The organism is Bacteroides sp. 519 (genome assembly GCF_010500955.1).
GTDB lineage: Bacteria > Bacteroidota > Bacteroidia > Bacteroidales > Bacteroidaceae > Bacteroides.
On the sequence record NZ_QVMJ01000005.1, the window covers coordinates 184,813 to 297,838 of the forward strand.

Genomic DNA, 113,026 nt, shown 5'->3' on the forward strand with positions numbered 1-113,026 from the left:
CCATGGCATCTCTGTTCCAGTCGGCCGAAGGATAAACAGTAGAAAAATACGCAGTCTTTCCTAAATCGTAATAAGTGAAATATACATTGTTATTCACATGACCGAACTTATCTACATCAGTGAAACGTAGCTGTATGGGTAGTGTATGGTGGAATTTTAAATCTTCAAGCATAATAGTTACGAATTACAAGTTACGAGTTACAAAACAACGGGCGCAAAGTTATAAAATTTCTGCTAACATATTACTTGTAACCTTAAAACTTGTACCTTTGCATCTTGTAACTCGTAACTCGTAACTTGTAACCATAACTAAATGACAGAAGATATCAAGAAAGCATGCCAGGTAATGAATGATGGAGGAGTAATTCTTTATCCAACCGATACCATCTGGGGAATAGGCTGTGATGCAACGAACGAAAAAGCTGTTCAGCGTGTTTACGAAATCAAACAACGCATAGATAGTAAAGCTATGTTGGTACTGGTTGACTCTTCGGTAAAAGTAGATTTCTATGTCGACGATGTTCCTAACATAGCCTGGGACTTAATTGAACTCACCGATAAACCCCTGACAATTATATACTCGGGTGCACGAAATCTGGCCAAAAACCTTTTGGCCGATGATGGTAGTGTAGGAATACGTGTTACAAGTGAGAAGTTTTCGCACCAGCTTTGCCAACGTTTTCGCAAAGCCATTGTGTCTACTTCGGCAAACATCAGCGGGCAACCATCGCCGGCTAACTTCAGCGAAATAACAGAAGAGATAAAATCGGCAGTAGATTACATCGTATCCTATAAACAGGATGATATGAGTAAGCCTAAGCCATCCAGCATTATAAAACTGGATAAAGGTGGTGTTATTAAGATATTGAGAGAATAATTTAGATAATGAAAAAGAAAAAAGAGAGTTTATTTCAACGCTTTACCTTATGGCGTGAAAAAAACATCAAAGAGAAAAACTTCATTTTACTTTTGAGCTTTCTGGTTGGTATATTTACTGCCTTTGCTGCTTTAATCCTGAAGTATTTAATACATCTTATCCAGGATTTTCTTACCAATAACTTCAGTTCAACAGGGGTTAACTACCTGTATTTGGTATATCCCATTGTTGGGATATTTATTGCCGGCTGGTTTGTGCGTAATATTGTGAAAGATGATATTAGTCACGGTGTAACCAAAATATTATATGCTATATCGCGCCGTAAAGGGCGCATCAAAAGGCACAATATATGGTCGTCGACCATAGCCAGTTCCATAACCATCGGATTTGGGGGATCGGTAGGAGCAGAAGCACCTATTGTACTAACAGGTTCGGCTATCGGATCTAATCTGGGAAGCCTCTTCAAAATGGAACACCGCACACTTATGCTCCTTGTAGGATGTGGCGCTGCGGGTGCTGTTGCAGGAATCTTTAAGGCACCCATTGCCGGATTAGTGTTTACCATCGAAGTGTTATTGCTCGACTTGACTATGACTTCGTTGCTTCCGTTGCTCATATCGTCGGTAACAGCAGCTTCGGTTTCTTATATTCTTACTGGTACAGAGGCCATGTTTAAGTTCCATCAGGAGCAATTGTTTGAGATGGAAAGAATCCCCTATGTTATTCTGTTGGGTATTTTCTGCGGATTAACATCTTTGTACTTTACCCGTGCAATGATTTGGCTGGAAGGAATATTCGGCAAGCTGAACAACCCATATAAGAAATTCCTGTTAGGGGCAATACTGTTAAGTATTCTTATCTTCTTATTTCCCCCGCTTTATGGTGAAGGATACGATACTATTGAGCTCTTACTTAATGGTAAGAATTTAGCAGACTGGGATACAACAATGAATAACTCTATCTTTTATGGTCATTCAAACCTGTTGATAGTATATTTGTTATTGATTGTTTTGTTTAAAGTATTTGCTTCTAGCGCAACCAATGGAGGGGGAGGTACCGGAGGTATCTTTGCACCTTCGTTATTTCTGGGTTGTATAGTAGGATTTATCTTCTCTTATTTCAGCAACTTCTTCGACTTTACCCCCAACCTGCCAGAAAACAACTTCGCCCTGATGGGAATGGCCGGTGTTATGAGTGGAGTTATGCATGCCCCATTAACCGGAATATTCCTTATTGCCGAACTTACCGGAGGTTATGATTTATTTCTTCCTTTAATGATTGTTGCCGTAAGCTCGTACCTTACCATCATTATATTCGAGCCGCATAGTATTTACTCTATGCGTTTGGCCAAAAAAGGACAGCTACTTACCCACCATAAAGATAAAGCCGTACTTACTTTAATGAAGATGGAGCATGTTGTTGAAAAAGATTTTTCGATAGTTTATCCGGATATGGATTTGGGCGAACTGGTGAAAGTAATCTCAACCTCACACCGTAACATGTTTCCGGTAACAGATAAAGAAGGAGTACTTTTAGGAGTTGTTTTATTAGATGATATCCGGAACATTATGTTCCGCCAGGAGTTGTATCATCGTTTTAAAGTACAGAAATTGATGACAGCCATCCCTATCAGGTTGTACGATACAGATAGTATGGAACAGGTTATGCGCACCTTTGATGATACCAAAGCATGGAACTTGCCCATAGTAAGTACAGAGGGTAAATACCTGGGATTTGTTTCTAAGTCGAAGATATTTAACGCCTACCGTGAGGTGCTTGTACAGTTCTCGGAAGATTGATTAAAGTTTTTGAGTTTTTAAGGATTTAAGTTAATAAGACATCTTAATATCCTTAAAAACTCAGAAACTTAAAAACTTAAAAACTAAAATGAAAGATTTACGAATAGTATACATGGGTACTCCCGATTTTGCGGTAGAGCCCCTCCGTCGTTTAGTTGAAGGCAACTATAACATTGTTGGTGTAATCACAATGCCCGATAAGCCCGCAGGCCGTGGACATAAAATCCAATATTCGCCGGTAAAGCAATATGCGTTAGACCACAATCTGCCTTTATTGCAACCAGAGAAACTTAAGAATGAAGATTTTCTGAACGATCTTCGTGCATGGCAAGCCGATCTTCAGATAGTTGTTGCCTTCCGTATGCTTCCCGAAGTAGTTTGGAATATGCCACGTTTCGGAACATTCAATCTGCATGCATCTTTATTGCCCCAATATCGTGGTGCAGCCCCTATAAACTGGGCAGTTATAAATGGTGAAACCGAAACCGGAATAACCACCTTCTTCCTGACCCACGAAATTGATACGGGCAAAGTTATTCAGCAGGTTAAAGTACCCATTGCCGATACCGATAATGTAGGTATTGTACACGATAAACTAATGAATCTGGGTGGTGATTTGGTTCTGGAAACCGTAGATGCAATTATTGCCGGCACCATAAAACCTATTGCACAAGAAGACATGGCAGTGGTGGGCGAGTTGCTTCCTGCACCAAAAATCTTCAAGGATACTTGTAAGATAAACTGGGATCAGCCTGCAAAGAACGTATATGATTTCATTCGCGGCTTATCACCTTATCCCGGAGCATGGACAGAGATGCAAACGGCAGATGAAACCGTAGTTGCAAAGATATTCGGTAGCGAGAAATCTCAGGAGACGCATCAGCTTACTCCCGGTTCAATAGAAACAGATGGCAAAACTTATTTAAAAGTTGCTGTTGCCGATGGATTTATTAGTGTCAAATCACTGCAACTCCCTGGGAAAAAGCGTTTGGAAATAGGCGAACTTCTGCGAGGATATAGGTTTGCAAGTACAGTATGTTTTGTTTGATTATGCATCGTTACTTTATTTATTTAGCTTACGACGGCACCAACTACCACGGCTGGCAGATACAGCCCAATGGTATAAGCGTACAGGAAACATTAATGAAAGCCCTGTACACTTTTCTTCGTAAAGAGATAGAAGTTATCGGTGCCGGAAGAACAGATGCCGGAGTACATGCCGCACTAATGGTTGCACATTTCGACTATCCGGGCGAGCCACTAGATACAAGCCAGGTAAAAGAAAAGCTAAACCGTATTTTACCTCCCGACATTTCGGTATACAATGTAAAAGAAGTCAAACCCGATGCTCATGCACGCTTTGATGCCCTTTCGCGCACATATAAATATTACGTAACAACAGAGAAGTTTCCTTTTCAAAGACAGTACCGTTACCGGCTTCATAACAAACCCGATTTCGATAAGATGAATCAGGTTGCCCGTATATTATACGAATATACCGACTTTACCAGTTTCAGCAAACTACACACCGATGTTAAAACCAACAACTGCAAAGTAACAAACGTCTGTTGGACACAGATAGACGATGTTACCTGGGAATTTACCATCACAGCCGACCGGTTTCTGCGCAATATGGTACGGGCAGTAGTAGGTACACTACTCGAAGTTGGACAAGGAAAACTTACAGCCGACGGATTCCGGAAAGTCATTGAACAAAAAGACCGTGGTAAAGCCGGTACATCTGTTCCCGGTCAGGGATTGTTTCTGGTAAATGTAGAGTATCCGGAAGAGATATGGAGATAAAGGAGGTAAAGTGAGGTAAAGGAGGTAAAGTATCCATGCGGCATCGTTACTTTACCTCCTTTACCTCACTTTACCTCTACCTCACTCTATTTAAAACTTAATTATTATGTGGTTATTATTAGCATTTCTTTCAGCACTTTTGCTGGGATTTTATGATGTATTTAAAAAGCAGTCATTAAAAGACAACGCTGTTTTACCGGTTCTTTTTCTGAATACACTGTTCTCCAGTCTTATATTTCTCCCTTTCGTTCTGATATCCTTGTATGCTCCCAATGTTTTAGGAGGAACCATATTCGAGGTACCTCAGGCAGGTTGGGAAGTACATAAATACATTATAATAAAATCGTTCATCGTACTATCTTCATGGATCTTCGGGTATTTTGCAATGAAACATTTACCCATTACCATAGTAGGTCCAATCAATGCCACCCGTCCTGTGATAGTACTTCTTGGAGCCATGCTTTTGTTTGGCGAACGCCTTAATCTATATCAATGGATTGGAGTATCGTTGGCAATCATATCCTTTTTTATGTTAAGCAATTCCGGCAAGAAAGAAGGAATAGATTTTAAGCATAACAAATGGATATTCTTTCTTATCCTCTCTACCATAATGGGTGCCATCAGCGGACTGTACGATAAGTACCTGATGAAACAATTCAATCACATGCTTATTCAGTCGTGGTATAATATTTATCAGGTGTTTATAATGTGTCCTATCCTGTTGTTACTTTGGTGGCCCAAAAGGAAATCCACTACTCCGTTTAGATGGACATGGACTATTATTCTAATTTCTATATTTTTGTCGGCTGCCGATTTTGCTTACTTCTATGCATTGAGCTTTGATGATTCTATGATTTCTATTGTATCCATGGTAAGGCGTAGCAGTGTAATTGTTTCTTTCTTGTTCGGTGCATTGGTTTTCCGTGAAAAGAATTTAAAAAGTAAAGCAATCGACCTGCTTCTGGTGTTAATAGGAATGATATTCTTATATTTGGGGACAAGATAATAATTTATACCTTTGTGTGGTTGAATAGTAATATAGTATGGCATATTTGAATAAGGTTGAAATCAAAAGCCTATGGGGTACAAAAAACATCGCATGGAATAATATTCATGAAGATGTAAATATCATTGTTGGAATAAACGGTAGTGGTAAAACGACTTTATTAAATTTAATATGGGGGGCCATTACTAACGATTCAAAAATCAAAAACAAGTATAATCATTCAGAAGCAACATATCAATATACATATTCAGATATTCCACTGATTGCAGAGTTTATCACTACTTTTGATGTTGTTTACTCCCATAAAAAGAAATCCGAATCACCTTTAACCCTTGATCTCCTTGATGCAATATACACCACTGGACAATCAAAAAACACCTTTTATGATTATCGCCTAAAAGCAACCAATTTTCCCGAACAGGCCGATTCTATTAATAAACGTATTCAATCATTCTATAAACTGATTGATAAACAATTCTCAACCACAAACAAGAAGATTGAAGTAGATCCTCATACCAATAAACTCATATTCAAACAAAACGGGAACACTATTCAACTGGAAGATTTATCTTCTGGTGAAAAGCAATTCCTGCTTATTATGTTCAAAGTCTTCCTTATGGAAGAAAAGCCCTATATTCTGTTGATGGACGAACCCGAAATATCCATGCACATAGAATGGCAGTTTGAATTGATCAATACAATCAGAGAGTTGAACCCCAATTGCCAGATTATATTAGCAACCCATTCGCCTGGTATATTCGGTAATGGTTGGGGAGATAAAGTTGTATATATGGAAGATATTATGAGTGATGCAAACTAATCGGGATGTACAAAAACACTACTCCTCGTTGGCACAGTATTATTCCAATATACCAACGCTATTGAGGAAATGCAAAGCTGTTATTCATTTGGAAGATAAAACCGATGAAAGATTCTGGAGACCTTTTTTTGAAAGGTACTTTCCGAATGAAACATTTCAGTTCCTTCCATATTCGCAAAATGAAAAAGGGAATAATACATCAGGTTGCGAACAATGTTTAAAGTTTAAGCCTTATTTAAATAAGAATTTTCTGATTTGTATTGATAGCGATTACCGTTATTTGTTACAAGAACCAAACATTGATATAGATCATTTTATATTTCAGACATATACTTATTCTTTAGAGAATCATTTCTGTATTAGTCATGGACTAAACCTGATATGCAAACTATCATGTAAGTATGATAATGAAATATATGATTTCGAAGATTTTCTGAAAAAGTATTCAGCTGTTATATACGAACTGTTTTTATGGCATATTGCATTATTCAGGAATAACCCGGAGGATTTTAATGAAGATGAGTTTTGTTCGCTTATTAAATTGCCCCATGTTTATAATAGCATTGACAATCAGTCGGATAAATTATTAAATGAATTAAAACAAAGAGTTACTGAAAAAATAGAATCACTAAAAAGAACTCATCTTCAATTTAGTTTAGAAACCGAAAAAAGAAAATATGCTGCATTAGGACTTACAGAAGAAAACACCTATCTCTATATCAGAGGACATAATTTATTTTCGATGTGTAACACTATTGGTAAAAAGGTTTGCGATAAGATACTAGAGATAGAAAAAGGAAAATTAAAAGATTCCAGTCAGATTGGAATTCTATATAATTCAGTAGACGATTTTGAAAAGGTAATCAGTCATAATATTCTTTTTGGAACTTACCCCGAAATAATTAGGATAGAAAATGACATGAGAAAATACATTCAAGCAAATAATTAAATATATGAAAAAGCTAACAACACTTTTATTTATACTATCAGTAGCTATCTCCCTATCTGCCCAAGAAGCTAAAACCGTATTCGCAAACATTCCCGATTCACTGTATCCACTTCTTACAGCTGTAAACAGAGCCGATTTTATTGATTTCCTTGAAAGCAATATGGCAGCCAAAGTAAAAAACAAATTGGGGGGCGAATCCGAAATGACTACCCTTTCAAACTCTTACATACGCATTCAAACAACCGATAAGAGTGTTTGGGAAATGAAACTGCTTCCGGTAAGCGAAGAAAAAAAAATAGTTTGCATTGTTTCTACTGCATGCGGACCAGTATGCGACAGCTCAATAAAATTCTTCACAACCGATTGGAAAGAGTTACCCGCTACCGAATATATAACACTTCCCAGTGCCGACGATTTCTTTCAAGCCCCCTCTCAGGAAAAGCTGAACGAATATAACCAATTAAAGAAGAAAGCTGATATATTTCTGAGAAAAGCAGAATTGGATAAAGATACCAATAAATTAACCTTTGCATATACTACCCCCGAATACATGGAAGGAGATGATAAAAAAGAGATTCTTACTTATATCCAAGCTCCTTTAGTGTATGAGTGGGATGGTGAAAAGTTTTATAATTAACCCATAAGAAACAAAAAAGGCCTGTTTTCCAACAGGCCTTTTTTTGTTTCTTGGTGGGCGATGACGGGTTCGAACCGCCGACCCTCTGGGTGTAAACCAGATGCTCTGAACCAACTGAGCTAATCGCCCTTTTTTACGAAAGTGTTCAGTTATTTTTGTGGGCGATGACGGGTTCGAACCGCCGACCCTCTGGGTGTAAACCAGATGCTCTGAACCAACTGAGCTAATCGCCCGTACACTTTCGTTTCAAAAGCGATGCAAAGATACGGCTTTCTATGAAACCTCCAAAGAAAAGCTGAAATATTTTTCTCTATTATTCAATAATAGCTTCTTTTCTCACTTTTTTATCAAAAAACACATGCTGATATTTGCAATATTAAAGATTATATCTATCTTTGCACCGCATTAGCAAATATGGTGGCTATAGCTCAGCTGGTTAGAGCGTCGGATTGTGGTTCCGAAGGTCGTGGGTTCGAACCCCATTAGCCACCCCAAAAAGAAATAAGCCTTGGACTTTTTGTTCAGGGCTTTTGTTTTTAATAAGATTAATTGTAAATTGCCCCCTGCACAACTAATCCATCAAACCGGAACGCAATGGCTACTAACAGTAATCGCACAAAGAAGATTATTATACGCATAGGGATAGGCATACTGGCAACCTTCCTTGTTCTTCTTATTATTATAGGTATAGTTCTCAATACAATTGTAACTCCCAAACGAATAACCCCGGTATTATTAGAAGTTGCCCATCAATACCTGGATGCCGAAATTAACTGCGAGTCTATCGATATCACCTTCTTTTCAACCTTTCCCGATCTGGGAATACAAATGAATAACGGTAGCATCGTACATTCTGTATCTACCGATAGTATTCATCAGCCATCGGCACCAGATACATTATTGGTTTTCGAAAAAGGAACTGTTTCGCTTAACCCTGTAGCTTTCATCTTTAATAGGAAAATTGTTTTGCACAAGTTCGAGGTTCAAAATGGTGATGTTTATGCTTTTGTTAATGCCGATGGAAAAGCCAACTGGGATATTGTTATTCCATCGGAAGAGGTTGCCCAACAGCCCGAAGAAAACAAAGCCTTTGATATGCCCGAACTAAATATTAAGGATATACACCTACAAGATATTCGGATAACATACGATGACCTGCACGAAGACGTGTTTGTACTGATGGATAGTGTACAGATGAAGCTAAATGGAAACATGGCCAAAGATCGTGCTAATTTAAATCTGGCTTTCCGCACCAGTGGAATAACATCTTACTACCAGGGGCAAACATATTCTAAAGAACTGCCTGTTAGTATACGTACCAAGCTGAATAACGACCGGATAAACAAATCGCTGACGTTAGACAGGGGAGCAATCAACCTTGGGATTCTTAAACTAAGAACTGCAGGAAGTATTGTGCGCGATTCGGTAGTTCGTGGTGCCAACGTTAATATAGACTTCACACTCAATGCATCTTCCCTATCGGATATTGTTGAAATGGTTCCTGCACATATAAATGATATTAATAGCCAGATTGTTGCCAACGGAGAAATTCAGTCGACAGGGAAAATAAGCGGTTTGTTAAGTAGGGAGCAATATCCTACATTATCACTCTCCTTTCAATTGGCCAACGGAATGGTTGCACCAAAGAAACACAAGGATAAACCGTTTGCTGAGGAAATTAAGCTCAACTTCGAAACATTGATCGACTTTTCGGGTAAGCAATCTTCTACGTTCAAGCTGAATGAGTTTTCGGCCAACTCGGGTTCGTCAAAGATTCATGTAAAAGGTAGTTTAAACAATTTGTTAACCCAACCGTTTGTTGATACACAGGCTAAAGCGATAATTGATTTTACACAGTTATCACAATCATACTCTTTTTTGGAAGATATTAAGATGGGAGGAATGATCGACTTTGATCTTTCGGCCAAAAGTTTATTAAGTGATATCCAATCGTTCAACCTAGGTAAAATCAATATAAATGGTAATGCCAACATAAAGAGTTTGTTCTTTAATCATCTGAAAGAAAACTTTTCTTTATATGCCACCAATGCCGATATGAAATTCGGAAGCAATACCCGCGATAGTATTCGAGGCCGTTTGCTCGAAAGTCTTCTTCGCGGCAGTGTATCAATGGATAGTTTAAACTTAAACTGGAAAGATGAGATAAAGGCCAGCGCAGGTAAAGTATCTTCATCTTTCAGTACCTCGGAACCCAAAGACAGTAGCTCTATTGCTCCGGTTACTACCACTGCCCGGGTACGGAATCTGCAATTAAATATGGGCGACTCGGTACGTTTACGAAGTTTCCGCACCAATGCTTTTGCACGCATAGCTCCGTCGAAAGGAAATCTTTCTTTACCAGAAATAAGTCTGCGTTTTGCACTGGATACCGTTGGCGCACGATACACCGATACTGGCGGAAGCATACGTAACGCCAATCTGTCGCTAAAACTAAACAAATTACAAACCCAGAACAACCGAAGAGCGAATACTACAACCGACACAACCAATATAAGTAGCAACCGGCAACGTTATGCCGGCATGACCAGGGAGCAAAGAGATTCTTTACGGAAAGTACATTTCAATCCCGAAGCGAATCTTTCTTTCCGACTGGAATCGCAGGAAACCCGTGACTTATTAAGAAACTGGGATGTTACAGGAGATCTTAAATGCACAAGCGTGAGATTGCGTACACCCCTCTTTCCGCTACCCATCAGGGTGATGGAGTCGCAAATGAACTTCACTACAAATAATCTGAAAATAGAGAAAGCTGATTTACAAATTGGTTCTTCGGCATTAAGCTTGAGTGGTGACATCGACGGCATAAGGCAGGCATTATTGTTTAATGGCAAAGTTGCAGCAAAACTTACACTTACGGGAGACTCTATCGACTTTAACCAATTAATAAAGGCAGCGGTTGCCGGTTCGGAGTATTCTTCTAAATCTTCGATAGAGAAAGATTCGATCTCGGCCACTGTTCTTGATGAATCGAAGGCAATACCTATCAATGTTGATACAGTTCAATCGGCTATTTTTGTTGTTCCCCGTAATCTGGATATTGAATTTAACTCGCGCATACAGAATGCTAAGTTCTCTGATATCCATATCCGGAATGCTATGGGCCGGATTATCTTGCGCGATCAGGCAATTCAGTTGCCCCGTTTCAGTTTAAGTTCGGATATTGGTAAAGCAACCATGACCATGGTATATAAGGCAGCCAACAGTGAGGGTGCACATGTTGGAATGGATGTAAATATCACACAAATGGATATTAAAGAACTTATTCAGGCTGTTCCTATGATTGACGAACTGGCACCCATGCTTCGCTCGTTCGAGGGAGTAGTTGATTGTGAGATGACCGCCGTTACCGAACTCGATTCTGTGATGAATGTACTTTTACCTCGAACAACGGCTTCGTGTTATTTGCATGGTAAAGACATGGTTCTGCTGGATGGTGAAACCTTTTCGGAGATATCGAAAACTTTGATGTTTAAAAACAAGAAGCGCAATGTTATTGACAGCATCTCGGTAGAAATGATTATGGAAGATGAGAAGTTAATGATTTTCCCCTTCCAAGTATCTATCGACAGGTATAGTGCTGGTGTGGGTGGGCTACAAAACCTCGACTTATCATTCAATTACCACATAACCGTACTAAAATCGCCTTTGCCATTTAAGCTGGGTTTAAACATTACCGGTAATGCCGACGATATGAAAATTCGTTTGGCAAAAGCTAAATACAAAGACCTTTTTACTGTTGCCCGCGAAAAGCAACTAACCGAAACTATCAATGTTAGGGAGGAAATGGGGCAGAAACTTAGAAAGAGTATTAACGAAATTGTTGGTAGCGACCTGAAACAACCTATTCGAAGACCCAAATCATCGTTACCGGATAGTTTAAGGAATGAATATTTCCGGATGGATACTACCAAAGTTGCTTTTCCAACAGGTCATCCCGGTAGGACAAAGGCTTTATCCTACCGGGATGAAAAGGGGTCAATCAATTACAATATCAAACTGATCGTACGATTCTGTTCTCCATGCTTTATCGGCAGTAGTTGGTGAGATAGCAAACAGAGGTGAGAATGTTTTTACTTTTATTGTTTTGCCATCAGGCATAAACTCAAGGATTCTCAGCCATCCATCACCACCGTTACCGTGCCATTTACCATCAGCCGTTTGAGCATTAAACATCATCTGGGCAACATTCTTTCCGGAAGCGTTTTTATCCATCCGAAAGGCTACATTATCTTTGTGCGGAGCAATTTCGCAGGCATGCCCGCAAACAAGCATAAACACATTCTTCGATGGGTAAATCACTCTGTCCCAAATGGCTTTTCCATAATTGGCAGGCGATACTTTATACCCTTCTTTTTCATAGATAGTGCCATCACCATCAAGGTACGAATGGGTAAGAATCAACACCTTGTGGTCCTGATACTTTTTTGAGTTAATCACTCTGTTTGCCCATTCCAAAGCCTCGTTGCGAGGTGCAAACTCAATGGATACAACCAATAGTTTTCCCCATGTATCGGTATCAAACTCGTAGGCAGCGTTTTCCAATGTAGGCACTCCATTCGAATCTTGTGCTACCGATACCAATGTTTGCCTCCAACACGAATTACGTTCCGATGGAAAATAGTGTGGGAAACGGGTCAAACGGTTTTCGGCTTTTTCATATCCATAGTCGTGATTACCTGTGCATAACACATAGGGCGTTTTATTATCCAACTTTTCGAAAGCACGCGATGCCGCCTGCCATTGCTCTTCGCTGGTTTGGTTGCCATTCACACCATCCGGTATTCGAATTTCATTTTGTTCCACCAAGTCGCCTGTACAAAGTACAGTTTTAACACACAATCTTTTCAGGTTATTAGCTGTCCATGCTGTCATTAAATCAAATATAGGTTGATTCACATCGAACTTGGTATAACTCTGAGGATCAGGGATTACAATCATGGAGAACGATTTCGGATCGGTCAACTCTACCATGACGGGCTGTATCTGGGCAGAAAACTTGCAGCAGATGGCCAGTGAAATAAGAATAAGGAATGTTTTTTTCATAAAATCAGTAGTTAGTAATTATTTCAATACCCACATAATATGGTTTGTATCGTCTCGGCCATCCCATTGGCTATTCAAGGCATTCAGAAACGCATCTTTGTTATAACTGTTTTCGCGTTCGGGATACAAATAGCGCATAGGTATCTTTTTATTATCCGAATTCCGGTTGGTGTCCGGGTTGATTGGCCATTCCGGATAGCCTGTACGCCGATACTCATAATATGTATCACCATTCATGTGGAAATAACCAGCCAGATAGTTTTGTAACCATATTTGGTGCAAACGATCTGTTGAAGTTCCGGTTGTGTTATATGCGGTTTTATCAGCATTGAGGTAAGATTCAATGTATGCATCGGTTATTTCAACACCATTATTATACTCGGCAGGAACAGTGGCGCGTACATATTGGAACGAGGCACGGATACCTTCTTCGTAATACTCTTTGGCCGATCCTGTAATCCAACCCCGCTCTGCAGCTTCGGCAAGCACAAAGTTCATATTGGCATATCCCAAAGAAATACAGGGAACACCTGCATAACTTACTCTATAAACATTGTTAGGCCGATTGTGCATACGCTCGGTTATTTTCTTCTTTTCCACATCGAATACTCCGGCCACGTTAAGTCCGTTATAAGCCCTCCAATCACTGGGTTGAAGCAACTCCTGCCCTTCGGGGAGGTATAAAGGATCTGTCATGGCCTGTGCCGGAGCAAGATAGTAAAAAAGACGATAATCTTCAAATTCCTTTAAAGGATCAATAAGCATAGTGGTTCCTGCAAACACATTAATACTCCGGGTTTCGGTTTCGTGGTAGGGATTTTTCTGGTTATCTACATCCGAGTAAACCACTTGCAGGTTATCGGCATTGCTTTTAAAAAGATTTCCTTCCGAAACTATTTTGGCAAATGTTTCTTTCACCTTTAAGTCCGGTGTATCTTCTGCCCGTTTTTGAAGTGCCATTAATACCTTTAACCGTAACACATTGGTGGCTTTCCGCCATAGCTTTACATCGCCATCGTAGTACGGATCGCCTTCAATAGCAGTGGTTGCTTTGCTAAAATACTCGTCGGCCTTTTCCAAATCATCCAGTATGCCTTTAAATACATCTTTCTGGGCATCGTATACAGGATATTTGTATTCATTAATATGCAATGTTTGCGAGTAAGGCACATCACCCATATCCATGGTTACCTTATAAAAGGTCCATCCCTTTAGGTAATAAAAAAGACCCGTATAAGCGTTTTCCTGTCCTTCGGGAGCCAGTTCAACCATTCTTTGGGCATCGGTAAGTTGTCTTATCCAGCCAAAACTGCCCCGCCCCACTTTGTTATATTGCAGGTCGTCAATCTGTTCGCCCCAAAACATACGTTTAACAAACACATCGTTTTTCCAGTAATGCGCATTTTGTACAACACTAAGTAACAACCCTGTTGCCAACATAGACGAACGCACTTGTGTTGTTTTATCCGGATTAGTATTCAGATCATCGAAAGATGAAGTACACCCCGCTGTAATCAACATACTTGCCGTAAGGATAACTATAAATTTATTTATCAGTGGTTTCATATATATAAAAAGGTTAGAAGTTTACTTTAACATTAAATCCCATATAGCGCTGAGATGGCGAATTCAGGTTTTCATGACCACTTGAGTCACCACCCTTGTCGGGGTCGGCATACTTATAATCACGTCCCCAATAGAATAAATTTTGTGCTGTGAAACCTACATAAGCATTTTTCATTGATAGTTTACGACAGAATGAAGCTGGTAATTCATACGTCAGTGACAGATTCCTGATTTTAAAGAATGTTTCGCGCAGGTAATTCTGCCGGGCCGGACGATTGTGTGCGTCGTGGTATTTGCTGATGTATGCTTCGTACGAAACTACTACATCATTAGGAGCAAACTCACGGGTATCTTTCAGTATCTTTCCATCTGTATCGTACTCAACGCTGCCCGATACTACTTTTACGCCCTGCCCTATGAACGTTTGTTTGCCGTTTACTACCTCGTCGTAACGATAGATATTATCCGATTTGATGTGTGCTCCGGTATTCCAAAGCATCTGGTGCGTACGCGAATAAGATATACCACCGATTCGTCCGTCGATAGAGAAGTCCAACGTAAATTGTTTATAACGCAGTGTGTTGCTGATACCCCAAACCAAATCGGGAGTGGTGTTACCTACTTTGGTTTGAAATTCTTGTCTAACCGGTATACCTCCGTTATGAATAATGTTTCCTTGCGGATCGCGTTCCCAATCGTATACGGCAATCCAGTTCCAGTTTTCTCCTTTCTTCACCCAAGGCTTCTTGGTAGAGTATTCCGGGTCTATTTCAAGGTATTCATATTTGTCGTGTCCCCAGTTGGTAAGAATATCCCAACTGAAATCTCTGGTCTTTATAGGCGTTCCACCCACAGTAACTTCAAATCCGGTACGTTGGCGTTTCTCCTTGAAGTTTGTTTGAACCGAGCTATAACCTGTGGCGTCACTTACACCGCCTTCAATAATAAAGTCGGACTCAATTTTCCTGTAATAAGCCAGGTCAACGTACAAACGGTTGCTAAACAGATGGGTTGCCAAACCTACTTCCCACATGGTCGATTTCTTAGGCCGTACAATTCCACCAATCAAACTAGATGGCGAGTAAGCAGCTGTCATGCCATCCCACTTATTGGTTGACACGGAATATACATTGTTATTTGCATAAATACCTGCTGCTTGTTTGGTTGCGGTCCACGAACCTCTGGCTTTCAGGAAATCCCACCAATCGGGTAGTTTCAATATTTCGGATAAAATAATACTGCCCGAAACAGAAGGATAGAAATAGGAACGTTCGTCTTTGCGTAGGGTAGATACCCAGTCGTTTCTTCCGGTAATATCAAGAAAGTAGGTGCTTGCCCACGATAACGATGCTTTACCATAAAGGCTGTTTGCTTGTTTACGCCACAATCCGCTACTTGCTTTTACGGGGTCTATGGAAGCATTAAGCGAGTAGAATTCTGGTATAGACAATCCGCCTGCGGTGGTACTACGCATATTATCGTTAAAGAAATAATAAATGTTTCCTCCTGCCAATACATTCAGATTGAATTTACCCCAGGTTTTATCTGCCATCAACATGGCATCGGTATTTATACTGAACTCTGAGTTTCTGCTTACTCCATAAAAACCTTTCTTATCCCATGCTTGGTTTGCACTTATGGCATTGCGCCATTCATTGCGTTTGGAGTAAAAATCGAGTCCGCCACGTACCATCGCTTTCAGCCAGGGAGTTACTTCATATGTACCATTCAACATGGCATTCATCAGGTCTACATCATAGGCATCAACTACTTCGTAGGCTTTAAACCAAGGGTTGTCGTACCACGATTTATCGTACCAGTTCTGCATAACACCTTCTTTTCCTTTTATCCAGTAATCCCGGTATTCGCGTACATCGTACTCGGAACCTCCCCAAATCACCATATCGTAAATATAGCTGGACGAGTATTTACCTACTCCATTCTCGTTCGACGATTTACGTTTATTGTACGAAGCCGAAGCATCCATCTTAAACTTACCCCAACTCATTTCGCCACCTACCAGGAAAGTAAACTTGTTCAGGTCTTGATTGGGGAATTGTCCTCTGTCGTACACATGTGTAAGAGATGCCCGGAACGACCCGTATTTTCCTTTCTGCGAAATGTTTACGTTGTTGTTTGTAACCATACTGAACTGCAGGAAGTTTTTGAAATTGTTCTTCCCTTTCGAAGTAAGTTCCTGTTCGCGCCACTCGTAGGTGTAAGGGTCCCACTGCAAGGCAGTGCGTCCGATGTCGAGTTTATCGCCCCAAACATAGTCATCGTTGTACTTTCCACCATAACCACGGCTATAGCCTGATTGCACTTCGGGAAATGCCAGATAACCGGAGAAGAACATGGTGTTACTGTTTATCTGAATGTTCAAACCTTCTTCCTTCGTTCCTTTTTTGGTTGTAATCATAATGGCTCCCGTACTACCTTTTGCACCATACAAAGCCGAGGCTGTAGCTCCTTTTAATACATCAATAGATTCAATATCGTCGGCAGCTACGGCATTGATACCTACGTTTTCGTAAGGAATACCATCAACAATAATCAATGGAGTTTGCCCACGCAGTAATATATTGGGCTCCTGATTGAACTCTGTACTGTTTTGTATGTTCAATCCTGCAATTTTACCTGTTAGTCCTGTTGCTACATCAACCGTTTTGGCAAGTGGTAATTTATCACCGCTTACGCGTTGCACGGCATATCCCAGGGCTTTTTCTTCACGTTTTATACCCAAGGCAGTAACAACAACTTCGTCAAGTGTTTTGGCATCTTCTTTCAGCTGAATGTTGAATACGGTTTTGTTTCCAACTGCAACTTCCTGTGTTAGATAACCAATATACGTAATTATTAATGTTGAATTTGCAGGAACAGCCAGCTTAAAGCGTCCATCCAAATCGGTGATAGTACCGTTGGTAGAACCTGCCTGCAAAATATTGGCCCCAATAACAGGATCGCCATACTGGTCGGTTATCTTTCCTGTTATATTCAATATATTTTGTTGTTTTATGGCACCTGCTATTAGTTCTTCTTGCGATAAAATGATGCTTCGATCAATCACTTTATAGGCTACATCTGTTTCCTTAAACAATTCATCTAATACCAAGAATACATTTTCATTCTGTGCTTTCAATGATACCTGTCGCGAAATATCGACCTGCTTATTGTTATAAAAGAAACGAAATTCGGTTTGTGCCTCAATTTTGTCCAGTACATCTTGTACAGTTTGGTTTCGCACATCAAGCGATAGTACAGTAGACTGACTGTAACTTCCGGTGGCATACGTTACTCCTATGCATACGCATAAAACGAAAATAGATAACTTCATACGCAATGGGATTTTTTTGAAGACAATAAATGGCAGACTCATCCACCTGAAAAGTTGGATACAATAATTATTTGTCATAAATTTGTAGTGGGTAAATTAAAAAACTATGTTTTCTTTTTACTTGTCGCCAAACAAGTATTCTGACTACGTTTCATACGGATAGATACGCCAATATCTTTCCGTATGTTTTTTTTGTTCATGTGGGTTTCTTTTTCTTCATGGTCTTTGACTTGGGGTTTAACATAAGGTTATTAGTAAAGCTCTACAACAGATTTGGGCGTTAAATCTTCGGACGAACTTTTTTCAGACTCAATAAAACGGTATTGAATACCGGTTAACATAAAGGCATTGAGGTAGAACAACAAGTGCTGTTCCTCGGATGTATAGGTAAAACTGTTGTCGTACAGTTTGGTGTTTTTCACAATGAACTCTACATTGAATCGCTTACTTAATATTTTCAGAGTTTCTTCCAGAGAAGTATTTTTCAACACCACCCGCCCATCTTTCCATGCTATCTGGGTAGGTATATAAGGGTGGTTTAGTGCATAAGTTGCCGATTTTACCAGATAGTTAAATTCTTCTTCGGGCTGCAAAGTGTAGAATTGTTCCTTTCGGTTTTCATCATTATAATGTAGCCTAACCGATCCGGATACAAGCAAGGTTTTAACCTCCGTAGAGTTTCCATAGGCCTCTATGTTGAACTCGGTTCCCAGAACTTCGGCTTTCAGATTGAAGGGAGTATTCACAATAAACGGTTTAGAAGGATTGGGTTTTACCAAGAAATAACCTTCGCCATCCAAATATACTTCACGGGTATTTCCTTCAAAGCGCGAAGCGTATTTTAAAGACGACATCGAGTTAAGATAGGCGGTACTACCATCGGGCAATGCTACCAATGCATATACTCCGGGATTTGTTTTCAGTTCTATATCTTCAACAGCTTCCTGAGGTTTCAATAACAAATAAAGGGTTATACCTATTAGCGGCAGTAAAAGTACTGCTGCAACTCGCTGAAACCATATTGTCCATGCTATTTGTTTCCTGCTTTTTATTTTCCGGTTTACATCTTCGAGGGCTTTATAGGAGTCAATGCGATTAATTCGTTCAATTGCATTGGTAGCCAGAAAAAGATAATGTACATCCTGAGCCAGTTTTTTGTTTTCTTCGGACTCGTCAATCCATTCGTCTACCGCCTTCTTTTCGGGCAAGGTTAGTAAACCCGAAAAGTAATTCAGTAGTATATGCTCATTTATATCGTATTTATTCATTCTTAACTGTGTTTTATATAATAACGCACCAAAAAGAAAACCTCCTAAACAAAATTTATACTATTTTTGCGTATAACTCTTTTTAGTTGTCTAATGCTATATAACACAAACATACCTGACGATATTCTTTTCGGGAACATAGCCCGGGGTGATAAGAATTCTTTCGATACACTATTTCTGAAATATTATCCGATGCTTTGTGCTTATGCCACTGAGTTTGTGAGATTTGAAGAAGCACAAGAGGTGGTACAAGACATTATGGTGTGGCTGTGGGAAAACAGAAACCAACCTATTATTGAGTCTTTACACAAGAATTACTTATTTAAGGCAGTGAAAAGCAAGTGCATTACATTAATAAGGAGAAACGAAACCAACTACAAAGCCATATACAACATTCACGAGAGTCTGAAAGAACAAGCCGAAGATCCAGACATCTATATTGTTGAAGAACTAATGAGCAATATCGAAAAAGCATTGGCCCGCTTACCCGAAACCTATCGCGAAGCATTTGAGATGAACAGATTTCAGCATAAAACATATAATGAAATCGCTGTAATTCTTGGTGTTTCTTCTAAAACAGTAGACTACCGCATACAACAAGCATTAAAAATATTGCGCAAAGAGTTAAAAGAGTATCTTCCTATTTTATTTCTGGGGATATAGAGGAAAATGCAGCTTAGCAGCAAATTACTAAAAAAACATTGGATTTTATTTTTTTAAATGTATCTTCGCCCAAAATAAGGATGAACAATTGAGAAACATATATTGTTTTATTGAGTGAGCAGTTTTTTTAGTCATATGAATACAGTGAACCGCAATGACTTAACCTCTTATTTGCTTCATTTCATTGAACAAATAAACAGTGACACCCCTTTTCAACAAAGAATAGAGGAGTGTTTGTCGTCCATTTGTACATTCTTTCATTTTAAACGTGGGTTTGTTTATCAAACTGACGGATTCCGTTTTTTCTATTTAAAAGAAACTTTCGGAAACGAAAATAACACATTGCGTAAACGTTTCGAGATCAAAGAGATGTCCGAACAGCACACCGCAGTGATGAAAGAAAAAACACCTTTCTGGGTTTGGAACCGTAGTACAGCCAACAACATTGAACACGAAGTACTCGATTTCTATCGGGTTAACTCCTTGTTTATTCACCATGCAAAAGATATGGATGGAAAAACAATTGGGTTTATTGGATTTGCCGACAATGAAAAAGAAAGGCTGAACGATGAAGAAACAGATATACTGAATAAAGTTACCGGATTACTTACCAAAGAAATTGCAATCCGCGAATACAACGAAAGAGATATAAGAACCGGAAAAACGCTGGAAAGCATCATGAACAACATGGGGGTAGACATTTATGTGAACTCATTCGATAATCATGATATGTTGTATGTTAACCAATCGATGGCTGCACCCTATGGGGGACAAAACAACTTTAAAGGGCAAAAATGCTGGAAAGCACTTTATAAAGATAAAACATGCGAATGCGAATACTGCCCCAAAGCACACTTAATTGACGAAAATGGTAATCCAACTAAAGCATATTCGTGGGATTATCAACGGCCTTTCGATAAATCATGGTTCAGGGTGTTCAGCGCAGCTTTTGAGTGGACCGACGGACAATTGGCACATGTAATAACCAGTGTTGATATTACCCATCAGAAACATATTGAAAACGAGCTTCGCCTGGCCAAAGAAAAAGCAGAGAACCTGGATAGGTTAAAATCGGCCTTCCTGGCAAATATGAGCCACGAAATACGTACTCCACTAAACTCGATTGTGGGATTTTCCGAACTACTGGCCATTACCGAAAACCCTGAAGAACGCAAAGAGTATAACCAAATTGTACAGGAAAACAACAAACTGTTATTGCAACTGATTTCGGACATTCTGGATTTATCAAGAATCGAAGCAGATATGCTGGATTATAAGATAGAGCCTGTTAATGTAAACGACCTCTGTTACGAAATAACACGATCGTACGAAGTGCATGGAAACGCCAAAGTACCTATTGTTTTCGACCGTAATGCTCCTGCATATATTATTGACAGCGACAAGAAACGACTAACGCAGGTTATTACCAACTTTATTAATAATGCTATAAAATTTACTTCAGAGGGTGAAATAACACTAAACTATCACCTAACCAACAAGAATTATATTGAGTTTTACGTTAAAGATACAGGAACAGGTATTAAGGCCGATAACCTGAACGAAGTATTTGAACGATTTGCCAAATTTAATACAGCTCAAAAAGGAACCGGACTAGGGTTAACAATATGCAAAAGCATTGTTGAACATCTGGGAGGCAATATCGGAGTAGAGTCTGAAGTGGGTGTAGGTTCAAGATTTTGGTTTACACACCCATACAAAGCAGAGAACAACGCATAATGCGACTATTAGTATAAATTAAATTTTTAAATCTCAAAACAGTTATGTTAGACAACATTTTAGAATTGGTGAAAGGTACCGTATCCGGTGCAATTACAGGCAACAGTCAGGTGCCAGAAGCAAAGAGAACTCAAGCTATTGAAACAACAGCAGATGCAGTAACAGATGGTTTAAAGCAAAATTTCTCGCTCAGCAATATAGGAGACTTGATGAGCTTATTTGGTGGTAGTTCATCTACTCAGAAAAACCCTATTACCAGTAGCATTGAAAACACAGTGACCAATGCATTGGTGCAAAAGGTTGGTTTATCGAAAGCCATAGCTGCCGGTATCTCGAGCGCAGTAGTACCATTGGTAATGAACGCCATATCTGGTAAAGTTAACGATCCAAAAGAAAAAGGATTCAGCTTAGAGGGCCTAATAGAATCGTTCTCCGGAAAAGGAGATAACGACGGCGGCGGTTTATTAGGAAAGCTTGGCGGATTATTCAAATGAGTTTAGAGTTTTGAGTAGTGAGTTTTGAGTTTACGATGCCGCATGGTTAACTCATTACTCACTACTCATAACTCAAAACTCACTACTCAAAACTCTCAAAACGGTAATCCTAATGAGTTTTTAGGTTCTTCTTCCTTCATCCCAGCTTCGCTGGTATTCTGGTTTACTGCATTATTAAGTTGAGTAGCTATTTGCGCATCATTATCAGCACCTTCCTTATCGCCTATAGCTAATTTAGCTTCACTCCTTTCGGTATACAAAGCTACCGAATTCGAATTAAAGTCTATTGCTTCATCGCATAACTTAATAGCATCCTGATATTTATTTTGCTTGTTATAAAGTTGGGCAAGGTTTATAAATGCCTGATCATGAAAAGGATTCAATGCTATTACCTGCAAATAATCTTTCTCGGCCTCTTCGTATTTCTCTGTCAGGTCATTAATTCTTCCGCGAAGTAACAAAGCATGTTCTTCTTCATCTTGCAGTTGAAGTACCTTTTCGATATCGGCCAAACCATCGGCATATTGTTTCATATCCAAATATACTTCGGCACGCATCAGGAATGGTTCTATCAAATCTTCCTGAAGGGTAATAGCACGGGTAAGATGTTCTACAGCCTCCTGATATTTATTCAAACTCTTTTTAGCTTTGGCCAATAAGTAGTGGGTGTTTACATTACCCTCTTCTATGGCAACACCTTTTTCGAGTACCTGAATCATTTCAGGATATTTTTCCTGAATAAACAACAGATTGGAAAGAGTAAGATACGATGCTATCACTTCGGGCTCTGTTTCAATCATTTTTGATAATAGTTCCTCGGCCTCCTTATATTCTTCTGTTTGAATATAAAGCTGACTCAGGTATCCCATTACTTCAAAATCTTCTTCAATCTCCAAAGCATTGGTATAACACTTAACAGCATAATCTACTTTGCCCATTCGTTGGGCACGGATTCCATCGTACTTTAGTATATCAAAGTTCTTTTTTGCTGCTTTATCGTTACCGGTCTCGTTGCCTGCTTCCTTCTTTCCCGAAAAAAGAGACTTGAAAAAATTAGCCATTGTATAATATTTATAGTTGAGTGAACAAAAATAATAAAAAAACTATATAAACCGGAGTTTTTTATTTAAGTTTGTATTTACCACATTTTAAATTCAAATGAAAACAACATTATTCTCATCTCTTTTCCTTTTGCTGTTAACCGGTTGTCAACCTTCTGTTCGTTATGTAGATACAGGCAAAACCTTGGAATACAAATTGGGCGAAACAACGTTATTCGCCTATAATTATGCTACAGTGTACCCACCTGCCGGAGCCAAAGATGTTTATAAACGTAGTGGGTTTTTCCACCCTGTAAATAATACAAGGGGCGAAACCCTCACCAATCTGTCGCCTGCCGACCATTACCACCATTATGGACTTTGGTATGCGTGGACCAAAACTACATTCGAAGGTAACGAAATTGATTTCTGGAATGTAGTTAAGAAACAAGGAACAGTACGTTTCAGAGAGTTTACCAATATTTCGGACACTGGCTTTAGTGCCGTATTAGACCACGTTGTTTACCCCGACTCATTAGCCGAGCAAACTGCCATGATTGAAAACCTGGAAATTAAAACCGGCAAATCATCACTCCCCGGCTATTATATGGACTATACAACCACCATACAATGTGCCACCAATAGCCCAATTACACTAGAATGTTACAGGTACGGCGGATTGGTTATCCGCACCCGCGAAGACTGGACACCGGGCCGGGCCAACTTTATGACCTCCGAAGGCTTTACGCAGAAAGATGCTGATAATACAGATGCACGCTGGGCTTTCTTTCAGGGAAAGGCTGATGAGGGTGATGCCTGTATACTCATTCTGTCGCATCCAAAGAATCTTAATCACCCGGAGCCACTACGTATTTGGGACAAGAATGTCAATGCAGGAAAAGGGGATATGATGTGGAACTTTTCGCCTACTAAAAAGAAAGCTTATACACTAAACCCTTCTGAAAAACTGAGGCTGCAATATCGCATATTTGTTTTTGATGAGTTGATACATACAGATGTGGCAGAGAGGTTGTGGAAGGAGTTTGTGGAATAATCATCATTTGATGAAAAAGGCAACCTTTTAATTGTTTATTCATCAAATGATGATTATCTTTGTGCCGTCAAAGCATGTTAATTGAAGAAGACGAAGAACTTCTTAACGAAGGCTGGTTTTCGAGGGAGGCTACTTCAAATCATCATCGTAAACTTTAAACAGTTGATTATGGAGAATTTGAAAGAAACAATTAGAATTTGCTACGAAGAGTTTTGCCTTGCCAAAACTGAAGAAGAGAAACAATTGAATGATATAAAATTCAAAGAGTTGATGAGTTCTGTTCCCATAGAACAAAGAAAAATTGCTGGTCAGTACCTGCGCGAAGTAATGCGTGAAAGAAGGAAAGAAAAATCGCAAAAAATAAATCGTGATATAAAAAAAGAGCTGGAAGATATTCAAGAAGTTATTTCCCTGTCATATATTGCAAAAGAGTACTTTGGAAAAGATCGCACATGGCTATATAAAAAAATTAATGGCCCTTTAACTTTTACCAAAGATGAATTGAAAACACTGGCAATAGCACTAAACAATATAGGAAATAGATTTATAGATACATCTACTTCAATTACATGAAGCATAACTTTGACAAGTTTGAGAGGGTTCCTACGAGTTAGGAACCTTTTTTTATCCTCCCCTCCTCCAACACCACCATCCCCTCATCGAGCATATATTGAAGCGTACGGGTAATATCTTCCTGACTATCTTCAAGCTTCCCCGATATTTGGGTAGAAGTAAGCGGAGTATCTTTTAGTAGTTGAAGTATTTTTTCTTTCAAATTAGTAAAATCCGAAACAGAGATTCCGCTTTTTCTCTTCTCAATACAAACATCGCATACACCGCAATCACGATCGTTTGTTTCTCCAAAATAGCTTAGCAGCATCCGGCTCCGGCAATTGTTTTCGGAGGTAACATAATCGGCCATGGCCTTGATACGTTTTTCGTATTTCTCTTTACGTTCCTCGTAAACGGTCCGGGTGATTTGAAGATGGCGCAGTTCAACCCGTTCGCGTGTATAGATAATAAAGGGAGTCTTTTTATGAGGTATATAATCTATGATATGCCGTTTAGATAGCATCTTTAGTAAATCGTATATCTGCTGACGGGGCATTCCGGTACGGATGGATAACGACTCTTCGTTGATATAAGCATAATCGGTAAATACACCTGTATAGTAACGCAACACTGCTTGAATAAGCGTTTCGGCTTCCTTCCCCATTTCGCCTATGCGATAAAGTTCATCGCGCCGGATAACAAATATTAAACGGGAAGCATTATCCTGTTCTTCGGTGTATTCAATGTATCCGGCTTGGGTTAGTATTTTCAGGGCACTATCGGCCGGAACGGGAAAATACTTGAACTTGTAGCAGAATTCTTCAAGATTAAAATCGAATATGCAACCCAAGCCATCGCCCATTGCCATCTGGTAATAATAGTTGAGGTGTTCATAAAGTTGCTTGATGTAGTCTCGATCCGGGAAAGTATCCGGAATTCTTCTATACAGGGCTGCTTTATCGTTGCGCGAGTGCAAAATAATAGCATACGCTTTCAAGCCATCGCGTCCGGCACGGCCTGCCTCCTGAAAGTATGCCTCGGGCGAATCGGGCAGGTCCATGTGGATAACTACGCGTACATCGGGCTTGTCAATTCCCATCCCGAAGGCATTGGTAGCAACAATGATACGGCATTCGCCGCTTTGCCACTGCCTTTGCCGGATGTCTTTCATATCATTGTTGATACCGGCATGGTAAAAGTTGGCTGTAAACCCTTCGTTCAGCAATAGTTCAGTTATCTCTTTGGTTTTTCGGCGGTTACGAACGTACACAATAGCACTGCCTGGCATTTTTTGTAATATCCTTAACAGCTCTCCATTTTTGTTTTCGGTATTACGAACAATATAGGCAAGATTCTTCCGTTCAAAGCTCATGCGGAATACATTCTCCTGCCCAAAATGAAGTTTCTCTTGTATATCTTTTACCACTTCAGGGGTAGCGGTAGCAGTTAGTGCCAGTACAGGAACATCGGGAAGCAGTTTTCTTATTTCGGATATTTGAAGATAGGCCGGACGGAAATCATACCCCCATTGTGATATACAGTGACTTTCGTCGACAGTAATCATATTTACCTTCATGGAACGAAGTTTTGTGCGGAATATCTCCGTATTCAACCGTTCGGGGGATACATAAAGAAACTTGTAGTTGCCAAAGATACAGTTTTCGAGGGCAATGATAATTTCCTGGCGCTTCATGCCCGAATATACCGCAACTGCCTTGATTCCGCGTTTACGCAGATTCTGCACCTGGTCTTTCATCAGGGCAATAAGTGGAGTTACTACAATACACAAACCTTCTTTTGCCAATGCGGGTACCTGAAAAGTAATTGATTTTCCGCCGCCCGTTGGCATCAACCCAAGGGTATCTTTTCCGTCTATTATGCTTTGGATTATTTCTTCCTGCAAATCCCGGAAAGAGTCATATCCCCAGTATTGTTTGAGTATTGCCTTCATACAATTGAGAGTTGAGAATTGAGAGTTGAGAGTTGAGAGTTACGATGCCGCATGGTAACTCTCAACTCTCAACTCTCAACTCTCAACTTATTCCGTTGGTTTGATATCTTCAATCTGTAATTGAATTTCGCCTCGCTTGTGTGTATTTTCTTCGATGGTATAACAAATATCGAAAGAACGTTTGGTTTTTATATATCGCACGTGCGAACTTTGCCCGAAAGCAATTCCATTCATTACATTATTCGATTTGTTATCAACCAGTTCAAGCTTAATGTGCTCCTGGTCGCGCCCTACCACTTTGCTGGTACCATAATCGTACACGTGATGGGTGCAGAAAATGGGTTTGTTATTATCCGGGCCGTATGGATTGAATTTCTTTAAGTCGGAAACAAATTTCGGGGTGATATCCCTGAAATCGATTACCGCTTCTATGTCGATTACCGGACTCATTTGTTCGGGCATAATATGTTCGGCTACAAATGCTTCAAAGCGTTCGGTAAACAGGGGTACGTTTTCAACCTTCATAGACAGCCCTGCGGCATAAGTATGACCGCCAAAGTTTTCCAGCAAATCACGGCAATGCTCAATGGCTTTGTAAACATCGAAACCCGAAACCGAACGTGCCGAGCCTGTAGCCATATCATCGGTACGGGTAAGCACAACAGCGGGGCGATAGTACACCTCTGTTAACCGCGAGGCAACAATACCAATAACACCTTTATGCCAGTTTTCGTTGTAAATAACAATTGAACGACGATCGGCCAAACCTTCAAGATCGGTTACAATGTTGTTGGCTTCCTCGGTCATGTTTTTATCCAGATCTTTGCGGGTTTCGTTGTACTGGTTTATTTGATTGGCTTTTTCTAATGCCAGCGAAAAATCTTTCTCAATAAGCAAGTCTACAGCTTCCTTACCGTTCTGTATACGTCCCGAGGCATTGATACGTGGTCCTATTTTAAACACGATATCGCTAACAGTGATGTCTTTTTCGGTCAGTCCGCAAATATCAATAATAGCTTTCAAGCCCACACTGGGGTTACTGTTGAGTTGTTTCAGTCCGTGGTGTGTAAGAATTCGGTTTTCGCCCATAATAGGAACAATATCCGATGCTACACTTACAGCCACCAAATCTAACAAAGGAATGAGGTTATGGAACTCAATTCCGTTATTAATGGCAAAGGCCTGCATAAACTTAAACCCTACCCCACAACCCGATAGATGTACATAGGGATATGTATTATCCTCTCGCTTGGGGTTCAGTATGGCCACTGCCGGTGGTAATACTTCATCGGGCACGTGGTGGTCGCAGATAATAAAATCAATTCCTCGTTCTTTGGCGTATGTAATTTCTTCAACGGCTTTTATGCCGCAATCCAGTACAATGATGAGCTTTACATCGGTTTCTACAGCATAATCCATGCCTTTGATAGATACTCCATATCCCTCTTCGTAACGGTCGGGAATGTAATAATCTATATTCGAATAGAATTGTTGCAAAAACTTGTAGACCAGTGCTACCGATGTTGTACCGTCTACATCATAATCTCCATAAACCAAAATACGTTCTTTCTTTCCCATTGCCTCGTTCAGGCGCTCCACAGCTACATCCATATCGTTCATCAGAAACGGATCGTGAAGGTCAGGTAATTGCGGGCGAAAAAACTTTTTAGCTTCGCTAGAGGTTTCTATGCCTCTCTTAACTAAAAGTCTCGCCAAAACAGGACTAATTCCTGTTTCACTGGCCAGCGTTTGGCTTATTTCTTCCTGTTCGGGTGTAATGGTTAGATAATTCCATTTGTGATTCATTATATATTGTTTTTTTCTTTTTCCTGTCTCAGAGTGGCGAATAGAAAGGGGGTTCGCCAAGAACGTGTAAAAGTACTAAAAAAAGCTGTAGGGTATCCGATTTATATAGAATATTTATGAATTGCAATTAGTTTCATAAATAAACGGACTTTAAAAACACAATAATCACCATGCTTAATTTCGATTAAAATCGCGATATTTGCATTAGTAATAAACAGATTAATAAACAAACTAAACTAAGCAGAAATGAACTACATTGAACTAATCAACACATTTTGGAAATACGATGAAGCCCACCAATTTACTTGTGCAGAAACCCGGCTTTATTTTTACTTATTGAAGATTACTAACCGACTAGGATGGAAAAATTGCTGGCACCGAAGCGACGAAAGGGTAGCCAGCGATATGGGCGTATCGATTAAATCGATGAAAACTGCCAGAAAAAGACTAACCGAAGTAGGGCTTATTAATTTTGAGTCGGGAGGCAAAGGAAGAGGTGTTAAAACTTATTACGAGATAAAGGTAGTAGACTCACTTTTTAGCACACCTAAAAGTGCAGATTAAAGTACACCTAAAAGGCAACCTAAAGGTATACCTAAAGGGCAACCAAAGTCTTTATATATAAGAACGCGCAATAAACCAAAACAAAAACTAAAACAAAAACTATATAATAACTCTAGTGAGTTATTAACACACACTCGGATTTAAAATGATGTAAAATTATATTTTGTATGATTCACCACAGTGCTGAAAAATGCTTGGAAAACTACGTAGTTTTCTGTGGAAAACTCTGTAGAACGCCGTGGAAAGCTCTGTAGAAAGCCAAAGAAAACTCTGTAGAAAGCCACGGAAAACTACGTAGTTTTACCCGCACCCATATCGCCAACAAAATGCCGAATTGATATTTAGAATGACAATTGACCGAAATGTCATTCTGAACATCAAATAAAATTTCTCCAGATAGATGATAGTTAATACTTTTGCATCAGCAATAAAGCTAGTGGATCAACAGAAAGGAAAGCGAAAACAAATTAGTATTAATCATTAAAAACAGAAAGGAAATAAATTATGCCATTACTTTACAAACCGGGTGCAAAACAATGTTGCATCACAAAACGGTTACACAATTAATTGTCAATTGCATTCAATGACGGACGTTTAATGGGTAATGTACATCTTCATACTCTTCAACAAGTGCAGATAATAAATCAAGTTCAATAAGGTTTTTATCATCTACAGGGGTATTATCATCTACTAATGGCAATAATTCTTCGATCCTTGACATCGTGGCTTTGTAAATTACTTCATTTTTAATCTTTATCATAATTATATATATATTTTCGAAAGTAATCTTCTTCGGGCATGTGAATTACCCATTCTTCATCGTCAAGATAAACAGGATCATTGTTTACATGCATAGTGATAGTTGGAGTGCTAATTAATTCTTCTTTATCAGGGTCGTAAAAACTCATATAACCTTCAAATCTGCTTTCGAGCAAATCGAGAAAACACCTCCCACTCCCATCGTTTAGTGCGTTGCCATAGTTTTCGTGGCTGATAAATGCAAGTCGGAATTGCTTTTTGTTGGAATCGTAAATAAAACTTTCGTCTGTTACAGATCTCATGTGAGAGGCCGTAATACCAAACCATCCTTTACTGGCTGTTATGGTGGTTCTATCTCCGATATTCTCATAGATTACAATAAAAGGCTCAAAATTACGAGTAGAGAGCAATAACACTAGAGAAGTAGTTTCCAAATTATACGTTAACGAATCGCAAACGCCGTCTTCATCTAAATCGGCAATGCAAAAACCAATTTTGGAGGCATGTAACCCATCGTCCATATCGTGCACGGAAAACGAAATTTCGCTAACATCTTCCTTTATTTGTGCGGTTGCGTTTATACAGAAAAGAAAAAATAGCCCTAATATGATTGTTGTCTTTTTCATTTAGCTGATTTTGAGATCTGTTCCAACCGATCTATCCAATTATCAAATCGCGGGCACTTTTCTCTAATTTTATTTAGCCCTATTTCATAAGCAAGACATGCACCATAAACTACCTTGTTATATCCATTTATGCACTGCAATAATCTTTTTGAAGGGGCTGTTTCGGGACTATTGTTAATATCTTCTATATTAGTGGCAAAAGTATGTGCTATGTTTTCAAGTTCTGCGAAGTTAGCTTCCTCGGGTTTGAAATTCCTTTTCAAAACATCCATTGAACAGAACATAAAACATTCAAACTCATGTCGCTGAATATAAGGAACAAAACGATGACTCAATAATGGGGAAACATCTGCCCCCATACCTTGTTCTATAATGTCTATATTATCTTTACTGTAATTTGGATAATCAGATGGTAAGGCATAAAAATCTATCAGAGTGGTTACATATGCATCTTTTTCTTGTTTCAAGTGGTTCTCTATCTGCTTTTTTAATGTATTCCACTTTGCAATACCTCCATACGTTTTTTTAATGGTAGGATAAGCTATCTGAATATCTTTCTTTAAGAAGTGATCTTGTAACACATCTTTACAAAACTCCTGCTCGGTTTCTCCTTCACAAACTATTATTAATCTCTTCATTATTTCAGCCTTATTTATTAGGGAAACCGCTATTCAGTAAGTTTTGCCGCCACAGATCTCCTACAGCATAATCTTCTAACCATTGCGATAGCTGCTGTTCGTTTAATCGATTGAAAGTAGATACACCATTTATATTATCCACCGTAACAATATCATTCGGAGCAAAGTTATTTACCAGTTCTACCGATTGTGTGGAAAGAATAACCTGCGTACCACGTTCGGTTACCGACTTAACCAACCCCGCCAGCTTATTAATGGCAAATGGGTGCAATCCTAATTCGGGCTCATCTATAATAATTACTGCTGGAGGATTGGGCTGCAAGAATAAGGTTACCAACGCAATAAAGCGAATGGTACCATCAGAAAGGTCGGTTGCTCCATACAAACTTTCGCTGTACTTATCTCGCCAAGTTAGATTTATATAACTCCCTTTGGCTGCCAGATCAAAATCTTTAAAATTAGGAGCAACTGATTGGATTACTTTAACAATACGATTGTAGATGATTATTTCTTCATTCTTAAGTCTGTACAATATCGCAGCTAAATTCCCTCCTTTGCTTTGTAAAACCTCATTGTCAATGAGATTACAATCGTTATTGAAAGGCGAATTTACACCTGTGTCATGAAAATGGTACACCTTTAAATCGCTCATATATGCTTTAATATTAAGAGCTCTTTGCCGCGTGTGCAGTCTTGCCTTTAACTCTGTAGAGGCATCTGCTATTTCACAAGCATTATCATTATTATGCGACCATAGTTTTTCAGATTGAACAACAAATGTTTTGTTTTCAACTTTTAAATTAAACTCATACCTGTTTTTACCTTTTTCGAATGATATTTCCGAAAATAGGTTTTGCGTTTTCTTACGTCCATTGTGCAGGATTGTATCAATGCCTCTGCCTACAACATACGATTTCAGTTCCCCATCGAACGCTGTTTTGAGAAAGTTGAAAAAAGATATGAAATTACTCTTTCCTGCTCCATTTGCCCCAATCAGTATATTGATTGGTTTTATCTCGAAATGGAGATCCTTTATAGACTTATATCCTTTGATATCAATATATTCCATATTCTTATCTATTTTTCTGCTGTAAAGATAGACATAATTTCTTTTTCTGTATCTGCAATTCTTTTAACTTAACCATTATCTTTGTATCATCCTAAATTTCAAACAAATAAGCACTATGCGAAAAACGATTATTCTTTTTTCCCTGTTGTTTACTGCTATATGGCAGCAAACATTTGCTTCGGACGAAGCCAGATTATTACGTTTCCCTTCCACCAACGGAAGCGAAATTGTTTTCTCCTATGCAGGCGATTTGTATAAAGTATCAATCAATGGTGGAGAAGCCATACGCCTGACATCTCATGTGGGATACGAAATGTTTCCACGCTTCTCGCCCGATGGTAAAACCATTGCATTTACAGGTCAGTACGATGGTAACACCGAAGTATATACCATTCCTGTAACTGGTGGTGAACCTTTGCGTGTTACATACACCCCTACCAATAGCCGTGACGATCTGGGCGACCGCATGGGACCCAATAACATTGTTACCGGATGGACACCCGATAGCCAAAACATTGTTTACCGCAACCGTATTGGTAGCGGATTTACAGGTAAACTTTATACTGTAAACAAAGAAGGAGGTCTTTCTACCGTAATTCCTTTACCCGAAGGTGGTTTCGCTAGTTATTCGCCTGATGGAAAGCAGCTAGCCTACAACCGTGTAATGCGCGAGTTCCGCACCTGGAAATATTACAAAGGCGGAATGGCAGATGATATCTGGATTTATAACCCAGCCAAAAAGGAAGTGAAGAATGTATCGAACTCTAACTCACAGGATATCATCCCTATGTGGATTGGCGATAATGTATTCTACATCTCCGACAGAGATCGTACCATGAACCTGTTTGTTTATAACACAAAAACAGGTGAAACAACTAAAGTAACCAACTTTACCGAATACGATATTAAGTTTCCTTCGGCAAACGGTAACACCATTGTATTCGAGAATGGCGGATATATCTATAAAATGGATGCTAACGAACGCACTCCGCGCAAGGTAGATATCAAACTGACATCGGATCATATTTATGCACGTAGTGAAATAAAGAATGGAGCAGATTATTTATCTTCTGTTGATCTTTCGGCCGACGGAAACCGCTTAGCTATTACCGCCCGCGGTGAGGTTTTCAATGTTCCTGTTGAGAAGGGAGTTACCCGTAACATTACTCGTACAGCGAGAGCACACGAAAGAGGTGCAGAATGGTCGCCCAATGGTAAACACGTTGCGTATATCTCCGATCGAACAGGAGAAACAGAGGTTTACATTCAGGATACTGATGGAAAGGTAACTCAATTAACTTCGGGTAATGATACCTATATCCGTAGCTTGCAATGGAGTCCGGATAGTAAATCTATTGTGTACACAGACCGCAAAAACCGTGTTAACCTTATTGATGTAGCAACGAAGAAAGTTTCGACACTTCTGCAAAACCCCAATGGAGAGTTCCGTGATGTTTCGTATTCGCCAGATAGCAAATGGCTGACCTATTCGCGCATAGCTCCTAATCAATTTGATATTGTTTATTTATTCAATATTGCAGAGAAAAAAGAATATCCTGTTACGGATCGCTGGTACGATTCTTACTCTCCGGTTTTCTCGCGTGATGGCAAATACCTGATATTTACATCTGCACGTGATTTCAATCCAACTTACGGCTCAACCGAATGGAATCACACTTACTCGAACATGAACAACGTTTATCTGGCTTTATTATCTAAAGATACTCCTTCTCCATTCCTCGAAAAAGATGGAACGCCGGAAGTAAAGGGTACAGAAGCTAAAGAAGAGACTCCGGCAGTGAGCATTAAATTCGATCCGCAGGATATTACCGACCGCATTATCCGTTTACCAATCTCAGCCGGACGGTATTACAATTTCTATGGTAATAATGATAAGATTTATTATACCCAGAGTGGTAAAACAAAGATGTTCGACCTGAAAAAGCAAAAGGAAACCGAGGTTGCCGATGCCATGATGTATGTAGGTTGGGACGCCAAAAAGGCTCTTTTCCTTAAAGGAAGAAATCGGGTTTATGTAGCCGATATCCCATCTGCGAAAGCAAGTTTAGAAGATGCTGTTGATTTAAGCAACATGAAGATCACTACAGATTATCCGCAGGAGTGGGCACAGATATTTGATGAAGCATGGCGCGCCTTCCGCGATGGTTTCTATGTAGAGAACATGCATGGGGTAGATTGGCTGGCCATGAAGAAGAAATACGAAGTATTGCTACCATATATTAAGAACCGCTTGGATTTAAACTATGTGATTGGAGAATTAATTGGTGAGCTTAATTGCGGACATGCGTATGTTAATACAGGCGAGATGGAGCGGGCCGAACGTATCAAAACAGGTTTGTTAGGTGCCGAAGTATCGCGCGATGCTAAAACAGGATTCTTCCGCATTGAGAAGATTATTCCGGGTGCTTCATGGAGCAAGAAACTACGTTCACCGTTAACCGATCCGGGTATCAAGGCATCCGAAGGCGAATATATTGTTGCCATTGATGGTATTCCAACCAACAGTGTGAAAGACATGTATGCCTTATTGGTAGGCAAAGCCGGTATTCCAACCGAACTTTCGTTAAATACCAAAGCTGATTTAGGTGGGGCACGTAAGATTGTAATCAGTCCGCTTGACGAAGAATACTCGTTATATCATTATAATTGGATACAGGATAATATTCAAAAGGTTGACAAAGCTACTAACGGCAAAGTAGGATATATCTATATTCCGGATATGGGTGTAGATGGCTTGAATGAATTCTCGCGTTATTTCTATCCTCAATTGGATAAGGAAGGTTTGATTATAGACGACCGTGCCAATGGTGGTGGTAATGTTTCGCCAATGATTCTGGAACGCTTGTCGCGTGAGCCTTACCGTCTTACCATGCGCCGGGGTTCCGATATGATTGGAACTGTTCCCGATGCTGTTCAGGTAGGTCCAAAGGTTTGTTTGATTAATAAATATTCTGCTTCGGATGGCGACCTCTTCCCTTGGGGATTCCGTGCATTAGGTTTGGGTAAACTTATTGGTACCCGTACTTGGGGTGGTATAGTAGGTATTTCGGGTTCTCTTCCGTTTATTGATGGAACAGATATTCGTGTGCCTTTCTTCACCAGCTATGATCCTAAGACTGGACAATGGATTATAGAGAATCATGGAGTTGATCCGGATATTCTTATTGATAATGATCCCATTAAGGAATGGAATGGAGAAGATGAACAGCTTAATCGCGCTATTGAAGAGGTTATGAAGGATTTAAAGAATCGTCAGCCTTTGAAGGCTGTTCCGGCTCCGCGGGATTGGAGTAAGTAGTTTATATTCCTCCTCCGCCCTTCGGGCACCTCCTCCGGAGGATACCATGTGGGAACGTTGTATAGCGCAGCTATCCTCCTTTGGAGGAGGTGCCCGAAGGGCGGAGGAGGAACTAATCTCATTTCAACGCCTTCTCCTTCAACTCCTTATACCGCTGCACAATATGCTTGCGACTCATCAATATCTGATGCCTGTACACAACACAAGTACTTATAAAATAAACTCCGGCTTGAAGCCATAAAGCTTTATACTCAAAACCAACTTCATTGAGTGTAGCACCCATATTATTGATCTTCACAAACCCGTTAATCCCAAAGGTGGAAGGGAAGAGATACGAGAAATACTCCCAGAACTTGGGAATAGCCGCTCCCGGCCAGGATATCCCGGATATAAAAAGTAACGGAACGGAGGTAAACACAAATATCAGCATACAGGTTTCGCGGTTGCGTATAGTGATAGATGCCGTCATGGCAAAGAATATGCAGGCTATCAGATACGGTAATGTAAAGAGAATCAAATCGCCGCCATGACCAATCTGGTTGAGCTTAAATAAACGGGGCACCACCGATAATATATACACAGACACAACCGCATATATCATAAAATAACACAATCCCTTACCTAAAACAATTCGCAGTGTACCGTGATAATGGTTATTTATAGGAATTAAATCTTTGAATTTATTCTTTTCGCGTGCGGTACCCGCAGATAACCCAATACCCAGTAATAACGTTTGCTGAATGATTAGAACAAGCACTGCCGGAATAAGGAATGCTGCAAATCCGGCTGTAGGATTAAACATGGCAACATCCTCGTATTCAATCGGATAAGCGGTGACCTCATCCTGCCGGTTGGTTGTATTACCGGCAATCGAAATCTTAATCTCTTTATTCATATCAAGAGATACGGCGGTGTTGGCAAGCAATACGCTCTTATAATACAGCAATCCACTCATATCGCAGTATATGCTTACCTGTGTTTGTTTGCCGGTAAGAATACGGGTACTAAAATCCTCTGGTATATAGATAATTCCATAGGCCAACCTGTTTTTTAGCATCAGTTTAGCCTCTTCCATATCGCTGCAATAAGAAACGATCCGGACATCGGGGGTAGCATCCACTTTTCTCAAATACTCACGGCTTAAGGACGAACGCGAATTATCTACCACCACTGCCGGAACATCCCGTACAACTTCGTTGGTATAGATAAAGGCATATATCAACGGATAGGCCAATGGCACCAGAATAAAGAATATAAGCACACCCTGATCGCGGAAAACCGAACGGATCTCCTTTTTCCAGATGTAGAACATATCCTGTATTCCTTCTTTTATATTGGTTATGAATGATTTATCTTCCATAATTAAGGCATATATTTATAATATATCAGTGCTTCCTTCAGCCTGTTAACTACAAAGAAGGGCAGCAACATAAATATGAGTAGAGCCACATAATTGGTCCATGAGTAAATCATATCGTATCCGTTAAGGGCCTGATCTACATAAATAAGGAAAAAATGCCGGAGCGGGAACAGATTACTTAACGCCTGTAACACGGGGTGCATTGCCATAACCGGAAACGAGAATCCGGAAATAGAAAACGACATCACTCCCCAAAGCGAGGCAAAGCTCAAGCCCAATCGTAATGTAGGCAGTGTACCAATCATTATTATTCCGCAGCTTTGCGAAGCAAGCACAAGCAGAAGGGTTGCCAACATCATTGGAAGAATACCGCTGTTGATGGGAAAATGTAAATATCCGTATAGATAGACATTGTAGAATATCCCCATAATAAAGAATATAACCGTTTGCGGTAATAGTTTACCTGCCAGCGATATGTATATGGAGTTGTTTCCCATGCGTAACCACTCGCGTGCGGTGCGGTCTTTTATCTCTACTCCAATAGAGTACACGGTTACCATAAATATCATCAGCATCAGTACACCCGGTAACAGGGTATTGCACAGATAAACGGAATAGTTTAACCACGGGTTCATCAACGCGTGTGTATCAATAACAATGGGTTGCAGATAGGCCATGGCCTGATCTTCGGTAGCTCCTTTGGCATATAATACACTTCGGGCGGCTGCGCCGGATGCCAACTCACTCATCATTTTCATGTCACGGAACAAAAGCGATCCGGCAATCAGGTATGAGTAATTGGTATAGAAAGAAATCTTTGGCTGATTCTGAGTCTGTGCCTGCTGCGATAATCCTTTGGGGATGTAGTAGAAACCATAAATCTCTCCCCTTTGAATAGCGGAGCGGGCTTCGTCTACACTTCCGTAATGGGCCACAATGGCCGTTTGCTGGAATGCATCCAGGTTACGGATAAGGTTGCGTGAGGTTGATGTTTCATCAAGATCAACTGCTGCAACAGGCAGATTTTTGGGTAAGCCCGAATCCATCAGCGTGGTAAAGAATATATAGCAGAATAATGGAGCCGCCACCATACAGAAGAAATAGAGCGGACGGGATACCAGCCTGCTACACTCTCTCTTCATTACCAGCAATAAAGATTTGAGTTTTGAGTTATGAGTTTTATTAACCATGTTTTAGTAGCTAGTAGTTAGTAGCTAGTAGTTAGTAGCTAGGCTAGTTAGTAGCTAGTACTCCTGCATGGTCTACTAACTACTAACTACTAGCTACTAACTACTTTTCTAGTATTACCGACATTCCCGGGCGTAATCCTTCTACCACATGAATGGGTAACGCTCTTACTTCAAACGTTTTTAAATCGAATTGCCCGGTTGTTTTTGTTGCTTTCCATGCAGCATACGTACCAAGGTCTTTCATATAATTAACCCTCAGCCTGATTTCTTTGTTTCCAAGTGCAGGAACAATAGCCTCGAACTCTGTTCCCATGGTGAGGTCTTGCAAAAGGTCTTCTCTCACATTAAAAGTAACCCACATATCGTTCAGTATAGCGATATTCATAATGGGTGCTCCTGTACCTACCAGCTCTCCCACCTTGGGGAATATTTCGGAAACTTCGCCAGCTGTTTGGGCAATGAGAAATGTTTCTTTGATGTACGATTGTACTTCGGCCACGGCACCATCGGCACGTCCAACCAAGGCTGCTGCTGCCTCCTTGTCTTCGCGGTCGGCACCATTTACAGCCATATCGTATTGAGCCTTTGCTGCTTTTTCGGTTGCAATGGCAGCATCACGCTGGGCGGTGACTTCATCCAACTTCTGGGCAGCCATCACTCCTTCTTCATACAGGTTCTTTACCCGGGTATACGATTTCTGGGCAAAGTTAACTGCTGCCTGTGCCTTTTGCCACATTTCGTAGGCTGCCTGAATCTGTTCGCGGCGGGCACCATTAATTGCTTTCTGGTTTTGTGCCTCGGCTGCTGCACGAGCGGCTTGTGCCTGTTCCAACTTGGCCATTACGTCGGGTGCTTCCAATATGGCTAACGTATCTCCGGCATTCACTTTCTGGCCTTCTTTTACACGTAGCTCATATATCCTTCCGGGTACTTTACTTGATACCCGGTATTCGGTAACTTCTGCTTGTCCCTGAATTATTTCGGGCCCTTTGCGTAACATGAAAAAGCCAACTATTGCAACTACTGCAATAACACCCAACAATGTTAGGAATGCCAATAGCATATTACTGTTTTGTGATTTTCTTGTTGAAACCATATTTATTTACGATTTTACGATTTACGACTTCTTTTAAAACGCGGATTAACGCGGATTAACGCAGATTATTTATTTAGATTAATCCGCGTTAATCTGCGGTAATCTGCGTTTCAATAATCATTTGCATTTAATTATCAATTGCCCAGTTGCCCTGTTGCTTTTCTGAGATATATTTCTGTGAGTTTAACATCTATCTGGGCATCTATTTTTTCGGAGTTTGCCGATAGCCAAGCGGTTTGTGCTTCCAGTACATTGCTGGTAGGTATAACACCCTCTCTGAATCCCAGGTTTGCATAACGAAGGTTTTCGTCGGCCTTCTCCATATTCTTGTTAGCCATATTCAGCTTTTTCATAGCCTCGTTTACTTTGAATGCCGATTGATTAACCTGTAATTCAATCTTTTCACGGGCATCGCTCAACTGATATTCGGCTATTCTTGCTTCTGCTTTGGCTGCTCTTACTTTATATGTTCCTTCTCCCCAATGCCAAATTGGGATTTGAACCATTACACCCACATTCCACATACCACGGAACTTCTTTTCAAATCCGTTGGTCAGCCCCGGGTTTGTTACCATATAATTACCCATAAGCGCAACCGATGGTAAATGCTCGGCCCGGGTAACATTTATTTTCTGGTTATATATTTCCCGGCCCAGTTCCAAGCTTCGTATTTCGGAACGGTTGGCATATACATTATTCATATCGAACCGGGTACTGATAGGCATAACCTGAATGCTTTCAACATTTTCGTCTTCCAAGGTAATAGGTGTTGTTAGGTCTAAACCACATAGCTGGCACAACAGCATTTTAGCGAGACTCACTCCATCGTCTACCTTGGTCAGATTCATTTCTGCTTCATTCAGCTTTACTTTTACCGAAAGACCATCTGCCCGGGTGGCAACCCCTTCGGCAATCATTTTATCAACATCGCTATCCATCTTTTCGAGAAGTTTCAGGTAGCCTTCGGCCAGTTTCTTTTTATTAACCAACGATACAACCGTCCAGTAAGCCTGATCGGTATTTAAAATAACATCCTGCAAGCCGGTATTATGTTGCTGGCGTGCCAGTTCTTCGGCATACTTGGTTATTTTATTATAGGCCCTGATTTTTCCTCCCATAAATACAGGTTGGGTAAGGGTAATGGCTCCGGCAAATATGTTACGGGTATCGGTACGGAAAGCATCGACAATAGAGTTACCTACACCATTCAACGGATCGACCATTGAACTTCCCAGTGAGGATATTAGTGGTTTCAGATCGGGAAACATGGTTCCGGCAGCCTCGGCAAACTCCTGAAAGCCGGCATTAACCGTGTTTCCAATATTGTTCAAAGCACCTTTCTGGTCATTGTTCAAAATGGATATTTCTTTCTGGTTACGCATATATGCACCGGTTGCCGATATATTGGGAAGATAGTTGGTAAACGCAGCTTTTCGTTCGTTATAGGCCGAGATTATTTTTTCATTGCTGATTAACAGGCCTTTATTGTTTGATATAGCTAAAGCACGGCAACTATCTAAACTAAGAACTTCCTGCGAACTCAATGATGTTGTAATACTTATAAATAGAGAAAGAACAAGTAGTTTTTTCATCGCATCTTCTACATTATTAGGGTAATACTTCAACTAGTAAAAACAATATTTTAGGGTTATTGTTCAGCGTTTTTCCGGGTTAAACAAAATACAAACCAAAAAAATGATTGCATAAACAACGATGCAAAAGTATAGGCTTTATAGTAAAGAGCAAAGTGTTTTAATGTTTTTTAGTAGTTAGTAGATAGTAGCTAGTAGTTAGTAGAATACGATGCCGCATGGATTCTTACTACTTACTCCTAGCTACTAGCTACTATCTACTAGCTACTAATTACCATCAAGTTGCCATAACAACCATCTTTTTATCCTACCGGGATAACGCTTTTCTCCCGGTAGGATGAAGGCTTTATCCCGGTAGGAGAAACGGTTTATCCCGGTAGGAGAAAGGCTTTATGCTACCGGGATGAATTTTTATTATCGCACTGCATATAAATCGGAGATTTTTATTTAAGTTTGCAGGTAACTTTCAGATATTATTAAACCTTATTTAGAAAAAACAATCTTACTACTAAACAGATTGTTATTAAGTTATGAGTGATAATCCCAAATCCTCTTACAGAGAGAAGGAAGTATTGGCTTTGCTTCAGGACAAAGAGACACAAAAAAGAGGCTTTGAAATGATTGTGGCCCAATACAGCGAACAGTTGTACTGGCAGATACGTCGTATGGTACTATCTCATGATGACGCAAACGATCTTTTACAAAATACATTTATAAAGGCATGGATGAATATAGACTATTTCCGTGCCGATGCAAAACTGTCGACCTGGCTCTACCGGATAGCACTAAACGAGTGCCTTACATTCCTGAACAAACAACGGGCACAAAACACCATAACCATCGACGATCCGGAAGCATCTGTTATTCAGAAACTGGAAGGCGACTCTTATTTCTCGGGAGAAGAAGCACAACTATTGCTGCAAAAAGCACTATTAACGCTGCCCGAGAAACAACGTATGGTGTTTAATCTGAAGTATTACGAAGAGATGAAATACGAAGAAATGTCGGAAATCTTTGGAACATCGGTTGGTGCCTTAAAAGCCAGTTACCACCATGCGGTAAAGAAGATAGAGAAATATTTAGAGTCGACCAATTAAACCTTTTAAATCTATACTAGTCAAAAAGAGACAAGAGAGGAGGACTATAATTATGAAAGAAGAAGATAAAATTTTAAAGAAAGTAGGTACAGGTAATCCTTTTACGGTGCCCGAAGGTTACTTTGAAAATCTTACCTCCCAGGTGATGAATAATCTGCCGGAACAGAAGAAACAGGATTTTCAACTAAAAGAACCTTCCAGATGGGACAGGATTAAGCCATGGGCGTATATGGCTGCCATGTTTGCCGGTGCTGCATTAATAATTAATGTTGCAAAATTCAAACCAAATCCGTTTGCCGACAGTAAAGACTTAACTGCAAATGAAATCGAAATGCTCTCGGACGAAGAACTGGATTACTCATTGAGCCAATCAATGTTCGATGATTATTCACTATATGTTTACCTAACTGAATAATAAACAATGAAGAGAATTGTACTTTTACTGATAATATTGATCGGAAGCGTATCGCTAATGAAAGCTTACGATGGGCCACTGCAAAATCTATCGCCCGAAGAGTTCAGACAGAAGCAAAAAACCTTTATCACCGAGAAAGCCGGACTAACTGCTGTTGAGGCCGAAAAGTTTTTCCCACTGTACTTTGAGCTTCAGGATAAAAAGAAAGAACTGAATGATAAAGCATGGCAACAGCTTCATAAAGGCAAAGATGATAATTTAACCAACGACGAGTACGAAAAAATAATGCTCGAAGTGTACGACCTTCGCATGGCTTCCGACCAGTTGGATAAAACATATTACATTAAATTTAAAACCGTACTATCACCTAAAAAGATATACATGGTACAAAGGGCCGAAATGAGATTCCACCGGGAACTGGTAAAAGGAATAAACCGGGGAGGTGGCGAAGGAGGCCAACGAGGTAAGAAATGATTTATTATAGTGAGGTAAAGGAGGTCCTTTACCTCACTCTACATTAATACAAATTAAATGGAGATTATTCATTTGCAGCAAACGCTTCCCGAAGTGTTTGCAGGCCGTAGTTCAATAAACTCGGATATCTGGCATAAAGATGTTATTTTCCACAAAGGCGAAACTTATTTAATTGAAGCCGCCTCGGGAACAGGAAAATCGTCTTTATGCAGTTTTATTTATGGATACCGAACAGATTATCAGGGAATAATAACTTTCGATGATAGCAATATAAAAACATTCTCGACCCAGCAGTGGGTAAACATTCGCAAAGAGTCGATAAGTATGTTGTTTCAAGACCTGCGGCTCTTCCCCGAATTGTCGGTTATGGAAAACATACAGCTTAAGAACAACCTAACCGGATTCAAGAAGAAAAAAGAAATCAAGGACTTGTTGGAGCAACTGGGCATTCCGGATAAAATTAAGTCGAAAGTAGGGAAACTATCATTTGGACAGCAACAGCGCGTTGCATTTGTACGCACCTTATGCCAACCTTGCGATTTCTTTATGATGGACGAACCCGTGAGTCACCTTGACGATGTGAACGGTGAAATAATGGGAAGTATATTACAGTCCGAAGCCGGGCAGCAAGGAGCCGGCATAATTATTACTTCGATAGGAAAACACATAGAATTACCATTCAATAAAGTATTCAAATTGTAATGAATAGATTAATAGGACGGCTTCTTCGCCAACACATAAGTGTAGCACAACTCACCGGTTTTTTTCTGGCCAACCTTTTTGGTATGGTAATTATTCTTTTAGGTATTCAGTTTTACCGGGATGTAACACCTATGTTTACCGGAGGCGACAGTTTTATGAAAGGCGAATATGTTATTGTGTCGAAGAAAATCAGCACTCTAAGTTCATTCGCTAAAAAGTCGAACACCTTCTCGGCTACCGATATAGAAGAAATCAAAGAACAAACCTTCACCAAGAGCGTAGGCGGATTTACTCCGACTCTTTTTAATGTTTCGGCCGGCATAAGTATGCCCGAGGCTGGTGTACAGCTTTCAACTGCCATGTTTTTCGAATCTGTACCAGATGAGTTTGTTGACATTGATCTTAGTAAATGGCAGTTCGACCCGAACAGTGGAACAATTCCAATCATAATCCCCCGCAACTATCTCAACTTATATAACTTTGGGTTTGCCCAGTCGCGCAACCTGCCCAAAATATCCGAAGGGATAATGGGACTGATTCAGATGGACATACGACTTCGCGGTAGTGGTGGCCAGCGCGAAGGGTTCAAGGGTAACATTGTAGGTTTCTCCAATCGGTTGAATACAATTCTTGTTCCCCAATCGTTTATGGATTGGGCCAACAGTAAGTTTGCCTCAGGCATCAAAGCAGAACCTGCCCGTTTAATTATTGAGGTGAACAATCCGGCCGACTCTACCATAGCCCAATTCTTTTACGACAAAGGGTACGAAACCGAAGACAACAAGCTGGATGCCGGCAAAACCACTTATTTCCTGCGGCTGATAGTAGGTATTGTTCTGGGAATCGGAATAATTATCACCATTCTTTCTTTCTATATGTTGATGTTGAGCATATTCCTGCTCTTACAAAAAAACACCACCAAGTTAGAGAGCTTATTGTTAATTGGTTACAGTCCTAAACAGGTATCATTCCCTTATCAGGCACTTACAAGTGTATTAAGTGTGTTGGTGTTGGTTATCGCCATATTCCTTGTGGTGCTGGCAAGAGGGTATTATCTTGAACTTTTAAGTTCACTATCCGGTGCAGAAAGTAGCGGTATATGGTTTACAATACTTATTGGAATGGTTGTATCGCTGATGGTTGCTGCTATCAATATATGGGTGATTCGCAGAAAGGTGAATGCTATTTGGCGGGTCAAAGAATAATAAACAGCATAAATATTTTTTTTAGTTTGTCATTGAGTACTTGATAAACTTAAAATAACCAGTACAAAAACAACTGGAACCAAACATTCCAGTTGTTTTTGTAGCTTTTGTGCAAACCAGTTTACTTCAACAAATCCTTCAAAAACGCATCCAACTCTTCGTCCAGTCCCTTTAATAATTCATCATTTACCAAAAGTACATCTTCATCCACAAGTAGTAATTCGGAGAGGGTTTCCCGGTCTTCATCTACTAAAACAAATGAATATGGTTGTAGAATGGATAGTTTATCAAAAGTATAGTTATCTTTCATGCGGGTGAGAATGGCACGTAGTACCCTTTCCACATCTTTATAAAAGTTCTGACCATTGTACGATAACCATTCGTCGATTATACCGGTGGCTAGTTCGTTATCATCATCATCGAATATAAGCAATTCGGCAGAGTTAGGGTTGGGTTGCAGATGAATGTCTGTAACAACACTTTGCTCGCATCCGCAAGGGAACTTGCTGGTTGCCTCTTTTATTATTGACTCAATGAGCGATTGTGATTGTTGGCTAAGTTTCATATGCTATATCTTCTTATAAATCTTTCTCAAAGATATAAAAAACATTTAGATTGACAAACTACCACTCCATAACTGCACTTAATTGAGTGTACGAATAAGCTCCAAAGTATCCTAAAGCACCTCCCTTAATATTAGTAGTTGGGTTTGCTGCCGCCATACCGGTGTTCGATAATGTTTCAAAAAAGTAGTAAGTGCCTCTGTCTATACACTGCATTTCCAAGGTTATTAAATTGCCGTTTTGAATTACATCGTCGTCGTCATTGTCATCGTCGAAGTAGAAAAATATCGGATCATGGATAACATTGCCATCTAAAAACTCGGTAGATAGTTGCAGCTTGGCAATATTCTTGGGCCACTCATTATTAATTCCACATACAAAACGGTAATATTGGTTTTCTTCACCTAGAGGATCGGCAAAGTGTACCTGCGGATAATAGCAATCGGCTACAGGAAATCTGAAAGCTGTAATCGAATCTATCTCAACCCTTGGTGGCATGTAAGAAGTTGCAGTATAATTTTTCTCTTCGTAGGTAACAGAGAGGTTATAAGTGCGTTTTTCTACACCAATAATAGAGGTGGCAACGTATCTTCCTGATGCATCCGGTTTTAATTCTTCCGAGTTTCCGGCATCATCAGTAATAACAACCTGTGCATCTTTGATGGGGGTATAATTGTTGTCGGCATCAAAGTCCTTGGTTTTGGTTATGAATACGTGCGCATATTCGTCCATACGGATAACTCCTTCAATTACCACTTCGGGAGCAACTGAGTGCAAATCAACATCAATAATATCTTCGCACGATGATAGTATTGAAACAATGGCTATAAAATATAGTATCTTCTTCATTATTTTAGTAGTTAGTAGATAGTAGTTAGTAGTTAGAATTTAAAATTCCATGAGATGGATGGTACATAGGTAAACAATGAATACCGGTAGGCAGATGTTTTGCTTGGATCGTCGTCGTTGGTACGAAACTGAATCATATAAGCATTTTTGCGACCGTAAGCATTGTATAAACTAAAAGAAAGCTCCGATTCGTATTTAGATGTTTTCTTTAATAAACAGGTTGCTCCCAAATCTAACCGATGATAAGCAGGTGCCCGGTAACCATTTCGTTCCGAGTAATACATTACATCTTTGCCATCAATCTGATACTTTCCGCTTGGATAGCTAATAGCGTTACCGGTATAATAAATCCATGCGGCCGACAGTGTCCATTTACGGTTCAACTCGTACACCCCAACTACAGATATATCGTGTGTGCGATCCTGATAGGCATTGTACCAACGGTTCTGGTTTATTCCATCAATCTTCTTCTCCGATTTAGAGAGTGTGTAACCAATCCATCCGGTTAAACGCCCGGTTTGTTTGCGTAACATCAGCTCTAATCCGTAAGCCCGGCCCTTGCCATAAAGTAATTCGGTATCAATAACATCGTATCCTTGTAGCTCGGCATGATCTTTAAAATCAATCTGATTCTTCATATCCTTATAATATGCCTCGGCACTGAACTCGTAGGTGTTATCAAAGAAATTGCGGAAGTAACCTAATGTAAACTGATCGGATATCTGAGGCTTTATATTGTTAGAACTCGAAGTCCATCTGTCGAAGGGGCTTCCCATATTAACAAATGTAAGCAGATGCATGTTTTGTGTAGTACGGGCATACGATGCCTTTACAGACGATACATTGTTGAACTTATACACCCCGGATACACGTGGTTCAAGATTCACATAGGTTTTAACAAACTTGCCCGACGAATACCAGATGCTGTCTGTTACCTCTTTATGATCGTTCAGTTTGTAATATTCTCCATTTCCCATTGCTGAAAAGATTGACAAACGAAGCCCATATAGAAACTCAATCCGGTCCGACAGCTTTAGCTTGTTCGATGCATATAAACCGTTCTCCCACGAATAGCGGTGATGCAGATTTATGGTGTTGGTTTCTTGCGACTCTGCCTTAAAGTCTCCCGGAGCAAGATCGTGCCAGGTAGATTGAAGCCCGAATCTCCAGATATTGTTTTCATTGGGCGAATACTGGAATTCATGTTTGAGAACGTAATCCTGTATCTTTGCATTACTTTCCATATTCATACCTATATTCATGCTGGCCCCATAGGAGTACTTATTGTATCCAAACGATGTGGTTGATAACCATGTGGGACTCATTATGCGTGTCCACTTGGCATTCAGGAAAGCATTTCCCCATCCCATATCTGCCATATCTTTTAAAACCATTTTATCCCTGCCCAGATAACCGGAAACAGACAATTGGTCTTTGTCGGAAAGGGCAAAGTTCAGTTTCATGTTCAGGTCGTAGAAGTAAAGGTAGGCATTCTGCGCTTTCTCAACCCCCGATAATCTGGCTATTGCATCGGCATACGTTCGGCGAACACCAAACAGGAACGAAGATTTACCTTTTTGTATCGGTCCTTCGGCATTTAGTTTTGAAGAGATAAGACCAATACCACCCGACACCCGGTATCGTTGCATATCACCATTGCGTTGCTGTACATCGAGTATGGCCGATAACCTTTCGCCATATTGTGCCGGGATAGGGCCTTTATACAAAGCAACATCACGAAGCACATCCGAGTTAAAGGTAGAAAAGAATCCCATCAGGTGCGAGGCATTGTACACAGAAACGTTATCAAGGATAATCAGATTCTGGTCGGCAGTGCCACCACGTACAAAGAATCCGGAACTACCTTCGCCGGCACTTTTAACCCCGGGCAGTAGTTCGAGTGTTTTAATAACATCCCTTTCGCCCATAAGTACGGGGAGTTTATTTAGTTGCTCTACTTCCAGTTGAGTAACTCCGGTTTGCGGTTCGGATACGGCAGCATCGGCCCGTTTAGAAGTTACAACAACTTCGTTCAGTTGGTAAGAAGTTTGAGAGAGTTCAATGTTCTTTGTTTGATTCTTATTGGTTATTGTTACAGGTATTTCCTGTATTTCATATCCCATATAATGTGCTACCAATGTATATTTTCCGGCAGACAGTGGAATAGAATACTTACCTTTACTATCGGTAGTGCTACCGAAGGAAGGTTTATCTTTCAGGTGAATGGATACTCCAATAAGGGTTTCCTGAGTGCGTGAATCACTAACAGTTCCACTAATCCGGTACTCTTGGCAGAAAAGAACAGTACAAGAGAGAGAAAAGAGAATTGTAAATAACGTTCGTTGTCCAAAGTGCATAATTAAAGTTTTAGGCTTTGTGTTGTTAAATCGGCGGCAAAGATATAGAAAATATTATAGTATAAACTTTATTCATGTATTTTTGAGACGAAAGCGGGAAATTTGTATACCAAATTAATTCTGATGAACAAAAAAATCATCCGTAGTATAGTTATGTATCAAATGTTTCTAGTTGTTAATACACATTTGCATATATCACCGTTTTTTTGTATCTTTGGTATAACGCAAGATAGCAGATGTAATACGGGAATGTTGGTAGTTTTAAAATTACTCTCATTCCCGTATTCTGTTTTTGTAAAACTACAGAGTTTTCTTTGGCAAACTACATACTTTTCCATGGAAAGCTACAGAGTTTTCCACAGAGAACTACAGACTTTTCCGAAGAAAGCTACAGAGAAACATATTGATGTATCTGAAAAAAGATCTGGAATGAATTGTTGCAGCAAACCCAAGGGTTAATAATATACAAAAATGAGGAAACCCCTATTAACAACAAAAGCGGAAACCAACAAGGTTTCCGCTTTTATTTTGAATCAGAGTATAAAGTTTCTTAGTTAACTCTTTTTTCTTTGATTCTAGCTTTTTTACCGGTAAGTGCACGTAAGTAGTACAATTTAGCACGACGTACTTTACCAATTTTGTTCACTTCGATGCTGTCGATAGCAGGTGATTCAAGAGGGAAAATTCTTTCTACACCAATAGTTCCCGACATTTTACGAACAGTGAAACGTTTTTTGTCGCCATGACCTGCAATTTTGATAACAACACCACGGTACAACTGTACACGTTCTTTGTTACCCTCTACGATACGATATGCTACTGTAACAGTATCGCCTGCTTTAAATTTTGGATGTTGTTTGCCAGTAGCAAATGCTTCTTCTGCAATTTTAATAAGATCCATTGTTCTTTTATTTTTTAATTGTTTATCGTTACAACGCAACATATCAAGCAACTCTCTTCTTTGACAGCGATTGCGCGAAAAGCGGTGCAAAGATAATAAATAAATCGAGAATTGAGAATTGAGAACTGAAATTATTAATTTTGCGGCCTGGGAAGAAACATTCAAACCCTATAAATACAATGCCTAAGTTTACAGAAGAAGATATACTTATCCGCAGAATTAACAAGAGATTCAACAAGGGTGTAGTAGAGTATGGACTGATTGAAGATGGAGATAAGGTTCTTATCGGATTATCGGGTGGCAAGGACTCGCTGACTTTGTTAGAGTTGCTGGGCAACCGTTCGCATATATTTAAGCCTGCGTTTTCGGTAGTGGCTGTGCATGTTGTTATGACAAACATTCCGTATCAAACCGACATGGAGTATCTGAAAGAGTTGTGCGCACAATACAATGTTCCGTTTGTGGTTTTCGAAACATCGTTCGACCCAAGTACCGACACACGTAAATCGCCCTGTTTTCTCTGTTCATGGAATCGCAGGAAAGCCTTATTTACTGTAGCCAAAGAACAAGGATGCAACAAAATTGCTCTCGGCCACCACATGGATGATATCCTGGAAACCCTACTGATGAACATTACTTACCAAGGGGCTTTCAGCACAATGCCGCCCAAACTGGTTATGAAGAAGTTTGATATGACAATTATCCGCCCTATGTGTTTGGTTCACGAATCGGATTTAGTTGAACTTGCCGCCATTCGGGGATATAAGAAACAAATCAAGAACTGCCCGTACGAGTCGCAATCGAGCCGCAGTGACATGAAAGGCATTCTAAAACAACTGGAAACAATGAATCCCGAAGCCCGTTATAGCTTGTGGGGAAGCATGAACAATATACAAACAGATTTATTGCCCGAAATGGTAATAAAAGATTCAAAAAGCAAATAACAAATAATATGATAACCCAAAGTTTTTATTCCATTTTACTACTTGTAATATCTAATGTGTTTATGACACTGGCATGGTACGGCCATCTTAAACTTAAAGAATTCTCTTGGTTTTCAACACTGCCGTTAATTATGGTAATACTCATCAGTTGGGGTATAGCTTTCTTTGAATATTGCTTTCAGGTACCGGCCAACCGCTTGGGATTCAAGGAGAATGGTGGTGCCTTCGATATTATGCAACTAAAGGTTATTCAGGAAGTTATAACACTGGTGGTTTTTACTATATTCTCGGTTATTGCTTTTAAAACCGAATTGCGGTGGAACCATTTGGCAGCTTTTGTTTGTTTGGTTATGGCAGTGTATTTCATATTCAGGAAATGAAATAGGTTTGTAATACATACGACATTTTTATGCAATAAAAATTCAATTCCTTTGTTCCTTGAAATAAACTTGATTTTATGGACACGTTATACCTCGGGATTTTAATTTTTATATTTGTATTAGCCATATACGATATCATGGTCGGCGTTAGTAATGATGCCGTAAACTTCTTAAACTCGGCAGTAGGTTCAAAAGCCGCTCCATTTAAGCTGGTACTTTTCATTGCAGCAATAGGTATATTTGTGGGTGCCACTTTTTCTAATGGCATGATGGATATTGCCCGGCATGGCATTTACCAACCACAACATTTCTATTTTGCCGAGATAATGTGCATACTGTTGGCGGTAATGCTTACGGATGTAGTTTTACTCGATCTTTTTAACTCTATGGGAATGCCTACCTCGACTACTGTATCAATGGTATTCGAATTGTTGGGAGGTACCTTTGCCCTCGCCCTGATAAAAGTTGCCGGAAGCGATTTAAGTTTCGGCGATCTGATAAATACCGACAAGGCGCTCTCTGTGATAATGGCCATATTCATCTCGGTTGCTATTGCCTTCTTTTTCGGGATGGTGGTTCAGTACATCACACGTGTTATCTTCACATTTAATTATAAGAGAACCATGAAGTACGCCATCGGGGTGTTTGGCGGAGTTGCTGTTACAGCTATCATCTACTTTATGCTGATTAAAGGATTGAAAGATAGCTCCTTTATGACTGCCGAATACAAAACATGGATACACGATAACACCTTCATGCTGGTAAGCACCTGCTTTATTATCTCTACTATCTTCATGCAGATATTGCATTGGCTTAAGGTTAATGTATTCAAAATAATTGTTCTGCTGGGTACTTTTGCGCTGGCACTGGCGTTTGCAGGGAATGACCTTGTTAACTTTATCGGTGTGCCACTGGCTGGATTTTCTTCTTATATTGATTATACTGCCAACTCGGGCGAGTTAGGACCCGATGGATTCCTGATGACTTCATTAACCGGATCGGCAATAACTCCCTGGTATTTTCTTTTAGGTGCAGGTGCTATTATGGTATATGCGTTATACACTTCAAAGAAAGCTCAAAATGTGATTAAAACCTCTGTCGACCTTTCGCGGCAGGACGAAGGTGAGGAAAGTTTCGGTAGCACGCCTATAGCCCGTACACTGGTGCGCATAAGTTTAAACCTATCGCACAGCATCACAAAATCGGTTCCGGATAGAACTAAGAAATGGCTCGACACCCGTTTTCGTAAAGATGAGGTTATTATGGCCGATGGGGCTGCTTTCGACCTTATACGTGCTTCGGTTAATCTGGTGTTGGCTGGTTTGCTTATTGCTGTTGGTACATCACTAAAACTTCCACTATCAACCACTTATGTTACCTTCATGGTGGCAATGGGTACCTCCTTGGCCGACCGTGCCTGGGGCCGCGACTCTGCCGTATACCGCATAACCGGGGTACTCTCTGTTATTGGTGGTTGGTTCCTTACCGCCGGTGCAGCATTTACTATTTGTTTTGTTGTTGCAATAGTTATACATTATGGCGGTACAATAGCCATAATAGCAATGATTGCTTTAGCGGCATTATCGTTAATTCGTAATCAGATTCTATTTAAAAAGAAAAAGAATAGAGGCGAAGTTAACGAAACGGTTAAACAACTGTTAAGCGCACCCAACAGCGAGGAGGCTTTGAAACTGCTCCGTATTCTTACCCGCGAAGAGCTTTCTAAGGTTTTCGACTTTGTCGATGTTAACTTTAACAATACCGTTGTTTCTTTCTTTAACGAAAACCTACGGGGATTAAGAAAGGCATCCGGCGCCATTAAATTTGAGAAACAACTGATTAAGCAAATGAGGCGTATCGGCACAATGGCCATCTCAAAACTTGATAATCAAACATTGCTCGAAAAAGGATTGTATTATTATCAGGGTAATGATTTTGCCAGCGAGTTAGTTTATAGTATCGATCGTATTAACGAACCGTGTTTGGAACATATTGATAACAACTTCAAACCATTAGATGATACCCAGAAAGAGGAATTCAGCACCATAACCGAATCTATTATCAGTCTGGTACGTTCGTGCAAAACCAAATTAATAGAAAATGATTATAGCAATCTGGCTGTAGATATCAGAGAATCAAATACAATCAACAACCAACTGTCGGCTATTAAAAGAGAAGAGCTACAACGAATTCAAAATCAAAAGGGAAGTATCAAAGTAAGCCTGGTATATCTTACTATGTTACAAGAAGCCCAAAACGTTGTTACTTACACCACTAATATAATGAAGGTGAGTAAGAAATTCCAAGAATGATGATTTAATGTGCCAATGTGAAAATATGCCAATGTGCCAATTGCTTTGCAGTATCCGCATGGTAATTGGCACATTGGCATATTTTCACATTGGCACATTAAATCATTACCAGCTTACTTCGGGAGTATATTTGCTTAAGCAGCTTCTTAATGTTTTAAGGGTTATGGGTTTAACAAGAACTTCTGTTGCGCCGCTTTTCATAGCAGCCTCTTTATCCGAATTAAAAGCATAAGCAGTTTGCATAATAATAGGAATGCTACCCGAAAGCTCTCTGATAGCTTTGGTTGCCTCCAACCCGTTCATTATGGGCATTTTTATATCCATCAACAAGGCTGCGACTTCATCCTGATGTTGCTTGTATAAGGTTATCATCTCTTCACCATTCTTTGCCCACTCTATTCGGTATTTTTTCTGAATGATGGCTTTTATCAGTTTAAAATTACTTTCATCATCTTCGGCAACCAAAATAAGAGGACGGTTATCTTGCATATAATCAGCAGCTTCCATAAAGTTTGTCTATTTATTCCTGTATTTGTGTGCAAGTTATAAAAAAAAGCATTAATTGCTTATCTTTGCAGCCGCAAAATTAGTAATGAGTAGTGAGTTTTGAGTTTTGAGTTTTGAGTTATGAGTAGTGAGTTATGGGTTTTGAGTGCCATGCGGCATCCGTAACTCATTACTCATTACTCACTACTCACAACTCATCACTCACAACTCACTACTCAAAACTCAAAACTCATTACTCATGATATCTGTTGACGGACTTACTGTTGAATTTGGTGGTAGCACACTATTCTCTGATATATCTTTTGTTATTAATGAAAAAGACCGTATTGCCCTTATGGGGAAAAACGGTGCAGGTAAAAGTACACTCTTAAAAATACTTGCCGGAGTTAGACAACCCAGCCGCGGAAAAGTATCTGCCCCGAAAGATACTGTTATTGCTTATCTGCCGCAGCACCTGATGACCGAAGACGGACGAACCGTTTTTGAAGAAACAGCACAAGCCTTTGCGCATCTCCATGAAATGGAAGCCGAAATTGATAAGCTAAACAAAGAACTGGAAACCCGTACCGATTACGAGAGCGACAGTTACATGGAGCTTATCGAAAAGGTATCGGCACTCAGTGAAAAGTTTTATACCATAGATGCTACCAACTACGAAGAGGATGTTGAAAAAGCACTTCTGGGTTTAGGGTTTGTGCGTGAAGACTTTACCCGCCCTACCAGCGACTTCAGCGGTGGATGGCGGATGCGGATTGAGCTAGCCAAACTACTTCTGCAAAAACCGGATGTATTACTACTCGATGAGCCTACAAACCACCTGGATATTGAATCTATTCAGTGGTTGGAAGATTTCCTTATTAATAGTGCCAAAGCAGTAATAGTTATTAGTCACGACCGTAAATTTGTTGATAACATTACAACCCGAACCATTGAAGTTACAATGGGACGAATCTATGATTATAAAGTAAACTACTCCAAATATCTTGAGTTGAGAAAAGAACGTCGTGTGCAACAGCAAAAGGCATTCGACGAACAACAAAAGTTTATTGCCGAAACCAAAGAGTTTATTGAACGCTTTAAAGGTACCTACTCTAAAACATTACAGGTACAAAGCCGCGTAAAGATGCTTGAAAAGTTGGAGATTCTCGAAGTAGATGAGGAAGATACATCAGCATTACGCCTGAAATTCCCTCCTTCGCCACGTTCGGGCACTTATCCTGTTGTTATGGACAGGGTTGGCAAAACTTATGGCGACCATGTTGTTTTCAAAAATGCCTCGCTAACCATTGAACGGGGCGACAAAGTGGCCTTTGTTGGTAAAAACGGTGAGGGTAAATCAACACTTGTGCGTTGTATTATGAAAGAGATTGAGCACGAGGGCGAATTAACTGTAGGTCATAATGTACAAATAGGATACTTTGCTCAAAACCAGGCTTCGCTTCTGGACGAGAGTCTCACTGTTTTCCAAACAATTGATGATGTAGCTATTGGCGACATCCGTAACAAAATACGTGATTTGCTGGGAGCCTTTATGTTTGGTGGAGAAGAATCGACCAAGAAAGTAAAAGTACTTTCGGGTGGAGAACGAACAAGGCTTGCTATGATTAAACTACTGTTGGAACCAGTAAACCTCCTTATTCTGGATGAGCCAACCAATCATCTGGACCTGAAAACAAAAGATATCCTGAAACAGGCACTTGTTGATTTTGATGGTACATTAATTGTTGTATCGCACGACCGTGACTTCCTTGACGGACTAGTTACCAAGGTTTATGAATTTGGAAACAAACAGGTTAAAGAACATTTAAGTGGTATATATGAGTTCCTCGAAAAGAAGAAAATGGATTGGGATGCAATTGATAGTTGATAGTTTCTGTACCTTTTAATTTCGGATTACAGGGAATCCCTCCGGGATTCAATTTGAATAACCCCCAGTGAAGCGTAGCGACTGGGGGTGAAAAAGTCCTCTCGCGCTTCAACCCCGAAGTGGGTTGAATTCATCCTTATCATCGAAAAAACGCTCATCGAGTACCTCTCCCTGTTCTTTGAACAAACGTATTATCTCATCCCTAAAGTTTTCTTTCTTATGGTGCTCCTGTTGATTTTTTACATACTGCACAAGCGTATCTTTATCTTGGTATGAATAGGATAAAGCGCAAAAGCCTTCACCCCAAGATTTGAAACGTGGAAAAAGACCAGAGGATTTAATCCATAATGAAGAAGATACTTTAATAGCTTTGATGTAATCTGATAGTGAAATAGTATGCGGAAGACTCAATACAATATGGACATGGTCTTCCATACAGTTTATTCGATAAAGAACACCTTTCTTGTTTTTAATTACACCCCAGATGTATTTAAACAATTCGGGCGTATAAGATAAATCAAGGGTCGGTTCGCTATATTTAGTACGAAAGACAATGTGTAAAAGAATCTTTGAATAAGACATGATAAAGAATTTAGTTTAAGAAAAAAAATACACTGAAAGTTCTAATACGCAATGAATGTAAATTCAACCCACTTCGGGGTTGAAGTGCGAGAGGACTTTTTTACCCCCAGTCGCTACGCTTCACTGGGGGTTATTCAAATTGAATCCCGGAGGGATTCTCAAACTCTTGACATATCCAACTTTTATACTTGTTTGCTGCCATACATAAATTTTCATTGGGACTTTTAGGATTAGTTATTTCACTGAAAAATATATCACAGTCTCTTTCAGAAACGATTATTGGTTCTGACTCTTCATTTCTTTCTTTAGTTTGCTCTGTTGATTCCATATTATTTTCAAAGATATGGATATCTATAAACATTTGCAACCAGGTTGCACACCTATAATTTGGATATACCATCCGAATCCCCTACTTTTGTAACCCAATTAGTTAAATAAATGAAACTAAAGACTTTCATATCAATCTTTCTGTTGCTTATAAGTATAATACTTATAGCCATGCCGGCTATTCCACATCATCATCATGGCAATGGAACCATTTGTATGAAAGACGATCTGAAGAACGATGATTGTTGTACAATGGAACACAATCACCATCACGAAGAAGATGATCCTTGTTGTAATGGAGCTTGTGCAACCCATGTATTTTCTACACCAACAATTGACTCGGAAAATTCTCTTCCTCCACTTATTTGCTTAGACATTCTATTTACCGAATCGATTATACGGTTCATTACCCAGCCCTTAGAAAAAAACATCCACGATGATTTTGTCTTTGTGGAATTTCTTCACGGCACGTATATAACACGTGCCGCAGGACTTCGTGCGCCTCCTTTAAGCTAATTTGTACTCCTTATTAATCAAAACATTTATTTTATCCACAACTAATGCGTAGCCAATTAACACATTGGCACATTAGTATATTATACATAATTATGAAGAAGCTTTTATTCATAACAATTCTTGGTATGTTCCTTTTCGGATCGTGCCAAAGCAACACGAAGAAAGACACTACCGCCACACACCAACACGAAAACTGTGATAGTCACGACCATGATCATGATAGTCACGATCACAACCATGACCACGATCATGACCATGATGGTCATAACCACGAATCGCACGACCATTCCAAACACGATGGTCATGACCACGATCATGCCACACACGCCCACGATGACCACGATGACCATAGCGGCCACGACCATGGGAATGAAGAGAATAGTGACGAAATTGTAATCTCTAAAGAAAAGGCCGAAGCTGCCGGAATTAGATCGGCAGTAATTAAACCGGGTGTTTTTAATCAGGTAATTAAAACCAGCGGACAGGTTCTTGCTGCACAAGGAGATGAAGCCGTTGCAGTTGCTACTGTATCGGGGGTGGTATCTTTCAGAAATAAAATAACCGAAGGTATCAGTGTAGGCAAAGGTAGTTCGTTGCTGGTAGTATCATCTAAAAATCTGGCAGATGGCGACCCCGTACAAAAGGCTCAGGTTACATACGAAACCGCCAAAAAGGAATACGAACGAATGCTGCCTCTTGTTGAAAGCAAAATTGTATCCGAGAAAGACTTTAACCAGGCAAAGCAGAATTATGAAAATGCACGCATCAGTTACGAAGCAATGTCGAAAAACCAATCGGCAGGTGGACAAACCATTGTGGCCCCCATTGGTGGTTACATTAAAAACATCCTTGTAAAAGAGGGAGACTATGTTGAACTGGGGCAACCATTGGTAAGCATCACCCAAAACAGAAGATTGTTTTTGCGTGCAGAGGTTTCCGAGAAATACTACTCTCAGCTACGCAACATATCATCGGCTAATTTTAAAACGCCTTATAATAACGAAACCTATCATTTACAGGATTTAGGCGGACGCCTGTTATCGTTTGGTAAATCATCGGGAGATAATTCATACTATGTGCCTGTTACCTTTGAATTTGATAATAAGGGGGATGTGTTGCCCGGATCGTTTGTTGAAATATATCTGTTATCTACCCCCATACAAAATGTATTATCATTGCCTCATAGTGCCCTCACCGAAGAGCAAGGAAGTTATTTTATTTATATTCAGCTAGACGATGAGTGCTACAAAAAGCAGGAAGTGAAATTGGGAGCCGATAACGGAAGCCATGTTGAAATAACAAAAGGAATACATGCCGGCGAAAGAGTTGTTACCGAAGGTGCCTATCAGGTAAAACTGGCTTCGGCAAGTAATGCACTACCGGCACATACACATGAACACTAACTAAGTTTTGAGTTATGAGTTATGAGTATTGAGTTATGAGTTATGAGTTATGAGTACCATGCGGCACCGTAACTCAAAACTCAAAACTCAAAACTCATTACTCATTACTCATAACTCATTACTCAATACTCAAAGATATGTTAAATAAAATAATACGATATTCACTAAATAACCGATTGGTAGTACTGGCAGCCGCCATCCTCATTATGATATGGGGAACATATACTGCCATGCATACGGAAGTGGATGTATTCCCCGATCTGAATGCACCCACCGTAGTTATTATGACCGAAGCCAATGGTATGGCAACGGAAGAAGTGGAACAACTGGTTACTTTCCCTATTGAAACAGCAGTGAATGGTGCTACAGGAGTAAGACGTGTACGGTCATCCTCAACCACCGGGTTCTCGGTTGTATGGGTTGAGTTCGATTGGGGAACGGATATTTACCTTGCCCGCCAGATTGTATCCGAAAAGCTTACTGTAGTAAACGAATCGCTACCCGAAAACGTGGGGAATCCTACACTTGGGCCGCAATCGTCGATATTGGGCGAAATGCTTATTATCGGGCTTACAGCCGATACCACTTCCCTACTCGATCTGCGTACAATTGCCGACTGGACCATTCGTCCACGATTGTTATCTACCGGCGGTGTAGCACAGGTTGCTGTATTGGGTGGCGACATTAAAGAATACCAGATACTGTTGTCGCCCGACCGCATGAAACATTATGGAGTATCTCTCAATGAGGTTATGGATGCTACCCGTAACATGAATCTCAATGCAAACGGTGGGGTACTTTACGAGTATGGAAACGAGTATATTGTACGCGGCATCCTGTCGACCGAGAGCACTGATAAACTAGGTAAAGTTTTGGTGAAGTCTATAGATAACATTCCGGTAATGTTAGAAGATATTGCCGATGTTAAAATCGGAGCTAAAGCACCTAAGTTGGGAACTGCTTCGGAACGTGGAAAACCAGCCGTACTGCTTACCGTAACCAAACAACCTGCTACAAGCACATTAGAACTTACCGAAAAGCTGGAAGCCTCATTGAATGATTTAAAAAAGAATCTTCCGGCCGATGTACATGTGTCGACAGACATTTTCCGGCAAAGCCGCTTTATAGAAAGCTCTATTGGCAACGTGCAGAAATCGTTGATAGAGGGTGGAATATTTGTGGTAATCATTCTCTTCCTGTTTTTGGGTAATGTACGTACTACTATCATATCGTTGGTTACGCTGCCTCTATCTATAGTTATTTCATTACTCACTTTGCATTATCTGGGCTTAACCATAAATACAATGAGTTTAGGTGGTTTGGCCATTGCCATAGGTTCGTTGGTTGATGATGCTATTGTAGACGTAGAGAACGTATATAAAAGGTTGCGCGAAAACAGCATGAAGCCTGTCGAAGACCGTTTACCTGTAATTCAGGTGGTATTCAATGCCTCTAAAGAGGTGCGTATGCCCATTTTAAACTCAACCCTTATTATTGTGGCCAGTTTTGTACCGTTGTTTTTCCTCACTGGTATGGAAGGGCGCATGCTTGTACCACTGGGTATTGCTTTTATTGTTGCACTATGTGCCTCTACACTAATAGCACTAACCCTTACTCCGGTTCTTTGTAGTTATCTGTTAGGCAAAAACAAGAGCGATAAACTTCCTAAAGAAGCTTTCATAGCTGTTTGGCTTAAAGGTATTTACCAAAAAGCATTGGTATGGGTGTTAAATCATAAAAAAGGCATATTGGGTGGAACCATCGCCTTGTTGGTTGTAACATTGGTTTTGTTCTTTACTTTAGGCCGAAGCTTCCTGCCTCCGTTTAACGAAGGTTCGCTTACCATTAATATCGGTTCAATGCCGGGTATCTCTCTGGAAGAATCGGACAAGATGGGGCATCATGCCGAAATGCTTCTGCTCACCATTCCCGAGATACAAACCGTAGCCCGGAAAACTGGTCGTGCCGAACTAGACGAACATGCTCTTGGCGTAAACGTATCGGAACTCGAAGCTCCTTTTGAATTGGACAAAAGAAGCCGTAGTGAATTTATGACCGAAGTGCGCGAAAAGCTATCAACCATTACTGGTGCAAACATAGAGATTGGTCAGCCCATTAGCCACCGTATTGATGCAATGCTATCGGGCACCCAGGCCAACATTGCAATTAAACTGTTTGGCGATGATTTGAATAAGATGTTTGCCCTTGGTAATGAAATAAAGAGTGCCGTTGGGGGCGTTGAAGGGATAGCCGACTTAAATGTAGAGCAACAAATTGAACGTCCGCAGTTAAAAATCACTCCCAAGAGAGAGATTATGGCCAGATACGGCATTACGCTTCCGGAGTTCTCCGAGTTTATTAACGTTAATCTGGCTGGCGAAGTTGTATCGCAAGTGTACGAACAAGGCAAAAGTTTCGATCTTACTGTAAAGGTAAACGATGATAACCGGGATAAGATAAACAAGATTTCGGACTTGATGATTGATACAGGAGATGGCAATAAAGTGCCTCTCAACTACATTGCCGATGTAACTTCTTCGATGGGCCCCAACACAGTAAGCCGCGAAAATGTTAAACGCAAAATTGTTATCTCGGCCAATATCGCCGACAGAGACTTACGAAGTGTGGTAAATGATATTCGGGATATTGTAGATAAAGAAATCAGTCTACCCGAAGGTTACCACATAGAGTATGGCGGACAATTTGAAAGCGAACAAGCTGCCAGTCGTACCTTACTGATTACTTCTTTAATGGCCATTGTGGTTATCTTCTTGTTACTATTCAATGAGTTCCGAAGCGCAGCATTATCGGGTATTATCCTTATAAATCTGCCACTGGCACTTATTGGTGGAGTGTTTATTCTGTTTTTCACCACAGGCGAGATCAGTATTCCGGCCATAATCGGGTTTATTTCCTTGTTTGGTATTGCTACCCGTAACGGTATGTTGCTGATTAACCGTTATACCCATTTACAGAAAGAAGAGAATTATAATGTGTACGATAGTGTTATTCATGGATCGCTTGACCGTTTGAACCCCATTTTAATGACTGCACTTACATCTGCACTGGCACTTGTTCCGTTGGCATTGGGTGGCGATTTACCCGGTAACGAAATACAAAGCCCCATGGCTAAAGTTATTCTGGGTGGACTGCTTACCTCTACCTTCCTGAACGGTTTTATAGTGCCTGTTGTCTATTTATTGATGAATAGAAAAAATAAATGATTATGATACAGAAATTTATATTTGCATTTGTATTATTGATTAGTTCATCAATAATATATGCCCAAACTGCCAGCCTGGAAGATGTATTATCGGGCATTGAAGCCAACAACAAGCAGTTGCAAGCCAACAAACAGGAAACCATTGTTCAAAAGTTGGAAGCAAAAACCGACAATAACCTGCCCGACCCCACGGTTTCGTATGCACACATGTGGGGAAAGCACAATAGCAACGAAACCATCAGTGAGATGGTGGTTTCGCAAAGTTTCGACTTCCCTACCCTATATGCTACCCGCAGCAAAATGAATAAGCTACGGATGGGTGCTTTCGACAGTCAGGCAGAATCTTTCCGCCGCGATTTATTGTTGCAGGCTAAAGAAGTGTGTCTGGACATAATTATGTTGAGGCAGCAAAAACAAATACTCGATGAGCGGTTAAAGAACGCGCAGGCATTGTCCGATATGTATGCCCAAAGACTACAAAACGGTGATGCCAGCATTTTGGAAACCAACAAAATCAATCTTGAGTTGTTGAATGTAAAAACAGAAGCTAACCTCAACACATCGGCCTTAAACAATAAATTGCAGGAACTGGCTGTTCTCAATGGCAACAACCCTATTAACTTTGTTGGCACCGACTATCCTGTAATGGTTCTTCCACCAGATTATGAAACACTCCGCAGCGAAGTACTTGCCTCGGATATGTCTCTGTATGCACTCGACAGAGAAGCGGCTGCATCCCGGGTGGAGTTAAACCTCAATAAATCGCAATGGCTGCCTAAATTGGAATTGGGTTATCGCCGCAATACCGAATCGGGTAATCCTTTCAATGGGTTTGTTGTTGGTTTTTCGGTTCCTCTTTTCGAGAACCGCAATAAGGTAAAGATGGCCCGGGCGCAATCATTGAATCTGAATTACCAGAAAGAGAATAAAACGCTTGAAATAGAATCGGAACTTGCCCAGCAATATCGTGAGGCACAAACCGTTCGTTCTTCGATGGAGGAATACGAAAAAACATTTGCTGCCCAATCCGATCTGGAACTATTGAAACAGGCACTTATGGGTGGAGAAATATCTATGATAGAGTATTTTGTAGAGGTTTCTGTAGTGTATCAAAGTAAGATAAACTATATTCAATTGCAAAATCAATATCAAAAGGTTATGGCTAAGATTTACAAACACAGATTGTAGTGATTAACCAATCATCCATTCTCCCACATTTCTTTCTTCATGATCGAAGTTCACCCCTACCTTCACCAGCTGGCGCGTGTCGGCGGTGTAGGGAATGAGATAGCCCTTCTCGTCAATCTGGCGGAGGGCTTCTTGGGCAGTGCCATTCAGTTTGAACTCAAACACGTAGATGTAGTCTGGCGTCCACACCACGGCGTCGGCCCGTCCGCGGGCACTACGGATTTCCGTTTGGGTGAACTGCCCCATGAGCTTGAATACCAGATAAAACACCACCTGGTAATGGCGCTCCGTTTTATCGTTCAGTTCGTAAGGGAAGTCGGCAAAGAAGGCGCGCAGGCGGGTAAGGAAAGCCTCAATTTTACCAGCGCGCAGTTCTTTGACAAAGCGTCCGATATGGAAAGAAGTGCTTTCGGGTGGCACCGATTCGTAGTACGGTGCGGCAAAAGAAAGGAAGCCATACTTCACCTCCTCGTTAGGGAAGCCCAATGTATAAGCGCGGAACTCTTCATCGTACTCTTTAATGGTAAGATAGCCACTTTGGTAAATCATGGGGATGGGGTTGTTCACGTCGGCATGGTCGTTCATCAGCGAAGAGCCATCCACTTCCACACCTTCCAGGTCGCGAATATCGAAATCGGTCTTCTTGAGCATCTCTACCAAATAGGTGGGGGTACCACTGGCAAACCAGTAATGCTCGAACAAGCCATCTCTCAATGCGTTTAGCACACTAAAAGGATTGTACATGCCTATGTTGTTGTGCGGACTGAACCGATAACCATCGTACATACAGGTCATTTCATTGAGCAATTCTTCATACGTCATTTTATGATTGGTTGCCAAAGTATGGATTCCTGTGGAGAAATTCTCTTCAATTTCCTGGCGGGTGAGGCCACAAAGGTCGGCAAACTCGGGTAGGAAACTGATATCTTTCAAGTGGTTGAGGTTGCTGAATATACCCATCTGGGCAAACTTCGTAACCCCAGTGATGAAGACAAAGTGCAGGTACGGATCGGCATCTTTGAGTACAGTGTAAAAGGCGGTAAGCAGATTACGGAAGCGTGTTTGCAATTCTTCATTGTGTAGAGCACGTAGCAGGGGCTTGTCGTACTCATCAACAAGAACCACCACACGCAGACCAGTCTTTTCGTAGGCTTTCTGTATCACATTTTTAAAGCGAACAGAGTAGGAATCTATTGTAGGTTGCGAATCGTATTCCTTTTCCCAGACCATCAGTTGGTCTTCGAGGATTTTTTGCAAATCCTCCACTGTTTCGTATTTCTCGGCGTTTAGACTGAGATGAAGTACAGGGTAGGTTTTCCAGTCCTGTTCCCACTGCTCGATGGCCAGTCCGCGAAAGAGATCTTTCTTGCCCAAGAAGTACGCCTCCAGGGTAGAAAGCAGCAAACTCTTACCGAACCGACGGGGTCGTGACAAGAAGTAGGGAATCTTCATTCGGATGAGCCGGTATATCTGTGGAGTTTTGTCAACATAGAGGTAGCCTTCGGAACGCAACTTCTCGAAGCTTTGGATGCCTACCGGATAAAGGATTGGATTGAGAAAATTGTCATTTCTGTTCATAGCAACGGTTTTACGATTCGTTCTGCAAAGGTAGTGATTATTTTCAAATGCGGTATAATTCAGGGGATTGAACAGTCAATATTCAGCGATAGGTAATGATTTAGAAACTACTTAACCGCTTTACCTCGCTTCATTTTTCACCACTTCAAATAACTCTTTCACAAAGGTAAACAATATATCTTAAACCTCAAAGGGGCAGAATATTTTCATCCGAATCTGACCGATTTTAATTCCACTGTTGGCACAGTTATTTTATTATCAATTATCGTTTCTTCTTTCCCATTCCTCATTATTGATGGCATCCTGACCGACTGTTTTCTGTTCGATTGGCAAAGGTATCCCAGAGATGCGATACGCCAAATTTAAGCCCTAAAGGGTTTTGTCCGAAATCTTCCTCTTTCCCTCATCCTTCGGGCGAGCGTATTTAGTACAAAAAATTTGTCTTCATCACATCTCTGACCTTTTGCCGCCAATACGAAACAAAAAACAGCCGATCTGACGGATGCCGCATGAAAAAAAAAGTCATGGAAAAGAGAAACGATAGAACGAAACAAAAGAACAACCTCGCCTCGGGAATTAACATAAAATTGGTGCTTAGGTTAGCGTGTACGGTAGTATGTGTATGGTTACTGACGAAAGTCAGTGTTGTTGCATGGTCGCTCGTTGCTATGGTGGTCGTGTACCTGTTTGTCCGCTTACTGATAAAGTGTGTATTCCGTCTGATAGGCATCCTTATTTCGGTTTTCCTTTTCCTGCTTATCGCTTCATTAATCGTAGTATTCATATTCTAAAACTTACAATCATGACAAAGTTATTTTTATTAGGCGCACAGAGAGAGATAGACACTCAGAAACAAGTAGTTGAAATCGGACAGATTATCCACATGGAGGGATATTCTTACCATCGCTATGTGGTGTGCGATATAGTCCGTAATGAGTACGGCATTCATTATAAATTGATAGACTTATCCGATTATCTGTTTTATCGTACCGAGATAATCCGTCCCCTATCCCAAAAGTATGGTATCGGTTACTATTACGATGAAACTAACCCGACATTCAAGAACGAAGAAGAATTAAAGGCTATCGTTCGAAAAGCACAGGAGAAAAAAGCAGAGGACGAACGAAAAGCGGAACAGGAACGCATCCGCACAGAAGGAATCCGAGCCATCGGGCGTAAACGATTAGCCGAGATACTACCCAATGATGCTATGGCGATGATTGTCGGACGATTGAAACAGAATGATAGCGATAGCATGACCGATTACTATGCTTCTTCGGTACAACGAACTGTGATTTTGGGCTTTTCCAAACATACGAGAGACTTATTTTCCGAGATGCGCAAGTATGCAGGGAACTTTGAAGGAACAGCCTACCTATCCGAAAACAACGAGGACTACGAACACCGTGAGAAGTACAGTATGGGCGACGGCTATTACTTGGGCGAAAGTAAGTACAGCGGTTGGATTATAGAGAAAGTACGCCTATACAACCGTGAACGGTTTATTGAGGATTATGCCTATACCGCAGGACAAGAGGAGAATATCTGCATCAAGACACAGCAAACAATGTCTCCTGTCGTAGTACATCAAGCCGAGAACCTGCAATTTGAAATAATTGGTTATTCCGAGAAAGCAATCGCTCTATTCGGGGATACCAAAGAGATAAAAGACACCCTCAAAGACTTAGGAGGACGGTTTAACCCGAGATTATCCTACAATGGAGGTAAGAGAGCAGGGTGGATTTTCGCCACCACTAAGAGAGCAGAATTAAACAGCGTATTAAATCTAAAATAATTAGAGCCATGAAAGGAACAGATATTTTCAAAAGAACGATACATACCTATTTGGTACAACGTGCCGCAAGTGATGAACTGTTTGCAGAGAAGTATGCGAACCCCAAAAAGAGCATTGACGATTGTGTTACTTACATTCTAAATACAGTGAAGAAAAGCGGTTGCAATGGTTTTGCCGATGATGAAATCTACTCTATGGCGGTGCATTATTACGATGAAGACAACATCGAGGTAGGCAAACCGATGAATGCGGATGTAGTTGTAAACCATGTTGTAGAATTGAGCGAAGAAGAAAAGGAACAGGCTCGTAAAGAAGCCATACAACGTGTACAAAACGAAGCCTATAACAAGATGACACAACAACCCAAAAAGAGAACTAAGCAAGCAGTAGTAAATCAACCCTCTTTATTTGATTAAGTTATGAAACCGAAGAATAAATATCAGAAGCGAGTTTTTGAACTAAGTAAAAAACTATCTCCCATTACCAAAGCGCAGGTAAAATGGGGTTACAAGAATTGTATTGACCATATCGGGCGAAGAACCAAACAGGGTGTAATCTCCTGTTTAGAGTGTGGCTTTTCATGGATTGATATGTCAACGAAAAAGCATTGTACCTGTCCAAATTGTAACACAAAGCTGATTATCAACGATACAACAAAACGGGTATTTAGCGATTACCAATACTATTGCATCGTTACTTCTTCCGAAGAATTCCAGGTACTTCGTTTTTTCTATATTGACTACAAAGCCAAAGTCGGAGAAGAAGCACGTTATTTCCATAGTGAGGTAATACAACTTTGGATTACTCCAAGTGGTAAACACGCAACCATAGCAAGGTTGAGACCAATGTCTTGTTTTACTGATACATGGAACTTTTGTAGTAATCTTGAAATACGCCCGAATAAAAACTTTTACAACGCACTTCCGACAGCTACTTACCCACGCATGAAGTTAATCCCCGAAATCAAACGAAGCGGATTTACAGGGGATTTTCATAAACTTACACCGTTTGACCTGTTCCATTACATCGTAACAGAGAACAAAGCAGAAACCCTATTGAAAGCGAAGCAAACAACACTATTACAATTCTTTGCCTATCACACCTCACGGAATATTGCCGATTATTGGGCATCTATCCGTATCTGTATCCGAAACGGTTACAACATTGATGATGTTACGATGTGGTGCGATTACATTGATTTACTCCGCTTCTTCGGGAAAGACCTATGTAATGCGCATTACGTTTGCCCTGCTGACCTAAAAGGCGAACATGACAAGTATGTGCAGAAAAAGAGAGAGCATATTGAGCGGGAACGTAAGGAAGAAGCCAAACAACAGGCATTAAAGGATGAAGCTATATTTCAAGAACTGAAATCCAAATTCTTCGGTATTCAGTTCACGGACGGAGTAATCCAAGTTCGGGTACTCGAAAGTGTAACGGAAATAATGCAAGAGGGCGATGCTTTACATCACTGTGTATTCACAAATGATTACCACTTGAAACCCGACAGCCTTATCCTTTCCGCTTGCATTGATGGAGAGCGAGTAGAAACCGTTGAAATATCTCTTTCTAAATTGCAGGTAGTCCAATCGAGAGGCGTGTGCAACAAGAACACGGAGCATCACGATAGGATTATCAAACTTGTAAACAAGCATATCCCACTAATTAAAAAGAGAATAGCAGCATAATATCAACTAAAAAACAATTATCAAAATGAAACCGAATAAAATAGCAATTATGTATAAAGGTGTCCTGCACTTCCTAAACAGGGTAACAGCCGAAAGCAAACATTATCAAATAGCTTTTGAAACCGACCGTTGGAGCATCCGTTTTTATCTGTTACAGAACGGTCAAATCCGAATAATCATAAATAAGTCTATCAAAAAGAGCGAGACGGAATATCATACACACTTCTGTTATGACTGTTATTGCACACTTGACAAGAACGGCTTGTTTCTTGATGACGTACACGACCCTGCCACCTGCCGAAAGATAACCAACCCGACTAAATGATTTACCATAGAGCCGATGTTAAGGGATATTCACACCCAACTCAAAGATGAACTGGAAGCCCTGCATCCGTTCGACCTGATACATGACATAAGGGATTTAGAACAATTCATGTACAGGAAAATGGAAGAATACGGAACAGTAGAATTTATAGTAAATAACTCCCTACGCTTTGGTATTGGCGAAAATGCCTACACCACAAGCGAGGAAGCATTGAAAGCCAAAGAAAAAGAGCCTATTATGTTGCTAAATCTTTTCAATGGCAATCATGTAGTATCAAAAGATACTATCATATTTTTTCTCTACTGGCTTATTGACAGGGACGGACAATTAACCGTTTCCGATACTGAGCGAACAAAGACAGTCTTTGTAAACTCTAAATAACGGATTATTAATCAGGGCGGAGCAATCTGCCCATAAAGCCTAAAGCAATGAAATTGAAAATAAGTAAAACAAACAAGACCTGTACAATCAGCGGACTGACTCCTATCGAGGTAGATGTAATGTTGGCTATTGTTGATACAGCCAACAGGCGATGCTTCCGCGAGCAGGAAGATAGCGGAGAATGGTATAGCAATGACGACTTCATAGTGCTTCTAACCGATGAACAACGCCAAGCGTTGGCAAAAATAGGTGAAGAAATACAACAGATTTACAACAGCTAATAAGTAATATCATGGCACAGGAAAGAATGGACGATTGGATGCAATATGCAAAAGACCTTGCAAAAGCGGAACGGGAACTGGGTATTGAACATTGGGTATATATCACTTTTGAAATTCGGCATGAAGACAGAAGCCGGGAAGTTTTACACAAAATAGACATCCCCCGTGATATGTTAGACCGTTGGCGGTGGCTTATAGAATGGCGTAAGGCAAAATTAGTATGCAAATATCCGAGAAAAAGAGTTCAGGTATATCATTGCTTTTACGACAAGCGAACAGGTTTACAGACAGGTTTTGACTTTTTGTTGGGTAAAGTTGCATCGGCAAAAGCACAGATAACCAAAGTCGAAAGAGCCATTGTCCGATATATCGACTACAAAAAGAACAATGACCTATTTTTTAATATAGATACGGACGAACAGTTATTGAAGGCTTACAACAAATTGGAACAAAAGAAAAACAACTATCAAAAAATGTATATGATGTTACAGGAAGAAGTCAAAAAGCACAAGGAGAACAGCGATAGATACAAACTATTTATCGGCTTCAATAAGATAGGCGAGTTCAGTACAATCAGTGAAGCCAAGAAACACGCCTATGATAGCGGATTATCGGGCGTTTTTAATCTGATTGGCAACAAGTATCAAGACAGTTGGTATGTTTCCGAAATTGACCTACAAAAAAAGCAAGTAGAAGTATAACCAAAGGGCGGATTTTTCCGCCCGACTTCTTTTTACAGTGAGCCTGAGCGGTCGAAAAAGAAGCAAAAAACCAAAAGAAAAACAATAGTTTTTCTTGCATTTGAAGTTTTCATTTGAGGGTAGGATTTCTCCTATCCTTTTTTATTCTTACCTTTGACAAGTTTATTTCATATAACTATGGCTGAAGTATTTTATGATATGCCCCATCTGACAACAGACCAACTTCGGGAACTGTTCACCTCTTATCGCAAACTTGGTTGGATAGACTTTGAATATGAGGTATTAGACGAGAATAATCCCCCGATACAACCTCTTTCGGATGCGGAAATCATTCTAAATATCCAAGCCGGAGATGAAAAGAACTATTTCGTTTTCATGCTCAACCACGAAGATGAAAAAGACGGTGTAATGATTGGGTTCGGTCTAAATTATTACGAGGAGTTTTCAGTATATCTGCATCTTTCGCCTAAATACCTGAAAGAACTTATCGACAAATATGCATTGGTAAGTAAGGGCACGAACGTAGAGAACTTGACTATTGAGCAGTATTTAATAGGATTGAACAAAGATTTGTCGATGAATTAATATTATCTTACCCTCAAAAAACACCCATTCATGAAAGAGCAAGACTCTCCCGACCTCACTTATTCCATCCCGCCTGAACAACAAGCCGAAAAGTGCCAGCAGATTCAGCAGTGTAGTACTTTTCTGTGGTTTATTGAGCATACACATATTGATCAGTTGAAGTTGCTGAATGCCGAGATTGATAAAATATTTGCTGAGGGTATATCGCTTGAAGAGTTTATGCTGACGGGAATGAACAACCAAGAAGTAAGTTCTGACGACTATCGGACGATTGCTATTCTCTGCTTCTACGAAACATTTATGGAATATGTAGAGGAAATATGTGCTCCTACTCGCGACTTGAAAAAGGATCGTAATTTTACTGAAACATACGATTCTACTATGAAAGAGATCATTAACTATCTGGATGGAAAGCGTAATGATTTCCCTCGTGAAATGGTGCGTTGTCTGTTCCTTTTAACTGACGAAGACCTTAATCCTCACCGACAAGGCATGGCGCTGACTCAACTCGTCTTAGAGAGCTTTGCTCATTGCCATTCTAACGAGCAACGAACCGAGATTGAACGGCTTATTAAAGAATGTAAGATATAATCAAATCAATATTTTACAACTGTTCAAATAACATGATAAAAAAACAGGCAGAAAGACTTTCATCCTCCTGCCTACTCTAACATTACAACTGCGCATTAATCGCATTTCGAAACTTTATCGGGTCTGTAACGTAGCTGAACACGTTGGTTGCTCCTCCCGTTGTCAACAGGATTGTTCCGAACCCGAACAGCCGACCGATAAGTCCCTGATTGATGCTCAATCCTTCACATTTAATCAGCATCAGTTCCATTGCATTACGGCTTAACAAGCCTTGTTTCAGTATAACCCGCTTGTTGGTTACTACGTAATGAGTCCCGATTTTCATGTACAGTCTTCTCAGCATTGTAAATATGCCAAGAGGTAGTGCCGTAATGCCAATCAGATACTCGAATACGTTGGAAGACGGGAAGAAATGGATACCAACCAAGAGCAATACTATTGGGGTGAAGAAGATGCACCAATGCACATGCGCTTTGTACTCAATCGTTTCCCCGGTTTGCAGGTTTTTATCTATATAGCTTTTCATACACTGCTTTCTTCCTTATCTGCCTGCTCATTATTAAAGGTAAAAGAAAGCGGAAACTCTTTCCCGAACGAGTCGAAAAAGACTACCTCTATGTTGTGGGCATCTTCGGACATAGAGCGAAAATAAAGTCGAAAAGGGGTATCCGTTACTTCGTAGGGGTCGTTAGGCAAGAATGGTTTTCCATCGCCCATCCATAACTGACCCTTTCCGTCATATTGAAAGTAACGAAGGTAGTACCGGGTATTGTTATATTTGCCATTTCGGTGTAGCGTACAGCGTATTTCGGCAACCTCATTTACTTGCAGTTTTTTCGGCACAGGTAAGTGAGTAACCGAGAATTCATAATCCTGCTTAATATCAATATCGTCGCTACAGGCACACGCTACCGCCGCAAGCAGTAGCGTAAATAAAAAATATGATAATGTCTTTCTCATTTCTTTATAAATTTATTCGTTAAATATTTAATTTAGAATGAATTTGATTCCTCCGCCAATTTGCGTGTGGAATAAGTTAATGGAAGAACCACCCAATATCCGCTCCCGAACATTGAGTAGTAATACAATGCGGTCTGACAAGTATGTTTCAATCTCAAAGGTTACCGCACCACCGTATAGGAAGTTGTCATCGCTTGTAATGGTAGAGCCGTCAAAAAGTAGGGACTCTCCCCAATTGACCGTTTCGTATCCTGCCATTGCTGATGCTCCAACAGAAAAGAAAAATATTTTGCTCCGGTCAGAAAGGAACTTGTAATAATATCCTCCCTCTGCTGTAAATTGAGAAGTCGGTATCAGTTCCGTTTTATATTGGTAGGATTTTTGAAGATATTCCGCACCGAATACCCAACGGTTGCCATTCTTAGTATAGGTTGAAAGGGCAATTCCTCCGGCAAAGGCTTGTTTGTCGCCTTTCTCTAAATAGAAACCATCAACGGCACTTGCCGTAAACTGCAATCCCTTTTGTCCCGGCAAGTAACGCTGGGCGTGTGCCTGCCCGATGAGGGCAAGGCACAAAGTCATAAGTAATACCACCCGCTTCATTACTGTACTTTTAGTTCGTTGATTTGACGAGCCCGAATCAGGTCTGCGTTCTCAACGGTAAAGGTTTGGTTACGACCACCATTTTTTTCAAATACTTCGATAATAAGCAGTTTATCGGCAGGAATAGTGATTTTATCCAATGCAAAAACTGTCCGTTCCGTTCTATTTGCACCAACCGTTGTCATAAAGTTATAGGCACGAAGCGGATAGATAACGGTTTCCTGAATGGCGGTACGTTTCGTAACCTTCTTATCGACGATTTTCATGCGTACAAAATCAACATCGAATGCTACGTTGGTCGAGTTCTTAATCTGTGTATGCAGATAAAGTAAATTATTATGCGAATAGATGCCTTTCAGTGTGTACTGGATGCCGAAACGTTTTCCCCCGATGTGTTTGATGTGGCGTTTGTTATCCTTATAAATCGCACGATTGATAAGATATACGACACGGGGCGATTCGCTTCCGAGTTCCTTCAGGTAGATGTCGAACGAATTGTTCGGGCGGTTGGTTGCGATACCGTCATGCATGAAATCCCGCATCTCTATATTGAGTTTCTCCGGCTCGTCCGCATACTTTACATTATAGGTATAATAACTTCCTTCTTCCGTAATTACGGCAAGATTAGTTTCCGCTTCAAACCCTCTGATTGAAGCTTTCACACGGAGGATATTCTCCGAATTTCCCGCTTTGCCTGCGATGATATTCGAAGAGCCCAAGTCCACATAACGGATGGATGAGGGGAAGATAATATGCACCGTTTTGTCGAAAGTAACTTCGAGTCCATAGGGTGGAATCATGCGGTCGAAGGTTATCTTCTTGGTCAGTCCTTCGTAATAATCCCCGAATGTGGGTTTCAATACTTGTTGCAACTCGCCTTGCATCTCTTCGGGCGACTGATTGACCGTTATAACCTCATCATTAGATAATGCCGATCTTTGATTCTCATACTCTGTTTGTGCATTAACAGATAATACACCGGTCGCTATGACAGCGAACATAAAAAAATACTTTTTCATTTCTTACTTTGAATTAATTTGTGGATAAAATATATTTGATAATTAGTTTTGCTTGGGCAGCAGCAATACCCTGTAACCGCTTTTGAGATGGACTTTGACCTGACGGATTTTCTTCTGCATATACTGGCTTACGCCCTGTATCGCTCCTTTGGTCAGGTCGGATGTTATCTGCGCTCCCATATCGTCGGTTATCGTAAAACTTGAACCGACCGAGCTTCCCATATTGGCGGCAATTTCTTTGACCGCTTCCAACTCCAACGAGTTGGGGATAAAAATGCCCCTTTGCCCATCGGAATCATAAACGATAATTTCCACCGGAATGATTGCTCCGCCCAATTCTATGGAATTGATAATAATACCGAGTCGCTCGCCTTGCAATGATGTTGTACCTGTTAAAAGGGAATTAGCAGGAATAACCGTAGTTCCGGCTATCATGGCTTCTGTGAGCCGTAATCGAACGCTCTGACCACTTATCAATGTCTGGTCATCGTGGATGACTGCCGATATAGTATTCTTTTCATTCACACCGATAGCTGCATCCATTGTATTGAACCCCATGTTTCGGGGTTGGTTGAAACTTGCAATAAATTCCGCATTGGGAATATTTTGAGCCAAAGCTGATACGGTCTGTTCAGATACCTGCCGGATTACGGAAGCTCCGGCTTTATCATACCGGCTGTTGTTATTAGAAGAATTACCCTTAGAATTTCCCGCTTCGAGGATTATATCCTCTTCTACCTGTGTCCCGGCTTGTTGTCCCTGTCCGGCAGGCATATACTTGGCTGCCAACTGGTAGGATTTTTCCATCAGGAGTAATTGGTCGTCAACGGCAGTCTTCTTTGCGGTTTCTTCTTCCAGTTTCCGTTCCAACTCCTGAACACGCCACTGAAGTTCAAGCTGTGCCTGTTCATCCACCTCTGTGGCAGGCTGTTCATAGAAACTGCTGAGGGTATTATTGATATTCCGGTAAGAAGAAGCCGAATTTCGTATCGCATCATTCGTTGGAGAAGGATTGTTACTTGTCCTTTCTTCCGTTATTTCAATTACATTTTCCTTTATCGCCTCTTTATCGTCCCCGATAAGGGAAGAAAAGTCTTCGAGCGACTTACGTTTTTCACTTCTACCCCGCATCAATGCTTCCTGTTCATAAGCTTTTTGCTTATCGCCGATGAGTCCCGAATTATTCGGATCGGGAATCTCGGTATTAAAGCCTTTTCCCTGTTCCTCTTTTACCTTGTCGGAAGAAGACGGGGCAAAAATCAGGTACAATGCGCCCAAGAAGATAATCCCGATGAGAGCAAAGAAGCCATACTTTTTTAATTGCTGCTTCTGTTTCTCCTTTTGACTCCGTCGATCTGACGATTCCTGTTCTTTAACAGGGTCTATTTTTTCTTGTTCTTTTTTCATTGTATATTAAAAATTTATTGATTGTACTATCGCTCTCTTGTATCTCGATATGAATCGGAGAGTCTATCAGGTTCATCGTATCTTTTCGACCGGCGGAATCCATAATCTCCAAACCGTCTATATGCCGTACTTCGGGTATCTCTTTTTTTCCGTCTTCACGTCCCCAATTGTATATGACGGAGATGGTGAAATACAGATTCCCTATGGTAAAGAGAATGAGCATGGAGATAATGACCACTATGCGGGCATCTTCCGAAAGACTGCCACACATCCGGCGAAGAAAATCATTGATACTGTAACCTATTTCTTTAAAGATATGCTTGATCTGTTTCATCGTTTTGGAAATATTAGCGATCAACGGTCATAATGTCCTTATTCTCTTTTATCTCGAAATTCTCCATAAAGAAGCCGTGAGGGTTATCATCCGAACGGGAAGTATTGAGAAGCTGGCAGGTGGTAATAAGCGAGCGTTCCGTCAGGTTACTTTCTCTGATGATTATCTGGCGGGCGTATGTGGAAACCTGATACGGATACGCATTATAATTACACCGGATGCTATCTACAATTATATTCTGAATGATGTTGCCGGAGATTATGCGGTTATAATATCCTTTCTCTGCCATGTCCTTGTAATAATTGAAGGCAGTTTTGTCGCAAAGTACCATTGCCCGCTGAATGTTGCTCTCTATCGCCCGTTTGTCGGGAGATAATGTGAAGAACAATTCGTGAAAGCGTTTGACATGTTCCTGCGCTTCCACCGGACGGTTCTGTGAAAGGTCTTGCGAAAGAGCCAGCATTAATGATTTCCCTTCGTCCAATACATAGATTTTCTCCCTTTGTTTTTCGGCAAAGCCGTAGGCGCTCCATACGGAGTACCCTGCGACTATTGCACACAAACAAAGAAATACAATACTGAAAAGCCTGATTTGCCGAAAACTTGTTTCGATATTTTTTAATGACTTAAATTCCATTTCTTTTTTTGTTTTTAATGTTTAATTGTTTTAAATAATACCTATGGATTTAAGGAGTTCCACCGGACTGTCCTCCACCTGTAGAATAGTTTCGCCCCTGCGGTTGGCTACCGCCTCCACCTCCGCCAAGACTACTGCTACTGCTGGAACCTCCACTTCCTTTTAATCTTCCCATAATGTTTCCGGCTGCCGCACCGGCTCCTGCGCCTGCCAGAGCAGTACCTTTGGAAGCAGCTTGGTTTACATTCTTACTGTAATTACCCATCCCTCCGGCTTGAATAATCCATCCGGCAACGGCAGGGATAGTGAAGAATCCGACAATCCCGATAAGAAGGAATACCACATACACCCCGTCCGAAGCATCCAACGCATAACTCGGATCAACTTCCATACGGGCAATATCGCTTTCCAACATACGTGCTTGCAAACGAGCCAGTACCGAACTGAATAAATCCGATACGGGTAACCACAGATACACACTGATATAGCGGGTGAGCCATTGGATTAGTGTCGACCCAAAGCCATCAAAGACCGATATGGCAAAGGCTATCGGACCTAAGATGGCGAGAACAATCAAAAAGAATGTCCGTATTACATCTATGACCAATGCGGCGGCGTTAAAGAGGGTTTCCAGAAACGAGCGAAAGAGACTTTGAAACCATTTCTTCATATCATACATGGCACGTTCAATATACATTCCTGCAATCTCAGGCGCACCCATGATGCCGAGTTTTTTATCAAACTCAGCCTGATCGACCAGGTAAGCCGTTTCCTTATTTTGCTTTTTCTGCTCAAATTCAAGGCGGTCTTTCGTTTCCGCCAACTGGCGCATATCCAATGTCTGCCCATCCAAGATGCTATGCGCACCTTGTACAACGGGGCTTAGGATACTGTTTACAGTCCCCAAGACCAAGGTCGGGAAAAACATAATGCAGATGCCAATGGCGAAAGGACGGAGCAAGGGATACACATCAATCTGCTCTGCCCGTGCGATGCTTTGCCATACACGGGAGGCAACGTATAACAATGCACCAATCCCGGCAATGGCCTTGGCAACCCCGATAAGGTCGCCGCATAAAGGCATCATGTCATCGTACAAAGCACGGAGTATCTGATGGATATTGTCAAATTCCATAGATTACCAATATTTATCGGTATCACTTCCGTACAAGTCCAGAACACGCTGCGAGGCGTTCTTTTCTTTTGCCCGAAGCAGAGAAACAGAGATATTCTTGTTGGTATAGTACTTTACCAGACTACGGTATTCCAACATCTTAGTATAAGAGTTGTCGATAACTTCCATCCGTTCCTTATCTGATAAGGACAATGTACTGGCATTGACAATCCCTTTAAGTTCCTGTAATACATCATCCGACTCGTTGAGTAGTATGGTATAGCCGTTGGCTATGGCAACCAGTTCCTCCACCGTAAAATTGTCATCGGCAAGCATCTTTTCAAAACTGTTCACATAGATGTCGGTAATATCACCAACCATCAGGATGGTTTTCTGTACTTTTCTGGCATCTTTCACAAGATTGTTCACAGCCTTGAGTGCATCGTAATATTCCCGACCTTGATTATAGACTTTTTGAACCTCCTTAAAATTGTTCAACATATTACTGGCGGTACTCGAAGTATGCACGATGTTTTTTGTGGCATTGATGATACCCTGCGCCAGATTTCCCGGGTCGGCTACAACCCATTGGGCTTTCGCCCCGGTTATGGTAAGCATACAGCTTAGGCATAACATGAAAATTCTTATCTTCATATTCATTTCGAATTTTAATTAATAAATAATTGATTTGTAAATACTTATTTCTCTTGTTTCATGGAGAGCCGTTTTATGGCAAGTTCCAAATCCCCGCCTAACTCCTCAGCGAGCCGGAAGACTTCCACTTTTTCCGTTTCTTCGGTCGTGTAAGTGAGGTATTCGCTTTTTGATACTTCCGTCGCATAGACCGCCGATTGTGCTCCTCCAAGTCCTATCCAGACTTCTTTGTAGAGTCTTCCGGGATCATTTGACATATTAATGGAAAGTATTTGTCCCCGTTCCTTATCCGTTAACCCGAGCATATTCTGGATACCGTCGAATTTATTCATATACTTTCGTTGGTCGAGAAGAATCTTGCAATCGGAGTTCGTGATGATAGCTTCTTTCACAATCGGGGAATGGATAATATCATCCACTTCCTGCGTAACGACTACTGCTTCACCGAAGAACTTACGAACGGTTTTGAACAAATATTTCAGGTACATGGCCATCGAATCGGTGGCTATTGCCTTCCACGCTTCTTCCAAAAGCAGCATCTTTCTAACTCCTTTCAAGCGGCGCATCTTATTCACAAACAGCTCCATAATGATGATTGTGATGATGGGGAAAAGCACGGGGTTGTCCTTCACTTTATCAATTTCGAATACAATAAAGCGTTTGTGCAGTAAGTCCAATTCCTTATCCGAGTTCAGCAGGTAATCGTATTCGCCCCCTTTGTAAAACGGTTCGAGTATGAAAAGGAAATTGTCGATATCAAAATCCTTTTCCCTTACCTTTTTATTGTCAATACTGGCACGGTACTCATTTTTTATGAATTCGTAAAAAGTATTGAACGAGGGAACGATGCTCTTATCATTTTTTATCAGGGCAATATATTCATTAACCGCATTGGATAACGCTACACTTTCCGCACCTGAAGGCTTTTCATGTTCCTGTTTCCATAAGGTAAGAATAAGTGTTTTAATAGATTCCCTTTTCTCTATATCAAATACACCATCCTGTGTATAAAACGGGTTAAATGAAATCGGATTTTCCTCTGTATAGGTATAATACACTCCATCTTCCCCTTTTGTCTTATTATGGATCAGATTACACAAGCCTTCGTAAGAATTACCCGTGTCCACAAGCAGAACATGCGTTCCCTGTTCGTAATACTGCCTGACGAGATGGTTAGTGAAAAAAGATTTTCCCGAACCACTCGGCCCCAAGATAAACTTGTTGCGGTTCGTGATAATCCCTTTCTTCATCGGTAAATCCGAAATATCCAAATGGATAGGTTTACCGTTACGGTCAGCCATTTTTATCCCGAAAGGAGAAAGAGAATCGCGATAGTTAGTTTCCTCAATGAAGAAGCACAAAGCCTGTTCTATAAAGGTATAGAACGATTCCTCTGCCGGAAAATCCCCCTGATTACCTGCTATCCCTGCCCAAAAGAGAGTCGGAACATCAATGGTGTTGTGTCGAGGTTTACATTCCATCAGAGCCAACTGGCTTCCTACATCATTTTTGATACGCTTCAAATCTTCCCGATTGTCCGCCCATGCCATCACATTGACGTGTGAACGTACCGAAGTTAGTCCAAATGAATGTGCTTCGTTCAGGTAATCTTCGATCCATTCTTTGTTAATTTGATTGGAACGGGAGTAGCGACCCAGCGAGTGCATGTTCTTTGCCTGCTTCTCAAACTTTTTCAGATTTTCCGTGTGGTCATCAATAAAAATGTATTGGTTTACCACATGGTTACAGGAAAGTAACACTCCGATGGGAGCGGCAAATGATAAACGGCAATCGCTTCTATCGGTGGACAGGCGTTCGTAGCGGCTGTCGGTATAGACTTTGCCCGGCAAATCATCCGTATCACTCAGCGTATGGACACACAAAAAGTTATCTCCGATTTTCATTTCTCCGGCTCCGAGCGAAATATCTTCCAACGAAGTTGTATCGCCCATCAGGGAGAAATACTTTTCAATAATTCCGGCATGATCCTCTGTACCGACAATCTCATCCGTCGTAAGGCGTGTCATGGTAATGAAGCCTGAATCATTCATGATACGCTCGAACTGATCGACTGATTCCAGAAACTTCTGTGCCGTTTCTTTCTCCTGCATTTCCTTCGGGACAAGAAAGCCGCGAGTCAGAGCCGTATAATTGCTTTGCTGACGAGCCCGGTCTTTCGTTGTTTTTGTCAGAAACAGGTAACAGGTGTGATTCAGGAACGGACGTTCATTGAAGTGGCGTTCGTAGGATTTACTCAGGAAGCTCATGTCTTCCTTATCGGTCTTCGCCTTGTAACACTCTTCAGTAAACCAGTCCTGCTTGCAAACGATGGAATAATCCGGCAATACCTTGATTGCTTTTACCCAAGATGAATGAATAGCTGTATATTCTTCCGATGTTACTGAATAGATTTCCGGCAGTTCCACTTTGAAACCGACGGTTATATCCGCATCTTTGGAAATGATGCATCCGTTTTCAACAGAGAGTATGGGGAACTTATTCTCCAATGTTGTTATTTTCGATGTATTCCTCATTATTTTTCCTCCTTCTTTATTATATGCGTGAAAAGGCGCCCGAGCCGTCTCCGATTGCTGATGTAGCGAGGATGGTTTTTGGTTGCCTGCACCTTCATCAATCCATGTTGTCCGTACTTCCCATTCAAGTGGAAAGTGATCCAGACAAGGACAGAACCGGAGATTAAACCGAAACCAACACATATCATTTGAGGTATGCCGATCATATAGATGACTACCATTACAATGAAGACAGCGAGCAGACCGCCGACGAAAATAAAAAGGTATTGAGCTTTCAAACCTTTAAATTCTGCCGGGCGGCCAATGCCCTTGTTGATATTAAATTCCACCATATATTATAGGAAGAATGAACGAAGAATAGTCGCGGTAACAATCAGGAAAATACAACCGCCGAACCAACTGCTCGCAGTTTTGCTGGTATCAGGATCGCCGGACTGAAACTTGGAATAAACCTTAACGCCTCCAACTAAACCAAGGACGGCTGCTATGGCGTAAATCAGCTTCGTAACTGGATCAAAATAACTGGAAACCATGCTTGTAGCATCGTTGATACCCGCCATGCCATTACCTTGTGCGAAGGTGTTTGCTGCCATAAGAACCAGTGCAGCCAGTGCGAAGAACTTTTTCTGAACGTTGTTTTTTATTTCTTTAGACATAAAATTGTTTTTAAGTTAGGGAGTGGAGGAACATTCCTTATTTAGTTCCTCACGACTCCAAAACTGGTTTGACTTTGAATTAATTTGTGGATAATTGTGAGAGATGATTTTGTGCTTTTATCGGGGTGAATAGTCCCGGCACAAACAACATCTCTTTCTAATACATGATCACTTTCTCATTTTCACCTCCTTTCTTTTAGTTATGAAATCTCTTCAATATTGAAATTCTTAAAATCGTCGGACTCATACAGTTTTTGTTTTCTCCGGCTAGCCCCTGCTTTTTGATTTTGAGCTTCAGCCAGTTTCTGTTCATGCCTGTCTATCAAATCAGTTATCCGCTTGGCGTAGTCGGGACGGGCATCCTGCATGGATTTGACCAGCTCGGTGTATTTGTTTTCGCTCAGTACCTTTCCTGCCATTTCCTCATCTACCCGGCTGCTGCCTTCGGGATTGCTTATTACTTTCGTCGTTGCTCCCAATTTATTGAAGTCGATCCCGCTCGCTTCTTCTGAAACGTTTCCGGTTACGAGTTCCTCTCTTTCATCATTCAAATCAACATCGGAAACTTCCTCGTTTTCCTCTTCGACTTCCACGCCTTCGCCTGTTTCCAAATTGATGTTTTCATCCGCCGATTTTTTTGTTTCGGGGGCAAATGTATCTTCTTTTTCCTTAGGATTTTCCGTTTCTAAACGGGCGGTAGCATTAGGCAGTGGTTGGCGTAGGACGAATTTTGATTTCCCTAAAACGGAAGGCAATTCTTCTTGTTTTTGAGGTTGCACGACTTTCTTTTTTACGTCCTTTTCTTTCGTTCCGATGTGAATGGAAATAGAGATTTTACGTCTAAACAGTTTCTTCAGGAAAGGATAGACATAGAAGATGCCGAGTAACAGTATTGCCGTATAAACAAGCAGTATCAATAGGATATTATAGAAATCAATCATCGCTATTATCTCCCAAGATGTTTTCAAAAATATCATGTTCTTCTTTGTAGTAGATGGACATCAATTCCTCTTTATGCTCTTTGATATGTTGCATTAAAATGGTATCTATGAATACACCGACTGTCATATTCTTGATGCCGAGTTTTCCAACGATCTTTGATACAAGTTCGTGTACATCCTGACTGATATAAACACTCTGCCGTTGTTTCAGCACTCTGGGTTTGATAAAGGCTTCAAGATATTTGCTTTTCTTGCTCTCCATTGGTGCTTCTTCTTTCTCCAAATCCAAAACGATACACGATGTCTCTGTTTTTGGGAATTCTTTCTTTTTCCGTCTAAAAAAATTCTTTTTCATATCTTTTTTTATTTAATGATTTTATCTGTGGGTTTACAATAAAGGGCGTTGATTTCCTCTTTATTCTCTTGAAGATGTTGCTGTAAGATGGTATCAATATATACGCCTACGGTCAATCCCCTCTCTCCAATTCGTTTGACTATATCGGCAATAGTTTCGTGTACGCTCCGGCTGATATATACACATTGCCTTATTTTCAATTCTCTGGGTTGAAGAAACTTACTCTCATAAATTTCGCCTTGCTTACGCTTGGATAGAGGCTTTACTGTTCTTTGCTCATCCGAAATTTCCTGCCTGGCGGGTAGAATCGGTTCTTCTTCATTTTTCTCCTCTGTTGTTACTTCCGGCTCTTCCTTTATTTCTGCAATCTCCTTCTTTTGGGGTAATGCCGAAGGAGTTGCCCTGCCGTCGAGAATACTCAAGAATTCTTTTTCGTCTATATCATCGACTTTTTTTATTCCGTCACTTCGTTTTGCCATATTACTTCTGTTTGATGTTTATGAGTTCTTCTATTTCATCAGCCAGTAAATTCAGCTTGCTGCCCCTTACCAGTCGTTTATCGACAGGGAAAAGGGTACATCTAAATATCGGGGCAATCATTTCGCTCATCTCGTGGCGGTAGCGTTTGGTATCGGGCAGAGAGTTTTTCATCACCGATAAACCGAGTTCTCCGATACCGTCTTCATATATCTTATATAAATCCGACTTCTCACGGGCATCGACCATGTTCCACAAAAGATAGAGTCCCTGTAATTTCCCTTTCCTCGTACTGATTATCCGGTCATTAATAATACCTGCAAATTCCAATGTGGATTGCAAGACCATCTTATCAGCAGAGATTGGGGAGAAAATATAATCCAACGATGCCAAAGTCTGGACAATCCCTTCGCTGTTCAGCGTTCCCGGCAAATCAAAGAATATGATATCCGGCGATTCCCCAATATATTCGTCAATCATCTTTTTTGCCGCGTCTATGGCTTCCGGTGCAGGACTCCGCTCAATCGGATAGTTTCTTTTGCCCAATGTTTTGAACTGGTTAAACGACTTTTCCTTGTAATAAGGGATTTTATTTACGATTTCCTTATCCCTTTCCCTCATCTTGTGGATACTGTATTGCGGGTAATCGCAATCAATGACCCCAACTCTGTAGCCTTTCACGTAATGAAAGTAACTCGCCATAAGCACCGTTAAGGCGCTCTTGCCAATTCCTCCCTTTTGGGTAGAAAATGCAACCAATAATGTTTTCTTCTCCATGTTGTTCAAAAATTAAATTGTTACTTATATAAAATTCTCGTTTCTCACTGAAATCTGTCTTCGACTCGTTATATCGTTATTGTTTCAAATAGTCACTCCCAAAATGAATTGCTTTTTTGAATACACAAATACCTAATGTTTTAAATTCGCATCAAACCGATTTGATATATATTCCACTCTTTGCTTTTGTGAATACTTCAAAACCTGTATATATGCTTCATCAAGAACTCATCACATTAGAGTCATAAAAGATTGTGTTTTTATGTATTGACTACATTATATCATTGATTTTGTGATGAATTACTGTCGTCTGTATTTCAAGTACGCCACAACGTCCGGTACGTAATTTCTCACGACAATCATTCATGGGTTTCACTAAGACAATGACCTCTTATTTTTATGGAAATACAGCATCCTGTTTTCCTATTTCACCAGCAAAGTAAATACATGGATTTTGTATAATCCTAATAATCAGACGGCTGTGGTAGTGGTTGGCAGTCAAGTGGTATAGCGTTTGTATTTTAGGAAGAGATTTCCTATCGAAAAATGGGATATTTTCATCCTATTTGGAGAAGATTTTGGTTTTTACCGGCAGTAATTTTTAGCTTTTCAATTTGTTTGTTTTCTATGAAAACGATTTCCGATTTGAGCCTTCTCTCTTCTTACTAACAATTCTCTTTTCTCCGACTCTTTTCGAATACGTTTTTCTCTCTGATTATCCGCGAAAGAGTAAAAAATACACAACTATTTTCCGGGTGGTAGTATTTGGCACTCGTTGGCTTAGGTTGTGGCTATCCATCTTATTTTCAATGAATTTAACTTTGCATCGGAATTGTTCATCCCAATCAAAGCTTGCTTTTTACAAGTTCAGCTAACCCACAAATCCGCACACGGATGTGGGTGGATTTTGATGTTCAGAAAGAACATGGCAAGGTATGTTTTGAGCAGCTTGAAATAAATTTCAGCATCTCAAAACCCTTGCCCCTCGAGAGGGGAGGAATTATTCCGAAGTCATAATTCAGTAACCATTTTCAAAAACGATTTCCCCGATGGATGAAACAAGAAAAAGGAAGGTTGGCAGGCTTCCGAAGAGTGACCCTGCTGTTTTCAGGTACTCAATCAGCCTTAGTGCCGAAGAGCATGATAAGTTCCTTACGCTCTTCGAGCAGTCGAAACAAAGGGTTAAGGCGCATTTTATTACCTCCTGCATTTTTGGTAAACCCGTAAAAGTGGTACAGATTGATAAGGGGATGCAGGATTACTATATGCGCCTGACTACTTTTTACGGACAATTTCGTGCAATAGGAACAAATTATAACCAATTGGTAAAAGCTTTGAAGTCCAATTTCTCGGAGAAAAAGGCACTCGCTTTACTCTATAAATTGGAGAAAGCGACCATCGAATTAGTTGAATTGCAACGAAAAATATCTGCCCAAATCGAAGAATTTGAATGTAAATATTCCGACTCATGGTTGCAAAAATAAACACGAACAGTAACCTTTTCAGTACATTATTATATAATAACCAGAAGGTCGAAAACGATGCCGCCAAGATTATCCATGCAAATAAGGTGATGCAGGATAAGAACGGAGAGTATAATATGCTACTCTGCAATCAGTCTTTTGCTCCTTTTCTGGCAGCCAACCGGAAGACAGAAGAACCGATTTTGCATATATCCATCAATCCGCATCCCGATGATGTATTGACCGACGAACAGTTGATAGACATCGCCGATGAGTATATGCAAAAGATGGGATTTGGCAAACAGCCTTATATCGTTTTCAAGCATGAAGACATCGAACGGAAGCACATCCATATAGTAAGTACCAATGTGGATGAAGCCGGTAAGAAGATTAACGACTTTAATAATTTCCGCCAATCGAAGAAGATAACCGAAGAACTGGAAGCCAAGTACAAACTGCACCCGGCAAGCAAGCGGGATTATTCGGAGGAAGTTCCCCGATTGAAGAAAGTTGATTATGAATCGGGGAATGTCAAGAAACAGATAGCCGGCAACGTAAAAGCCCTGATGCAGTCTTATCGTTTCACATCGCTTCCCGAATATCGAGCTTTACTCTCCTTATATAATATAGGTATAGAAGAAGTAAGCGGAGAGGTTCGTAATAAACCGTATCGCGGATTGGTGTACTCTGCTTTGGATAGTGATGGGAACAAAGTGGGCAATCCGATAAAGTCCTCTTCAATTGCCAAAAGCGTCGGGCATAATGCACTGGTAAAAAAAGTAGCTTCGTCAGCGAAGATAATAAAGGAAAAGGATATTGCCGAACGTATAAAACCGATTCTTGATACCGCTATCGGCAATTATCGCAATCGCCAATCTTTTGAAGCGGAGCTTTTGCGTAACGGAGTAAGTGTTGTTTTTCGGGAGAACGAAGAAGGACGGATTTACGGTGCGACATTTATTGACCATGAGAATCGTACCGTACTGAACGGATCGAAAATCGGAAAGGCATATTCTGCCAACGTATTTCACAGTCTTTTCCATAACAGCATAGCGGATGAACCTTTGGCCAACAATCAGGAAATAAATAATATAGAAGAGAGTCCGGCAATATACCTTCCGTTGGAATTAGACATTACGGCAACTCCCAAAGAGCAGGAAGATTTGGAAGCTCCAACCTCAGACTTTTCAGAAAATGCATATAGACAGAAACCGGATGATACGGATTTTGTCAGTCCATTTTCCCTCTTGGAGCTGCATGGAGAGGATTATGAAGCGGAAAGTTTTGCCCGCCGGAAAGAAGCGGAAGCCAAACGTCGCAAGCGTAGAGGAAGAAGAATGTAATCAATCAGTATATAATTATTTATTCATTTTAAAAACAAAATTTTATGCAAAACGAAGATGATTTAAGGGGACTCGCAAAGGTGATGGAATTCATGCGAGCTATTAGTATTTTATTTGTTATTATTCACATTTACTGGTTTTGTTACGAGTATATCCGTGAACTAAACTTCAACCTGTCGGTGGTGGATAAGATACTGTTGAACTTCAATCGAACGGCTGGCTTGTTTTCCAATATGCTGTGGACAAAGTTGTTTGCCGTGGTATTTATGGGACTCTCCTGTTTGGGAACGAAAGGAGTGAAGGAAGAGAAAATAACATGGCCGAAAATATCTATCTTTGGGATTGTCGGTTTCTTTCTGTTCTTTCTTAACTGGTGGATACTGGATTTATTTCTTCCACTTGCGGCAAATACAGCCTTGTATATTTTTACATTGTCGCTGGGTTATATCTGTATGTTGATAGCGGGATTATGGATGAGCCGCTTACTTAAAAACCGCATGATGGATGACGTTTTTAATTATGAGAACGAGTCTTTTATGCAGGAAACCCGCCTGATGGAGAATGAGTATTCGGTCAATCTTCCGACTCGCTTTTTCTATAAAAAGAAGTGGAACAATGGTTGGATAAACGTGGTTAATCCGTTTCGTGCGACTATTGTACTCGGAACTCCCGGCTCGGGAAAGTCTTATGCAGTGGTAAATAACTTCATAAAACAGCAAATTCAGAAGGGTTATAGTCAATATATCTATGACTACAAGTATCCCGACCTCTCCACAATTGCATACAATACGCTGATGCATAACAGAAAAGCATACAAAGTAGAGCCAAAGTTTTTCGTTATCAACTTCGATAATCCAGCCGGAAGCCACAGATGTAATCCCATAAATCCAGATTTTATGACCGACATATCGGATGCTTACGAAAGTGCCTACACTATCATGCTCAACCTCAATAAAACGTGGATTACTAAGCAAGGGGATTTCTTTGTGGAATCACCGATTATCCTGCTTGCAGCAATTATCTGGTATCTTAAAATCTATGATGGTGGGAAATACTGTACTTTCCCTCACGCCATAGAATTTCTAAATAAGAAATATACCGATATTTTTCCTATTTTGACTTCATATCCCGAACTCGAAAACTACCTGAGTCCATTTATGGATGCATGGTTAGGTGGAGCTGCCGACCAGCTCCAAGGACAGATTGCAAGTGCTAAAATACCGCTATCAAGAATGATAAGTCCGCAGTTATACTGGGTAATGACCGGAAACGATTTTACCCTTGATATAAACAACCCTGAAGAACCGAAAGTTCTTTGTGTAGGCAATAATCCGGACCGTCAGAATATCTATTCGGCGGCATTGGGCTTGTACAACAGTCGTATCGTGAAACTGATTAACAAGAAAGGGATGCTCAAATCTTCTGTTATTATTGATGAGTTGCCGACGATATATTTTAAAGGATTAGATAATTTGATTGCTACTGCACGAAGCAATAAAGTTGCGGTCTGTTTAGGTTTTCAGGATATGAGCCAATTGACGCGGGATTATGGAGACAAAGAGGCAAAGGTCGTGAGCAATACTGTCGGCAATATTTTCTCCGGTCAGGTTGTGGGAGATACCGCCAAAACATTATCTGAACGCTTTGGGAAAGTCTTACAGAAACGCCAGTCTATGACTATCAATAAACAGGATAAAAGCACCACCATCAACACACAACTTGATTCGCTTATTCCTGCATCGAAGATTAGCGGACTGACACAAGGGATGTTTGTCGGTTCGGTTTCGGATAACTTCGACGAGCGGATTGAACAGAAAATTTTCCATTGTGAGATTGTTGTGGATAATGCGAAAGTTGCTACCGAAATGAAAGCTTATCAAAAAATACCGGAGTTTACCAGTTTTATAACCGCAGATGGGGAAAATGTGATGCAACAGGAGATTGAGCGGAATTACTATCGCATAAAGGAGGAAGCTCAGCAAATTGTAGATTCGGAACTGGAAAAACTGAAGGATGATCCGAAGTTTAAGGATTTGATAAAGTAGAAAATGAATAAATATTAAAGCCATTTTGTTCCTCCACAAATGTCCAACCAGTCTTGATATAGTAATAATTAAAATCAATGTTGATTGGACATTTGACAATGTATTCAATATCACTAAATTTTTCAAGTAAAAGTCTAAATATACCTTTTTTTCGATAGTTTGGAGATATTGCGAATTGATATAGAGATATTTTATTTACTTTTTTATTAGGATAAAATCTAAATGCTCCAACTATACATTGTTGATGTATAGAAAAAGCTATAATAATATTGCTTTTTTTAATTGCATATTTTATTCCTAATGGGCATAAAAATTCATTATTGTATACAGCTTCATTATGAGATGATAACAACATGCTAAAAAAATTCCTTAATATTATTTCATCTTTCTCTGTAGCCAATCGTATTTCAATATCTAATTTGTTCATTCAATTTTCTATGTTTAAATCTCTTTGCTTCAACTGTCAGTTTACGCAATTTCATTACAATATTTAATGGTAATTTACTATATTTACAGACATCTTCATCTTTACATTTTTTAGATATAGCTAATAATGCGATATCAATATATTCTATTTTCAATTTATTTTTTATTTTTAAAACATTTTGATCATCTTCTGTATTGAAAATGCGCTGTTTTTTTATTGGTCCTTCGTTATATATCCAATAGGCTAAATCTTCTAAATCAGTTTGTCCCTCCCAAAAACCGGCAGAGGCTGGCTGTTTGATAACTTTCTCATTTGTTCCAATATATTCTGCAATTTGCCTTACTTGTGTTTTATATAAATGTACAATTGGTTTAAGATGTGCAACCCCATCACCAAAGGGGAGGAAAAAGCCAGTTTCATATTCTGTTCTATTAGAAGTTCCAATAACAATATACCCCCTATCTTGATATGTTGATAATATGGACGTTCGTATAGAACATTTTGCACGAGATGGGTCCAATAATCCATTCGAATTAAATTCTTCAATAGGGTCTGCCTCTCCAATGGCATGAATTAAATTGTATGGCAAATCTTCAAGAAAAATTTCGTGTAAAGTTATTCCTAAATCAGAAGCTAACTCTCGTGCATTTGAAATATGTACTTCTTCCATTTCTCTTTGTATAACGATAAATAATTTTATACGTGATTTATCTATTGCTTTAGCTGTTAAGCGAGCAACTACATCAGAATCAAGACCTCCAGAAATTGCAATAACAACTTTATCTTGCCTTACCTTTTTTTTAATAAATGAAATAATTTCAATTATCTTTTGTTCCAATTCTTTTGAACTGTATTTGATTATTAATTCTTTCATAATTTACACTGTTAAACATACATGATTTTTGCAATACTTATATCTTTGAAGTTGCTATAATTTAGGATAATACCTGTTGAATTTTTGGATATTTTATTTTGTATATAAAATAATGATATTGGAATATCAGATGTTCCAAAATCAAAATTCAAATATTCAGGGCGATAAATAAACTTTAATTCTTTTAACTCTCTCTGCGCTTGATTGATTATTTCTTTTGAGTAGTTATTAATGACGCACCAATCAATTTCTTCTATTTTTAAATTATATTTTTTTGCATAATCAAAAAATATAGATCTAAACTTTTGATTTACACCAGTATTCTGATATGATTCGATGTTAGAAATTTCATATTGCTTATAGTTTTTTCGCCTTTTATTTGTTACAATAAAAGCACTTGAAGCATCAGCCCTAGTGTATCCTTTTTCCTTTATTCTTTCTTTTATATTATGAAATCGTTGAACTGTGGTTACAATAGCATTTGAACCATCATTTAGCAACACGTCCAATTCAGATAGAGCTATAAAAAACTCTGCCCCACCAATATGTTGGATACAAAAAGGGATAACATTTTTTAAGTGATTGATATATAATAACTTATAAGACGAGGCAGGTACATTTGCCGAAGAAGAAGATCGACAATCTGCCAAATATTGAATCTCCATTTCACCAACAATATTCGATATTAATTCTAGTGATTTTGAAATAAGCGACTCTGTTTCAGTATCTGCTCTAGGTATTTTGATAGGGTGCTCATTCATATGCTCCATTTGTTTGTATTTGTTATATATATTCTCATATATTGACATCATCTCAGAAAGGTTCTCATGTTCTGTTATCTTTGGTATAAAAACAGCAGGTATACTTATATACAGCATTACATATTTTTTAATTGTGAATATATTGCATTTTTATTCTTATCCCACCAACTAGTAATGGAAAAATGTTTTGATAGTTCTTCATAGGTATAATATAAAGAGTCCAAATCTAATGAAGAATACTCGCATAGATTTAATGTTTCCAACCATTTTGTTTTACATGAGCAAGTAAAAGAATTAATTTTTTTCAAAATTTCAATTGAACAAGTGGCTCGATATTCGTCTAATAAACAAATTATCTTATCAAAACAACATGGGCATGTATATGGAGAAGCAATAATTTTAGAAGGATCTGTATAATAATTTTTATACCAAGATATTTGAGTTTTTTCCAGATAATCAATAGGGACCAAATTTAATACATGGATTAAACTCCAAAGGGATATTGGGTTATAAAAACCTTTCTCGTACAAAACAGCAGAGAGTGTGTAAGGTTTTACATGTAATGGAAAAATAACAGTATTGTCTGCACCGTATTTATATGCCCATTTTATTGTTTTTACAGCACTTTCAATAGACTGATTTTCTGAAAGGAAAGGAATTCCTAATGAAATATTTGCGATTATTTCTATGTCACATTCTTTTAGTAATTTAAATTTTGACATATAATCATTAATATCAGTTCCCTTATTTAGACAAAAATTGCTAATCCATTGACTGGAAGTTTCTAAACCGATTTCAATTGATATTTTTTTATTAGGAAGATATTCTTTTAGTTCTTTAATATTGCTTTTAGTTATTGTATCTACTCTGGTTTCAAAAATAAATCTATCTATATGGGATTTTTTAATTTTGTCATAAATAAAATGGCGGACAGATATGGGTACTTCATTTGTATCTAAAAAGCTACCGGAAGGAGTTATTGCCAACTCACTAATATTACTTCCGGCTTCATTAATCGCCTGTGATATAGAAGAGATCATTTCATTTTCATTAATATTATGCCCTTTTCCATAATTACACATCACACAACCTCCTGATGCATCCCATTGGCAGCCTTTAGTCAAAAACCATATTTCCACAAAATTTCCCATTTGTGTAATTTCCTTACGTAAAACATATTTCGTATTAATATCTAATCTTTTTCGATCACGATAGATTCTTTGTTGTATGATTTTTAGAAAATTCAACATATTATTATTCAATTAATAGAGAAATATAGTAAGTCAATGTTTCTATTGAATAGAAAATTTTTGAAAAATCATCCACAACGGGATTAAATCTGAAATCAAATTCATCTTCAAGTAAGACTTGCAGGTTTACAATTGCAATAGAATCAAAAGCTAAATCATTTCTAAGACTTGCATTTACAGATATTTCTTCCTGGCTCGACAACCAGATGAATTGTTTTTTAATGATTTGAATAATCCTTTCTTCAATATTTTTTTCCTTCATTTTTATAATATTATTTGATTAAAATTTGATGTTCTATAAATTGCGCTGGAGTTATCCTATTTCGAATAAGATGAAATTTATTGTCTTTGTTTAATATTTCAGGTGGGATATCATGACTTAAAAATAAATTTTGTGCAGCTGTTAATCCATATGCTCCGGTTAGATAGAACAAGATAAAATCACCGATGGAAGGTAATATATCATATGCTTCATGAGCAAACTTGTCCACAGGAGTGCACAATGATCCACAAATAGAAAATGTGGCATATTCTTTATTATTACTTAAAACCTTAAATGGAGGAATACGAAATCCATAATTATTGTCATAATGAAGATTGTTAATTCCACCGTCAACAATTACAAATATAGAATTATTCTTCTTTTTGACATCTAAAACTTTAGTTATAAATATACCTGAAGAACCTATCAAAAACCTACCAGATTCAACTGCATATTTTCTTTTCTTATGGTGTGGTAATATTTTAAAAACATGTTCCATTTCAGATTTTAAACAAGCCCAATTTTCCATCTTATCTCCATCAAAGTAAGGGATTCCAAATCCACCACCAATATCAATTATCTCAAATAGACAGTTATGTTTAAGTTCTAAATTAGATGTACATTCAATAATTGAGCTTGCGTTTTCAATTATTTGCTTTCGATCAAGTATTCCTGTTCCTAAATATCCTTGAATTCCTTTTATTTGTATATTAGCCCAATTCTCACGATTCTCCAAAATATCAGAAGCTTCTTTATAGGACATCCCAAACTGTGTATTCCCCCCCATTGATAAAAGTCCCTGAGTTTGTTTAGAATTAATCCGTAATAGAACAGTGCGTCTAACATTGCTGGAGATTAAATTTAATCGTTCTATTTCATTCTTAGACTCAATTACAACTGTTAATTGAGAATCATAAGTGAGTTCTTCATCTTTTTTACCTGGGCCAATAAATAGGATTTTATCTGATGTGATATTGTTTTTCTTTAAGGCCAATAATTCTCCTAAAGAAGCAATTTCAAAACAAGCACCTAAGTCATTGAAAATTTTAATAATGCTAATATTGGGATTTGCCTTAACAGAATAATAAATTGTTGTACCATCTGGTAAAATTGATTGTAAGTATTCCCAATTTGCCTTAATAATGTTGTAATCATATAAAAACAAAGGTGTATCATATAAATTAACAGCATCAATTATTGAAATTTCGGAATCATTTAATAGTGATGGAGCAAAATGAAGCGGGGACGTTTTATTCATTTTTTATATATTTTATTGTTTCTGACATTCTGTTAAGTTGTAGAGTAAACTCAGACTCAAGAAATATTAATTGCTCAAAAGAGGCGATAAGATCAATGTTGTTTTGAATACTAAACAGTAATTCAGCAAGAATTAATTTATATTTCTCTATAGACTCTTCTGCTTTAATTAATAATTTTTTATCAAATGAATACGTATTCTCTATTATGTTTTGAAAAAGAAGACTTAATTGCATTAAAAAAAGAGAATAGTTGGGAATTCCAAAAGATAAACTTGCAATTTGAGATGATTTTAACTTAAGTTCTCCTTTTTCTAATAACTTTGACAGCCCTATTGGGAGAGAATCTAAATTATTTATGTTGTTATTTCTGTATTTTATTCCCTCATATAAAGTTCTGATATGTAAATTTTCATTTTTATAATTAAAATCAATTATCTTAAACTGAAAAATCAAAGTATTAGTTAACATAGAATTATAAATGATATTTTTTGAATATAACGAAAATGGACAACCCAAAGGATCGTTTATTACATAATTCTCCCCTTTTTTATCGACTATTACAATATAATATTCACCTCCTTTAAAATACAAACTTTCAATTCTATTCCATATTTTTGATTTATCAAGAGGACCAACAATTACATGTCCTGTTAAAAGCATTTTGTCAATTACAGAAAAACAACAATCATTTTCTCTTTTTTCTATACTACAATCAAATATATTAATATCTAATATGTTGCGAAACAGCTTTGCAAAAATGTTTAAAGCATCAGATGTTTTTATTAGAGGAGAAAACCATAGAGAGTAGTCATTTAAATCGAATTTGAAAATGAAAGGTCTTAAGCAAAAACAATCTACAAAAGCAGGTATTTTGAAACCTATATTGTGTAATACTATGGAAATAGAAGATGATAATGTATCAAAAGTCTTTCCGTGATATGCTATTTTATGTAGAATCCTCATTTTTGTAAAATCCAAATTTGATTATCAGAACTAGATGTAAGAGGATTACCTTTAAAATCTCCATAAACATCTATTACTTTAAATCCTGTTTTATGTATTAGATTCTCAACTTGTTCCGGATAAATCCAACTAAACTTAAAAGGAATGATTTTTTTAAAAAAAATTACTCCTTTTTGATTAGACTTCTCAATCGTAACAAAACAATTCATCAGTTGATATTTGTAATTGTAATTATATGTATCCCAAATATAATTATAGACACCTTCATATTCGTAGAAATACATTAGTCTTGAAATATTGTTGTATTGATCTGCCCATGATTTATTAAAAATATAATGATCAAAAACAAATTGTCCACCATCAGATAGTTGGAGATAAACATTTTTTAAAAGGACTTCTTTTTCGTCTAAACTTAACAAATGTCCAATTGAGCGAAAAGGGAAAGTTATTAAATTCGCTTTATTATTTAATTTAAAGTTTTTAACATCACTACATATAATGTTTATTTTGTCTTGTATATTCCAAATTATGGATTTTTCATAAAATTTGTCAAGCATTTCTTGACAAATATCAATGCCTGTAATTTTTTTCCCTTTTTTTGCAATTTCAATTGCGATTCTGCCAGTGCCAACACCTAATTCAACAATATCATTTTCGTTATAGCACATATCAACATAAAAATCAATGCACTCTTGTGCAGCAGGATCACCCTTACTCCATTCGTCATAAAATTCAGCTATTTCTGTATATTCATTCATTTCTATTTTGCATATTTTAGTGAATTAATTTCAGAGACTTATATATATAGTTAAATATTTGAGTCAAGAATTCGCTTATGGTTTCATTGTGTAATTAATATCATATTCTATTTTCATATTAATTAATCTATCAAAATGAAAATCAAACCAGTTGCGGTTGAATAAATATTCGGAAAGTTGTTGATACCCATTAATAACTCGTTCATATAAATTTAACGAATTATTTTTTTCTAATTTATCCCTCCAAATATTTTTGCATTCACATTTAATTTCATCTAACATAAGGATATAATTGAAGTCATTTGATTGACTAAATTTATCGAGTATTTCAATAACTTTACTATAACATTTTGAACAGGTGTAAGGGGAAGATATTACATTATATGCCCCCATAGATGTATACCAATTAATTTCAATTTTATTTTCATATATTTCTTGTTCAAGCTGTCTTAAAACTTCAATCAAAGACCATAATGATGGCGAAGAATAAATTTCCAATTTGAATAGTACTTCACCAATAGTCGCTTTTTTTATATGGGCAGGAAAAAGAGAAATAATATCAGACCCATTAGAAAAGGACCATTTTATAGAAGATAGAGTCTCTTGTATATTCTCTTTTTCACTTAAGAAAGGAATACCTAAAAATATGTTTGAAGCGGAGATGATATTATTTGCTTGTAATAAGTTATAAGAATTGATCATCTGGTTTAAATCAAGATTTTTATTGATGCAATATTTCAACAACCATAAATTTGAGGTTTCAAGACCAATATAAACTTTGGATAATCGACCCTTCAAAATATTCTGAGTTTCTTTTATTTTATCATAGGTAATCGTATCTGCTCTTGTTTCTATTGCAATTTTTCTACTATCTGACTTATCTAATAAAGAAAATATCTTTTGTCTTACAGAATCAGGAACTTCTTTCGAATCAAACATACTTCCTGAAGGAGATATTAAAAGTTCTTCACATCCTTTTGGGATAGTAGTCAACCCCAGAGCTACAGAATCAACCATATCTTGTGTGGAAATTGAAATTCCATTACTATAATCACAGATAGTACATCCACCTCGCTTATCATGAGAACAGCCGTTAGTCTTAAACCATAAACTAGCATAAATATTATTATTTATATTAGATAATCTAGTTACAAATGGCTCAACATCCCAATATGATTCTCTATTTTTTCTCGCTTTTCTTGCAAGTAAATCTAAAAAAGGGTTTTCTGTTTTCATAATGAACTCCGCTCTCTGTAATAACTCTCTACATCTTTAGATATAGATTCTTTATTTATACACCACCATTCATAACCAAGAATATTTTCAGCAATAAATTTATATGTATCCAATAAATCTATTTCTTTTTTATAATTTTGATTTAGTTCGTCATAAAATTCATTTTTGCAATCGCATTTAATCATATTTAGCTCATCTAAAACCATCGTCCGTAATGAATAGTCAGATTTATATTGATTTAATAAATATATTACTTCTGAGTAACATTTAGGACATGTAGTAGGAGATATGTCAATATCTGTATATGCTGGATTATAGTATTCTCGTTCTTTATACCATGCTATTTCTATCATCTCTAAAAAATGAGATGGTATTTTATTAAGAACTTCAATAAAAGCCCACAATGAAGGTTGTTTATATAGTTTATTCTCATACATCCAATTTGTTAATGTCCATTTTTTTATATTTATAGGAAATATGACACAGCTTTCAAACCCTATATCAAAAGCCCATTCTATTGAATCTATTGTATCATTTATCATGTCGGGTAAAGATAGAAGTGGAGCGCCTACTAAAATATTTGCAATAGGCTCAATATTATTATTTTTTAAAAGAGTTATTTTTTTTTCAATTGCATTTTTTTCAAATGATTTATTTAAAGAATATTTCAACACCCAATTATTTGAAGATTCAACACCCACTTCAATTGATAAATTATTGTTTAATCTACTTTTATATAATGAAATTATATCTTCGGACAAAGTATCTAAATGAGTCTCAAGTATTATATGAGTTTTGACATATCGAGATAAATTGTTAATCAATATTTTTTGAGCCTCAACAGGAACTTGCCATGTGTCAAGTATACTGCCTGAGGTATTTACCAAAAGCACTTCTGGTTCATATTTTAATGATTTAAAAGCTTCATCTAAAAATTGTGCTATTTCATTAGAATTATGATTTGTGCTATGCCAATAATCACAGAATGTGCAACTTCCATTTGCACTATTTCTACATCCCTTTGACTTAAACCATAGCTCTGTAAGTCTTTGATCTCCACAGATAGTATAATTCAGTTTTTGAGGTATCAAGGGTTTATGCTTCCTTAGAGTTAGATTTATGATTGATAGAAATTGGTTGACATTCATGTTTTTTACAATTCTTTTGATAGATATTTCCCTGTATATGAACACTCTATGTTGATTATTTGCTCTGGTGTTCCTTCCGCAATAATACGCCCTCCGTTTTTTCCTCCTTCAGGACCTAAATCAATGATCCAATCGGCCTCTTTAATCACATCCATATTGTGTTCTACTATAATAACCGTATTCCCTTTTTCCACTAATTTATTCAAAACGTTCATGAGAGTATCAATATCTTTAAAATGTAATCCACGAGTAGGTTCGTCTAGTACATAAATATTGCCCTTAAGGCTTAATTGTTTAGCTAACTTAACACGCTGAACCTCACCGCCAGAAAGAGTATCCAATGATTGCCCTAAAGTAAGATATCCTAAACCAACTTGGGATAATAATAATAATTTATTTATAATTTCCTTATCTTGAAAAAAATTAATCGCTTCATCTATCGTTAGATTAAGTACTTCTGAAATATTTTTATTTTTATATTTATAATTAAGAACACTAGTTTTATATCTTTTCCCTTTACACTCTTGACAAAGTTGTTTTATATCTCCAAGGAAGTTCATGTCCATCGTTATGTAGCCCAACCCATTGCATTCATTGCAAGCCCCTTTGCCATTGAAAGTAAATAAACTTGCATCTTGGCCTGTCGATAAACTAAATTCTTTACGAACAGCATCGAATGTTCCTGTATAAGTTAATGGGTTTGAACGAGCAGATTGTCCTATTGGCGATTGATCTACAATAATTATATTTTTAACTCTGGAAACTAATACATCTATGAGAGAACTTTTTCCTGAACCTGATACTCCTGTTATGCAAGTCATAACATTCTTTGGTATTTTCACATTAATATTCTGCAAGTTATGCAGACTAATATTATTCATTTCAATAAATGACTCCGAAAGTCGTCTATTAAAAAATTTCTTTTTTTTGTCATTTTTCAAATATCTGGCAGTAATAGAATCTTGTTGCAAAAAGTTATCCAATTTACCTTGAGCTACAATTTCTCCTCCATGGACACCTGCTCCTGGCCCCATATCTATAATATAATCAGCACTTAGCATAACACTTTTATCGTGTTCTACTACGATAACTGTATTATCTTTTTTTACTAAACACTTTAAGATTTCATTAATTTTCTCTACATCTTTTTCATGTAATCCTGCAGTTGGTTCATCTAATACATAAATAAGTTGATGAAGAGAGCTTCCTAATTGTCTGGCTAACTTTACTTTTTGTGATTCTCCATTGGAAAGTGTGGCAACTGATCGATTTAGGGTTAAATAACCAATTCCAACGTCAATCATATGATTCAACATTTTTTTTATGAATGGAGTAATTGTTTCCGCAATTTTGCCTTCGAATGCATCAATAACTTCCAACAAATCTGTAACTTCAAGGTTAAGCATATCTACAATTGAAATATCGTTAATCTTAACAGAACGAGCTTTTTCATTTAAACGAGAACCTTTACATGATCTACAAAGTTGTTTTGAAAAAAAAGTTTCATCATATGAATTTATAGATAATCCCCTACTATCATTTTGTCTATCCATTATTCTATGTATGACACCTTCAAAATGAAAACTTTGGACATATCCAGCACTATCATTTTTTAAATTTATGGGTTCTGAATATAATAATTTATGAAGTTCTTCATCTGTAAAATCCGATAGTTTTTTATCCATATCAAAAAAACCACTTGTTTTTATGATATTCCAATATCTTGAGTCGACTTTCCATGTTTTATGTAAAATAGCCCCTTCGTTTAAAGATTTACTCTGATCAATTAATCTACTTAAATCTGGCAAAAGTTCATTTCCTAATCCGCTACATTTTTCACATGCCCCCGATGGATTATTAAAAGAAAATTCACTGGAATTTAATATAGGAAGCCCCATTCTTGCAAATAGTAATCTGACAAAAGTATATACCTCGGTTACAGTTCCGACCGTAGATCTTGGATTTCTAGCTAAAGGCCTTTGGTCTATAATTATGCATGGCGATAAACCTTCAATAGCAGTAACATTTGCAGGTGATAATTTGGGTATTGAACGCTGTGCATAAGTACTCATTGACTCTAAAAACTCACGCTGTCCTTCAGCAAAAATTGTATCAAAAACTAAAGATGATTTTCCTGAACCTGAAACACCCGTTACAACAACTAGCTTATTTCTAGGTATTTCAACCGAAATATTCTTCAGGTTATTTTCATTTGCTCCTACAACTTTAATATCCATAATTTTTAAATATTAATGATTTCATTATCAGATGCTATTACTAAAATTCTGGCATCTTTACTTTTCTGTTGAATAATTTTTGCTGCAAATAAGCACATTCCAGATGTGTGCCCAACTACGACACCTTCTTTATTATAAAAGTCGTTACATTCATAGATCGCATCAATATCCCTCACTTTATATATATCATCAATTAGATAGAGATATGATTGTATAATATCAGAAGGCTCTGCCATCCCAGCTCCTGCATTGATATATTCCCCACAAAATCCACCAAAAATACAAGATCCAAATGGTTCAACACCTATAATCTTTATTTTTTTACTTTTTTGTTTTAAGTATAATGCGATACCTGATATTGTCCCCCCGCTACCAACAGCAGAAATTAAATAATCGATATTACCTTTCGTTTGCTCCCAAATTTCGGGCCCTGTAGTTTTATAGTGAGCTTTTACATTAGATAAATTTTTATATTGATTGACCCAGATATGATTTTTCAGACTGCCAAGTTTATTTGCTAGCATTATTCTTGAACTTCTATAATCAGTACCATTTTTTTTCACTTCAATTATTTCTGTATTTAATTTCTTTAATTTTTCTAATTTGCTAGGTCTAATTGTTGGATCAATTAAACATAAAAACCTTACATTAAATTCAGTCGCAAAAAAAGATAGCGAAATCCCTAAATTGCCAGATGTTGATTCAATAATTGTTGTTTCCTTATTGATTTTTTTTGAATCATACAAATCCTTTAGTATGAAAAATGCAGTTCTGGATTTAATACTACCTAAAAAATTTTGCATTTCCATTTTCAAAAAGATTTTACAAGAACTGCTATATTTGCTTGCATAATAAAGAGATGTATTGCCTATGTTATAATCAGAAAGATTTTTCATAAATTATTATTTGAAAATTGAAATAGCACTACAATGATCACATGAGTGCAGAAATGAGTTTGTTTTATATAGGTTTTCTATTTGTGAATCAAAAGAATTTATATCAAATTCGGCAATTGTATCACCGCCTATCGACCACGGACAAATACCAATATCACCATTATAATTTATGGTTAGGCTATGTTCAGTTTCTAATTTCTTTATTTTAAATCCTTTCGCCTGCAAATCATTAATATGACTATTTATTGCTGGAATTCTTAGTTTATTAAGGTTTATGCGAAAATTGTTCAATTTTTTCCATGATAAATTTTTTTCTAATAACTCCAAAAAGATTTGAAAATCCGAATCACTCATAGATAACAATGATTCGAACAATGAACCACGTCCTACATTTTGAAACTCATAAATAGAGATGTTAAATAGTCTTTTATTTACAAAAAAATCTATTCCATCTAATATTTTGTCAAAATTTCCTTTATGCAAAGTCATCCGTATATTTATAGGAATATTATGATCAACAAGTGGTTGAATATTATCTAAAATAGGTTTTAAAGGTATATTTCTGATTTTTTTTTGTAATTCATCAGTATGTCCGCAAACCGAAAATCTGAGATTATTTACCTTCTCCAATTGCTGTGTGTATGATAATAGATTAATTGTTCCATTTGTTGTTAATGTAACTGTTTTTAAAATATTATCATCTATATTATTTAGCAAATCATATATATGCTCCCATAGAAAGGTCTCTCCTCCTTCAATGTGAAAATCAACATCATATTTTTTATATAATAAATTTATTATGTAGATGATTTCCTCTAGTGATAAATGCTTTTTCACTTGCTCTTTATTTATCCATTCTGCATTATAGCAATGACTACAATTCAGATTGCATTTATCAGTTACATATAGATGTATATTCATTTTTCTTTTCATAATATTACCGTTTAATAATTGTAACACCCCTTGTACCTCCAAAGGCAGGATTTATTAATAATACAATATCATTTTTATTTATTAATTTCTCATTTGTAGCCCTTGTATAGTGTATGAAAGAATCATTTGAATTAAGATGACCTGTCTCTGAAATATAATTTATAAGAAATTTATCTATTGGAATATGCATCAATGCCGAAATAGTATCCCAAATTTGCGTGTAAGGGGTATGTGGAATAATATATTTAATATCTTGAATGTTTAATTTGGCTTTTTGTAATGCATTTTCAATGGCCATCCTAATAAATGATGGATTTGCAGCCCTAAAGTCATCTATCTGGTTTTTATCAGAATTTTCACCTTGATAGGCTACGACTTTGGTATGTATATAAGATGATAAAATTAAATTATCTTTTGTGTTTTTTGTAATTAAGCCAATAAAAACAGAATCCCCCATTGCAGAGTTAAAGAAAATACGTTCTCCATTTGAAAAAGCCTTATCTGCTCCTATTACTAAAATACTATCATTAAGTTCTAACTTATTTAGTTGTAACCCTGCTAAATAAACACAAAAATGCAATATAGCACAGGGTTGCCCACTTATTGCAGCTCTAGGTATATTTTCAAGTCCTAAATCACTAAAGCTATGTTCAAAAAAAGAAAAAGTAGAAGGAGACAAAAAGGGCAACGAATGGGCTATATATATCTTTTTTATACATTTTTTTTGCACTTTATATTTTGATAAAAAATCTGTAATAGTCTTTTTTATTAACTCGGTTAATAAAACATCATTGCTGGCTGGGATTTTTGAAATTCCCCCAGCCTGAATTTTTTTTAACAACTCCTGATTGTTAGGTATATTTCTCATTATTTTAGTTATAGACACTGTATTGGGTAATGAGTAATGCATATGTTTAAAACCGAATCTCATATTAAATGCTTATTATATTACAAAATAAATCATACATTTTATTCTCAAACATGGAAATATCAATAAAATTGTCATAGTCAATTTTGCATTTATTAAAAATACTATTTAATATTTGAGAATATTTGTTGTTTTGACTATTTATATTATCCAACACTTCTTTTTCGATATTTTTATTTGTATGCTCTCTAATTATAAAAAGAAATCTAGAGATCAATAAATTTCTTTGTATTCTTAACGGCAAATCATAAGTCAATTTGTTTTTAAGAGTCTGATTATCAGATATTTCATCCCGCATATTAAAAACTTGAATTAAAGCTCTTCCAGAACCAAATTTTTCTTTTTTTGCGATTCGATAGTTGTCAATAATAAAATGGAGTGTATTAATCCATGTATTCAGATCTATAGTATACTCATTAGTATCATTGATTTGATACATAATAAATTCTCCATTTCCTTCATTGATTCTATCACCACGCCACGCATCAATAAGATCCGATTCTTTTATTTTAACCAATATATACCCCTCGGAATCAACAATATAATAAAATGAATTAAAATATCCAACAACAATTATGTAATGATCCATTTTATTATACAACCTATTATGAAATAAATATGTTAATCCATCCATATTTAATGGTCCTATAACAACAGGGGCATGTTTACTCCATTCTTTCAAAATCTTAATGGCTAGATTATAGTCCGAATGAATAGGAAATAATTCTTTTTTGTATTGTATATTTAAGTTCTTTAATGCTCTATCCAACCCAATGCTATGGTCAATAACACTCTCGATCAAATGATTTGATTGTGGATAATTATGTGTTATAGCAAAAGGCAATGTTGTTAGTATTTCAAAATCCAGAACATTTAGTTTGCTTCTAAAATATGCTGAACATAGCGCATATGAACCACAACATGTTAAGTTTGTCATCATTGTCTGTCTAAACATCATCTTTTACTTTATCTATAGCTATTTTTTTTAAATGTTTTCTATCTATTTTTCCGTTATTGTTTAATGGGAAAATATTTTCAATTATTTCTATATATTTAGGAAAATACTCTTTAGGTAAAATATTCTGACAATCTTGGATAATTTTACTTTTATCTACAGAGATTTCATTTTTTACTTTGACATATATATATATTGCTTCTCCTAATACATAATCTGGAACACCAACAGCAATACATGAATCAACATATTCTATTGAGCTAAAAACACTCTCAATATCAATAGGGCTTATTTTTTGTCCTCTACTTTTAATATAATGTTCTTTTCTCCCTTCAAAATATAAAAATCCATCAGAATCAACATGAAACAAATCGCCTGTATATAATATATTTTCGCCAGATTTATCTTTCCTGAATTTCAAATCAGATTCTTTTTTATTGTTCCAATATCCTAACATTACATGTTCTCCTTTTACAATTAATTCTCCGGTTTCATATGGTTTGGCTTTTTCTCCAAAATCATTAATAATTTCAATTTCTGTTCCAGGTAATGGCAAACCAACTGAAGACTCATGATTGTCTATATATTGGTAAGGAAGAATACTAACACGCTTACATTCAGTCAGTCCATACATTGGTAAAATAGCAACTTTAGGTTGGATTGTTTTTATTTTTAAAATAATTTCTTTGGGTAAAACGTCTCCTGTAGAAGAAATATATCGCAAATATGGGAAATTTATTTTTGAAAAGCAACCTGACGAAACAAGTGATATAATAATGGATGGAACTACGGGAAATCCTGTAATTTCATGCTTAATTAAATATTGCGGAATTGACATTATATAATAAAAGTCTTCTATTATTAACGTTGCTCCGGCTGAGAATGAAAGAAATATTTGATATAGTCCATAATCAAATGAAAAAGGTAATCCGCATAGGATTTTATCTTCAGAATTATTTTGAATTACAGAATTTATCGCTTTTGTAACAAATAGAATCTGTTTGTTCAAAGACATTACTCCTTTGGGAAATCTAGTTGTTCCAGAAGTATAAATAAGCAATGCAAGATCATTTGAACAATCACAATTTTGAGTATTAACATCTCTTGCATCATTACTATCTATTATTAACTCAAAGCTGTCCTTGTCGCATACACCGTTTATTATAAGATACTTAACATGTAATTTATCGAAAAACAATATTAGATCTTCATTTACACAATTATACTCAATAAGTATATATTGGGGAGAACAATCAGATATTATATGCTTTAAATTAGGAATTGTTTGATTTGGTGAAATTGGGACAAAAACTCCTCTCGATTTAATAGTCCCAAACAATGAAACTATGAATTCCATAGAGTTATGTCCATAAAATACGACTCTATCTCCTATTTGAAAATTATTTTTTAACAAATAGTTAGAAAATGAAACCGTATTATTCCATATGCACTCATAACTATATGATATGTTTTTTACAATTAGAGCGTTTTTCTGGGGGGTTGAAAGTTTATTTTTTAATAAAATATTGTAAACGGAATGCATCATGGTATTATACATTTTTTTAATTAAAAACAAATACTATATGTTTATAGGTGTTATTCATATATATAACATTCCATAATTTTTCATAATTACTTCACACTCCCAATAAAATTATAATCGCAATGCTTAAAGTCATATACCTCAACACCAACCAAATCCGCACCAATCAGTGTCGCTCTATATAGCTTCTCCATGTTCATGATATCCGATTTTTCAAGTTCTATAAACTTATCCAATGGCTTTAAGTAAAACCGTCCATAAGCCAGTTCGCTGATGTACGAACTCCTTGCTTGCCCGCGCTTATTAACTTCGTTACCGTATTCCTGTGAAACCGGGATGAAGCATGACAACTCTTTGGCTGTTAATGTAAAGTTGTAGTCTCCATATTTCAAGAATCCCAATTTTTCATTTCCAATGAAATTGATGGGATATCCATTCTTTGAGAAGTCGTACTTACCGATTGTTACCTGATTGTCGATATAATAGGTTGATGCAAAGTCGAAATTATTCATCATATCCTCCAACTGCTTGGTGTAATCGGCTTTGACCGAGTTAAATTCAAATTCGTTTGCTCTGCACTTTTGATAGAGATCTTTGTCTTTCAGACTAATGAGGAACAGAACTTCCTTATCTGTTACAGGAAGTTTATTTACCCGGAGAGTAAGCGCCAGAAGCAAATCATCACTCAAAAACTTTGCATCCGGATATAGTCTTTGTGCTGGCTTTGCAACTACTTCTCCTTTTTCGATTGCATTGTTTATATCTATAAAAAACTCCTTTCCGGTGGATAACTCACGTACCGTAAGGATTGCCTCTTTTATGGAAGATGTGTAAGTTCTATCCGTACTCTTGATTCCAGTAATCTCCAATTCAGACAGACCTATATCTTCTTTATAATTTTGAAGATAGTTTCCCGTCATTGCCTTTATGAAATTATATTGGAATGTAGAAGGCTTATATCCGGCTTGAATTACATCGCCAACTTTCAGAGTCGTCCCATCATAAATTTGAACTGAGGATTCCTGTGCCTGTATCGTACCAGCCAAAAGCAATAAACAACAGCAGATGTAAAAGAGTGTTCTATTCATATCCTTGATTTTTAGTCGTTAATCCCGACAAAGATACTGATTCTCACAAAATTTCCCTTCATAAAATCAAGTTTTAAATGCTCATACTACCACTGGAGTGCCAAACACTACCACTGATTTGTAAATCAGCATTTTAATCGTTTTTCCGTCCTATTTTCGCTGCCGAATTACATTAATGTTGATGTAATTATTAAACATTTATTTTATATGGATAAAAATCTGAATGACCAGGAGGTGTTACTGGTAGTAGAAAAAGACAGTAACGAGCTGAAAGCCGTTACAGGGTTGAATGAGGACGGAACACCAAAGACCGTCAAACCCGAGGCGAAGAATGAGCCGGACTTTTTAAAAGTCGATAAACACAGTGATGTATTGGAAAACTTCTTTTCAAACTTCATGCGGCAGGCGAAAGAACCGACCCATTTCCATTTTTTCAAAGTGCCGTTGGAGAAAATGGAAAGCATGACCCTCGCTTTGCAGGAATTATTGAAAAATCCGGAGAACCCGGCTAACAAACAGATATTGGACGAACAGCGGGTAATGCCGGAGAATTTTGCATCGAAACAGTATCAAGCTATAGATGAATCCCGTATTAATTGGGAGCAGTTGAAAAGTATCGGTGTTACATGTGACCAGCTTGTTAATACCAATTCGTTGGACAAGATGCTTAACTGGCAAAAATCCCCCGTATTATTCCCCATTCAGGGAGATATAAACGGTGTTCATATTCAGACCGATGCCCGTTTGTCTTTCCGTGAAAATGCGGAAGGAGAACTAAGCCTTCGCGTACATTCTGTTCGCCAGCAACCGGAACTGGATGTTCCCCTATATGGAACCCAACTTACGGAACAAGACAAAAAGAACCTCTTGGAAACGGGTAATGCGGGACGATTGATTGAGTTCAATGTCGGCAAGGATAAGACAATCAACGCCTATGTATCGGTAGATAAACTGACTAATGAGTTAGTGATATTAAATGCTGATAAGATAAAAATCCCCAGTGAACTTAAAGGAGTAAAGCTTTCCGAGCAACAGAAGCAGGAACTTCAGGAAGGCAAAGGAGTCTATCTTGAAAATATGCTTTCTAAAAACCTGAAACCTTTCAGTGCAACCGTACAGGTCAATGCCGATAAGCGGGGATTGGAATTTCAGTTTCCTGATGCACAAAAACAGGCTCAAAATCAAAGTGAAAAAATCAAGCAGGGAGAAATTCCAAACACTTTCCGAAAAGTCAAATTGAGCGAAGACCAAAAGGCAAGCCTGAAAGATGGCTATACAGTTCATATTTCCGGCATGAAAGACAAGAAAGGCAAGGACTACAGCGGCTATATGACACTAAATAAGGAGCAGGGAAAGATAGACTTCATGTTTCCCGGCCAGTACAAAGAAAACCTGAAAGCCGGTCTTGTGATTCCTGATAATCGCCACAAGACACAGGTTGCAGCCAACAACGAAGGCAAAAAAACGGAAGCAACTAAAAAGGTGGATGAGCCGATGAAAGAAGGTCAAATACAGCCAACCGAAAAACAAGAGGCAAAATTGACCAATGGCAAGGAAAAATTACAGTTTGTTGCTAAGTACGGTTATGAGGGTATATCAAGTCATCCGAAAGGAAATGAGGTGTTCAATACAGCATTTATGGAAAAATACAATCTTAATAACGATTACAAAAATGCGCAAACGATTCATTACAATTCAACTTTCGCTGATACGGTAGCCGGGACTGAATCTATGTTAGCCGACAGCAAACAATATTCCGAAAAGATGAAAGACACAGCTTCCAAAGAGTTGACTAAGCAAGAGCAAAAACAGGAGCAGCAGGACGAGCCTAAAAAATCAAGAGGTCGCAAAATGTAATTCCTTATTCAATTATCCACAAATTAATTCAAAGTAAAAATGAACGATATTAAAATTGCAATCCTTGCCGAAAAGCCATCTGTGGCAAGAAGTATCGCCGAGATAGTCGGTGCAAAAACAAAGAAAAATGGTTATTTGGAAGGTAACAACTATATGGTTACGTGGGCGTTCGGGCATTTAGTCCAGCTCGCACTCCCCGAACACTATGGGGCAAAAGGATTTTCAAAGGATCATCTACCGATTATTCCTCATGAGTTTATGCTGATTCCCCGACAAGTCCGTGCGGAGAAAGGATACAAAGACGACCCGTCTGCCCTGAAGCAACTGAAAACCATCGAACAGGTTTTTAAGCAATGCAAGAAGATTATCGTAGCTACCGACAGCGGTAGAGAAGGAGAACTTATCCACCGCTACATCTACGACTATCTGGCTTCGGATGTTTATTGTGAACGTCTTTGGATTTCATCATTGACCGAAAAAGCCATCAAGGAAGGTTTGATAAAACTGAAGCCGGGTACAGAATACGACAACCTCTATGCAGCAGCGGAAGCCCGGAGCCAAGCCGATTGGTTAATTGGGATTAATGCCTCCCAAGCATTAAGCGTTGCCGCAGGCAATGGCGTTTATTCTCTGGGCAGAGTCCAAACACCAACATTGGCGATGATATGCAGCCGCTATTTGGAAAACAAAAATTTCAAACCTGTACCATTTTGGCAAATGCAGCTTGTTACTTCCACCAGCGGAAAAAATATAACGGCAGCAGGGAAAGACAAATTTTCCGATAATGTAGAAGCAACCGCTATTTATAATAAGGTACGCTATGCGGACAAGGTTTTGGCTGTAAAAGTGGAGCGCAAGGAAACGAAACAGGAACCTCCGCTTCTGTATGACCTGACCACATTACAGAAAGAAGCAAACAGCAAGCACGGTTTCTCGGCAGATAAAACCTTATCCCTTGCTCAAAAATTGTATGAGTCGCAGTATCTGACCTACCCAAGAACCGGAAGCAGGTATATTTCGGACGATATTTTCCTTGAAGTAGGTGGATTGATTGATAAGTTGAAAGGATACGCTCGTTTCGCTTCTTATGCTGAAAAACTATCGGATATGAACCTGAATATTCGTCCGGTGGATGATAAGAAGGTAACCGACCACCATGCTTTACTTATCACGGAAAAGTTACCGGACAACTTACCGGCAGACGAACGTATCATTTATGAAATGGTTGCCGGACGTATGTTGGAAGCCTTTTCTTCTACCTGTACCAAAGATGTGACTACCGTAACATTCGGAACCGGCGATACATTATTTGAGGTCAAAGGCTCTGTGATGAAACGTAAAGGCTGGCGGGAAGTTCTGAATGAGAAAGACGAAGATGCGGAGGTGCAAACAGAACTTCCCGAAATACAGGAGGGAGAATCCTATCCCGTATCTTACATAGACTTACAGGAAAAGCAAACGAAACCCAAACCGCTTCACACGGAGAGTTCTCTGTTGGGAGCAATGGAGACTTGTGGTAAGGATTTGGAAAACGAGGAACAACGGCTTGTCCTGAAGACTTGCGGTATCGGAACGCCAGCCACTCGCGCAGCTATCATCGAGACTCTTTTCTCACGGGATTATATCCGCCGGGAGAAGAAATCATTAGTTCCGACCGACAAAGGATTATCCGTATATGATATTGTTAAAGACAAACGGATTGCAGATGTTGAAATGACAGGCTATTGGGAGGATGCCTTTTTGAAAATCGAACGGGGAGAACAAGAAGCAAGCAATTTTACCAAAGGTATTGAAGTCTATGCTCATCAAATTACCGAAGAACTTCTGAATCTTGATTTGGCATTCTCTGCTAACTCCTACTCCTGTCCCAAATGCAGCAAACAGGGACTGAGGTTTCTTACTTCCGTTTGTAAATGCTCGGATGAGGCTTGCGATTTTGTGATGTTCCGTAACTGTGGAGGCAAGAAACTTACCGATGACATTTTCATTGAATTACTCTCGGAAGGGAAAACCCGCCTTATCAAAGGTTTTACCAGTAAAGCCGGAAAACGTTTCGATGCTTACCTTACTCTCAACAGTGAATGTAAGGTCATTTATGAGTTTCCCGAAAGGAAAGGTAGCTATAAACGAGGAAAATAGCTATATTTGCCACAGATTCTACGAGAAGCATAAAACTGTTTATAATAGCTATGCTTTGAGTTAATCTGTGGATAAGGCATTCGGGATTGAATAACCCGGATGCCGTTTTCGTTTTCCCCTTTCCATTCATTTTATCCACAAATTAATTCAAGTCATACATGAAGAAAAAAGATAAACAGGAATTATCCTACTATGGGCTTCTGCTCCTTTCATTCCTGAAAGAGAGCCATCCCGATAAAGCACACGACAACGATTTCATTCTCCTTCGCTCCGAATTTGCTGCCGAGAGTTACACCAATGCTATAACCAACGGTTACAGCCAACTATCGGCAGAGGAAATAGCATCATCCGTATTATACGAAGGATTGTTATTCTCTCGATACGATACTATCCGCAACGTACTTGCCAATGAGTTTACCATTGTTCCATCAGAAAGAATAGATAGCCTTGCGATGGAATTACTAATGCCTTGTGAGGAGGTCTTTTCAGAATATCCTATCGACGACTCATTTGCTACCTCTCCCGAATATAATACGCTATACACAGAACTGATCGGATTCATAGATTTATGGAGGGAGGAAAATGAGCTATAATAAAAAGGCTCATTTGAGAGCCAACATAGATGCAATCCGAATCGCTCTGACCCCTGACCAGGAGAATCGCCCGGCAACAGGAGCGGAATTGCAAGTCTTGCAGCAGTACAGCGGTTTCGGAGGATTGAAATGTGTCCTTAACCCGGCAGCAACTCTTGCCGATACCGCTTCGTGGGCAAAATCGGAAATAGAACTTTTTCCCCTTGTATCGGAATTACACACCGTACTTCGTAAGAATACAAATAGTGATCGGGAGTACCGCCAGTATATGTCAAGTATTCAGAACTCTGTCCTTTCCGCTTTTTATACTCCACCGGAAGTTATCGGCAGTATCAATCATGCTTTAGAGGAGAAAGGAATTATCATCGACCGATTCCTCGATCCATCGGCAGGAATTGGTGCTTTTTCGTCCGGATTCCACTTGGCAGACGAAGCCGAAAGTGTCTGTTTTGAAAAAGATTTACTTACCGGAAAGATTCTCTCCGCACTTCATCCTGAAGCTAAAGTCAATATTGAAGGCTTTGAACGTATTGAAGGACGATACAATAACTATTTTGATGTAGTAGCCTCCAATATTCCGTTCGGGGAAATGAAAGTCTTCGACTCTGAATATAGAACAAAACAACCGAAAGTCTATCAGGACTCCACCAATTATATACACGATTATTTCTTCCTTAAAGGACTGGATTCGGCAAGAGAGGGCGGTATCGTTGCTTTTCTCACTTCACAGGGAGTTGCCAATTCTCCCAAAGGTTTGCCGATAAGAAGCCATCTGATGAGTCAGGCTGATTTGGTTTCACTTGTCCGGTTACCCAACAATCTCTTTATTGACAGCGCGGGAACAGAAGTAGGCAGTGATTTAATCATCCTGCAAAAGAATACCGGTAAGAAAATCATGTCGGACAAGGAGTTGGATTTTGTGAGTACACACAAAAACGAAAAAGGAGAATCCATCAATAATCTTTTTACCGGCAACAACCTCGACAGAGTTGTCCACACCAAAGTGGTTGAGGATACTGATATGTATGGGAAGCCCTCCTTTGTGTATCTGCACGATGGTGGAACGAAAGGTATTGCCGCCGATTTACAGAAAATGCTCATGGAAGATTTCTCCCAAAACCTTAATACTGAACTATACCATAGTAATTCCGTTAAACCGCATATAATCGAAACAGTACTATCAAATAGCCCGACAGAAGAAGATCTTCGGGAAATGGGGGCATACTTTGATGAACTGGATAAGAAATTTATCAAACAACATCCACCAGCTCCCGAAGATTTTGGAATAAAAGAAGCGAAAACGAAGCCGGAGGAATCTTTGGAAGTCAATGTATCCGCACCGATTGTGTCGTTGTATGACCTTTGGGGGTTTTCCGAAGAAGAACGAACACAGGTAAAGCCCAAACGCGGGAAACAGAAATCAGCTACAAAACCTATTCAGCAGCAAGATTTATTCGGGAATCCGGTTAATGAACGTCAAAGCAGAACAAGTACACCCAAAGAGATATCAACTTCACTGCAAGAAAGACCAACAAAAGAAAATACCTATCCCGTTGCCGATGCACGAAAAGAAGAAGTGCAGAAACAGTGGGAGGAATATATGAAGCCCCGACCGTATTCGGGAGAACTTAAAGATTTTCACAAAGAAGGTACTCTGGTAAAGGAAGAGAACGGGCAAATCGGCGTTCTCAAAAAGCGTTACCGAGATAGTGCTGAATTTCATCCTTTAGATATTCCGCAGTTACAGAAAGGGAAACTCGAAAAATATATAACAATACGGGATAGTTACAATGAACTGTATGATTTTGAAGCCAAGAACTTAATAGAAGATGCCGATTCCCGCAAGAAACTCAACAATTCTTATGATGATTATGTGCGTTTGTACGGCAATCTGAATGACAAACGAAATATCAATACGCTTAAAATAGATGCAGGGGCAACTGCTATTCTTGCCCTTGAAAGAAGTATCGATGGTAAACTTCAGAAAGCAGATATATTCGACCATCCCGTAGCATTTAATCCCAACGAGATAATATCGGCAAATACTTCAGAAGAAGCATTGATGGCTTCACTCAACAAATATGGAGAGTTCCGAATGGATTATATGCTTTCCTTGTTAGAGAATAAAACACCTGATGAGTTGATTCATGACCTTGAAGGGAAAATTTATTTTAATCCGATCATTCAGAATTTCGAGATACGGGATAAGTTTATTGCCGGGAATGTAGTTGAAAAGGCAGAACGGGTTGAACGCTATTTAGCTAACCATCCCGATGATATTCAGTCGCAAAAATCGCTTGCAGCCTTACATGATGCCAAACCTCAGCCTATCCGGTACGAAGAATTGGATTTCAATTTTGGAGAACGCTGGGTTCCTATGAATGTGTATGAAAAGTATGCTTCTAAACTGTTCGATACGGACGTTCGGATAGACTACTATGCATCACGGGACGACTTTAACGTATCTGCTAAACATCCGAATCTTATCATTTACGAAAAGTTCGGGGTTAAAAGCGAATCCCAGCTCTTCAATGGCATCCATTTGATGAAGAATGCCTTGTTGAACACGACTCCCAACATTACCAAAACAGTTGATGTGTTGGATAAGGCAACCGGAGAGATGAAGAAAGCCAAAGTTCCTGATGGGGAAGCCATACAACTTGCCAACAGTAAAATTGATGAGATACGAGGCGGTTTTTCGGAGTGGTTGGACGACCAACCGAAGGAATACAAAGATAAACTGACGGATTTATATAACCGTAAATTTAACTGTTTTGTCCGTCCGCAGTACGATGGATCGCACCAGACATTTCCGGATCTGGACTTAAAGGGACTTGGTATTCCCGATTTATACCAATCACAGAAGGATTGTATATGGATGCAGAAACTGCTCGGCGGAGGCATTGCGGATCATGAGGTAGGCGGCGGTAAAACGCTTATTATGTGCGTGTCAGCGTATGAGATGAAACGTTTGGGAATGGCGAACAAGCCGATGATTATCGGACTAAAAGCCAACGTTCATGAGATTGCTCATACATTCAAGACCGCTTATCCCAATGCAAAAATCCTTTATCCCGGAAAGGAAGACTTTACTCCCGCCAACCGCCAAAAGATTTTCAATGAAATCAAAAATAACGATTGTTATCCAAAACTTTTCATTATCCCAACTTTTTATTAGAACGCCTTATAATGAGTTGCTTTCAGGAAAAAGTTGGGATAATTGACAGCAC

The 113,026-nt window shown here is 38.8% G+C and carries 103 protein-coding genes and 3 tRNA genes (1 of these 106 cut by a window edge); 47 read left to right on the plus strand and 59 right to left on the minus strand.

Translation table 11 applies throughout. From position 1 onward, the window contains the following. A protein-coding gene (locus D0T85_RS07110) for a thioesterase family protein (RefSeq protein ID WP_163211672.1) crosses the window boundary here: on the minus strand, positions 1 to 172 show its 5' portion. The gene continues 266 nt to the left of window position 1, outside the view; only the first 172 of its 438 coding nucleotides appear in the window; its start codon is at positions 170 to 172; the stop codon falls past the left edge of the window. Between the two features lie 141 nt (positions 173 to 313). Between D0T85_RS07110 and D0T85_RS07115 the strand changes: the two genes are divergently transcribed. The 8 genes from D0T85_RS07115 to D0T85_RS07150 all read left to right on the plus strand — a co-directional run bounded on the left by D0T85_RS07115 (position 314) and on the right by D0T85_RS07150 (position 7,891). Beyond that, positions 314 to 877, plus strand: coding sequence for an L-threonylcarbamoyladenylate synthase (locus tag D0T85_RS07115; RefSeq protein WP_163211674.1), 564 nt, complete (start codon positions 314 to 316; stop codon positions 875 to 877). An 8-nt stretch (positions 878 to 885) separates the two neighbouring features. Beyond that, a complete protein-coding gene (locus D0T85_RS07120) occupies positions 886 to 2,676 on the plus strand; it encodes a chloride channel protein (protein ID WP_163211676.1) in 1,791 nt (596 codons plus the stop codon). Positions 2,677 to 2,764: 88 nt separating this feature from the next. After that, entirely contained in the window at positions 2,765 to 3,724 is a 960-nt protein-coding gene (fmt, locus tag D0T85_RS07125; protein ID WP_163211678.1) for a methionyl-tRNA formyltransferase, read from the plus strand. A 2-nt stretch (positions 3,725 to 3,726) separates the two neighbouring features. Then, positions 3,727 to 4,479, plus strand: coding sequence for a tRNA pseudouridine(38-40) synthase TruA (truA, locus tag D0T85_RS07130; protein ID WP_163211680.1), 753 nt, complete (start codon positions 3,727 to 3,729; stop codon positions 4,477 to 4,479). Between the two features lie 106 nt (positions 4,480 to 4,585). Continuing rightward, on the plus strand, positions 4,586 to 5,485 hold the full coding sequence (locus D0T85_RS07135; protein ID WP_163211682.1) for a DMT family transporter: 900 nt from the start codon (positions 4,586 to 4,588) through the stop codon (positions 5,483 to 5,485). 37 nt (positions 5,486 to 5,522) lie between these two features. Further along, complete coding sequence (locus D0T85_RS07140) at positions 5,523 to 6,305, plus strand: AAA family ATPase (RefSeq protein ID WP_163211684.1); 783 nt, start codon at positions 5,523 to 5,525, stop codon at positions 6,303 to 6,305. Next, positions 6,295 to 7,254 carry a DUF4435 domain-containing protein gene (locus tag D0T85_RS07145; protein WP_163211686.1) on the plus strand — a complete coding sequence of 320 codons (960 nt, stop codon included), beginning with the start codon at positions 6,295 to 6,297 and terminating at the stop codon, positions 7,252 to 7,254. The genes D0T85_RS07140 and D0T85_RS07145 overlap by 11 nt, the downstream gene beginning before the upstream one ends. A 4-nt stretch (positions 7,255 to 7,258) precedes the next feature. Then, positions 7,259 to 7,891, plus strand: coding sequence for a DUF3256 family protein (locus D0T85_RS07150; RefSeq protein WP_163211688.1), 633 nt, complete (start codon positions 7,259 to 7,261; stop codon positions 7,889 to 7,891). 51 nt (positions 7,892 to 7,942) lie between these two features. Here the strand turns inward: D0T85_RS07150 and D0T85_RS07155 are convergent. Both D0T85_RS07155 and D0T85_RS07160 read right to left on the minus strand, forming a co-directional pair. Then, positions 7,943 to 8,020: transfer RNA gene (locus D0T85_RS07155), tRNA-Val, on the minus strand. 29 nt (positions 8,021 to 8,049) lie between these two features. Continuing rightward, positions 8,050 to 8,124: transfer RNA gene (locus D0T85_RS07160), tRNA-Val, on the minus strand. Positions 8,125 to 8,308: 184 nt separating this feature from the next. On the opposite strand from D0T85_RS07160, the gene D0T85_RS07165 reads away from it, so the two are divergent. Both D0T85_RS07165 and D0T85_RS07170 read left to right on the plus strand, forming a co-directional pair. Next, positions 8,309 to 8,385: transfer RNA gene (locus tag D0T85_RS07165), tRNA-His, on the plus strand. 100 nt (positions 8,386 to 8,485) lie between these two features. Further along, on the plus strand, positions 8,486 to 11,956 hold the full coding sequence (locus D0T85_RS07170; RefSeq protein WP_163211690.1) for a hypothetical protein: 3,471 nt from the start codon (positions 8,486 to 8,488) through the stop codon (positions 11,954 to 11,956). On the opposite strand, the gene D0T85_RS07175 is transcribed toward D0T85_RS07170, so the two are convergent. From D0T85_RS07175 to D0T85_RS07190, 4 genes are all read right to left on the minus strand, one after another. After that, on the minus strand, positions 11,888 to 12,955 hold the full coding sequence (locus tag D0T85_RS07175; RefSeq protein WP_163211692.1) for a metallophosphoesterase: 1,068 nt from the start codon (positions 12,953 to 12,955) through the stop codon (positions 11,888 to 11,890). The two genes, D0T85_RS07170 and D0T85_RS07175, sit on opposite strands and share 69 nt — an antisense overlap. 18 nt (positions 12,956 to 12,973) lie before the next feature. Next, complete coding sequence (locus tag D0T85_RS07180) at positions 12,974 to 14,521, minus strand: SusD/RagB family nutrient-binding outer membrane lipoprotein (protein WP_239060662.1); 1,548 nt, start codon at positions 14,519 to 14,521, stop codon at positions 12,974 to 12,976. 13 nt (positions 14,522 to 14,534) lie between these two features. Continuing rightward, positions 14,535 to 17,855 carry a SusC/RagA family TonB-linked outer membrane protein gene (locus D0T85_RS07185; protein ID WP_203558429.1) on the minus strand — a complete coding sequence of 1,107 codons (3,321 nt, stop codon included), beginning with the start codon at positions 17,853 to 17,855 and terminating at the stop codon, positions 14,535 to 14,537. Positions 17,856 to 18,106: 251 nt separating this feature from the next. Next, positions 18,107 to 19,123, minus strand: coding sequence for a FecR family protein (locus tag D0T85_RS07190; RefSeq protein WP_163211696.1), 1,017 nt, complete (start codon positions 19,121 to 19,123; stop codon positions 18,107 to 18,109). Between the two features lie 93 nt (positions 19,124 to 19,216). Here D0T85_RS07190 and D0T85_RS07195 point away from each other — a divergent pair, with 93 nt between their 5' ends. The 3 genes from D0T85_RS07195 (at position 19,217) to D0T85_RS07205 (ending at position 22,017) form a co-directional block, all read left to right on the plus strand. Beyond that, positions 19,217 to 19,786, plus strand: a complete 570-nt coding sequence (locus tag D0T85_RS07195; protein WP_163211698.1) for an RNA polymerase sigma-70 factor — start codon at positions 19,217 to 19,219, stop codon at positions 19,784 to 19,786. 135 nt (positions 19,787 to 19,921) lie between these two features. Beyond that, positions 19,922 to 21,523 (plus strand): HAMP domain-containing sensor histidine kinase, encoded by a 1,602-nt coding sequence (locus tag D0T85_RS07200; RefSeq protein ID WP_163211700.1) that lies wholly within the window; start codon positions 19,922 to 19,924, stop codon positions 21,521 to 21,523. A gap of 44 nt (positions 21,524 to 21,567) precedes the next feature. After that, on the plus strand, positions 21,568 to 22,017 hold the full coding sequence (locus D0T85_RS07205; protein WP_163211702.1) for a hypothetical protein: 450 nt from the start codon (positions 21,568 to 21,570) through the stop codon (positions 22,015 to 22,017). A 95-nt stretch (positions 22,018 to 22,112) separates the two neighbouring features. On the opposite strand, the gene D0T85_RS07210 is transcribed toward D0T85_RS07205, so the two are convergent. Further along, complete coding sequence (locus D0T85_RS07210) at positions 22,113 to 23,078, minus strand: lipopolysaccharide assembly protein LapB (RefSeq protein WP_163211704.1); 966 nt, start codon at positions 23,076 to 23,078, stop codon at positions 22,113 to 22,115. A gap of 97 nt (positions 23,079 to 23,175) precedes the next feature. Here D0T85_RS07210 and D0T85_RS07215 point away from each other — a divergent pair, with 97 nt between their 5' ends. Together D0T85_RS07215 and D0T85_RS07220 are read left to right on the plus strand one after the other, a co-directional pair. After that, on the plus strand, positions 23,176 to 24,111 hold the full coding sequence (locus D0T85_RS07215) for a PmoA family protein (protein ID WP_163211706.1): 936 nt from the start codon (positions 23,176 to 23,178) through the stop codon (positions 24,109 to 24,111). A gap of 168 nt (positions 24,112 to 24,279) precedes the next feature. Further along, a complete protein-coding gene (locus tag D0T85_RS07220) occupies positions 24,280 to 24,684 on the plus strand; it encodes a DUF5053 domain-containing protein (protein WP_163211708.1) in 405 nt (134 codons plus the stop codon). 37 nt (positions 24,685 to 24,721) lie between these two features. On the opposite strand, the gene D0T85_RS07225 is transcribed toward D0T85_RS07220, so the two are convergent. Further along, on the minus strand, positions 24,722 to 26,614 hold the full coding sequence (locus D0T85_RS07225; protein WP_163211710.1) for an ATP-dependent DNA helicase RecQ: 1,893 nt from the start codon (positions 26,612 to 26,614) through the stop codon (positions 24,722 to 24,724). Positions 26,615 to 26,701: 87 nt separating this feature from the next. Next, positions 26,702 to 28,420, minus strand: coding sequence for a single-stranded-DNA-specific exonuclease RecJ (gene recJ / locus D0T85_RS07230; protein WP_163211712.1), 1,719 nt, complete (start codon positions 28,418 to 28,420; stop codon positions 26,702 to 26,704). Between the two features lie 246 nt (positions 28,421 to 28,666). Here recJ and D0T85_RS07235 point away from each other — a divergent pair, with 246 nt between their 5' ends. After that, the gene (locus D0T85_RS07235; protein WP_163211714.1) at positions 28,667 to 28,984 is read left to right on the plus strand and encodes a hypothetical protein; all 318 of its coding nucleotides are present in this window, start codon (positions 28,667 to 28,669) and stop codon (positions 28,982 to 28,984) included. 580 nt (positions 28,985 to 29,564) lie between these two features. Here the strand turns inward: D0T85_RS07235 and D0T85_RS07240 are convergent. From D0T85_RS07240 to D0T85_RS07255, 4 genes are read right to left on the minus strand one after another with little or no spacing between them, the layout of a single operon-like run. Continuing rightward, positions 29,565 to 29,705, minus strand: a complete 141-nt coding sequence (locus D0T85_RS07240) for a hypothetical protein (RefSeq protein WP_239060663.1) — start codon at positions 29,703 to 29,705, stop codon at positions 29,565 to 29,567. Between the two features lie 25 nt (positions 29,706 to 29,730). Then, complete coding sequence (locus tag D0T85_RS07245; RefSeq protein WP_163211718.1) at positions 29,731 to 30,369, minus strand: hypothetical protein; 639 nt, start codon at positions 30,367 to 30,369, stop codon at positions 29,731 to 29,733. Next, positions 30,366 to 31,007: a DUF4276 family protein gene (locus tag D0T85_RS07250; protein WP_163211720.1), complete on the minus strand. Its 642-nt coding sequence runs from the start codon at positions 31,005 to 31,007 to the stop codon at positions 30,366 to 30,368. Before D0T85_RS07250 ends, D0T85_RS07245 begins: the two co-directional genes overlap by 4 nt. Before the next feature lie 10 nt (positions 31,008 to 31,017). After that, entirely contained in the window at positions 31,018 to 32,076 is a 1,059-nt protein-coding gene (locus tag D0T85_RS07255; RefSeq protein WP_163211722.1) for an AAA family ATPase, read from the minus strand. Between the two features lie 115 nt (positions 32,077 to 32,191). Here D0T85_RS07255 and D0T85_RS07260 point away from each other — a divergent pair, with 115 nt between their 5' ends. Further along, entirely contained in the window at positions 32,192 to 35,395 is a 3,204-nt protein-coding gene (locus tag D0T85_RS07260) for a S41 family peptidase (RefSeq protein WP_163211724.1), read from the plus strand. A 118-nt stretch (positions 35,396 to 35,513) separates the two neighbouring features. Here the strand turns inward: D0T85_RS07260 and D0T85_RS07265 are convergent, their stop codons facing one another. The 4 genes from D0T85_RS07265 to D0T85_RS07280 form a co-directional block, all read right to left on the minus strand. Then, entirely contained in the window at positions 35,514 to 36,755 is a 1,242-nt protein-coding gene (locus D0T85_RS07265; protein ID WP_163211726.1) for an ABC transporter permease, read from the minus strand. A 2-nt stretch (positions 36,756 to 36,757) separates the two neighbouring features. Beyond that, positions 36,758 to 37,945, minus strand: a complete 1,188-nt coding sequence (locus D0T85_RS07270) for an ABC transporter permease (protein WP_163211728.1) — start codon at positions 37,943 to 37,945, stop codon at positions 36,758 to 36,760. Between the two features lie 100 nt (positions 37,946 to 38,045). Continuing rightward, entirely contained in the window at positions 38,046 to 39,041 is a 996-nt protein-coding gene (locus tag D0T85_RS07275) for an HlyD family secretion protein (RefSeq protein ID WP_163211730.1), read from the minus strand. Positions 39,042 to 39,175: 134 nt separating this feature from the next. Further along, the gene (locus tag D0T85_RS07280; protein ID WP_163211732.1) at positions 39,176 to 40,633 is read right to left on the minus strand and encodes a TolC family protein; all 1,458 of its coding nucleotides are present in this window, start codon (positions 40,631 to 40,633) and stop codon (positions 39,176 to 39,178) included. A gap of 530 nt (positions 40,634 to 41,163) precedes the next feature. Here D0T85_RS07280 and D0T85_RS07285 point away from each other — a divergent pair. From D0T85_RS07285 to D0T85_RS07305, 5 genes are read left to right on the plus strand one after another with little or no spacing between them, the layout of a single operon-like run. Further along, positions 41,164 to 41,730, plus strand: a complete 567-nt coding sequence (locus D0T85_RS07285) for an RNA polymerase sigma factor (RefSeq protein WP_163211734.1) — start codon at positions 41,164 to 41,166, stop codon at positions 41,728 to 41,730. A 52-nt stretch (positions 41,731 to 41,782) separates the two neighbouring features. Further along, entirely contained in the window at positions 41,783 to 42,145 is a 363-nt protein-coding gene (locus D0T85_RS07290; protein ID WP_163211736.1) for a hypothetical protein, read from the plus strand. Positions 42,146 to 42,151: 6 nt separating this feature from the next. Beyond that, the gene (locus D0T85_RS07295; RefSeq protein ID WP_163211738.1) at positions 42,152 to 42,619 is read left to right on the plus strand and encodes a hypothetical protein; all 468 of its coding nucleotides are present in this window, start codon (positions 42,152 to 42,154) and stop codon (positions 42,617 to 42,619) included. Between the two features lie 57 nt (positions 42,620 to 42,676). Continuing rightward, on the plus strand, positions 42,677 to 43,321 hold the full coding sequence (locus D0T85_RS07300; protein ID WP_163211740.1) for an ATP-binding cassette domain-containing protein: 645 nt from the start codon (positions 42,677 to 42,679) through the stop codon (positions 43,319 to 43,321). Next, entirely contained in the window at positions 43,321 to 44,526 is a 1,206-nt protein-coding gene (locus D0T85_RS07305; RefSeq protein ID WP_163211742.1) for an ABC transporter permease, read from the plus strand. The genes D0T85_RS07300 and D0T85_RS07305 overlap by 1 nt, the downstream gene beginning before the upstream one ends. Positions 44,527 to 44,647: 121 nt before the next feature. On the opposite strand, the gene D0T85_RS07310 is transcribed toward D0T85_RS07305, so the two are convergent. The 4 genes from D0T85_RS07310 to rplS form a co-directional block, all read right to left on the minus strand. Next, complete coding sequence (locus D0T85_RS07310; protein ID WP_163211744.1) at positions 44,648 to 45,091, minus strand: hypothetical protein; 444 nt, start codon at positions 45,089 to 45,091, stop codon at positions 44,648 to 44,650. Between the two features lie 58 nt (positions 45,092 to 45,149). After that, positions 45,150 to 45,938, minus strand: a complete 789-nt coding sequence (locus tag D0T85_RS07315) for a DUF4249 domain-containing protein (protein ID WP_163211746.1) — start codon at positions 45,936 to 45,938, stop codon at positions 45,150 to 45,152. 32 nt (positions 45,939 to 45,970) lie between these two features. Continuing rightward, positions 45,971 to 48,295 carry a TonB-dependent receptor gene (locus D0T85_RS07320; protein ID WP_163211748.1) on the minus strand — a complete coding sequence of 775 codons (2,325 nt, stop codon included), beginning with the start codon at positions 48,293 to 48,295 and terminating at the stop codon, positions 45,971 to 45,973. Between the two features lie 550 nt (positions 48,296 to 48,845). After that, on the minus strand, positions 48,846 to 49,196 hold the full coding sequence (rplS, locus tag D0T85_RS07325; RefSeq protein ID WP_163211750.1) for a 50S ribosomal protein L19: 351 nt from the start codon (positions 49,194 to 49,196) through the stop codon (positions 48,846 to 48,848). 179 nt (positions 49,197 to 49,375) lie between these two features. Here rplS and D0T85_RS07330 point away from each other — a divergent pair, with 179 nt between their 5' ends. The 3 genes from D0T85_RS07330 to D0T85_RS07340 all read left to right on the plus strand — a co-directional run bounded on the left by D0T85_RS07330 (position 49,376) and on the right by D0T85_RS07340 (position 52,832). Next, complete coding sequence (locus tag D0T85_RS07330; protein WP_163211751.1) at positions 49,376 to 50,140, plus strand: ATP-binding protein; 765 nt, start codon at positions 49,376 to 49,378, stop codon at positions 50,138 to 50,140. Between the two features lie 8 nt (positions 50,141 to 50,148). After that, entirely contained in the window at positions 50,149 to 50,520 is a 372-nt protein-coding gene (locus tag D0T85_RS07335) for a DMT family protein (RefSeq protein WP_163211753.1), read from the plus strand. Between the two features lie 77 nt (positions 50,521 to 50,597). Continuing rightward, complete coding sequence (locus D0T85_RS07340) at positions 50,598 to 52,832, plus strand: inorganic phosphate transporter (RefSeq protein ID WP_163211755.1); 2,235 nt, start codon at positions 50,598 to 50,600, stop codon at positions 52,830 to 52,832. Between the two features lie 105 nt (positions 52,833 to 52,937). Here the strand turns inward: D0T85_RS07340 and D0T85_RS07345 are convergent, their stop codons facing one another. Then, on the minus strand, positions 52,938 to 53,339 hold the full coding sequence (locus D0T85_RS07345) for a response regulator (protein ID WP_163211757.1): 402 nt from the start codon (positions 53,337 to 53,339) through the stop codon (positions 52,938 to 52,940). A 238-nt stretch (positions 53,340 to 53,577) separates the two neighbouring features. Here D0T85_RS07345 and D0T85_RS07350 point away from each other — a divergent pair, with 238 nt between their 5' ends. Next, positions 53,578 to 55,206: an ABC-F family ATP-binding cassette domain-containing protein gene (locus D0T85_RS07350; RefSeq protein ID WP_163211759.1), complete on the plus strand. Its 1,629-nt coding sequence runs from the start codon at positions 53,578 to 53,580 to the stop codon at positions 55,204 to 55,206. 108 nt (positions 55,207 to 55,314) lie between these two features. Here D0T85_RS07350 and tnpA read toward each other — a convergent pair whose 3' ends face one another. Next, complete coding sequence (gene tnpA / locus D0T85_RS07355; RefSeq protein WP_163211762.1) at positions 55,315 to 55,788, minus strand: IS200/IS605 family transposase; 474 nt, start codon at positions 55,786 to 55,788, stop codon at positions 55,315 to 55,317. Between the two features lie 130 nt (positions 55,789 to 55,918). Next, positions 55,919 to 56,149 carry a hypothetical protein gene (locus tag D0T85_RS07360; protein ID WP_163211764.1) on the minus strand — a complete coding sequence of 77 codons (231 nt, stop codon included), beginning with the start codon at positions 56,147 to 56,149 and terminating at the stop codon, positions 55,919 to 55,921. A 77-nt stretch (positions 56,150 to 56,226) separates the two neighbouring features. On the opposite strand from D0T85_RS07360, the gene D0T85_RS07365 reads away from it, so the two are divergent. From D0T85_RS07365 to D0T85_RS07380, 4 genes are all read left to right on the plus strand, one after another. Continuing rightward, positions 56,227 to 56,631: a DUF6769 family protein gene (locus D0T85_RS07365; protein ID WP_163211766.1), complete on the plus strand. Its 405-nt coding sequence runs from the start codon at positions 56,227 to 56,229 to the stop codon at positions 56,629 to 56,631. Positions 56,632 to 56,723: 92 nt separating this feature from the next. Beyond that, positions 56,724 to 58,034: an efflux RND transporter periplasmic adaptor subunit gene (locus D0T85_RS07370; RefSeq protein WP_163211768.1), complete on the plus strand. Its 1,311-nt coding sequence runs from the start codon at positions 56,724 to 56,726 to the stop codon at positions 58,032 to 58,034. 137 nt (positions 58,035 to 58,171) lie between these two features. Further along, on the plus strand, positions 58,172 to 61,258 hold the full coding sequence (locus D0T85_RS07375) for an efflux RND transporter permease subunit (protein WP_163211770.1): 3,087 nt from the start codon (positions 58,172 to 58,174) through the stop codon (positions 61,256 to 61,258). 2 nt (positions 61,259 to 61,260) lie between these two features. Beyond that, the gene (locus D0T85_RS07380) at positions 61,261 to 62,445 is read left to right on the plus strand and encodes a TolC family protein (protein ID WP_239060664.1); all 1,185 of its coding nucleotides are present in this window, start codon (positions 61,261 to 61,263) and stop codon (positions 62,443 to 62,445) included. A 3-nt stretch (positions 62,446 to 62,448) separates the two neighbouring features. Here the strand turns inward: D0T85_RS07380 and D0T85_RS07385 are convergent, their stop codons facing one another. Continuing rightward, complete coding sequence (locus D0T85_RS07385) at positions 62,449 to 64,023, minus strand: ATP-binding protein (RefSeq protein ID WP_163211774.1); 1,575 nt, start codon at positions 64,021 to 64,023, stop codon at positions 62,449 to 62,451. A 524-nt stretch (positions 64,024 to 64,547) separates the two neighbouring features. On the opposite strand from D0T85_RS07385, the gene D0T85_RS07390 reads away from it, so the two are divergent. The 10 genes from D0T85_RS07390 to D0T85_RS07435 all read left to right on the plus strand — a co-directional run bounded on the left by D0T85_RS07390 (position 64,548) and on the right by D0T85_RS07435 (position 70,370). Then, positions 64,548 to 64,814 carry a hypothetical protein gene (locus D0T85_RS07390; RefSeq protein ID WP_163211776.1) on the plus strand — a complete coding sequence of 89 codons (267 nt, stop codon included), beginning with the start codon at positions 64,548 to 64,550 and terminating at the stop codon, positions 64,812 to 64,814. Positions 64,815 to 64,825: 11 nt separating this feature from the next. Then, on the plus strand, positions 64,826 to 65,818 hold the full coding sequence (locus D0T85_RS07395; protein ID WP_163211778.1) for a fusion protein: 993 nt from the start codon (positions 64,826 to 64,828) through the stop codon (positions 65,816 to 65,818). A gap of 8 nt (positions 65,819 to 65,826) precedes the next feature. Then, positions 65,827 to 66,234: a PcfK-like family protein gene (locus D0T85_RS07400; protein WP_163211780.1), complete on the plus strand. Its 408-nt coding sequence runs from the start codon at positions 65,827 to 65,829 to the stop codon at positions 66,232 to 66,234. A gap of 3 nt (positions 66,235 to 66,237) precedes the next feature. Next, a complete protein-coding gene (locus tag D0T85_RS07405; protein WP_163211782.1) occupies positions 66,238 to 67,506 on the plus strand; it encodes a PcfJ domain-containing protein in 1,269 nt (422 codons plus the stop codon). Positions 67,507 to 67,531: 25 nt separating this feature from the next. Beyond that, a complete protein-coding gene (locus D0T85_RS07410) occupies positions 67,532 to 67,831 on the plus strand; it encodes a hypothetical protein (protein WP_163211784.1) in 300 nt (99 codons plus the stop codon). A gap of 15 nt (positions 67,832 to 67,846) precedes the next feature. Then, a complete protein-coding gene (locus D0T85_RS07415; protein WP_163211786.1) occupies positions 67,847 to 68,212 on the plus strand; it encodes a hypothetical protein in 366 nt (121 codons plus the stop codon). Between the two features lie 47 nt (positions 68,213 to 68,259). After that, positions 68,260 to 68,493: a hypothetical protein gene (locus tag D0T85_RS07420; protein WP_163211788.1), complete on the plus strand. Its 234-nt coding sequence runs from the start codon at positions 68,260 to 68,262 to the stop codon at positions 68,491 to 68,493. An 11-nt stretch (positions 68,494 to 68,504) separates the two neighbouring features. Further along, the gene (locus tag D0T85_RS07425) at positions 68,505 to 69,194 is read left to right on the plus strand and encodes a hypothetical protein (protein WP_163211790.1); all 690 of its coding nucleotides are present in this window, start codon (positions 68,505 to 68,507) and stop codon (positions 69,192 to 69,194) included. 177 nt (positions 69,195 to 69,371) lie between these two features. Next, a complete protein-coding gene (locus tag D0T85_RS07430) occupies positions 69,372 to 69,779 on the plus strand; it encodes a hypothetical protein (RefSeq protein WP_163211792.1) in 408 nt (135 codons plus the stop codon). 30 nt (positions 69,780 to 69,809) lie between these two features. Next, positions 69,810 to 70,370 carry a hypothetical protein gene (locus tag D0T85_RS07435; protein ID WP_163211794.1) on the plus strand — a complete coding sequence of 187 codons (561 nt, stop codon included), beginning with the start codon at positions 69,810 to 69,812 and terminating at the stop codon, positions 70,368 to 70,370. 82 nt (positions 70,371 to 70,452) lie between these two features. Here the strand turns inward: D0T85_RS07435 and D0T85_RS07440 are convergent, their stop codons facing one another. The 16 genes from D0T85_RS07440 to D0T85_RS07515 form a co-directional block, all read right to left on the minus strand. Continuing rightward, on the minus strand, positions 70,453 to 70,896 hold the full coding sequence (locus D0T85_RS07440) for a PH domain-containing protein (protein WP_163211796.1): 444 nt from the start codon (positions 70,894 to 70,896) through the stop codon (positions 70,453 to 70,455). Then, positions 70,893 to 71,330 carry a TraQ conjugal transfer family protein gene (locus D0T85_RS07445; RefSeq protein WP_163211798.1) on the minus strand — a complete coding sequence of 146 codons (438 nt, stop codon included), beginning with the start codon at positions 71,328 to 71,330 and terminating at the stop codon, positions 70,893 to 70,895. The genes D0T85_RS07440 and D0T85_RS07445 overlap by 4 nt, the downstream gene beginning before the upstream one ends. Positions 71,331 to 71,357: 27 nt before the next feature. Beyond that, positions 71,358 to 71,933, minus strand: a complete 576-nt coding sequence (locus D0T85_RS07450; RefSeq protein ID WP_163211800.1) for a conjugal transfer protein TraO — start codon at positions 71,931 to 71,933, stop codon at positions 71,358 to 71,360. After that, a complete protein-coding gene (traN, locus tag D0T85_RS07455; RefSeq protein ID WP_163211802.1) occupies positions 71,933 to 72,952 on the minus strand; it encodes a conjugative transposon protein TraN in 1,020 nt (339 codons plus the stop codon). Before traN ends, D0T85_RS07450 begins: the two co-directional genes overlap by 1 nt. 42 nt (positions 72,953 to 72,994) lie before the next feature. Continuing rightward, the gene (gene traM / locus D0T85_RS07460) at positions 72,995 to 74,359 is read right to left on the minus strand and encodes a conjugative transposon protein TraM (protein WP_163211804.1); all 1,365 of its coding nucleotides are present in this window, start codon (positions 74,357 to 74,359) and stop codon (positions 72,995 to 72,997) included. After that, positions 74,325 to 74,693, minus strand: coding sequence for a TraL conjugative transposon family protein (locus D0T85_RS07465; RefSeq protein WP_163211806.1), 369 nt, complete (start codon positions 74,691 to 74,693; stop codon positions 74,325 to 74,327). The genes traM and D0T85_RS07465 overlap by 35 nt, the downstream gene beginning before the upstream one ends. A 13-nt stretch (positions 74,694 to 74,706) precedes the next feature. Further along, a complete protein-coding gene (gene traK / locus D0T85_RS07470; RefSeq protein WP_163211808.1) occupies positions 74,707 to 75,330 on the minus strand; it encodes a conjugative transposon protein TraK in 624 nt (207 codons plus the stop codon). Positions 75,331 to 75,379: 49 nt separating this feature from the next. Then, positions 75,380 to 76,465 carry a conjugative transposon protein TraJ gene (gene traJ / locus D0T85_RS07475; protein WP_163211810.1) on the minus strand — a complete coding sequence of 362 codons (1,086 nt, stop codon included), beginning with the start codon at positions 76,463 to 76,465 and terminating at the stop codon, positions 75,380 to 75,382. Between the two features lie 3 nt (positions 76,466 to 76,468). Next, positions 76,469 to 77,098, minus strand: a complete 630-nt coding sequence (locus tag D0T85_RS07480; RefSeq protein WP_163211812.1) for a DUF4141 domain-containing protein — start codon at positions 77,096 to 77,098, stop codon at positions 76,469 to 76,471. A 44-nt stretch (positions 77,099 to 77,142) separates the two neighbouring features. Then, positions 77,143 to 79,632, minus strand: coding sequence for a TraG family conjugative transposon ATPase (locus tag D0T85_RS07485; RefSeq protein ID WP_163211814.1), 2,490 nt, complete (start codon positions 79,630 to 79,632; stop codon positions 77,143 to 77,145). Continuing rightward, on the minus strand, positions 79,632 to 79,964 hold the full coding sequence (locus D0T85_RS07490; protein ID WP_163211816.1) for a DUF4133 domain-containing protein: 333 nt from the start codon (positions 79,962 to 79,964) through the stop codon (positions 79,632 to 79,634). The genes D0T85_RS07485 and D0T85_RS07490 overlap by 1 nt, the downstream gene beginning before the upstream one ends. 3 nt (positions 79,965 to 79,967) lie before the next feature. Further along, positions 79,968 to 80,288, minus strand: coding sequence for a DUF4134 domain-containing protein (locus D0T85_RS07495; protein ID WP_163211819.1), 321 nt, complete (start codon positions 80,286 to 80,288; stop codon positions 79,968 to 79,970). 200 nt (positions 80,289 to 80,488) lie between these two features. After that, positions 80,489 to 81,256 (minus strand): hypothetical protein, encoded by a 768-nt coding sequence (locus tag D0T85_RS07500; RefSeq protein ID WP_163211821.1) that lies wholly within the window; start codon positions 81,254 to 81,256, stop codon positions 80,489 to 80,491. Further along, the gene (locus tag D0T85_RS07505; protein ID WP_163211823.1) at positions 81,222 to 81,584 is read right to left on the minus strand and encodes a DUF3408 domain-containing protein; all 363 of its coding nucleotides are present in this window, start codon (positions 81,582 to 81,584) and stop codon (positions 81,222 to 81,224) included. The genes D0T85_RS07500 and D0T85_RS07505 overlap by 35 nt, the downstream gene beginning before the upstream one ends. A gap of 8 nt (positions 81,585 to 81,592) precedes the next feature. Then, complete coding sequence (locus tag D0T85_RS07510) at positions 81,593 to 82,063, minus strand: DUF3408 domain-containing protein (protein WP_163211825.1); 471 nt, start codon at positions 82,061 to 82,063, stop codon at positions 81,593 to 81,595. Between the two features lies 1 nt (position 82,064). Continuing rightward, complete coding sequence (locus D0T85_RS07515) at positions 82,065 to 82,838, minus strand: ParA family protein (RefSeq protein ID WP_163211827.1); 774 nt, start codon at positions 82,836 to 82,838, stop codon at positions 82,065 to 82,067. 1,049 nt (positions 82,839 to 83,887) lie between these two features. Here D0T85_RS07515 and mobA point away from each other — a divergent pair. Genes mobA through mobC form a run of 3 tightly spaced genes read left to right on the plus strand, consistent with a single transcriptional unit; the run spans position 83,888 to position 87,689 of the window. Beyond that, entirely contained in the window at positions 83,888 to 84,322 is a 435-nt protein-coding gene (gene mobA / locus D0T85_RS07520) for a conjugal transfer protein MobA (protein ID WP_163211829.1), read from the plus strand. Beyond that, on the plus strand, positions 84,307 to 85,644 hold the full coding sequence (gene mobB / locus D0T85_RS07525; RefSeq protein ID WP_163211831.1) for a conjugal transfer protein MobB: 1,338 nt from the start codon (positions 84,307 to 84,309) through the stop codon (positions 85,642 to 85,644). The genes mobA and mobB overlap by 16 nt, the downstream gene beginning before the upstream one ends. Before the next feature lie 44 nt (positions 85,645 to 85,688). After that, the gene (gene mobC / locus D0T85_RS07530) at positions 85,689 to 87,689 is read left to right on the plus strand and encodes a conjugal transfer protein MobC (protein WP_163211833.1); all 2,001 of its coding nucleotides are present in this window, start codon (positions 85,689 to 85,691) and stop codon (positions 87,687 to 87,689) included. Here mobC and D0T85_RS07535 read toward each other — a convergent pair. The 17 genes from D0T85_RS07535 to D0T85_RS07615 all read right to left on the minus strand — a co-directional run bounded on the left by D0T85_RS07535 (position 87,670) and on the right by D0T85_RS07615 (position 105,207). Continuing rightward, the gene (locus D0T85_RS07535) at positions 87,670 to 88,116 is read right to left on the minus strand and encodes a GNAT family N-acetyltransferase (RefSeq protein ID WP_163211835.1); all 447 of its coding nucleotides are present in this window, start codon (positions 88,114 to 88,116) and stop codon (positions 87,670 to 87,672) included. The two genes, mobC and D0T85_RS07535, sit on opposite strands and share 20 nt — an antisense overlap. Then, entirely contained in the window at positions 88,097 to 88,990 is an 894-nt protein-coding gene (nadE, locus tag D0T85_RS07540; protein ID WP_163211837.1) for an NAD(+) synthase, read from the minus strand. Before nadE ends, D0T85_RS07535 begins: the two co-directional genes overlap by 20 nt. 11 nt (positions 88,991 to 89,001) lie before the next feature. Beyond that, complete coding sequence (locus tag D0T85_RS07545) at positions 89,002 to 89,760, minus strand: hypothetical protein (RefSeq protein WP_163211839.1); 759 nt, start codon at positions 89,758 to 89,760, stop codon at positions 89,002 to 89,004. A 107-nt stretch (positions 89,761 to 89,867) separates the two neighbouring features. Beyond that, complete coding sequence (locus tag D0T85_RS07550; RefSeq protein WP_163211841.1) at positions 89,868 to 91,001, minus strand: hypothetical protein; 1,134 nt, start codon at positions 90,999 to 91,001, stop codon at positions 89,868 to 89,870. A gap of 4 nt (positions 91,002 to 91,005) precedes the next feature. Next, positions 91,006 to 91,263, minus strand: coding sequence for an acyl carrier protein (locus tag D0T85_RS07555; RefSeq protein ID WP_163211843.1), 258 nt, complete (start codon positions 91,261 to 91,263; stop codon positions 91,006 to 91,008). Between the two features lie 10 nt (positions 91,264 to 91,273). Next, entirely contained in the window at positions 91,274 to 92,521 is a 1,248-nt protein-coding gene (locus D0T85_RS07560) for an alanine racemase (RefSeq protein ID WP_163211845.1), read from the minus strand. After that, positions 92,514 to 93,485, minus strand: a complete 972-nt coding sequence (locus D0T85_RS07565; RefSeq protein ID WP_163211847.1) for a hypothetical protein — start codon at positions 93,483 to 93,485, stop codon at positions 92,514 to 92,516. Before D0T85_RS07565 ends, D0T85_RS07560 begins: the two co-directional genes overlap by 8 nt. Next, a complete protein-coding gene (locus tag D0T85_RS07570) occupies positions 93,482 to 94,243 on the minus strand; it encodes a class I SAM-dependent methyltransferase (RefSeq protein ID WP_163211849.1) in 762 nt (253 codons plus the stop codon). The genes D0T85_RS07565 and D0T85_RS07570 overlap by 4 nt, the downstream gene beginning before the upstream one ends. Before the next feature lie 75 nt (positions 94,244 to 94,318). Next, entirely contained in the window at positions 94,319 to 95,479 is a 1,161-nt protein-coding gene (locus tag D0T85_RS07575) for a hypothetical protein (RefSeq protein WP_163211851.1), read from the minus strand. Continuing rightward, positions 95,476 to 96,627: a hypothetical protein gene (locus D0T85_RS07580; protein ID WP_163211853.1), complete on the minus strand. Its 1,152-nt coding sequence runs from the start codon at positions 96,625 to 96,627 to the stop codon at positions 95,476 to 95,478. The genes D0T85_RS07575 and D0T85_RS07580 overlap by 4 nt, the downstream gene beginning before the upstream one ends. Before the next feature lie 5 nt (positions 96,628 to 96,632). Then, entirely contained in the window at positions 96,633 to 98,864 is a 2,232-nt protein-coding gene (locus D0T85_RS07585; RefSeq protein ID WP_163211855.1) for an excinuclease ABC subunit UvrA, read from the minus strand. 5 nt (positions 98,865 to 98,869) lie between these two features. Further along, the gene (locus D0T85_RS07590; RefSeq protein WP_163211857.1) at positions 98,870 to 99,760 is read right to left on the minus strand and encodes a cysteine synthase family protein; all 891 of its coding nucleotides are present in this window, start codon (positions 99,758 to 99,760) and stop codon (positions 98,870 to 98,872) included. A gap of 6 nt (positions 99,761 to 99,766) precedes the next feature. Next, positions 99,767 to 100,693, minus strand: coding sequence for a radical SAM protein (locus tag D0T85_RS07595; RefSeq protein ID WP_163211859.1), 927 nt, complete (start codon positions 100,691 to 100,693; stop codon positions 99,767 to 99,769). A 4-nt stretch (positions 100,694 to 100,697) separates the two neighbouring features. Beyond that, complete coding sequence (locus D0T85_RS07600) at positions 100,698 to 101,561, minus strand: 3-oxoacyl-[acyl-carrier-protein] synthase III C-terminal domain-containing protein (protein ID WP_163211861.1); 864 nt, start codon at positions 101,559 to 101,561, stop codon at positions 100,698 to 100,700. Between the two features lie 64 nt (positions 101,562 to 101,625). Continuing rightward, entirely contained in the window at positions 101,626 to 102,561 is a 936-nt protein-coding gene (locus tag D0T85_RS07605) for a hypothetical protein (protein WP_163211863.1), read from the minus strand. Between the two features lie 7 nt (positions 102,562 to 102,568). Beyond that, positions 102,569 to 104,134 (minus strand): class I adenylate-forming enzyme family protein, encoded by a 1,566-nt coding sequence (locus tag D0T85_RS07610; RefSeq protein WP_163211865.1) that lies wholly within the window; start codon positions 104,132 to 104,134, stop codon positions 102,569 to 102,571. A gap of 74 nt (positions 104,135 to 104,208) precedes the next feature. Beyond that, positions 104,209 to 105,207: a DUF4852 domain-containing protein gene (locus tag D0T85_RS07615; RefSeq protein ID WP_163211867.1), complete on the minus strand. Its 999-nt coding sequence runs from the start codon at positions 105,205 to 105,207 to the stop codon at positions 104,209 to 104,211. Between the two features lie 207 nt (positions 105,208 to 105,414). Between D0T85_RS07615 and D0T85_RS07620 the strand changes: the two genes are divergently transcribed. From D0T85_RS07620 to D0T85_RS07635, 4 genes are all read left to right on the plus strand, one after another. Next, entirely contained in the window at positions 105,415 to 107,064 is a 1,650-nt protein-coding gene (locus D0T85_RS07620) for a DUF4099 domain-containing protein (protein ID WP_163211869.1), read from the plus strand. Positions 107,065 to 107,103: 39 nt separating this feature from the next. Next, positions 107,104 to 109,203: a type IA DNA topoisomerase gene (locus D0T85_RS07625; RefSeq protein WP_163211871.1), complete on the plus strand. Its 2,100-nt coding sequence runs from the start codon at positions 107,104 to 107,106 to the stop codon at positions 109,201 to 109,203. A 158-nt stretch (positions 109,204 to 109,361) separates the two neighbouring features. Then, a complete protein-coding gene (locus D0T85_RS07630) occupies positions 109,362 to 109,796 on the plus strand; it encodes a DUF1896 family protein (RefSeq protein ID WP_163211873.1) in 435 nt (144 codons plus the stop codon). Beyond that, a complete protein-coding gene (locus D0T85_RS07635) occupies positions 109,786 to 112,974 on the plus strand; it encodes an N-6 DNA methylase (RefSeq protein WP_163211875.1) in 3,189 nt (1,062 codons plus the stop codon). Before D0T85_RS07630 ends, D0T85_RS07635 begins: the two co-directional genes overlap by 11 nt. Positions 112,975 to 113,026 lie beyond the last annotated feature (52 nt).

Coding starts and splice junctions, on each gene's coding strand:
- D0T85_RS07515 (WP_163211827.1), bottom strand. CDS start 82,838: ATGGAGAAGAAAACATTATTGGTTGCATTTTCTACCCAAAAGGGAGGA.
- D0T85_RS07425 (WP_163211790.1), top strand. CDS start 68,505: ATGGCACAGGAAAGAATGGACGATTGGATGCAATATGCAAAAGACCTT.
- D0T85_RS07440 (WP_163211796.1), bottom strand. CDS start 70,896: ATGAAAAGCTATATAGATAAAAACCTGCAAACCGGGGAAACGATTGAG.
- D0T85_RS07560 (WP_163211845.1), bottom strand. CDS start 92,521: ATGAATAAAACGTCCCCGCTTCATTTTGCTCCATCACTATTAAATGAT.
- D0T85_RS07590 (WP_163211857.1), bottom strand. CDS start 99,760: ATGAAAAATCTTTCTGATTATAACATAGGCAATACATCTCTTTATTAT.
- mobC (WP_163211833.1), top strand. CDS start 85,689: ATGCAAAACGAAGATGATTTAAGGGGACTCGCAAAGGTGATGGAATTC.
- D0T85_RS07290 (WP_163211736.1), top strand. CDS start 41,783: ATGAAAGAAGAAGATAAAATTTTAAAGAAAGTAGGTACAGGTAATCCT.
- D0T85_RS07305 (WP_163211742.1), top strand. CDS start 43,321: ATGAATAGATTAATAGGACGGCTTCTTCGCCAACACATAAGTGTAGCA.
- D0T85_RS07140 (WP_163211684.1), top strand. CDS start 5,523: ATGGCATATTTGAATAAGGTTGAAATCAAAAGCCTATGGGGTACAAAA.
- D0T85_RS07635 (WP_163211875.1), top strand. CDS start 109,786: ATGAGCTATAATAAAAAGGCTCATTTGAGAGCCAACATAGATGCAATC.
- D0T85_RS07495 (WP_163211819.1), bottom strand. CDS start 80,288: ATGTCTAAAGAAATAAAAAACAACGTTCAGAAAAAGTTCTTCGCACTG.
- D0T85_RS07175 (WP_163211692.1), bottom strand. CDS start 12,955: ATGAAAAAAACATTCCTTATTCTTATTTCACTGGCCATCTGCTGCAAG.
- D0T85_RS07245 (WP_163211718.1), bottom strand. CDS start 30,369: ATGAAAAAGACAACAATCATATTAGGGCTATTTTTTCTTTTCTGTATA.
- D0T85_RS07280 (WP_163211732.1), bottom strand. CDS start 40,633: ATGAAAAAACTACTTGTTCTTTCTCTATTTATAAGTATTACAACATCA.
- D0T85_RS07435 (WP_163211794.1), top strand. CDS start 69,810: ATGAAAGAGCAAGACTCTCCCGACCTCACTTATTCCATCCCGCCTGAA.
- D0T85_RS07405 (WP_163211782.1), top strand. CDS start 66,238: ATGAAACCGAAGAATAAATATCAGAAGCGAGTTTTTGAACTAAGTAAA.
- D0T85_RS07600 (WP_163211861.1), bottom strand. CDS start 101,561: ATGAGAAATATACCTAACAATCAGGAGTTGTTAAAAAAAATTCAGGCT.
- D0T85_RS07135 (WP_163211682.1), top strand. CDS start 4,586: ATGTGGTTATTATTAGCATTTCTTTCAGCACTTTTGCTGGGATTTTAT.
- D0T85_RS07445 (WP_163211798.1), bottom strand. CDS start 71,330: ATGAGAAAGACATTATCATATTTTTTATTTACGCTACTGCTTGCGGCG.
- D0T85_RS07225 (WP_163211710.1), bottom strand. CDS start 26,614: ATGAAGGCAATACTCAAACAATACTGGGGATATGACTCTTTCCGGGAT.
- D0T85_RS07450 (WP_163211800.1), bottom strand. CDS start 71,933: ATGAAGCGGGTGGTATTACTTATGACTTTGTGCCTTGCCCTCATCGGG.
- D0T85_RS07505 (WP_163211823.1), bottom strand. CDS start 81,584: ATGAAAAAGAATTTTTTTAGACGGAAAAAGAAAGAATTCCCAAAAACA.
- D0T85_RS07260 (WP_163211724.1), top strand. CDS start 32,192: ATGCGAAAAACGATTATTCTTTTTTCCCTGTTGTTTACTGCTATATGG.
- D0T85_RS07385 (WP_163211774.1), bottom strand. CDS start 64,023: ATGAACAGAAATGACAATTTTCTCAATCCAATCCTTTATCCGGTAGGC.
- D0T85_RS07430 (WP_163211792.1), top strand. CDS start 69,372: ATGGCTGAAGTATTTTATGATATGCCCCATCTGACAACAGACCAACTT.
- D0T85_RS07320 (WP_163211748.1), bottom strand. CDS start 48,295: ATGCACTTTGGACAACGAACGTTATTTACAATTCTCTTTTCTCTCTCT.
- D0T85_RS07270 (WP_163211728.1), bottom strand. CDS start 37,945: ATGGTTAATAAAACTCATAACTCAAAACTCAAATCTTTATTGCTGGTA.
- D0T85_RS07310 (WP_163211744.1), bottom strand. CDS start 45,091: ATGAAACTTAGCCAACAATCACAATCGCTCATTGAGTCAATAATAAAA.
- traJ (WP_163211810.1), bottom strand. CDS start 76,465: ATGGAATTTGACAATATCCATCAGATACTCCGTGCTTTGTACGATGAC.
- D0T85_RS07630 (WP_163211873.1), top strand. CDS start 109,362: ATGAAGAAAAAAGATAAACAGGAATTATCCTACTATGGGCTTCTGCTC.
- D0T85_RS07580 (WP_163211853.1), bottom strand. CDS start 96,627: ATGAATGTCAACCAATTTCTATCAATCATAAATCTAACTCTAAGGAAG.
- D0T85_RS07285 (WP_163211734.1), top strand. CDS start 41,164: ATGAGTGATAATCCCAAATCCTCTTACAGAGAGAAGGAAGTATTGGCT.
- D0T85_RS07210 (WP_163211704.1), bottom strand. CDS start 23,078: ATGGCTAATTTTTTCAAGTCTCTTTTTTCGGGAAAGAAGGAAGCAGGC.
- D0T85_RS07610 (WP_163211865.1), bottom strand. CDS start 104,134: ATGTATAATACCATGATGCATTCCGTTTACAATATTTTATTAAAAAAT.
- fmt (WP_163211678.1), top strand. CDS start 2,765: ATGAAAGATTTACGAATAGTATACATGGGTACTCCCGATTTTGCGGTA.
- nadE (WP_163211837.1), bottom strand. CDS start 88,990: ATGAAAGAATTAATAATCAAATACAGTTCAAAAGAATTGGAACAAAAG.
- D0T85_RS07400 (WP_163211780.1), top strand. CDS start 65,827: ATGAAAGGAACAGATATTTTCAAAAGAACGATACATACCTATTTGGTA.
- D0T85_RS07410 (WP_163211784.1), top strand. CDS start 67,532: ATGAAACCGAATAAAATAGCAATTATGTATAAAGGTGTCCTGCACTTC.
- D0T85_RS07190 (WP_163211696.1), bottom strand. CDS start 19,123: ATGAATAAATACGATATAAATGAGCATATACTACTGAATTACTTTTCG.
- D0T85_RS07170 (WP_163211690.1), top strand. CDS start 8,486: ATGGCTACTAACAGTAATCGCACAAAGAAGATTATTATACGCATAGGG.
- D0T85_RS07330 (WP_163211751.1), top strand. CDS start 49,376: ATGCCTAAGTTTACAGAAGAAGATATACTTATCCGCAGAATTAACAAG.
- D0T85_RS07195 (WP_163211698.1), top strand. CDS start 19,217: ATGCTATATAACACAAACATACCTGACGATATTCTTTTCGGGAACATA.
- D0T85_RS07555 (WP_163211843.1), bottom strand. CDS start 91,263: ATGAAGGAAAAAAATATTGAAGAAAGGATTATTCAAATCATTAAAAAA.
- D0T85_RS07465 (WP_163211806.1), bottom strand. CDS start 74,693: ATGAAACAGATCAAGCATATCTTTAAAGAAATAGGTTACAGTATCAAT.
- D0T85_RS07545 (WP_163211839.1), bottom strand. CDS start 89,760: ATGGAGCATATGAATGAGCACCCTATCAAAATACCTAGAGCAGATACT.
- D0T85_RS07420 (WP_163211788.1), top strand. CDS start 68,260: ATGAAATTGAAAATAAGTAAAACAAACAAGACCTGTACAATCAGCGGA.
- tnpA (WP_163211762.1), bottom strand. CDS start 55,788: ATGTCTTATTCAAAGATTCTTTTACACATTGTCTTTCGTACTAAATAT.
- D0T85_RS07205 (WP_163211702.1), top strand. CDS start 21,568: ATGTTAGACAACATTTTAGAATTGGTGAAAGGTACCGTATCCGGTGCA.
- D0T85_RS07605 (WP_163211863.1), bottom strand. CDS start 102,561: ATGATGACAAACTTAACATGTTGTGGTTCATATGCGCTATGTTCAGCA.
- traN (WP_163211802.1), bottom strand. CDS start 72,952: ATGAAAAAGTATTTTTTTATGTTCGCTGTCATAGCGACCGGTGTATTA.
- D0T85_RS07345 (WP_163211757.1), bottom strand. CDS start 53,339: ATGGAAGCTGCTGATTATATGCAAGATAACCGTCCTCTTATTTTGGTT.
- D0T85_RS07150 (WP_163211688.1), top strand. CDS start 7,259: ATGAAAAAGCTAACAACACTTTTATTTATACTATCAGTAGCTATCTCC.
- D0T85_RS07360 (WP_163211764.1), bottom strand. CDS start 56,149: ATGTTTATAGATATCCATATCTTTGAAAATAATATGGAATCAACAGAG.
- D0T85_RS07315 (WP_163211746.1), bottom strand. CDS start 45,938: ATGAAGAAGATACTATATTTTATAGCCATTGTTTCAATACTATCATCG.
- D0T85_RS07625 (WP_163211871.1), top strand. CDS start 107,104: ATGAACGATATTAAAATTGCAATCCTTGCCGAAAAGCCATCTGTGGCA.
- D0T85_RS07255 (WP_163211722.1), bottom strand. CDS start 32,076: ATGGAATATATTGATATCAAAGGATATAAGTCTATAAAGGATCTCCAT.
- D0T85_RS07570 (WP_163211849.1), bottom strand. CDS start 94,243: ATGAATGAATATACAGAAATAGCTGAATTTTATGACGAATGGAGTAAG.
- D0T85_RS07620 (WP_163211869.1), top strand. CDS start 105,415: ATGGATAAAAATCTGAATGACCAGGAGGTGTTACTGGTAGTAGAAAAA.
- D0T85_RS07380 (WP_239060664.1), top strand. CDS start 61,261: ATGATACAGAAATTTATATTTGCATTTGTATTATTGATTAGTTCATCA.
- D0T85_RS07395 (WP_163211778.1), top strand. CDS start 64,826: ATGACAAAGTTATTTTTATTAGGCGCACAGAGAGAGATAGACACTCAG.
- D0T85_RS07235 (WP_163211714.1), top strand. CDS start 28,667: ATGAACTACATTGAACTAATCAACACATTTTGGAAATACGATGAAGCC.
- D0T85_RS07240 (WP_239060663.1), bottom strand. CDS start 29,705: ATGTCAAGGATCGAAGAATTATTGCCATTAGTAGATGATAATACCCCT.
- D0T85_RS07550 (WP_163211841.1), bottom strand. CDS start 91,001: ATGTTGAATTTTCTAAAAATCATACAACAAAGAATCTATCGTGATCGA.
- D0T85_RS07120 (WP_163211676.1), top strand. CDS start 886: ATGAAAAAGAAAAAAGAGAGTTTATTTCAACGCTTTACCTTATGGCGT.
- D0T85_RS07485 (WP_163211814.1), bottom strand. CDS start 79,632: ATGAGGAATACATCGAAAATAACAACATTGGAGAATAAGTTCCCCATA.
- D0T85_RS07365 (WP_163211766.1), top strand. CDS start 56,227: ATGAAACTAAAGACTTTCATATCAATCTTTCTGTTGCTTATAAGTATA.
- D0T85_RS07275 (WP_163211730.1), bottom strand. CDS start 39,041: ATGGTTTCAACAAGAAAATCACAAAACAGTAATATGCTATTGGCATTC.
- truA (WP_163211680.1), top strand. CDS start 3,727: ATGCATCGTTACTTTATTTATTTAGCTTACGACGGCACCAACTACCAC.
- D0T85_RS07480 (WP_163211812.1), bottom strand. CDS start 77,098: ATGAAGATAAGAATTTTCATGTTATGCCTAAGCTGTATGCTTACCATA.
- D0T85_RS07250 (WP_163211720.1), bottom strand. CDS start 31,007: ATGAAGAGATTAATAATAGTTTGTGAAGGAGAAACCGAGCAGGAGTTT.
- D0T85_RS07340 (WP_163211755.1), top strand. CDS start 50,598: ATGGACACGTTATACCTCGGGATTTTAATTTTTATATTTGTATTAGCC.
- D0T85_RS07370 (WP_163211768.1), top strand. CDS start 56,724: ATGAAGAAGCTTTTATTCATAACAATTCTTGGTATGTTCCTTTTCGGA.
- D0T85_RS07335 (WP_163211753.1), top strand. CDS start 50,149: ATGATAACCCAAAGTTTTTATTCCATTTTACTACTTGTAATATCTAAT.
- D0T85_RS07180 (WP_239060662.1), bottom strand. CDS start 14,521: ATGAAACCACTGATAAATAAATTTATAGTTATCCTTACGGCAAGTATG.
- D0T85_RS07565 (WP_163211847.1), bottom strand. CDS start 93,485: ATGAGGATTCTACATAAAATAGCATATCACGGAAAGACTTTTGATACA.
- D0T85_RS07390 (WP_163211776.1), top strand. CDS start 64,548: ATGGAAAAGAGAAACGATAGAACGAAACAAAAGAACAACCTCGCCTCG.
- D0T85_RS07115 (WP_163211674.1), top strand. CDS start 314: ATGACAGAAGATATCAAGAAAGCATGCCAGGTAATGAATGATGGAGGA.
- mobB (WP_163211831.1), top strand. CDS start 84,307: ATGGTTGCAAAAATAAACACGAACAGTAACCTTTTCAGTACATTATTA.
- traM (WP_163211804.1), bottom strand. CDS start 74,359: ATGAAAAAAGAACAAGAAAAAATAGACCCTGTTAAAGAACAGGAATCG.
- D0T85_RS07220 (WP_163211708.1), top strand. CDS start 24,280: ATGGAGAATTTGAAAGAAACAATTAGAATTTGCTACGAAGAGTTTTGC.
- D0T85_RS07295 (WP_163211738.1), top strand. CDS start 42,152: ATGAAGAGAATTGTACTTTTACTGATAATATTGATCGGAAGCGTATCG.
- D0T85_RS07145 (WP_163211686.1), top strand. CDS start 6,295: ATGCAAACTAATCGGGATGTACAAAAACACTACTCCTCGTTGGCACAG.
- D0T85_RS07375 (WP_163211770.1), top strand. CDS start 58,172: ATGTTAAATAAAATAATACGATATTCACTAAATAACCGATTGGTAGTA.
- D0T85_RS07535 (WP_163211835.1), bottom strand. CDS start 88,116: ATGAACAAATTAGATATTGAAATACGATTGGCTACAGAGAAAGATGAA.
- D0T85_RS07575 (WP_163211851.1), bottom strand. CDS start 95,479: ATGAAAACAGAAAACCCTTTTTTAGATTTACTTGCAAGAAAAGCGAGA.
- D0T85_RS07585 (WP_163211855.1), bottom strand. CDS start 98,864: ATGGATATTAAAGTTGTAGGAGCAAATGAAAATAACCTGAAGAATATT.
- rplS (WP_163211750.1), bottom strand. CDS start 49,196: ATGGATCTTATTAAAATTGCAGAAGAAGCATTTGCTACTGGCAAACAA.
- D0T85_RS07185 (WP_203558429.1), bottom strand. CDS start 17,855: ATGAAGTTATCTATTTTCGTTTTATGCGTATGCATAGGAGTAACGTAT.
- D0T85_RS07490 (WP_163211816.1), bottom strand. CDS start 79,964: ATGGTGGAATTTAATATCAACAAGGGCATTGGCCGCCCGGCAGAATTT.
- mobA (WP_163211829.1), top strand. CDS start 83,888: ATGGATGAAACAAGAAAAAGGAAGGTTGGCAGGCTTCCGAAGAGTGAC.
- D0T85_RS07200 (WP_163211700.1), top strand. CDS start 19,922: ATGAATACAGTGAACCGCAATGACTTAACCTCTTATTTGCTTCATTTC.
- D0T85_RS07595 (WP_163211859.1), bottom strand. CDS start 100,693: ATGAAAAGAAAAATGAATATACATCTATATGTAACTGATAAATGCAAT.
- traK (WP_163211808.1), bottom strand. CDS start 75,330: ATGGAATTTAAGTCATTAAAAAATATCGAAACAAGTTTTCGGCAAATC.
- D0T85_RS07350 (WP_163211759.1), top strand. CDS start 53,578: ATGATATCTGTTGACGGACTTACTGTTGAATTTGGTGGTAGCACACTA.
- D0T85_RS07615 (WP_163211867.1), bottom strand. CDS start 105,207: ATGAATAGAACACTCTTTTACATCTGCTGTTGTTTATTGCTTTTGGCT.
- D0T85_RS07510 (WP_163211825.1), bottom strand. CDS start 82,063: ATGGCAAAACGAAGTGACGGAATAAAAAAAGTCGATGATATAGACGAA.
- D0T85_RS07415 (WP_163211786.1), top strand. CDS start 67,847: ATGTTAAGGGATATTCACACCCAACTCAAAGATGAACTGGAAGCCCTG.
- D0T85_RS07265 (WP_163211726.1), bottom strand. CDS start 36,755: ATGGAAGATAAATCATTCATAACCAATATAAAAGAAGGAATACAGGAT.
- D0T85_RS07215 (WP_163211706.1), top strand. CDS start 23,176: ATGAAAACAACATTATTCTCATCTCTTTTCCTTTTGCTGTTAACCGGT.
- recJ (WP_163211712.1), bottom strand. CDS start 28,420: ATGAATCACAAATGGAATTATCTAACCATTACACCCGAACAGGAAGAA.
- D0T85_RS07300 (WP_163211740.1), top strand. CDS start 42,677: ATGGAGATTATTCATTTGCAGCAAACGCTTCCCGAAGTGTTTGCAGGC.